Source organism: Micromonospora sp. NPDC005252 (assembly GCF_042872475.1).
Taxonomy (GTDB): Bacteria; Actinomycetota; Actinomycetes; order Mycobacteriales; family Micromonosporaceae; genus Micromonospora.
The window spans coordinates 1-109,224 of record NZ_JBIAKN010000003.1 but is presented as its reverse complement, the minus strand read 5'-3'; the positions used below and the strand labels follow the sequence as shown (position 1 = coordinate 109,224).

Annotated in this window: 117 protein-coding genes, 3 tRNA genes and 1 pseudogene (1 of these 121 only partly in view); 50 read left to right on the top strand and 71 right to left on the bottom strand. The window is 71.6% G+C overall.

What is annotated here, in order from left to right; translation table 11 throughout:
• Position 1, top strand: partial view of a helix-turn-helix transcriptional regulator gene (locus ACFYPH_RS10120; protein WP_355063416.1) — a 1-nt sliver only. The gene continues 317 nt to the left of window position 1, outside the view; just 1 of its 318 coding nucleotides falls inside the window; the start codon falls outside the window, past its left edge; the stop codon is cut by the window's left edge — 1 of its three bases falls inside, at position 1.
• A 70-nt stretch (positions 2–71) separates the two neighbouring features.
• Here the strand turns inward: ACFYPH_RS10120 and ACFYPH_RS10115 are convergent, their stop codons facing one another.
• Positions 72–275 (bottom strand): DUF397 domain-containing protein, encoded by a 204-nt coding sequence (locus tag ACFYPH_RS10115; RefSeq protein WP_355063529.1) that lies wholly within the window; start codon positions 273–275, stop codon positions 72–74.
• Positions 272–852 (bottom strand): annotated as a pseudogene (locus tag ACFYPH_RS10110) (DUF5753 domain-containing protein). The gene ACFYPH_RS10115 and the pseudogene ACFYPH_RS10110 overlap by 4 nt, the downstream one beginning before the upstream one ends.
• 365 nt (positions 853–1,217) lie before the next feature.
• Here ACFYPH_RS10110 and ACFYPH_RS10105 point away from each other — a divergent pair.
• Complete coding sequence (locus ACFYPH_RS10105; protein ID WP_363935562.1) at positions 1,218–1,511, top strand: hypothetical protein; 294 nt, start codon at positions 1,218–1,220, stop codon at positions 1,509–1,511.
• Positions 1,508–1,744, top strand: a complete 237-nt coding sequence (locus ACFYPH_RS10100; RefSeq protein WP_354855793.1) for a flavin reductase — start codon at positions 1,508–1,510, stop codon at positions 1,742–1,744. The genes ACFYPH_RS10105 and ACFYPH_RS10100 overlap by 4 nt, the downstream gene beginning before the upstream one ends.
• An 85-nt stretch (positions 1,745–1,829) precedes the next feature.
• Here the strand turns inward: ACFYPH_RS10100 and fdhD are convergent, their stop codons facing one another.
• Positions 1,830–2,696 (bottom strand): formate dehydrogenase accessory sulfurtransferase FdhD, encoded by an 867-nt coding sequence (gene fdhD, locus ACFYPH_RS10095; protein WP_363935559.1) that lies wholly within the window; start codon positions 2,694–2,696, stop codon positions 1,830–1,832.
• A gap of 180 nt (positions 2,697–2,876) precedes the next feature.
• On the opposite strand from fdhD, the gene ACFYPH_RS10090 reads away from it, so the two are divergent.
• From ACFYPH_RS10090 to ACFYPH_RS10080, 3 genes are all read left to right on the top strand, one after another.
• Complete coding sequence (locus ACFYPH_RS10090; RefSeq protein ID WP_354855795.1) at positions 2,877–3,479, top strand: NTP transferase domain-containing protein; 603 nt, start codon at positions 2,877–2,879, stop codon at positions 3,477–3,479.
• A complete protein-coding gene (locus ACFYPH_RS10085; protein WP_234582654.1) occupies positions 3,476–3,739 on the top strand; it encodes a DUF6457 domain-containing protein in 264 nt (87 codons plus the stop codon). Before ACFYPH_RS10090 ends, ACFYPH_RS10085 begins: the two co-directional genes overlap by 4 nt.
• Before the next feature lie 128 nt (positions 3,740–3,867).
• Positions 3,868–4,962, top strand: a complete 1,095-nt coding sequence (locus ACFYPH_RS10080; protein WP_363935553.1) for a hypothetical protein — start codon at positions 3,868–3,870, stop codon at positions 4,960–4,962.
• Here ACFYPH_RS10080 and ACFYPH_RS10075 read toward each other — a convergent pair.
• Complete coding sequence (locus ACFYPH_RS10075) at positions 4,959–5,915, bottom strand: zinc-binding dehydrogenase (RefSeq protein WP_354855797.1); 957 nt, start codon at positions 5,913–5,915, stop codon at positions 4,959–4,961. The genes ACFYPH_RS10080 and ACFYPH_RS10075 overlap by 4 nt on opposite strands.
• A 61-nt stretch (positions 5,916–5,976) precedes the next feature.
• Positions 5,977–6,438: an Lrp/AsnC family transcriptional regulator gene (locus ACFYPH_RS10070; protein ID WP_354855798.1), complete on the bottom strand. Its 462-nt coding sequence runs from the start codon at positions 6,436–6,438 to the stop codon at positions 5,977–5,979.
• A 59-nt stretch (positions 6,439–6,497) separates the two neighbouring features.
• Between ACFYPH_RS10070 and ddaH the strand changes: the two genes are divergently transcribed.
• Complete coding sequence (gene ddaH, locus ACFYPH_RS10065; protein ID WP_387180728.1) at positions 6,498–7,331, top strand: dimethylargininase; 834 nt, start codon at positions 6,498–6,500, stop codon at positions 7,329–7,331.
• Positions 7,332–7,407: 76 nt separating this feature from the next.
• Here the strand turns inward: ddaH and ACFYPH_RS10060 are convergent, their stop codons facing one another.
• A complete protein-coding gene (locus tag ACFYPH_RS10060; protein ID WP_354855800.1) occupies positions 7,408–8,595 on the bottom strand; it encodes an ABC transporter substrate-binding protein in 1,188 nt (395 codons plus the stop codon).
• 79 nt (positions 8,596–8,674) lie between these two features.
• A complete protein-coding gene (locus ACFYPH_RS10055) occupies positions 8,675–9,472 on the bottom strand; it encodes an alpha/beta hydrolase family protein (protein ID WP_387180725.1) in 798 nt (265 codons plus the stop codon).
• An 84-nt stretch (positions 9,473–9,556) separates the two neighbouring features.
• Between ACFYPH_RS10055 and ACFYPH_RS10050 the strand changes: the two genes are divergently transcribed.
• Positions 9,557–10,159: a bacterial proteasome activator family protein gene (locus ACFYPH_RS10050; RefSeq protein ID WP_354855802.1), complete on the top strand. Its 603-nt coding sequence runs from the start codon at positions 9,557–9,559 to the stop codon at positions 10,157–10,159.
• 9 nt (positions 10,160–10,168) lie between these two features.
• On the opposite strand, the gene ACFYPH_RS10045 is transcribed toward ACFYPH_RS10050, so the two are convergent.
• From ACFYPH_RS10045 to ACFYPH_RS10035, 3 genes are all read right to left on the bottom strand, one after another.
• The gene (locus ACFYPH_RS10045) at positions 10,169–10,981 is read right to left on the bottom strand and encodes an HAD family hydrolase (protein WP_354855803.1); all 813 of its coding nucleotides are present in this window, start codon (positions 10,979–10,981) and stop codon (positions 10,169–10,171) included.
• The gene (locus ACFYPH_RS10040) at positions 10,981–11,802 is read right to left on the bottom strand and encodes an HAD family hydrolase (protein WP_363935545.1); all 822 of its coding nucleotides are present in this window, start codon (positions 11,800–11,802) and stop codon (positions 10,981–10,983) included. Before ACFYPH_RS10040 ends, ACFYPH_RS10045 begins: the two co-directional genes overlap by 1 nt.
• Before the next feature lie 249 nt (positions 11,803–12,051).
• Positions 12,052–12,777, bottom strand: coding sequence for a hypothetical protein (locus tag ACFYPH_RS10035; protein WP_354855805.1), 726 nt, complete (start codon positions 12,775–12,777; stop codon positions 12,052–12,054).
• 174 nt (positions 12,778–12,951) lie between these two features.
• Between ACFYPH_RS10035 and ACFYPH_RS10030 the strand changes: the two genes are divergently transcribed.
• From ACFYPH_RS10030 to ACFYPH_RS10020, 3 genes are all read left to right on the top strand, one after another.
• Positions 12,952–13,383, top strand: a complete 432-nt coding sequence (locus ACFYPH_RS10030) for an OsmC family protein (protein WP_007453754.1) — start codon at positions 12,952–12,954, stop codon at positions 13,381–13,383.
• A gap of 148 nt (positions 13,384–13,531) precedes the next feature.
• Positions 13,532–13,879 (top strand): metallopeptidase family protein, encoded by a 348-nt coding sequence (locus ACFYPH_RS10025; RefSeq protein WP_354855823.1) that lies wholly within the window; start codon positions 13,532–13,534, stop codon positions 13,877–13,879.
• A gap of 115 nt (positions 13,880–13,994) precedes the next feature.
• Complete coding sequence (locus ACFYPH_RS10020; RefSeq protein ID WP_234582643.1) at positions 13,995–14,717, top strand: AIM24 family protein; 723 nt, start codon at positions 13,995–13,997, stop codon at positions 14,715–14,717.
• 73 nt (positions 14,718–14,790) lie between these two features.
• On the opposite strand, the gene pheA is transcribed toward ACFYPH_RS10020, so the two are convergent.
• From pheA to ACFYPH_RS09995, 5 genes are all read right to left on the bottom strand, one after another.
• Entirely contained in the window at positions 14,791–15,747 is a 957-nt protein-coding gene (pheA, locus tag ACFYPH_RS10015) for a prephenate dehydratase (protein WP_355063437.1), read from the bottom strand.
• 10 nt (positions 15,748–15,757) lie between these two features.
• Positions 15,758–16,381, bottom strand: a complete 624-nt coding sequence (locus ACFYPH_RS10010; RefSeq protein WP_387180718.1) for a hypothetical protein — start codon at positions 16,379–16,381, stop codon at positions 15,758–15,760.
• A 66-nt stretch (positions 16,382–16,447) separates the two neighbouring features.
• Positions 16,448–16,837: an ACT domain-containing protein gene (locus ACFYPH_RS10005; protein ID WP_354855808.1), complete on the bottom strand. Its 390-nt coding sequence runs from the start codon at positions 16,835–16,837 to the stop codon at positions 16,448–16,450.
• A 168-nt stretch (positions 16,838–17,005) separates the two neighbouring features.
• Positions 17,006–17,464 (bottom strand): hypothetical protein, encoded by a 459-nt coding sequence (locus ACFYPH_RS10000; protein ID WP_354855809.1) that lies wholly within the window; start codon positions 17,462–17,464, stop codon positions 17,006–17,008.
• Between the two features lie 166 nt (positions 17,465–17,630).
• Positions 17,631–18,371, bottom strand: coding sequence for a hypothetical protein (locus tag ACFYPH_RS09995; protein ID WP_354855810.1), 741 nt, complete (start codon positions 18,369–18,371; stop codon positions 17,631–17,633).
• 167 nt (positions 18,372–18,538) lie between these two features.
• Here ACFYPH_RS09995 and ACFYPH_RS09990 point away from each other — a divergent pair, with 167 nt between their 5' ends.
• Complete coding sequence (locus ACFYPH_RS09990) at positions 18,539–19,756, top strand: arginine deiminase (RefSeq protein ID WP_355063441.1); 1,218 nt, start codon at positions 18,539–18,541, stop codon at positions 19,754–19,756.
• Between the two features lie 18 nt (positions 19,757–19,774).
• On the opposite strand, the gene ACFYPH_RS09985 is transcribed toward ACFYPH_RS09990, so the two are convergent.
• The 12 genes from ACFYPH_RS09985 to ACFYPH_RS09930 form a co-directional block, all read right to left on the bottom strand.
• Entirely contained in the window at positions 19,775–20,662 is an 888-nt protein-coding gene (locus tag ACFYPH_RS09985) for a DUF5926 family protein (protein ID WP_355133809.1), read from the bottom strand.
• A 127-nt stretch (positions 20,663–20,789) separates the two neighbouring features.
• Positions 20,790–21,206, bottom strand: a complete 417-nt coding sequence (locus ACFYPH_RS09980) for an ATP-binding protein (RefSeq protein WP_355063530.1) — start codon at positions 21,204–21,206, stop codon at positions 20,790–20,792.
• Between the two features lie 61 nt (positions 21,207–21,267).
• Positions 21,268–22,722 (bottom strand): PAS domain-containing sensor histidine kinase, encoded by a 1,455-nt coding sequence (locus ACFYPH_RS09975; RefSeq protein WP_363939072.1) that lies wholly within the window; start codon positions 22,720–22,722, stop codon positions 21,268–21,270.
• Between the two features lie 110 nt (positions 22,723–22,832).
• On the bottom strand, positions 22,833–23,621 hold the full coding sequence (locus tag ACFYPH_RS09970) for a glycerophosphodiester phosphodiesterase family protein (protein ID WP_354855815.1): 789 nt from the start codon (positions 23,619–23,621) through the stop codon (positions 22,833–22,835).
• Positions 23,622–23,631: 10 nt separating this feature from the next.
• Positions 23,632–23,967, bottom strand: a complete 336-nt coding sequence (locus ACFYPH_RS09965) for a rhodanese-like domain-containing protein (protein ID WP_354855816.1) — start codon at positions 23,965–23,967, stop codon at positions 23,632–23,634.
• 58 nt (positions 23,968–24,025) lie between these two features.
• The gene (locus tag ACFYPH_RS09960) at positions 24,026–24,988 is read right to left on the bottom strand and encodes an LCP family protein (protein WP_363939075.1); all 963 of its coding nucleotides are present in this window, start codon (positions 24,986–24,988) and stop codon (positions 24,026–24,028) included.
• 239 nt (positions 24,989–25,227) lie between these two features.
• Positions 25,228–26,487, bottom strand: coding sequence for an LCP family protein (locus tag ACFYPH_RS09955; RefSeq protein ID WP_354855817.1), 1,260 nt, complete (start codon positions 26,485–26,487; stop codon positions 25,228–25,230).
• 196 nt (positions 26,488–26,683) lie between these two features.
• Entirely contained in the window at positions 26,684–27,907 is a 1,224-nt protein-coding gene (locus ACFYPH_RS09950) for an LCP family protein (RefSeq protein WP_387180710.1), read from the bottom strand.
• A 76-nt stretch (positions 27,908–27,983) separates the two neighbouring features.
• On the bottom strand, positions 27,984–28,961 hold the full coding sequence (locus tag ACFYPH_RS09945; RefSeq protein WP_354855819.1) for an NAD-dependent epimerase/dehydratase family protein: 978 nt from the start codon (positions 28,959–28,961) through the stop codon (positions 27,984–27,986).
• Between the two features lie 81 nt (positions 28,962–29,042).
• Complete coding sequence (locus ACFYPH_RS09940; RefSeq protein WP_354857360.1) at positions 29,043–30,734, bottom strand: cation acetate symporter; 1,692 nt, start codon at positions 30,732–30,734, stop codon at positions 29,043–29,045.
• A complete protein-coding gene (locus ACFYPH_RS09935; RefSeq protein ID WP_234582629.1) occupies positions 30,712–31,077 on the bottom strand; it encodes a DUF485 domain-containing protein in 366 nt (121 codons plus the stop codon). The genes ACFYPH_RS09940 and ACFYPH_RS09935 overlap by 23 nt, the downstream gene beginning before the upstream one ends.
• A gap of 177 nt (positions 31,078–31,254) precedes the next feature.
• Positions 31,255–32,007 (bottom strand): flavin reductase family protein, encoded by a 753-nt coding sequence (locus ACFYPH_RS09930; RefSeq protein WP_355063532.1) that lies wholly within the window; start codon positions 32,005–32,007, stop codon positions 31,255–31,257.
• Positions 32,008–32,469: 462 nt separating this feature from the next.
• Between ACFYPH_RS09930 and ACFYPH_RS09925 the strand changes: the two genes are divergently transcribed.
• Both ACFYPH_RS09925 and ACFYPH_RS09920 read left to right on the top strand, forming a co-directional pair.
• Positions 32,470–33,255, top strand: coding sequence for a helix-turn-helix transcriptional regulator (locus ACFYPH_RS09925; RefSeq protein ID WP_354857357.1), 786 nt, complete (start codon positions 32,470–32,472; stop codon positions 33,253–33,255).
• Complete coding sequence (locus tag ACFYPH_RS09920) at positions 33,252–33,467, top strand: DUF397 domain-containing protein (RefSeq protein ID WP_363935805.1); 216 nt, start codon at positions 33,252–33,254, stop codon at positions 33,465–33,467. The genes ACFYPH_RS09925 and ACFYPH_RS09920 overlap by 4 nt, the downstream gene beginning before the upstream one ends.
• Here the strand turns inward: ACFYPH_RS09920 and ACFYPH_RS09915 are convergent.
• The 5 genes from ACFYPH_RS09915 to ACFYPH_RS09895 form a co-directional block, all read right to left on the bottom strand.
• Positions 33,464–35,167 carry an ABC transporter permease gene (locus ACFYPH_RS09915; protein WP_355063449.1) on the bottom strand — a complete coding sequence of 568 codons (1,704 nt, stop codon included), beginning with the start codon at positions 35,165–35,167 and terminating at the stop codon, positions 33,464–33,466. The two genes, ACFYPH_RS09920 and ACFYPH_RS09915, sit on opposite strands and share 4 nt — an antisense overlap.
• Positions 35,152–35,916 carry an ABC transporter ATP-binding protein gene (locus ACFYPH_RS09910; protein ID WP_266247300.1) on the bottom strand — a complete coding sequence of 255 codons (765 nt, stop codon included), beginning with the start codon at positions 35,914–35,916 and terminating at the stop codon, positions 35,152–35,154. Before ACFYPH_RS09910 ends, ACFYPH_RS09915 begins: the two co-directional genes overlap by 16 nt.
• A 203-nt stretch (positions 35,917–36,119) precedes the next feature.
• Positions 36,120–37,760 carry a cation acetate symporter gene (locus tag ACFYPH_RS09905; RefSeq protein WP_387180704.1) on the bottom strand — a complete coding sequence of 547 codons (1,641 nt, stop codon included), beginning with the start codon at positions 37,758–37,760 and terminating at the stop codon, positions 36,120–36,122.
• 1 nt (position 37,761) lies between these two features.
• The gene (locus ACFYPH_RS09900) at positions 37,762–38,175 is read right to left on the bottom strand and encodes a hypothetical protein (RefSeq protein WP_354857349.1); all 414 of its coding nucleotides are present in this window, start codon (positions 38,173–38,175) and stop codon (positions 37,762–37,764) included.
• Between the two features lie 44 nt (positions 38,176–38,219).
• Positions 38,220–39,563, bottom strand: a complete 1,344-nt coding sequence (locus ACFYPH_RS09895) for a DUF4153 domain-containing protein (protein ID WP_387180701.1) — start codon at positions 39,561–39,563, stop codon at positions 38,220–38,222.
• Positions 39,564–39,645: 82 nt separating this feature from the next.
• Here ACFYPH_RS09895 and ACFYPH_RS09890 point away from each other — a divergent pair, with 82 nt between their 5' ends.
• Positions 39,646–40,281, top strand: a complete 636-nt coding sequence (locus tag ACFYPH_RS09890; protein ID WP_387180698.1) for a hypothetical protein — start codon at positions 39,646–39,648, stop codon at positions 40,279–40,281.
• A 100-nt stretch (positions 40,282–40,381) separates the two neighbouring features.
• Here the strand turns inward: ACFYPH_RS09890 and ACFYPH_RS09885 are convergent, their stop codons facing one another.
• From ACFYPH_RS09885 to ACFYPH_RS09855, 7 genes are all read right to left on the bottom strand, one after another.
• Positions 40,382–41,458, bottom strand: coding sequence for an ATP-binding protein (locus ACFYPH_RS09885; RefSeq protein ID WP_387180695.1), 1,077 nt, complete (start codon positions 41,456–41,458; stop codon positions 40,382–40,384).
• Positions 41,455–42,132: a response regulator transcription factor gene (locus ACFYPH_RS09880; RefSeq protein WP_355063457.1), complete on the bottom strand. Its 678-nt coding sequence runs from the start codon at positions 42,130–42,132 to the stop codon at positions 41,455–41,457. The genes ACFYPH_RS09885 and ACFYPH_RS09880 overlap by 4 nt, the downstream gene beginning before the upstream one ends.
• Positions 42,133–42,306: 174 nt before the next feature.
• Positions 42,307–42,969 carry a DUF5701 family protein gene (locus tag ACFYPH_RS09875; RefSeq protein WP_387180691.1) on the bottom strand — a complete coding sequence of 221 codons (663 nt, stop codon included), beginning with the start codon at positions 42,967–42,969 and terminating at the stop codon, positions 42,307–42,309.
• A 65-nt stretch (positions 42,970–43,034) separates the two neighbouring features.
• Entirely contained in the window at positions 43,035–43,793 is a 759-nt protein-coding gene (locus ACFYPH_RS09870; RefSeq protein WP_053651534.1) for a LytTR family DNA-binding domain-containing protein, read from the bottom strand.
• Positions 43,790–45,016 carry a histidine kinase gene (locus ACFYPH_RS09865; RefSeq protein WP_354857335.1) on the bottom strand — a complete coding sequence of 409 codons (1,227 nt, stop codon included), beginning with the start codon at positions 45,014–45,016 and terminating at the stop codon, positions 43,790–43,792. The genes ACFYPH_RS09870 and ACFYPH_RS09865 overlap by 4 nt, the downstream gene beginning before the upstream one ends.
• A 32-nt stretch (positions 45,017–45,048) precedes the next feature.
• Positions 45,049–46,620 carry a sugar transferase gene (locus ACFYPH_RS09860; protein ID WP_354857367.1) on the bottom strand — a complete coding sequence of 524 codons (1,572 nt, stop codon included), beginning with the start codon at positions 46,618–46,620 and terminating at the stop codon, positions 45,049–45,051.
• A 264-nt stretch (positions 46,621–46,884) separates the two neighbouring features.
• Positions 46,885–47,745, bottom strand: a complete 861-nt coding sequence (locus ACFYPH_RS09855; RefSeq protein WP_387180687.1) for an Fpg/Nei family DNA glycosylase — start codon at positions 47,743–47,745, stop codon at positions 46,885–46,887.
• 24 nt (positions 47,746–47,769) lie between these two features.
• On the opposite strand from ACFYPH_RS09855, the gene ACFYPH_RS09850 reads away from it, so the two are divergent.
• Positions 47,770–49,080, top strand: a complete 1,311-nt coding sequence (locus ACFYPH_RS09850) for a glycosyltransferase (RefSeq protein ID WP_387180684.1) — start codon at positions 47,770–47,772, stop codon at positions 49,078–49,080.
• Here ACFYPH_RS09850 and ACFYPH_RS09845 read toward each other — a convergent pair.
• The 4 genes from ACFYPH_RS09845 to ACFYPH_RS09830 are packed head-to-tail and all read right to left on the bottom strand — an operon-like array spanning position 49,034 to position 50,889.
• Complete coding sequence (locus ACFYPH_RS09845) at positions 49,034–49,306, bottom strand: hypothetical protein (protein ID WP_387180681.1); 273 nt, start codon at positions 49,304–49,306, stop codon at positions 49,034–49,036. The genes ACFYPH_RS09850 and ACFYPH_RS09845 overlap by 47 nt on opposite strands.
• Positions 49,307–49,308: 2 nt before the next feature.
• A complete protein-coding gene (locus tag ACFYPH_RS09840; protein WP_387180678.1) occupies positions 49,309–50,511 on the bottom strand; it encodes a helix-turn-helix domain-containing protein in 1,203 nt (400 codons plus the stop codon).
• A complete protein-coding gene (locus ACFYPH_RS09835; protein ID WP_387180675.1) occupies positions 50,498–50,668 on the bottom strand; it encodes a hypothetical protein in 171 nt (56 codons plus the stop codon). The genes ACFYPH_RS09840 and ACFYPH_RS09835 overlap by 14 nt, the downstream gene beginning before the upstream one ends.
• Entirely contained in the window at positions 50,665–50,889 is a 225-nt protein-coding gene (locus ACFYPH_RS09830) for a hypothetical protein (protein ID WP_387180672.1), read from the bottom strand. The genes ACFYPH_RS09835 and ACFYPH_RS09830 overlap by 4 nt, the downstream gene beginning before the upstream one ends.
• A gap of 143 nt (positions 50,890–51,032) precedes the next feature.
• Here ACFYPH_RS09830 and ACFYPH_RS09825 point away from each other — a divergent pair, with 143 nt between their 5' ends.
• The 4 genes from ACFYPH_RS09825 (at position 51,033) to ACFYPH_RS09810 (ending at position 54,283) form a co-directional block, all read left to right on the top strand.
• Positions 51,033–51,911: a helix-turn-helix domain-containing protein gene (locus tag ACFYPH_RS09825; protein WP_387180669.1), complete on the top strand. Its 879-nt coding sequence runs from the start codon at positions 51,033–51,035 to the stop codon at positions 51,909–51,911.
• Between the two features lie 14 nt (positions 51,912–51,925).
• A complete protein-coding gene (locus tag ACFYPH_RS09820) occupies positions 51,926–52,108 on the top strand; it encodes a DUF397 domain-containing protein (RefSeq protein ID WP_387180666.1) in 183 nt (60 codons plus the stop codon).
• Between the two features lie 226 nt (positions 52,109–52,334).
• The gene (locus ACFYPH_RS09815; protein WP_387180663.1) at positions 52,335–53,663 is read left to right on the top strand and encodes an ATP/GTP-binding protein; all 1,329 of its coding nucleotides are present in this window, start codon (positions 52,335–52,337) and stop codon (positions 53,661–53,663) included.
• 68 nt (positions 53,664–53,731) lie between these two features.
• Positions 53,732–54,283, top strand: coding sequence for an RloB family protein (locus tag ACFYPH_RS09810; protein WP_387180660.1), 552 nt, complete (start codon positions 53,732–53,734; stop codon positions 54,281–54,283).
• Positions 54,284–54,652: 369 nt separating this feature from the next.
• Here ACFYPH_RS09810 and ACFYPH_RS09805 read toward each other — a convergent pair whose 3' ends face one another.
• The 5 genes from ACFYPH_RS09805 to ACFYPH_RS09785 form a co-directional block, all read right to left on the bottom strand.
• A complete protein-coding gene (locus ACFYPH_RS09805; RefSeq protein ID WP_387180657.1) occupies positions 54,653–55,372 on the bottom strand; it encodes a CDP-alcohol phosphatidyltransferase family protein in 720 nt (239 codons plus the stop codon).
• The gene (locus ACFYPH_RS09800) at positions 55,347–56,414 is read right to left on the bottom strand and encodes an iron-containing alcohol dehydrogenase family protein (protein WP_387180654.1); all 1,068 of its coding nucleotides are present in this window, start codon (positions 56,412–56,414) and stop codon (positions 55,347–55,349) included. Before ACFYPH_RS09800 ends, ACFYPH_RS09805 begins: the two co-directional genes overlap by 26 nt.
• The gene (locus tag ACFYPH_RS09795) at positions 56,402–57,133 is read right to left on the bottom strand and encodes a phosphocholine cytidylyltransferase family protein (protein WP_354969783.1); all 732 of its coding nucleotides are present in this window, start codon (positions 57,131–57,133) and stop codon (positions 56,402–56,404) included. Before ACFYPH_RS09795 ends, ACFYPH_RS09800 begins: the two co-directional genes overlap by 13 nt.
• 79 nt (positions 57,134–57,212) lie before the next feature.
• Positions 57,213–57,980 (bottom strand): hypothetical protein, encoded by a 768-nt coding sequence (locus ACFYPH_RS09790; RefSeq protein ID WP_387180650.1) that lies wholly within the window; start codon positions 57,978–57,980, stop codon positions 57,213–57,215.
• On the bottom strand, positions 57,977–58,426 hold the full coding sequence (locus tag ACFYPH_RS09785) for an NUDIX hydrolase (protein ID WP_387180647.1): 450 nt from the start codon (positions 58,424–58,426) through the stop codon (positions 57,977–57,979). The genes ACFYPH_RS09790 and ACFYPH_RS09785 overlap by 4 nt, the downstream gene beginning before the upstream one ends.
• A 114-nt stretch (positions 58,427–58,540) precedes the next feature.
• Here ACFYPH_RS09785 and ACFYPH_RS09780 point away from each other — a divergent pair, with 114 nt between their 5' ends.
• The 4 genes from ACFYPH_RS09780 to corA all read left to right on the top strand — a co-directional run bounded on the left by ACFYPH_RS09780 (position 58,541) and on the right by corA (position 62,127).
• The gene (locus ACFYPH_RS09780) at positions 58,541–58,933 is read left to right on the top strand and encodes a cyclic nucleotide-binding/CBS domain-containing protein (protein ID WP_234582610.1); all 393 of its coding nucleotides are present in this window, start codon (positions 58,541–58,543) and stop codon (positions 58,931–58,933) included.
• Between the two features lie 83 nt (positions 58,934–59,016).
• Complete coding sequence (locus ACFYPH_RS09775) at positions 59,017–59,475, top strand: ester cyclase (protein WP_387180643.1); 459 nt, start codon at positions 59,017–59,019, stop codon at positions 59,473–59,475.
• Between the two features lie 106 nt (positions 59,476–59,581).
• Entirely contained in the window at positions 59,582–60,676 is a 1,095-nt protein-coding gene (locus ACFYPH_RS09770; protein ID WP_355063471.1) for a PLP-dependent aminotransferase family protein, read from the top strand.
• Positions 60,677–60,978: 302 nt separating this feature from the next.
• On the top strand, positions 60,979–62,127 hold the full coding sequence (gene corA / locus ACFYPH_RS09765; protein WP_354857309.1) for a magnesium/cobalt transporter CorA: 1,149 nt from the start codon (positions 60,979–60,981) through the stop codon (positions 62,125–62,127).
• 102 nt (positions 62,128–62,229) lie between these two features.
• Here corA and ACFYPH_RS09760 read toward each other — a convergent pair whose 3' ends face one another.
• Positions 62,230–63,006, bottom strand: coding sequence for a hypothetical protein (locus tag ACFYPH_RS09760; protein ID WP_354857307.1), 777 nt, complete (start codon positions 63,004–63,006; stop codon positions 62,230–62,232).
• 84 nt (positions 63,007–63,090) lie between these two features.
• Here ACFYPH_RS09760 and ACFYPH_RS09755 point away from each other — a divergent pair, with 84 nt between their 5' ends.
• Positions 63,091–63,621, top strand: coding sequence for a peptidylprolyl isomerase (locus ACFYPH_RS09755; protein WP_354857306.1), 531 nt, complete (start codon positions 63,091–63,093; stop codon positions 63,619–63,621).
• Positions 63,622–63,721: 100 nt separating this feature from the next.
• The gene (locus ACFYPH_RS09750) at positions 63,722–64,633 is read left to right on the top strand and encodes a rhomboid family intramembrane serine protease (protein WP_387180637.1); all 912 of its coding nucleotides are present in this window, start codon (positions 63,722–63,724) and stop codon (positions 64,631–64,633) included.
• Between the two features lie 4 nt (positions 64,634–64,637).
• Here ACFYPH_RS09750 and ACFYPH_RS09745 read toward each other — a convergent pair whose 3' ends face one another.
• Complete coding sequence (locus ACFYPH_RS09745) at positions 64,638–65,066, bottom strand: PH domain-containing protein (RefSeq protein WP_387180634.1); 429 nt, start codon at positions 65,064–65,066, stop codon at positions 64,638–64,640.
• A gap of 118 nt (positions 65,067–65,184) precedes the next feature.
• On the opposite strand from ACFYPH_RS09745, the gene ACFYPH_RS09740 reads away from it, so the two are divergent.
• The 6 genes from ACFYPH_RS09740 (at position 65,185) to ACFYPH_RS09715 (ending at position 70,977) form a co-directional block, all read left to right on the top strand.
• The gene (locus tag ACFYPH_RS09740) at positions 65,185–66,357 is read left to right on the top strand and encodes a thiolase family protein (protein WP_387180631.1); all 1,173 of its coding nucleotides are present in this window, start codon (positions 65,185–65,187) and stop codon (positions 66,355–66,357) included.
• 80 nt (positions 66,358–66,437) lie between these two features.
• Positions 66,438–67,451, top strand: a complete 1,014-nt coding sequence (locus ACFYPH_RS09735; RefSeq protein WP_354857298.1) for an aminoglycoside phosphotransferase family protein — start codon at positions 66,438–66,440, stop codon at positions 67,449–67,451.
• 112 nt (positions 67,452–67,563) lie between these two features.
• A complete protein-coding gene (locus tag ACFYPH_RS09730) occupies positions 67,564–68,076 on the top strand; it encodes a hypothetical protein (RefSeq protein ID WP_354857365.1) in 513 nt (170 codons plus the stop codon).
• 93 nt (positions 68,077–68,169) lie between these two features.
• Positions 68,170–68,862, top strand: coding sequence for a response regulator transcription factor (locus ACFYPH_RS09725; protein ID WP_354857295.1), 693 nt, complete (start codon positions 68,170–68,172; stop codon positions 68,860–68,862).
• Complete coding sequence (locus ACFYPH_RS09720) at positions 68,855–70,321, top strand: histidine kinase dimerization/phospho-acceptor domain-containing protein (protein ID WP_355063483.1); 1,467 nt, start codon at positions 68,855–68,857, stop codon at positions 70,319–70,321. Before ACFYPH_RS09725 ends, ACFYPH_RS09720 begins: the two co-directional genes overlap by 8 nt.
• Positions 70,322–70,377: 56 nt before the next feature.
• Entirely contained in the window at positions 70,378–70,977 is a 600-nt protein-coding gene (locus tag ACFYPH_RS09715) for a hypothetical protein (protein ID WP_354857291.1), read from the top strand.
• A gap of 42 nt (positions 70,978–71,019) precedes the next feature.
• Here the strand turns inward: ACFYPH_RS09715 and ACFYPH_RS09710 are convergent, their stop codons facing one another.
• Positions 71,020–72,615, bottom strand: coding sequence for a ricin-type beta-trefoil lectin domain protein (locus ACFYPH_RS09710; protein ID WP_387180627.1), 1,596 nt, complete (start codon positions 72,613–72,615; stop codon positions 71,020–71,022).
• A gap of 181 nt (positions 72,616–72,796) precedes the next feature.
• Positions 72,797–74,983, bottom strand: a complete 2,187-nt coding sequence (locus ACFYPH_RS09705; protein ID WP_387180624.1) for a glycosyltransferase family 39 protein — start codon at positions 74,981–74,983, stop codon at positions 72,797–72,799.
• A 124-nt stretch (positions 74,984–75,107) separates the two neighbouring features.
• Here ACFYPH_RS09705 and ACFYPH_RS09700 point away from each other — a divergent pair, with 124 nt between their 5' ends.
• Together ACFYPH_RS09700 and soxR are read left to right on the top strand one after the other, a co-directional pair.
• Positions 75,108–75,812: a glycosyltransferase family 2 protein gene (locus tag ACFYPH_RS09700; RefSeq protein ID WP_355063487.1), complete on the top strand. Its 705-nt coding sequence runs from the start codon at positions 75,108–75,110 to the stop codon at positions 75,810–75,812.
• Positions 75,813–75,871: 59 nt separating this feature from the next.
• Positions 75,872–76,327: a redox-sensitive transcriptional activator SoxR gene (soxR, locus tag ACFYPH_RS09695; protein WP_363936263.1), complete on the top strand. Its 456-nt coding sequence runs from the start codon at positions 75,872–75,874 to the stop codon at positions 76,325–76,327.
• Here soxR and ACFYPH_RS09690 read toward each other — a convergent pair.
• Entirely contained in the window at positions 76,310–77,287 is a 978-nt protein-coding gene (locus ACFYPH_RS09690; RefSeq protein ID WP_354857280.1) for an NAD(P)H-quinone oxidoreductase, read from the bottom strand. The genes soxR and ACFYPH_RS09690 overlap by 18 nt on opposite strands.
• A 301-nt stretch (positions 77,288–77,588) precedes the next feature.
• Between ACFYPH_RS09690 and ACFYPH_RS09685 the strand changes: the two genes are divergently transcribed.
• Positions 77,589–77,675, top strand: a tRNA-Ser gene (locus ACFYPH_RS09685).
• 18 nt (positions 77,676–77,693) lie between these two features.
• On the opposite strand, the gene ACFYPH_RS09680 is transcribed toward ACFYPH_RS09685, so the two are convergent.
• Positions 77,694–77,927 (bottom strand): hypothetical protein, encoded by a 234-nt coding sequence (locus tag ACFYPH_RS09680; RefSeq protein WP_387180619.1) that lies wholly within the window; start codon positions 77,925–77,927, stop codon positions 77,694–77,696.
• Positions 77,928–77,986: 59 nt separating this feature from the next.
• Positions 77,987–78,493, bottom strand: coding sequence for a helix-turn-helix domain-containing protein (locus tag ACFYPH_RS09675; protein ID WP_354857276.1), 507 nt, complete (start codon positions 78,491–78,493; stop codon positions 77,987–77,989).
• Between the two features lie 293 nt (positions 78,494–78,786).
• On the opposite strand from ACFYPH_RS09675, the gene ACFYPH_RS09670 reads away from it, so the two are divergent.
• Together ACFYPH_RS09670 and ACFYPH_RS09665 are read left to right on the top strand one after the other, a co-directional pair.
• Positions 78,787–79,998 carry a helix-turn-helix transcriptional regulator gene (locus ACFYPH_RS09670; RefSeq protein WP_354857274.1) on the top strand — a complete coding sequence of 404 codons (1,212 nt, stop codon included), beginning with the start codon at positions 78,787–78,789 and terminating at the stop codon, positions 79,996–79,998.
• 340 nt (positions 79,999–80,338) lie between these two features.
• Entirely contained in the window at positions 80,339–80,644 is a 306-nt protein-coding gene (locus ACFYPH_RS09665) for a hypothetical protein (RefSeq protein ID WP_354857271.1), read from the top strand.
• 10 nt (positions 80,645–80,654) lie between these two features.
• Here the strand turns inward: ACFYPH_RS09665 and ACFYPH_RS09660 are convergent, their stop codons facing one another.
• Complete coding sequence (locus ACFYPH_RS09660; RefSeq protein ID WP_354857269.1) at positions 80,655–80,810, bottom strand: hypothetical protein; 156 nt, start codon at positions 80,808–80,810, stop codon at positions 80,655–80,657.
• 143 nt (positions 80,811–80,953) lie between these two features.
• Between ACFYPH_RS09660 and ACFYPH_RS09655 the strand changes: the two genes are divergently transcribed.
• Positions 80,954–81,496 (top strand): YbhB/YbcL family Raf kinase inhibitor-like protein, encoded by a 543-nt coding sequence (locus tag ACFYPH_RS09655; protein WP_354857267.1) that lies wholly within the window; start codon positions 80,954–80,956, stop codon positions 81,494–81,496.
• A gap of 64 nt (positions 81,497–81,560) precedes the next feature.
• On the opposite strand, the gene ACFYPH_RS09650 is transcribed toward ACFYPH_RS09655, so the two are convergent.
• Positions 81,561–82,271, bottom strand: coding sequence for a class I SAM-dependent methyltransferase (locus ACFYPH_RS09650; RefSeq protein WP_354857265.1), 711 nt, complete (start codon positions 82,269–82,271; stop codon positions 81,561–81,563).
• A 211-nt stretch (positions 82,272–82,482) separates the two neighbouring features.
• Here ACFYPH_RS09650 and ACFYPH_RS09645 point away from each other — a divergent pair, with 211 nt between their 5' ends.
• A complete protein-coding gene (locus ACFYPH_RS09645; RefSeq protein ID WP_387180614.1) occupies positions 82,483–84,312 on the top strand; it encodes a hypothetical protein in 1,830 nt (609 codons plus the stop codon).
• A 32-nt stretch (positions 84,313–84,344) separates the two neighbouring features.
• On the opposite strand, the gene ACFYPH_RS09640 is transcribed toward ACFYPH_RS09645, so the two are convergent.
• Positions 84,345–85,127 carry an IucA/IucC family C-terminal-domain containing protein gene (locus ACFYPH_RS09640; RefSeq protein WP_387181452.1) on the bottom strand — a complete coding sequence of 261 codons (783 nt, stop codon included), beginning with the start codon at positions 85,125–85,127 and terminating at the stop codon, positions 84,345–84,347.
• Positions 85,128–85,458: 331 nt separating this feature from the next.
• On the opposite strand from ACFYPH_RS09640, the gene ACFYPH_RS09635 reads away from it, so the two are divergent.
• Positions 85,459–86,988, top strand: coding sequence for a peptide deformylase (locus ACFYPH_RS09635; protein WP_387180611.1), 1,530 nt, complete (start codon positions 85,459–85,461; stop codon positions 86,986–86,988).
• Positions 86,989–87,057: 69 nt separating this feature from the next.
• Here the strand turns inward: ACFYPH_RS09635 and ACFYPH_RS09630 are convergent, their stop codons facing one another.
• The gene (locus ACFYPH_RS09630) at positions 87,058–88,173 is read right to left on the bottom strand and encodes a globin domain-containing protein (protein ID WP_354857260.1); all 1,116 of its coding nucleotides are present in this window, start codon (positions 88,171–88,173) and stop codon (positions 87,058–87,060) included.
• A 144-nt stretch (positions 88,174–88,317) separates the two neighbouring features.
• Between ACFYPH_RS09630 and ACFYPH_RS09625 the strand changes: the two genes are divergently transcribed.
• Complete coding sequence (locus tag ACFYPH_RS09625) at positions 88,318–89,088, top strand: CPBP family intramembrane glutamic endopeptidase (RefSeq protein WP_387180608.1); 771 nt, start codon at positions 88,318–88,320, stop codon at positions 89,086–89,088.
• A 3-nt stretch (positions 89,089–89,091) separates the two neighbouring features.
• Here ACFYPH_RS09625 and ACFYPH_RS09620 read toward each other — a convergent pair whose 3' ends face one another.
• On the bottom strand, positions 89,092–90,285 hold the full coding sequence (locus tag ACFYPH_RS09620) for a hypothetical protein (RefSeq protein WP_387180605.1): 1,194 nt from the start codon (positions 90,283–90,285) through the stop codon (positions 89,092–89,094).
• Between the two features lie 314 nt (positions 90,286–90,599).
• On the opposite strand from ACFYPH_RS09620, the gene ACFYPH_RS09615 reads away from it, so the two are divergent.
• Positions 90,600–90,690: transfer RNA gene (locus tag ACFYPH_RS09615), tRNA-Ser, on the top strand.
• Between the two features lie 35 nt (positions 90,691–90,725).
• Positions 90,726–90,798: transfer RNA gene (locus ACFYPH_RS09610), tRNA-Arg, on the top strand.
• A 268-nt stretch (positions 90,799–91,066) separates the two neighbouring features.
• Here the strand turns inward: ACFYPH_RS09610 and ACFYPH_RS09605 are convergent.
• The gene (locus ACFYPH_RS09605) at positions 91,067–92,491 is read right to left on the bottom strand and encodes a hypothetical protein (RefSeq protein ID WP_355133737.1); all 1,425 of its coding nucleotides are present in this window, start codon (positions 92,489–92,491) and stop codon (positions 91,067–91,069) included.
• Positions 92,488–93,018, bottom strand: a complete 531-nt coding sequence (locus ACFYPH_RS09600; RefSeq protein WP_387180601.1) for a SigE family RNA polymerase sigma factor — start codon at positions 93,016–93,018, stop codon at positions 92,488–92,490. The genes ACFYPH_RS09605 and ACFYPH_RS09600 overlap by 4 nt, the downstream gene beginning before the upstream one ends.
• 354 nt (positions 93,019–93,372) lie before the next feature.
• Between ACFYPH_RS09600 and bla the strand changes: the two genes are divergently transcribed.
• Positions 93,373–94,278 (top strand): class A beta-lactamase, encoded by a 906-nt coding sequence (gene bla, locus ACFYPH_RS09595; RefSeq protein ID WP_387180599.1) that lies wholly within the window; start codon positions 93,373–93,375, stop codon positions 94,276–94,278.
• 43 nt (positions 94,279–94,321) lie between these two features.
• Here bla and ACFYPH_RS09590 read toward each other — a convergent pair whose 3' ends face one another.
• Both ACFYPH_RS09590 and ACFYPH_RS09585 read right to left on the bottom strand, forming a co-directional pair.
• Positions 94,322–95,242, bottom strand: coding sequence for a serine hydrolase (locus ACFYPH_RS09590; protein WP_354862885.1), 921 nt, complete (start codon positions 95,240–95,242; stop codon positions 94,322–94,324).
• Positions 95,239–96,171: a LysR family transcriptional regulator gene (locus ACFYPH_RS09585; RefSeq protein ID WP_354862887.1), complete on the bottom strand. Its 933-nt coding sequence runs from the start codon at positions 96,169–96,171 to the stop codon at positions 95,239–95,241. Before ACFYPH_RS09585 ends, ACFYPH_RS09590 begins: the two co-directional genes overlap by 4 nt.
• Before the next feature lie 78 nt (positions 96,172–96,249).
• Between ACFYPH_RS09585 and ACFYPH_RS09580 the strand changes: the two genes are divergently transcribed.
• Positions 96,250–96,570 carry a helix-turn-helix transcriptional regulator gene (locus ACFYPH_RS09580; RefSeq protein ID WP_355063513.1) on the top strand — a complete coding sequence of 107 codons (321 nt, stop codon included), beginning with the start codon at positions 96,250–96,252 and terminating at the stop codon, positions 96,568–96,570.
• 47 nt (positions 96,571–96,617) lie between these two features.
• Here ACFYPH_RS09580 and ACFYPH_RS09575 read toward each other — a convergent pair whose 3' ends face one another.
• The gene (locus ACFYPH_RS09575) at positions 96,618–97,289 is read right to left on the bottom strand and encodes a sulfatase-like hydrolase/transferase (protein WP_387181449.1); all 672 of its coding nucleotides are present in this window, start codon (positions 97,287–97,289) and stop codon (positions 96,618–96,620) included.
• Between the two features lie 137 nt (positions 97,290–97,426).
• Here ACFYPH_RS09575 and ACFYPH_RS09570 point away from each other — a divergent pair, with 137 nt between their 5' ends.
• The gene (locus ACFYPH_RS09570; RefSeq protein ID WP_387180595.1) at positions 97,427–98,287 is read left to right on the top strand and encodes a helix-turn-helix transcriptional regulator; all 861 of its coding nucleotides are present in this window, start codon (positions 97,427–97,429) and stop codon (positions 98,285–98,287) included.
• Positions 98,288–98,336: 49 nt separating this feature from the next.
• Here ACFYPH_RS09570 and ACFYPH_RS09565 read toward each other — a convergent pair whose 3' ends face one another.
• Positions 98,337–98,555 carry a hypothetical protein gene (locus ACFYPH_RS09565; protein WP_354862891.1) on the bottom strand — a complete coding sequence of 73 codons (219 nt, stop codon included), beginning with the start codon at positions 98,553–98,555 and terminating at the stop codon, positions 98,337–98,339.
• Between the two features lie 170 nt (positions 98,556–98,725).
• Between ACFYPH_RS09565 and ACFYPH_RS09560 the strand changes: the two genes are divergently transcribed.
• On the top strand, positions 98,726–99,952 hold the full coding sequence (locus ACFYPH_RS09560; protein WP_387180592.1) for a sensor histidine kinase: 1,227 nt from the start codon (positions 98,726–98,728) through the stop codon (positions 99,950–99,952).
• Entirely contained in the window at positions 99,940–100,596 is a 657-nt protein-coding gene (locus tag ACFYPH_RS09555) for a response regulator transcription factor (RefSeq protein WP_354862894.1), read from the top strand. Before ACFYPH_RS09560 ends, ACFYPH_RS09555 begins: the two co-directional genes overlap by 13 nt.
• 110 nt (positions 100,597–100,706) lie before the next feature.
• Here the strand turns inward: ACFYPH_RS09555 and ACFYPH_RS09550 are convergent, their stop codons facing one another.
• Both ACFYPH_RS09550 and ACFYPH_RS09545 read right to left on the bottom strand, forming a co-directional pair.
• Positions 100,707–102,140: a non-reducing end alpha-L-arabinofuranosidase family hydrolase gene (locus ACFYPH_RS09550; protein ID WP_387180589.1), complete on the bottom strand. Its 1,434-nt coding sequence runs from the start codon at positions 102,138–102,140 to the stop codon at positions 100,707–100,709.
• Positions 102,141–102,380: 240 nt separating this feature from the next.
• On the bottom strand, positions 102,381–104,486 hold the full coding sequence (locus tag ACFYPH_RS09545) for a cellulase family glycosylhydrolase (protein WP_387180586.1): 2,106 nt from the start codon (positions 104,484–104,486) through the stop codon (positions 102,381–102,383).
• Between the two features lie 592 nt (positions 104,487–105,078).
• Between ACFYPH_RS09545 and ACFYPH_RS09540 the strand changes: the two genes are divergently transcribed.
• Positions 105,079–106,050, top strand: coding sequence for an NADP-dependent oxidoreductase (locus tag ACFYPH_RS09540; protein ID WP_354862991.1), 972 nt, complete (start codon positions 105,079–105,081; stop codon positions 106,048–106,050).
• A gap of 4 nt (positions 106,051–106,054) precedes the next feature.
• On the opposite strand, the gene ACFYPH_RS09535 is transcribed toward ACFYPH_RS09540, so the two are convergent.
• The 3 genes from ACFYPH_RS09535 to ACFYPH_RS09525 form a co-directional block, all read right to left on the bottom strand.
• Positions 106,055–106,645, bottom strand: coding sequence for an HAD-IA family hydrolase (locus ACFYPH_RS09535; protein WP_354862992.1), 591 nt, complete (start codon positions 106,643–106,645; stop codon positions 106,055–106,057).
• 196 nt (positions 106,646–106,841) lie between these two features.
• Complete coding sequence (trpS, locus tag ACFYPH_RS09530) at positions 106,842–107,900, bottom strand: tryptophan--tRNA ligase (protein WP_363939195.1); 1,059 nt, start codon at positions 107,898–107,900, stop codon at positions 106,842–106,844.
• A gap of 90 nt (positions 107,901–107,990) precedes the next feature.
• The gene (locus tag ACFYPH_RS09525) at positions 107,991–108,167 is read right to left on the bottom strand and encodes a hypothetical protein (protein ID WP_354862997.1); all 177 of its coding nucleotides are present in this window, start codon (positions 108,165–108,167) and stop codon (positions 107,991–107,993) included.
• 178 nt (positions 108,168–108,345) lie between these two features.
• On the opposite strand from ACFYPH_RS09525, the gene ACFYPH_RS09520 reads away from it, so the two are divergent.
• Positions 108,346–108,600 (top strand): SCO4848 family membrane protein, encoded by a 255-nt coding sequence (locus ACFYPH_RS09520; protein ID WP_387180580.1) that lies wholly within the window; start codon positions 108,346–108,348, stop codon positions 108,598–108,600.
• Positions 108,601–109,224: the final 624 nt, after the last annotated feature.

The window sequence follows — 109,224 nt, the reverse complement described above, 5'->3', positions numbered from 1 at the left end:
ACTGACCCCGCCTCAGAAGAACGGGGCATCCCCACCGTGCGGACACGCCGATTTCAGCGAACCCGAGTCGATCAGGTGTCCTGGCTGATCGGGTCGACGTGCCTCACGTGCCTGACGAAGCTCGCCCAGACAACCGGCCGGAACGCCAGCGTGCCGCCAGCCCGGTCCTTCGTGTCGCGGACGAGCACGACGCCCGGCAGGTTGTCGGCCACCTCCACGCACGCCCCACCGTTCGAGCTGCTGCGGGTGCTCTTGCGCCAACGGGCGCCGGTCACGTCATCCATGCTCGCGCTCTCATCAGGTCGATGGTCAGGTCTCGCGGTAGCGCTAACGACCTCACGCTATCCCAGACCGCCCAGAGTGGAGCAACGTCATTACTGAGGCGCCCGGCCGCCTGATCGTCGAGGTAGCCGACGTCGCCGCCGTCCGGTGTGCTGGCGATGACGAACGGTCCGGCCTGGCCGGGGTGGAACCCAGCAGTCAGGGGAAGCACATGGATCATCACGGCCGGCCGTTCGGCGAGCACCATCAGATGATCGAGCTGCTCGGCCATGATGTCGGGTCTTCCCCGGCGCAGCGCCGCCTCGTCGATGACGAAGACGGTCAGCGGTGGACGGGGTCGATCGAAGACGACGGCCTGCCGGCGCAGCCGGGTCTCACGTGCGCCGCGAGGTCGTCGTCGGCCCAGAGCCCGCTGCTCAGCACGGCGCGCGCGTACGCCTCGGTCTGCAGGAGACCGGGCAACACGGTGGACTCGTACCACCGCAAGCCGACGGCCTCGCGCTCGATGTCCGTCCAGGGCCGGAGCCATGCTGGCTCGCGCCGCTTGAACAGGTCGGGCCACAGGTCCATCTCGTCGCGGCCAAGGACCGCCGCGACCTTCGACCGGTGGCGCGTCTGGGGAATCCGTCCCGGGTTCGCCCACTTGGCCGCCGTCTTTGGATCCACCCCGATCTCGGCGGCGAGGCTGTCCGCTGTCAGGCCGGATGCTGACATCGCCTCGGCGACTGCGCGGTTCATCCGCGACCCCTCCCGTACGTCCCAGACGTCCACAGGAGATATTGCTACGCAGTGTATTCGGATAGCAACCCTTGGAAGTGTTCCTTCCGAACGGCGCGGCCGGCAGGGACCCCCCGAGACCCGGCGGTCGCGTTCGTATCGGGGCCGCCCCGCGGGCGAGCACTCCGGGGCGGCCCCTCCCAACGAGGAGGGGGACCATGCCGCCCAAGCCCACGAACCCGCCACCGCTCAAGGCCGGTGACCTTGTTCGCCTGACCCGCGCCGCGAGCCCGCAGTTCATCCGGCCGATCACGGTCCGGGTCATCCGCGAACTCACCGACCGCCACACCTACCACGGCTGGACCTGGATCGAGGCGTACGAGCTGGGATCGGACGGCACCGCACGGGCTAGGCGGGAGCTGTTCGTGCTCCGCGAAGGGGTCAACCTGCTGACGTCCGGGCCGACCAGCCGCCAGGTGACTCGGCGTGACCCGGTGCGGGCTGTCAGATGACCGAACACCAAATGCTCAAGCCGACGTGGCGCTGTCGCACCTGCGGGATCGCGTGGCCCTGCTCGGCCGCGAAACTGCGCCTGCTCGGTAAGTACCGCGGTCGCCGTGACGAGTTGATCGAGCACCTGACGGCGCTACAGGCCGAGGCGACCGAACACCTCACCGAGCTGCACGGTGGCACGCCACCGGCTGGCCTGACTGAGCGCTTCATCGGCTGGACCCAGGCCCGGTAGCCCGCACCTCGGCGCGGGGTCCATGGCCACCTCGGGGGTCGGCCCGGCGACCACGGCTGGACCTGGTCAAACCGGCCGCTGAGGTTCAGGCTGGCTGGTCGACCGTGATCCGCTGCGGGCCGGCGTAGACGTTCATGGTCGGGCCGCGCAGGAAGCCGACGAGCGTCATGCCCGCCTCCTCGGCTAGCTCGACGGCGAGGGTGCTCGGCGCGGACACCGCGGCCAGCAGGGGCAGGCCGGCCATCCACGCCTTCTGGGTCAGCTCGAAGCTGGCCCGGCCGGACACCAGCAGCAGGTGCCCGGTCAGCGGCAGCCGGCGTTCCCGCACCGCCCAGCCGATCACCTTGTCCACCGCGTTGTGCCGGCCCACGTCCTCGCGGAGCACCACCAGCTCTCCGGCCGGGCTGAACAGCCCTGCCGCGTGCAGCCCGCCGGTGCGGTCGAAGCCGCGCTGGGCGGCGCGCAACCGGTCGGGCAGTTCGGCGAGGAGGGCGGCCGGCACGGTGAGCGGGTCCGCCGTGACGTCGAACAGCGACCGCGTCCGGATCGCGTCGATGCTCGCCTTGCCGCACACCCCGCAGGAACTGGTCGTGTAGAAGTTCCGGGACGGGTCGGTGGTCGGTTCCGGCACGCCGGGGGCGAGCACCACGTCCACCACGTTGTACGTGTTCGGCGTCTCCGCGCCGGCGCAGAGCTGGGCGGTCAGCACGTCGTCGGTCGAGCGGATCAGCCCCTCGGTCAGCAGGAACCCGATCGCCAGATCCAGGTCGTCGCCGGGGGTGCGCATGGTGACGGCGAGCGGCTTGCGCCGGCCCGGGCCCGCCGCGCCGACCCGGATCTCCAGCGGCTCCTCCACGGCGAGGGTGTCCGGCCGTCGGACGGCTGCGCGTCCGTCGGCCGCCGCGTCCAGGTCGATCCGTAGTACGCCCCGTCGGTCAGTCGCCCGTCCCATCCCGCCATCCTGCACCCCGGCCCGGCACACCCGCACGGCCGCCGGTCATCAGGCACCCGGCAGCGCACGCCGCCACCGGGCACCGGCAGGGCCCCGCCGGGCACCGGACAGCGCACGCCGCCACCGAGCACCCGGCAGCGCACGCCGCCACCGGGCAACCGGCCCGGCTACCGTGACCGGGTGGGGACGTACGCCGCAGTGGTGCTCGCGGGTGGGGCCGCCCGACGGATGGGCGGGGTGGACAAGCCCGCGCTTCCGGTTGGTGGCCGGTCGATGCGTGACCGGGTGCTGGCCGCCGTGGACGATGCCGCGCCGCGTGTGCTGGTCGGCCCGGGTGACGGTGTCGCGGACGGTGTGCGGATCACCCGCGAGGATCCGCCCGGCGGCGGGCCGGTCGCCGCGACGGCCGCCGGGCTGGCACTGCTCGATCCCGACACGACGCTTGTCGCGTTGCTCGCCGCCGACCTTCCACTGCTCACCCGCGCCGCGATCGGCGACCTGCTGACCCACCTCGACGGGGAGCGACCAGTCGACGGGGTGTGCTTCGTCGACGCGGACGGCCGTCGGCAGTCGCTCTGCGGGGTGTGGCGCGTCGCCGCGCTGCGGACCGGGCTGGCCCGGCTGGCCGCCGAGCGGGGCGGCAGCCTGGCCGGTGCTCCGGTACGGGCGCTGTTGGCCGGTCTCGCCGTCCGGGAGGTGCCGTGGGCCGGTGACGGTCCGCCGCCCTGGTTCGACTGCGACACTGACGAGGACGTACGCCGGGCGGAGGAGTGGGTGCGATGACGGTGCTGGACGACTGGGTCACGGCAGCGTGTGCCGAGGTGGGTCTGGACCCGACCGAGGTGCCGGTGTCGGCGGTGCTGGACCTGGCCCGCGATGTCGCCCACCAGGTGCTGCGGCCAGGGGCGCCGGTCACCGCGTACCTGCTCGGGCTTGCCGTCGGCAGGGGTGCCGACCCGGCGGACGCCGCGGCCCGGCTCAGCGCCCTCGCGGCCGACTGGCCGGTCCGGCTCGGTGCCGATCCCGACGACCCCACCTCCTGACCCGCTGCGCCGCGCCCCCGCGACCAGACCGTCGCCACGGCGAGAGGACGGCGGTGTCCGATCCCGGTCCGGGCTGATTCGACGCCCGGACGGCGTGGGTAGGGTGATCGGAACGGACGGAGGCGATCATGACGGCTGACCACCCCTCGGCGCCGGACGGTGAGCCCGGCGGCACATCCGAGCCGGCAGAGTCGATCCTGCTCGACGAGCCCAGCACCACCGACCTGCGTGCCAAGGTGACCGAGGCGTGGCGGGAGTTCGCCCGGATGCTCGCCCTGCGGCTGCGGGAGCTGCCCGCCGGCGCGCACCTCGAACTGACCCTCGACCCCACCGCCTCCGGTACGGGGGATGCCGTCTACTCGATCAGCGTCGACGTGACCGGCGACGGCGGGCTGTCGGCTCGGGCCGTCGGCAACGCCGCCCTGCCGCAGGGCTACCGGCTGGACCGTGCCGCGGTGGCGGACATGGTGGCGCTGGGCTGGTCCCCGCCCGGGGTGGTGGCCGGCTCCGGCGGCTCGTTCGGGCTGGACGGTACGACGGCGGAGGCGGCCCGGATCGCCCCGCTGCTGTCCCGCACGCTGCGCGACGTGTACGGCGCCCCGCACCCAGCCTTCCTCGTCTACCTGGTGCACGACGCCGAGGGTGAGCCGTTGACGGTGGAGCCGCTGGGCACCGCGCGCAGCGAGTTCGGCCCGGATGCCGACGTCGAGGGTGACCTCCAGGAGGCGCTGGCCGAGGCGGCCGCCGAGCGGGACGACGTGCTCGACCTGGCGGACCGCGTCCGCACCGTCGTGTCCACGATGCTGAAGTCCGACGCCGAGCGGTTGCAGATCGACTCGGACGGCGACATCACCATCCGGGCCGGCTCGGCGATGGTCTTCGTGCGGGTGCGGGACAATCCATCCCTGGTGGACGTCTTCTCCCCGGTGCTCACCGAGGTCGAGCCGACCGAACGGCTCTACGTCAAGCTGTCGGAGCTGACCAACCGGATGCCGATCGGTCGCCTCTACTGCGCCGACGACACGGTCTGGGCGTCCATCCCGGTCTTCGGGCGCAACTTCCAGGCCACCCACCTCATGCTGGCGGTGCAGGTGATGACCGGCCTCGCCGACGAGCTGGACGACCGCCTGCACGGCGAGTTCGGTGGCAAGCGGTTCTTCGGTGAGGGCGACAAGCCGGTCCGGCGCGACGAGTCGGAGCACCGCACCGGCATGTACCTCTAAACCACGTCCAGCAGGGTCTTGCCGACCGTCGCCCGCGCCTCGATGGCGGCGTGCGCGTCGGCGGCGCGTTCCAGCGGAAAGCGCTGGCCGATCAGCGGCCGGAGCTGGCCGGCCGCCGCGTCCGCCAGGGCCCCGATGGTGTACGCCCGCAGCCGCGCGGGCGGCACGTCCGGCCGGACCAGCGTGACCTGACGTTCGGCGGCGGCCTCCGGTGCCACCGGGGACCACTCGCCGCTGGCCAACCCGAAGCTGATCATCCGGCCGCCCGGGGCCAGCAGCTCGAACGCCGTCCGGGCGACCGAGCCGCCGACGCCGTCGAACACCACGTCGACCCCGCCCACCGCGTCCCGGATGCGGTCGGCCCAGCCCGGCAGCCGGTAGTCGACCGCCACCTCGGCGCCCAGGCCGGGTAGCAGGTCCACCTTGCGGGGCCCGCCGGCCACGCCGATCACCCGCGCGCCGGCCCGCGCCGCGAGCTGGACGAGGAGACTGCCCACGCCGCCCGCCGCGGCCTCGATCAGCACGCGGTCGCCGGGGCGGACGCCGACCGCCTCGACGAGCATGGTGGCGGTACGCCCGTCGGCCATCATGGCCACGGCCGCGTCCAGCGCCAGCCCGGCCGGCACGTCGATGGGCGCGGACGCGTCCACCACCGCCCGTTCGGCGTACCCGCCGGAGCCGCCGGTGGCGCTGACCACCCGCCGCCCGGTCAGGGCCGGGTCGACGTCCGGCCCGACGGCGACGATCACCCCGCCGACGCCGTTGCCGGGGATCAGCGGTGGAGTGACCTGGAACGGGCCGGGGCGTCCCGAGCGCTGCTGCGTCTCGACGAAGGTGATGTTCGCGTGCGCGACGTCGATGAGCACCTGGCCGGGGCCGGGGCTCGGGTCGGGCGCCGGGCCGGGCACCAGCGCCTCGGGACCGCCGAATTCACGTAACCAGATCGCCCGCATCAAGTCCCCCTCGTGTCGTGCCCAGGCCGCCACGAGTCCAACACCTGAACCGGGCTTGAGGTCAAGCCCGGTTGGACGGCCCGACGCCGGGAGACTCGACCAGCCGGGACAGCACGATGGTGCTGCGGGTGGAGGTCACGAAGGACTCGGCGCGCAGCCGTTCCAGCGCCGCCTCCAGGTGGGCGATGTCGGCGGCCCGCAGGTGCACCAGCGCGTCCGCCTCGCCGGAGACGGTGTACGCGCCGACCACCTCCGGGTGCCGGCGGGCGGCCACGCCGATCTGCGCCGGGGTGGTCCGACCGGCGCAGAACAGCTCGACGAACGCCTCGGTGGTCCAGCCGACGGCCGCCGGGTCCACGACGGCGGTGAATCCCCTGATCACGCCCGTGGCGCGCAGTCGGTCCACCCGGCGCTTGACCGCCGGGGCGGAGAGTGACACCCGGACGCCGATGTCGGCGTACGACGCGCGGGCGTCAGCGACGAGCAACGCAATGATCCGCTGGTCTACGGCGTCTATCTGCAACGTTCCGCCTCTGGGAAGCAATGGTTGTGGCTGTTACCAAAGTTCAACGGTACCTACTCTTGGTGACCGTGAACCAGCAGCGAGTCTCGCGAAAGCGGACATATCTCATGTGCTCGCCCGAGCACTTCGCGGTCGAGTACGCGATCAATCCGTGGATGGACGTGACCACCCCGGTCGACCGGGAGTTGGCCGTCAAGCAGTGGGACCGGCTGCGCGAGACGCTCGTCGGCCTGGGGCACGACGTGCATCTGCTCACCCCCGAGCCGGGCCTGCCCGACATGGTCTACGCCGCCAACGGTGCGTTCGTGGTGGACGGCAGCGTCTACGGCGCCCGGTTCAAGCACGAGCAGCGGGCCGCCGAGGCCGCCGCGCACCACGCCTTCTACGAGTCGCAGGGCTGGCGGTTCATCGCCCCGAGCGAGACCAACGAGGGCGAGGGTGACTTCGCCTACCTACCGGAGGCGCACGGCGGGCTGATCCTGGCCGGGCACGGCTTCCGCACCGAGATCCCGGCGCACGCCGAGGCGCAGGAGGCGCTGGGCCGCCCGGTGGTGTCGCTGCGCCTCATCGACCCGCGCTTCTACCACCTGGACGTGGCGCTCGCCTCCATCGACGACTCGAACGTCGTCTACTTCCCCGGCGCGTTCTCGGCCGCCAGCCAGCGGGTGCTGACCCAGCTCTTCCCGGACGCGGTGATCGCCGACGACGAGGACGCCATGGCCTTCGGGCTGAACCTGGTCAGCGACGGCGCGAACGTGGTGCTCAACAGCGAGGCCACCCGGCTGGCGGGCAAGCTCAAGGCCGCCGGCTACAACCCGGTGCCGGTCGAGCTGGCCGAGCTGAAGAAGGGTGGCGGCAGCGTGAAGTGCTGCATCGCCGAGCTGCGGCACTGACCCGAACACTGCCGCGTACGGCAGGGGCCGGCCTCCCGTCGGAGGCCGGCCCCTGCTGCTGCTTGTGGTGGGCGTTTCAGCCGAGCGTGGCCAGCTCGTTGATCAGCACGTTCGACATGACCTGACCGTCGCGCTGGACCTCGCGCAGGTACCACTTCTGCTGGGGGGTACGCGGCTGGTTGAACTGCCAGATGCCGCGCGGGCTGTCGATCTGGCCGATCCGGCCCAGCGCCAGGTTGACCTGCTGCGGGGTGGGTGACCCACCGGTCAGCTGGATCGCCTGGTCGAGCACCTGCGCCGCGTCGTACGACGCCATCGCGTAGGTCGTCGGCGTGGTCTGGTGCTTCTTGCGGTAGGCGGAGGCGAAGACCCGGTTCGACGTGTTGTTGAGGTCGGCCGAGTAGTTCAGCGCGGTCTGGATGCCGAGCGCGTCCCGGCCCAGGCTCTCCAGCACGGTGCCCTCGGTGAGGAAGCCGGGCGCGTAGACGGGGCCGCTGAACTGGTCGCGCAGTTGCTTGATGAACTCCACGGCGGCCGAGCCCGCGAAGAAGCAGAAGACGGCGGTCGGCTTCTTGCGCAGCGCCTTCTCGATGTCCGCCACGTAGGTGCCCTTGCCCGGGTTCGGGGTCGGGTTGGTGTTGGTCACCGGGTCGGCGATGCGCGGGTCGGAGGTGCCGAACTCCTGCCTGAAGCCCCGCACCACGTCCGGGCTACCCACGTTCTCCGGCATGATGATCGCGATCCGGCCGTTCGCCGGGAGCTGGTCGCGCAGGTAGCGGCCCAGCGCCCGGCCGGCCTCATCCAGCACGTACGACGTACGCCAGATGTAGACGACGCTCTGCAGGCTGCTCGGCGAGGCGTTCGAGCCGATGAGCGGGACCCGGGCCTCCTCCACGGTGTCGCGGATGCCGACCATCACCGACGAGTTGACCACGCCGGTGAGCGCCAGCACGTTCTGCTTGAGCAGTTGGTCGACGGCGGCCTTGCCGGTCTTGGCGTTGTCACCCTCGTCGGCGGTCAGCAGCTCGACCGGATGCCCGCCCAGTTGCTGGCCGTGCAGGTCGAGGAAGAGCTGGAAGCCGTTGGTGATGTCGTCACCGATGGACTTGAAGCCGCCGGCCTTCGGCGCGATCAGACCGATCTTGATCGGGCTCTTGGCGGCGGCCGGCTTGCCCTCGGTGTCGGAGCCGCACGCGGCGGCGAACCCGGTCGTTCCGAGCGCGGCCAACAGTTGGAGCGCCCGCCTGCGATTCATCTGCGACACCGAGTTCCTTCCAGGAGCGTTGCAGGGCAGAACACCGCCCCTCCGGCGTTCTACCTGCTCCGCGACGCTGCGTCAATGGTTAGTGATCATCGTGCAGGGACCGCAACACAGCCAGCACCGGGGGCCACGCCGAAGACTCCGGGTCGATCAGCCCGAAATGCTCACATCCGGGCAGCTCAACAAGGGAAATATCGGATCCTGTGGCACGAGCCGCCGCGACGAAGTCCCGGCTCATCGCCACCGGCACCTGCAGATCCGCCGAACCGTGCACGACTACTGTCCGTGTCCGGATCGGTACCAACGATCGTGGATCGGCCGCCGCGTACCGGTCCGGGAAGTCGAGTGGGCCGCCGCCGAGCAGCGCCGCCACCGCACCCGAGTCCAGATCCAGCCGGTACGCCGCCGCGAGATCGGCCACCGGGGCCAGGGCCAGCACTCCGCTCACCGTCGACGGCGCGGTGGCCGCCGCGTACAGCGCCAGATGGCCACCGGCGGAGTGACCGATGACGATCGGCGCAGCCCTGCTCACCCGACCCGGCAGCGCCTCGGTGGCCAGCTCGGGCAGCGCCGCGATCCCGGCCAGCGCGTCGGTCAACGTGCCCGGCCAGCCGCCGCCCGGCTCCCCCGTACGCCGGTATTCCAGCTGCGCCACCGGGTAGCCCTCGGCGGCGAGCGCGGCGGCCAGCGGGCCGGTGTGGCGGCGGTCGTACTCGGAGCGCCAGAAACCACCGTGCACCACGACGACCAGCGGCTGGGCCGGACCGACACCGGCCGGCCGGCGCAGGTCGGCAATCTGGTCGGGGTGGTCGCCGTAGGCCACCGTCAGGTCCGGCTCCGGCGCGGGCCGGGTCAGCACGGCGCGTGGGTCGGCAGGCATGGCGCGACGGTAGCGCGCCCCGCCCGGGTGGTTCGGCCCTGGGAGTCGGTCCCGGGCGGCATGGGTCGCGCCCACTGGGTAAAGATGGACCCCATGACCGAAGCGCGCTCCGCTGAGCAGAACGACCAGCCCGGCCCCGACGACTCCGGCCACTCCGGCACGGTGGTGGTGGTCGGTCCGGACGGCCGGCCGATCGGCACCATGCAGACCGAGGAGGGGCAGGGCGAGGACCCGACCCGTCTGGTAGAGCAGCCGGCCAAGGTGATGCGGATCGGCAGCATGATCAAGCAGTTGCTGGAGGAGGTCAAGGCGGCCCCGCTGGACGACGCCAGCCGGCACCGCATGCGCGAGATCCACGAGCGGTCGATCGTCGAGCTCAAGGAGGGTCTCGCCCCCGAGCTGCGCGACGAGCTGGAGCGGATCTCGCTGCCCTTCACGGAGGACAAGGCCCCGAGCGAGGGCGAGCTGCGTATCGCGCACGCCCAGCTCGTCGGCTGGCTGGAGGGCCTGTTCCACGGCATCCAGGCGGCCCTGGTCGCCCAGCAGATGGCCGCGCGGGTCCAGCTGGAGCAGATGCGCGGCGGCCGGCAGGCGCTGCCCAGCGGCCCCGGCGGTGTGGTGCCCGGAATGCCGGGCATCGGCCAGCCGGGCGGCGGTGAGGGCCACAACACCGGCCAGTACCTCTGACCTGGCCGGTCAGTCCACCCCGAAGATCTTCTCCAGGTACGCCGCCACGCCGTCCTCGGAGTTCGCCCCGGTCACCTCGTCGGCGACCGCGAGGACGGCGGGGTGCGCGTTGGCCACCGCCACCCCGCGCCCGGCCCAGCTCAGCATCGGCACGTCGTTCGGCATGTCGCCGAAGGCCAGCACGTCCGCGGCCGCCACGCCGAGCCGGTCGCAGTACCAGTCGAGCCCGGCCGCCTTCGTCACCCCGGCCGCGGAGATCTCCACGAGCCCCGAGGACGACGAGTGCGTCGCCTCGGCCAACCCCGCCACCGCTGCCGCCACCAGTGCGACGAACGCGTCCGGGTCCTGCTCGCCGGCGCGGGCGAGCAACTTCACCGCGGGAAGCGAGAGCAGCTCCTCCGGTGTCTCGACCGGCCGGATCCCGTCGGGGTCGACGTCCCAGCGCAGCGGGTAGTCCGTTTCGTGCCGCATCTGGCGGCTGTCCATGATCTCCACGGCGAAGCTGATCCCGGGCACCTCGGCCCGCAGCCGCTCGGCCACCTCGGCCAGGTGCTGCGGCGCGAGCGGGTCGGCCCGCAGCACCTCGTCCCGCACCGGGTCGTAGACCACGGCGCCGTTGGCGCAGACCGCAGGCAGCGGCTCGGCCAGCTGGTCGTACACCATCTCCAGCCAGCGGACCGGACGGCCGGTGACCAGGACGACCGGCGTGCCTCGCGCGGTGATCCGCGCGAGCACGTCGGCGGTGCGCGGGCTGAGCGTGCGGTCGTCGCGGATCAGCGTGCCGTCGATGTCGGTGGCGACCAGCGCAGGGGTGTCTCGCATCACCGGGACAGTAGCCGGTCCAGGTACACCGCCACCCCGTCGTCGTCGTTGCGCAGGGTCACCTCGTCGGCGGCGGCACGCAGCGCGGGGTGCGCGTTGGCCACCGCGACCCGGGACCAGCCGGCCCACTCGAACATCGGCAGGTCGTTGGGCATGTCGCCGAAGACCAGGACGTCAGCGGGGTCGACCCCCAGGCTCTGCGCCACCACGGTCAGCCCGGTCGCCTTGTCCACGCCGGGCGGGCAGATCTCGATGAACCCGAGCCCGGCCTGGGTGAGCGAGGCAACCTGCGGCGAGACGATCCGGCGGGCCACCGCCAGCAGCTCGTCGACGTGGTGGTCGGCGGTCCGGGCGAAGGCCTTGATCACGTCACAGGAGAGGCATTCAGCGCGGCTGCGCGCCTCGAACCGGTCCTGGTAGGGCCAGCTCTCGTGGTAGTCACCCCAGAGCGGGGCGTCGTGCTCGTCGGACGCCTCGACCATCACGGTCAGCGGGCCGACCTCGGCCTCCAGGTCGGCGAGCAGCCGGGCCAGCACCTCGGCGGGCAGCCGCTCGTCGCGGAGCACCACCGGGCCGGTCGGGTCGCTCTGGTCGACCACCCGTCCACCGCCGGCCATCACCAGGAAGTCGGCGGCCCGGATGTCGTTGCGGGTCAGCTCGGTCAGGCGGGGGCCGCGTCCGGTCGCGCCGACCACCGGAATTCCGGCGGCCCGCACCCGGTCGAGCACCCCATGGGTGTACGCGGAGACGGTGTCATCGCTGCGGACCAGCGTTCCGTCGAGGTCGGTCGCGATCAGTTTGGGCAGTCCCGGGCGGGTCATCGTTCCTCCTTCGCCCGCCGCCGTCGCACCTGCCGAGGCCAGGGAAACCGAGGCCCGGCGTGACGGCGGGCAGCAACCGTACCTCGGGAAACGGGCCCGAACCATGTCTTCCAGGCGAATCGGGCACCAACTCCAGGCCCGTTCCCAACCTCCGCGATCTTGTACTTCCGGTCGCCGATACGCGGTGGAATGCGCCTTCTGTCGCTGCAGAAAGTGCAAGATCGGTGGGTCGGGGTCGGCCTGGCCGGCTCAGGTGTTGGGGTGTTCGGGGCGGGCGAACGGCGCCACCGCGGTCACGGTCAGGTCGGCCGGCGCGGGCGGGCCGTCCTCCTTCTCGACCGGGTCGAGGTGCCGACGGCGCCAGCCCTGCCCCGTCGCGGCCCCGGAACGGTTGTCCTCCGTCGGCGCGTTCGGGGCCAGCCGCAGGGCCGCGGCGAGCAGCACGCAGGCCACGAACGCCATCACCAGGCCGCGACCGTACTCGACCCGGAAGTTGTCCTCCGGCTCGTAGAAGTAGTTGCGCTGACCGGGGTCGTCGAGTGTCGCCGTCGCCGCGACCAGCAGTGCCAGCAGCGCCCCGCTCAGGGTGAACCCGACCAGTCGGGCGTTCGGCCGGACGGCCGCCGTGCCCCGCAGCGCCAGTGCCACCGTGCAGACCAGCCCGAGCAGACCGACCAGGTAGCCGATGCCGAAGCCGCCGACGTCGGACACCCCGGCGGGCACGTCGATCGAGGTGGCACCGGCCGGGCCGCCGTTCGGCAGAGTCATCACCAGCCACTCGCCGAGCAGCGAGGCCACCCCCGCCACCGCCCCGAGCCCGGCGAGCAGCACGGGCAGGCGGGGATCCCGGGTGATGCCGGCCAGGGACCCGCCGAGGCGGCGGCGCCCGGTGGCGGGCTCGTCGGCACCCCACTCGATCACGGCCGGCCCGTCGGACGGGTCGCCCTGCCGTGGGATGGGCAGCTCCTCGGACATCGGCCATCCTTCCGCCGGTCGCGGGCCTGCGTCGAATCATGGCACAGAGGGTCGTGCTGGTGCCGCTGCCGAAACCGCCCGCGTCGCGCCTCCGCCAGGGGTGACGGGAATCGCACGGCAGGCGTCGGTGCCGGTCGGTCGCTCGGGAGGCACCTTTCCGCTAGCGTTCTCCTCATGCCTATCCGTACCGCTTCCGCACAATGGCAGGGCAATCTCACCGAGGGTTCCGGCACCGTCCGCACCGGTAAGGGCGGCCTGTCCGGCAACTACTCCTTCAAGTCGCGCTTCGAGGAGGGTGAGGGCACCAACCCCGAGGAGCTGATCGCCGCCGCGCACGCCGGCTGCTTCTCGATGGCGTTCTCGAAGGCCCTCGCCGACGCCGGCTCGACGCCCACCTCGGTCGAGACCACCGCCAAGGTCCACCTGGACAAGACCGACGCCGGAATGAGCGTGACCCGGATCGACCTGGAGACCGTCGGCCAGGTGCCCGGGGTCGACGAGGCGGAGTTCCAGAAGCTCGCCGAGGCAGCCAAGGCCAACTGCCCGATCTCCCGGCTGCTCTCGCCGGGCGCCGAGATCACCCTCACCGCTCGCCTGGCTTCCTGACCCGGCGACGCACGCCGCACGTTCACGGAAGGAGCCTCCGCCCGGTCCCGGGCGGCCGCTCTCTTTCGTGAACGCGCGGCCCCGGCCGGGGTGGCCGCGCGTGAGCCGGCCGATTGGTGCGGCGTCGGGCAGAATGGACGCCGTGCCGGTGGACATGACTCGCGAGCGCTTCGAGGAGCTGGTGGCTGACGCCCTCGACGAGGTGCCCGAGGAACTGCTCGGCCTGATGAACAACGTGGTGATCCTGGTCGAGGACGACCCACCGCACACCGACCCCGACCTGCTCGGCCTCTATGAGGGGCACGCGCTCACCGATCGGGGTTGGGACTACGCCGGCGTGCTTCCGGACCGGATCTTCATCTACCGCCGTCCGATCCTGCGGATCTGCGACAGCGACGAGGACGTCGTCGACGAGGTCGCGGTGACCGTGGTGCACGAGATCGCCCACCACTTCGGGATCGACGACGCGCGACTGCACGCGCTGGGCTGGGGCTGACCCGGCCGCACACCGCCAGGTCAGAGCGCGGCACGCCGCTTCGCCGATGGCCCCTGGTTGCCGTGGTCGCCTACCGTCGGTGCAGCGACCGCGACCGTTTCAGGAGGCACCTTTCATGCGCAGCGAGCTGTTCTCGGCGGAAAATCTGGAGAAGGAGTCCGCGCAGGCCGGCATGCGGCTGCAGAACTCCAAGATGTTGAAGATCGAGCTCAACGGCGAGGCGATGGCCCGGGTCGGGTCGATGGTCGCCTACCAGGGCAACGTGCAGTTCCAGGCGCTGGGCTCGGGTGGGCTCGGCAAGTTCCTCAAGCAGAAGCTCACCGGCGAGGGTGTCCCGCTGATGAAGGTCACCGGCCAGGGTGACGTCTTCCTCGCCGAGCTGGCCAAGGACGTGCACATCATCGACCTGGAGCCGGGCGACGCCCTGTCCATCAACGGCTCCAGCGTGCTGGCCTTCGACTCGACCCTGCAGTACGACATCAGGATGGTCGGCGGCGCCGGGATGGCCTCCTCGTCCGGCCTGTTCAACTGCGTGTTCAGCGGGTACGGCAGGATCGCCATCACGACCAAGGGCACCCCGGTGGTGCTCAACGTGGACGCCCCGACGTACGTCGACCCGCAGGCCGCCGTCTGCTGGTCGGCCAACCTCCAGACCGGCTACCACCGGGCTGAGCAGCTCGGTCTTGGCACGCTGCTGGGCCGGCGCACCGGCGAGTCGTTCACGATGAGCTTCGCCGGTCAGGGCTTCGTGGTGGTGCAGCCGTCCGAGGAGCCGCCGGTCATGGGCAGCGGTCAGCAGCAGCAGGAGGGCGGTCTGCTCGGCGGTCTGCTGAGCTGACCACCGACGCGGGTACGGGCGCTCCCGGTCGCACCGGAGCGCCCGTACGCGTGTTGCTCGCCTGCTCGGCCGGTCAGCTCAACTCGCCGGTGCGCAGCCGGGCCAGCCAGGCCGCCGCATCGGCGTAGTCGACGTCGGAGAGGCCGGCCGGCGCGGGCACGGGCCGCTCGCCCGCCGCGTCGACCCAGCGATGCCGCGGGTACGACCCCAGGAAACGGACATCGGCGCACACCCGGCGCAGCCCCTGCAACGCCTCACCCAGGCGTACGTCGGCCACGTGGCCGGTGCAGTCGAGGAAGAAGACGTACCGGCCCAGGGCCTCGCCGGTCGGGCGGGACTCGATCCGGGTCAGGTTGACGCCGCGGACGGCCAGCTCCATCAACACCGACAGCAGCGCGCCGACCCGGTCGTGGGCGATGTAGACGGCCAGCGAGGTGAGGTCGTCGCCGGTCGGCGGTGGGGGTGGCCCGGGGCGGGAGACCAGGACGAAACGGGTCACCGCGTCGGGGTGGTCAGCGATCTTGTCGGCGAGCAGGGCGAGTCGGTGTCGGGCGGCCCCGATCGGGGCGCAGATCGCCGCGTCGTACTCGCCGGACCCGGCGCCGGCGGCTGCCGCGCCGTTGGAGAGCACGTCGACGACCACGGCGTCGGGTACGTGGTCACGCAGCCAGCCACGGCACTGGGTGGACGCCTGCGGGTGCGCCGCGACCGTGCGGACCGCCGACAGCGTCGTGCCCGCACGCGCGGCGAGCACGAACTCGACCGGCAGGATCACCTCTCGGGTGATCACCAGCGGGTCGCCCTCGACCATCTCGTCCAGGGTGACGCCGACCGCCCCGCCGATCGAGTTTTCCAGCGGCACCAGCGCCGCGTCAGCGTCCCCGGCCCGGACGCTGTCCAGGGCCTCACCGACGCTGCGGGCCGGAGTCCGGGTGCCACGCTCGGCGGCGGGGACGGTGCGCAGGGCCTGCTCGGCGAAGGTGCCCTCCGGGCCGAGGTAGACGAAGCGCGTGGGCGGTGTTCCGGGCATGTCGACCAGACTACGCACCCGGCTGGACCGCCGGAGAAGCATCGCAGGCGAGCGTACGGATCCCGGCTGGCCCGGTGGCGCGGACCTCGATGGTGCACACGTCGGTGCCGGCGGTGACCAGTTCCGGGGCGGTGGGCCGACCCCGGGTGACGACCTGAAGCTCCTCGTGCCCGGTCACCTCCAGCACGGTGTACTGCCAGTCGGCGGCGCACAGCGGCCCGGTGCGGACCCGGACCCGCACGTTGTCCGGGAGCACCGAGGCCCGGCCGCGCAGCAGCTGCACCACCCGCTGCCCGGTCGGACCGTTCCGGCAGGCCGTCGCGACCAGACCCGGGTCCCGGGTGGCCGACGGGGTGGAGAGCGGTGGGGCGCTCGGCACGGTGGACGGCGTGCCCGTCGGGACGCCGGTCGGGCCGGTCGCCGTCGGGGTGCCGGCGCCGGTGGGCACCCCGGCCGGGTCGCGCAGCTCGGGAGGGGCGCCGCAGCCGGTCAGCGCCCCGATGGTGAGGAGCGCCAGCAGGGCCCCGGCCACGGGCAGCGCGCGAACCGCCACGGGTGTGATGGCGGTTGTCGCCCGGGGCGGGGGAGCCGGGTGGCGGGGCGGGTCGAACGGCACGGGCCGATCCTCGGACATTGGGAAACGTCATCGCGGCCGGGGTGGCCGAGCCCATCGTAGGGCGAGCTGACGGCGGGGTGAAGCTCAGCCGAGGACGCGGTGCCCGGCGCGCTCCAGGGCGGCCGTGCCCTCGGTCAACCGGACGGTCGGCACCAGCACGTAGTCGGTGTCGAAGGTGGAGAACGTGACCACGCTGACCCGGGCCGCGGCGAGGGGGTCGACGAGCGCCGCCAGTGTTCCCGTGGCGTCCACGCCCGTCGGGCCGACGACGCGCAGACAGCGCCAGGTGGTCTCCACCACGGCCTGGGCGGGCACCCGGTCGGTCGGGCAGATCACCGAGATCCCGTCGGCGGTCCAGCTCACCGTGACCACGTCGGCGCGGCCCAGCCCACTCGACAGCGCGGCCGGCAGGGCGGTGTCGGCCCGCAACCGGCACACGGCGTACTCCCCCGGCAGCAGAGCGATATCGAGCATGAGGGCACCTTACGGCGTGGGTGTGGGCCCATCCCGCCATCGCCGCGTGCGGCGAACGACACATTGCGCCGCAGGTCAGGCGGCGAACGACATATTGCGCCGCAGGTCAGACGGCGAACGACACATTGCGCCGCAGGTCAGGCGGCGAACGACATATTGCGCCGCAGGTCAGACCTCGGAGAAGAAGGTGAGCGAGCCGGCCACGGCGCCGTTGGTGAGCACCGGGGTGGAGATCGCGTCCACCGTCGCGTCGGAGCTGTCCGGCGAGGCGGCCTGCACCCGCAGCAGCCCACGGGCGAGCCGGCCGGAGGAGAGCGCCAGCAGAGGCGGGATCTTGTCGATCTCGGCCTCGGTCAGCTCGCCCCGGTTGGCGGTGAAATCCAGCAGTCGCAGGCCGCCGTCGAGCAGCGGTCGCCCGATCAGGCCGGCCGGGTCGCCCAGACAGAGCAGCTCGCAGCCGGCGGCGGAGATGGCCACGACCCGGGTGTCGGCGTCGATCAGCAGGCAGGGCTCATCGGCCCGGTCGACCGTCGAGGACCACTGGCCGACGTTGTCGGACTCCAGCTCTGTCGAGGCCCGCGCCGACGGCACGAACACTTCCGAGAGCGAGAGTTCGACGTGGGCCACCGCGCCTCCTATGTCCACCGACGGACTGTCCACGCTAGCCGGTCGCCGACGGAATCACCGAGCGCACCAGGTCACCGGACCGCACAGCTCGAACCGGGGCGGCCGGCGACGGCGCGGGAGCCGGTGGGTAGTGGGGGACCGGGGCCGCGTGGCGTCGCCGGTGACGTTACCGGCGGTGGGCCGGCTTGTCAGCGGCCGTTCGGCCCTCGTCGTACCACCGGTAGTCGGCCGATGGACGGTAGGTGCCGTTCAGCCAGGTGCTCGGGTGCTGTGCCACCCGGGACAGCTTCTCGGCCGTGGCCGGGCTGATCCGGCTGCCACCGGCCACGAGGAGCCGATCCAGTTCCCGGTGGGTGGCCATCAGACAGTCCTTCGGAAGGCCGTAGACGCTGATCACGCCGGAGCCCACGAAGGTCAGCACCGGCGTCACCGGGATGGTCAGCCCCACCGCGTCGGAGAGGGCCTTGCTGGCCCGCCTGGCGTCCCGCCGGGCCTCGGTGACGTACGGAGGCCGCTTGCCGTTGATCTGCACGACGTCCCCGGCGACGAGCACCCGGGCCCGGCCGTGGTCGGCGATGGTCACCGCGAACAGGCCGCTCGGCCCGATGGCGAGGAACCCGGCGCGGTCCTCCTGGGTGCGGTCGAGCAGGACGTCCGCCACGTCGGTGCGGGGCCACTCGATGACGTGCCAGGCCGGCCCGAGATGGTCGAGCTGGCCGAGCGCGCGGGCTCCGGCCGCCTCCAGTCGACGGGCTCCCCGCTCGGCACGGCGGCGGCGGGCCCATTCGAGCGGTGTCGGACGGACCGGCTCCAGAGCCCCGGGCGACTCGACGCGGGGGTGGGGCACCGCGATGGGCGGCAGTGCCCTGGCGGTCGGTACGGCTCGTCGTGCGGGAAAGACAGTCATCGTCGTCGACCTCCGGCAAAAGGTCCCTCGAAGTTATGTCCTCACTACCCTACGTTGCCACTCCCGGTGTTCGGCAAGCCGGAGCGCCGGAGTGACTGTGGATGAATGCCATATTCATCCACAGTTCTTTTGTCGGATGCCGCCAAACCCTGCCCTACGCTGCGGGGGTGACCCACTACGTCGACAGTGAAGTCGGCCGGCTCGGCACCGTGTTGCTGCACCGGCCCGGCCCGGAACTGGCCCGGCTCACCCCTCGCAACAACGACTCACTCCTGTTCGACGCGATCCCCTGGGTCGGCCGCGCCCAGGAGGAGCACGACGCGTTCGCGGCCGCGCTGCGCGAGCGCGGGGTCGAGGTGCTCTATCTGGCCACCCTGCTGGCCGAGACGCTGGCCGTCGAGGATGCCCGCGCCGAGTTGACCGAGGAGGTGCTGCGCTCCCGTCGACTCGGCGACACGCTCCGCGCCCGGGTCGCCGACCACCTCGCCTATCTGGACCCGGCCGCGCTGGCCGACGTGCTCACCGCCGGGCTCGCCCACGAGGAGCTGCGGATCAGCTCGGAGCGGCCGGGCGGGCTGGTCTACACCCTGATGGACCGGCACGACTTCGTCATCGACCCGCTGCCGAACCTGCTCTTCACCCGGGACTCGTCGTTGTGGATCGGTGACCGGGTCGGTGTCACCAGCCTGGCCATGCCGGCCCGCCGCCGGGAGACCACCCTGACCGACGCCATCTACCGCCACCATCCGCGCTTCGCCGGCACCGAGTTCGTCTACCGCCCCAATCTGGAGCACCTGGAGGGCGGGGACGTCCTGCTGCTCGCACCGGGCGTCCTGGCGGTCGGGGTGGGCGAGCGGACCACCCCGGCCGGCGCCGAACGCCTCGGCCGGCAGGTCTTCGCCGCCGGGCTGGCCCACACCATCCTGGTGGTGCCGATCGCGCAGAAGCGCGCCACCATGCACCTGGACACCGTGTGCACGATGGTCGACGCCGACGCCGTGCTGATGTATCCGAACATCGCCAGCACGCTCTCGGCGTACACCGTGATCGCCGGCGCGGACGGCGAGGACCCACGTGTGGACGGCCCGGCGCCCTTCCTGCGGGCCGCCGCCGACGCGATGGACCTGGACCAGCTCCGGGTCATCGACACCGGCCTGGACCCGGTCACCGCGGAACGCGAGCAGTGGGACGACGGCAACAACACCCTCGCCCTGGCGCCCCGGCTCTGCGTCGGCTATGAGCGCAACACCGAGACCAACGCGCAGTTGGAGCGGGCCGGCATCGAGGTCATCCCGATCGCCGGCTCGGAGCTGGGCTCCGGCCGGGGAGGCCCGCGCTGCATGTCCTGCCCGATCGTGCGCGACCCGCTGCCGGTCAACGGGTGAACGGGCCGCGCGTCGGGGTCAGCGGAGGGTGAGCTGACGGCCGAGCAGCCCCTGGCGGGCCCGCCGGCCGGCGGCGTCCAGCGGTTCGGTGGTGGCGAGCGCCTCCGCGTACCGCTTGGCGAACTGCGCGACCGGGTCCTCCCAGTCGTCGGCCGGAGTCTCCTCCGGCAGGTCCCACACCGGCACCAGCCGGCCGTGCGCGCGGAACATCCCGGCGAACTTGGTCTGCTCGCCGAGCGTCAGCGTGCCAGCCGCGCCGAGGCGGGCCAGCGCGTCCAGTGCGGCGTCCTCGTCGTCCGGGAGCACCCAGCGCACGTGCGCCTTCTCCGGGACCTGGCACCAGTACGCGGCCTTCGCGGCGGTCATCCGCACGGTCGGGTAGATGGCGGCGTTCGCCCGCTCCAGCGACGCCTGGACGCTCGGGTCGTCGGTCGCGCCGGGGTCGAGCCAGAACTCGAACCCGTCGTGCATGGTGATCTCCAGCGGGCCGTCCACCAGGATGTCCTGCAGTCGCGGCCCGGGACCGGGCAGCGGTGGTACGGACACCTGGCCGCCCGGCTCGGTCCGCAGCGCGCAGAGCAGCGCCTCGGCCAGGTCCCGGGAGACGTCGCCGGACTGCTGGTGGCGTTGCAGACCGATGAGCACCCGGCCGTCCGGCTTGCTCACCGCCGGCGCGGCCATCGGCAGCACCGTGGCCAGCGTGGCCGACCGGTCCCCGAATTCCTCGACGAGGGCGGGCGCCAGCCGCAGCGGCGCGGACGCGGCGGGCACCAGCTCGCGCAGCGCGATCCACTCGGACTCGTCGGCCAGCCCCTCGAACGGTCGCGGCACGAAGACGTCGCGCACCTTGTCCTTCCGGGGCGCGGTGTCGGCGGCGGTTCGCTGGCTCTTTCGACGCTTGCTCACGGCGTCACAGCCTAAGGCCCCGCCCGTCCCGCCGTGGGCCGGACCCACCCACCCCACCGCTTGTTGATCATGAAGTTATTGTCACCGCGCACGGCGTGTCGTGGCAATAACTTCATGATCAACGATGTCAGGCGGCTGGTACCAGGTCGGGGTGGGAGGCGGGGGTGGGGTCGAACTCCGCCCACACGCGCTGGCCCATGCCGTCGCGCTCGACGCCCCAGCGAGTCGCCAGGCCGGCCACGATGTGCAGACCCCGCCCGTCCGCGGCGTCCGGGCTGGCCGTGCGGATCCGCGGGCTGGTGCCCGCGCCGCCGTCGGTCACCCGCAACTGGATCCGCGGGCCCTCGGCCGAGGCTCGCAGCCGCCACGCCACCCGGACCACGCCGCCGGGCAGCGGCCGGGCGTGCCGGACCGAGTTGCCCACCAGCTCGGCGAGCACCGCGATCAGATCCGCGAGAAGCGCCGGCGTCACGACGTCAGCCAGGTCGTCGGCGAGCCGGTGTCGCGCCAGTCGTGCGCCGGCGGCATGGTGGGGAACCACCACGCACCACGCCCGATCCCTCACTGCCGCTGCCACCGTCGCCTCCACGTCGCGCCACCGTCGGTCAACCGCGCGGTAGCCGCACCTCTGCGACCGTACCGCCGTCGGTCCTCGGACGTAGGGATACCCATCCATTCTGTTGTTCAACGATCCGGCGGACGAGATAGAGGCCGAGCCCCGCTCCCGGGTAGCCGCGCCGGTCGCCGGACTCGCCCTGCCAGAACCGGTCGAACGCCCGCTCCACGTGCTCCGGCCGGATGCCGATGCCCCGGTCACTGACCCGGAACGCGACCAACTGGCCGTCCACCCCGGCGGTGATCTCGATGGGGGAGCCCGGCGGCGAGTACTTGCCAGCGTTGGTCGCCAGCTCGGTCAGCACGGTGGCCAGGCTGGGCCGGTGGCCGAGCGCCTTGGGCAGGTCGGCGGGGAGGCGCAGCGTCAGCCGGTGCCGCAGCTCCGCCGGCAGGTCCACGATGGCGGCGCGCAACGCCTCAGCGAGGTCGAACGGGGTCGGTGGGTCGTCCCCCGGCCCCGCCTCGGCCGCCGAGGAGAGCAGCCGGTCGACCAGCCGGGCCAGCTCGTTGGCGCGCTGCCCGATCACCCGGGCGGCCTGTCGCCGGTCTCCCTCGGTCAGCGACTCCCAGTGGTCGGTGAGGGTGTCCGCGTACCCCTTGATGACGGTGACCGGCGTGCGCAGCTCGTGGCTGGTGACCGCGACGAACAGCTCCCGGTCGTGATCGCGGCGCTGCTGGTCGGTGATGTCGCGGAAGGTGACCACCCGCAGCGCGCCCGGGCCGGGCAGGTCGCCGGAGGTGATGCGCAGCCAGCGCCCGTCCGGCAGCCGGTGGTCGCGGACCTGCCCGGAGGGCGGCAACGGAAACGGCAGCGGGCCTTTCAACGCCTGCTCCGCTGTCCGGCCGGTGACCTGGGCGGCGGCCGGGTTCCAGAGCCGGACGTGGCCGTCCCGGTCGACCACCGCCAGCCCGTCGGCGAGTGCCGCCACCACCGGCCCGTCGCCGTGCACCGGCAACCCGCTCTGGTCGCCGTACATGTGCCCGACGCACGAGGCGAGGTAGGCGACCACCCCCCGCTGCTCGGCGTCCGGCTCGTCGTCTCCCGCATAGAGGGCGTGCAGGCTGCCGACGGTGTGACCGCCGATCTCGGCTCGGGCCACCACCATCCGGCGTAACCCGCTGCCGGCCAGCTCAGCGGCGAGCTTGCCGTTGAGGTCGGTCACCCGAACCTGGGCCACCCGTGGCCCGGAGAGCAGGCAGACGGTGTCCGGGTCGTCCGCCGCGAGCGGTCGGCCGAGCGCCCACTCCGCCGCGCCGGTCGCCGCGATCACCCGGCCACCGGTCGGGCCGAACTCGACGAACGCCATGCCGGTCGCGCCCAGCGCCGGTTGGGTTACCCGGAGCAGCTGGGTGAGGACCGGCAGGCCCGCGTCCCCAGCATTGATCGACTCGATCGCGACGGTGTGGCCGGCGAGAAGAGCGGGAAAATCGATACGCTCCGGCATGTGCCGAGTCTGCCCCGCCGGCACGGCTTTCGGCACCCCCGGTTGTCGCGTAGGTGCAGGCGCTGCCGGCGGTCGGCACGCTGGACGGCCAGCTCGGCGTGGGGGCCCGTTCAGCGGTCCCGCCGGGCCAGGACGTGGGCCGGGCGGTCGGTGATGATCCCGTCCACCTCCTCGGCCAGCACCAACTCCACGTCGGCCGGCTCGTTGACGGTCCAGACGTACACCTGGTTGCCGGCGGCGCGCAGCGCGGGCAGCAGGTGCGGGCGGGCCCGGACCAGGCCGATGCCCGGCCCGGCGATGCGGGCGCCGAACGGCAGCCGGCCCAGCCGCAGCCAGGGCGGCAGCACCTCCAACAGCAGCACCGTGGGCAGCGCCGGGGCCAGCTCCCGGACCCGTCGGACGGCCAGCGGGGAGAACGACATGACGGTGAGCTGGACGGGGTCGTCCGGTGCCGGGTCGGCCAGCCCGTACCGCCGCAGCAGCTCGACCAACCGCCGTTCCACGGTCGAGCCGTAGCGGGACGGATGCTTCGTCTCCACCAGCAGCCGGACCGGCCGCCCGGCGGCGAGCACCGCGTCGAGCAGCCGGGCCAGCGTCAACAGCCGGGTGTGCGACTCGTCCGGCGGCAGGTCACCGCTCGGCGCGCTGCCGGGATGCCAGGAACCGAAGTCCAGGGCGTCCAGCTCGGCGAGGGTGCGCGCGCTGACCAGACCGCGGCCGTTGCTGGTGCGGTCCAGTCGCCGGTCGTGGACGCAGACCAGATGCCCGTCGCGGGTCAGCCGGACGTCGCACTCCAGCCCGTCGGCACCCTCGTCGAGGGCGCGCAGGTACGCGGCGAGGGTGTGCTCCGGAAGGTCGTACGAGGCGCCGCGGTGCGCGAAGACCAGAGGACCGCCCATCCCGGCCGCCTCAGATGACCTGGCCGGGCTGCCCGTTCGCGTCGACCACCGGACGGCCGACCGCTGCCCACTGGCGCATCCCGCCGTCGGCGTTTCGCACCTGCTCCCAGCCGTTGTTGACCAGGTAGGCGACGACCTGGGCGGAACGTCCACCGGAGCGGCAGATGACGGCCACGTCCCGGTCGGTGGGCACCTCGGCCAGCCGCGCCGGCAGCTCCATCATCGGCAGGTGGTGGGCGGTGGGTGCGTGGCCGGCCGCCCATTCGTCGGCCTCCCGCACGTCGAGCAGGTAGGTGTCGTCGGCGATCTGGGTCACGGGCACGGTGGGAACCTGGGGTCCGAACACAGGAAGCAACACTAGATCCTCGCGGGCCGGATCGGCACCGACCCGGCCGTCGGTACGGTCACAACCGGGTCACCCAGCGGGGATTGGCCTGCGCCCAGGCCGGTACGCGGGTCCCCCGGACGGCCTCGAAGAGCCCGTTGCCGCCGTTGTCGAGCACCACGTACGAAACCTGGTCGATGGTCTGCGGCGACGAGGGCACCTCAACGCCGCGCATCCCGTCGGGCGGCAGCGCGCGGAGCGCGAGGAGCAGATCCTCCAGGGGTACGCCGTTGGTGTCGACGGTCAACGAGCCGCCGACCGCGCGGAGCACCTGGTCCAGTTTGACGGGGTTGTTGCGCAGGTCGGCTTTGCCGGCGCTGTCCAGCATCGCCCGCAGGAGTTGCTGCTGGTGGCGCTGCCGGTCGAAGTCGCCGTTGGGCAGGTCGTAGCGCTGCCGTACGTAGTCCAACGCCTGCGCGCCGTCCATCCGCTGGCAGCCGGTGGGAAACACGCGGTTGGTGTGGATCGAGCGGACCTGGGTGTCCACGCACATCTGCACCCCGCCGAGGAGGTCGATCACCTTCCGGAAGCCGGAGAAGTCGATCAGCGCGGCGCCGTCGAAGCGGATGCCGGTGAGCCGGTTCAGGGTGACGGAGAGCAGTCGGGTGCCGGCCTGCCCGCCGCCGCCGTGCTCGTACGCAGCATTGATCTTGTCTGGACCGCCGCCGAAGCCGTTCGCGGGCGGGATGGAGACCAGCAGGTCACGCGGGATGGAGACCAGGTACGCCTCCCGCCGCCCGGCGGGCACGTGCACGATGAGGATGGTGTCCGAGCGCTGGTCCGGTTCGCTGCTGCCGGCGCGTCGGTCGGTGCCGATGAGCAGGTAGTTGAGCGGCCCGTCCAGGTCGGTCCGGTCGGTGCGGGCGTCGGCGTCGAGCAGCTGCTCCTTGGCCACCGTACGGTCGTACCGGTGGGTCAGCGTCTTGAGCCCGATCTGGGCGAGCCCGGCCAGCAGGACGAGGGCCAGACCGACGCCGAGCAGGAGGCGTGACCAGCGGGCGCGGCGGGGCGCGGCCGGGCGTGCCCGGTCCGCTGCGTTCCGGCCCCACCTGGACGTGACCGCCTCCCCGCAGCCGATACGTGAAACCTGCTCACGTCAGGCTACGGGCGGTAGCGAACCGGTCGTCGGGCTTTCCGCGACTTCGAACGACGCGGCCTGAGGCGACGCGGCCCGAGGCGACGCCGCCTCAGGCGAGGCGGCGTGAAGCGACGCGGCGGCCGTCACTTGCGGCCGGAGATCACCTCGGGGTGTGTGAAGACGAACTCGGCGAGCTTGTCCTGCTTGACCGCCTGGAACATCTGCATCGTTTCCTCGTTCAACGCCTCACGGTTGTTGCCGTTGCCGTTGAAGCTGCCGTTGTTGGTCTTCAGCATGGTCAACTCGTTAGCGGTGACCCCACGCATGGTGAAGATGAAGTTCTCGATCGGCACGCCGCCGGTGTCCAGGACGAACGCCTTGCCGGCCGCCTTGATCAGCTGGTTCAGCTTGGCCGGGTTGGTCAGCATGCCGCCGTCGGTGGCCTTGCGGGCCATCGCCTTGATCAGTTGCTGCTGGTTCTGCTGCCGGTCGTAGTCGCCGCCGGGGAGGCCGTAGCGCTGCCGGGCGTAGTCGAGGGCGGCCCAGCCCTCCATCTCCTGGCAGCCCTTCTTGTGCACGACGGGCGTCATCGTCTTGCCGGTCTTCTTGGCGTCCGCGTTCCACATGGGCTTGCCGTCGACGAACGACATGTGCTTCGACTTGACCTCGTAGCTGACGCAGATCTTCACGGTGCCCAGGGTGTCGATGACGTTCTTGAAGCCACCGAAGTTGATGATCGCCGCGCCGTCGAAGCTGATCCCGGTGAGCCGCTTGATCGTCTGCGCCATCAGCTGGGCGCCGCCCTCCCAGCCGCCACCGTTGCGGGCGCCGGCCTGGAACGCGGCATTGATCTTGTCGGTGCCGCCGGTGAAGCCGCTCTTCTTGAAGGGCGGAATCTGCGCCTCGGTGTCGCGGGGGATCGAGATCAGGTACGCCTGGTCGTGCGAGGCCGGGATGTGCAGGATGATGATGCTGTCCGAGCGGACGTCGTCGGCGGCCCAACGCTCGCGCGCGTCCACGCCGAGCAGCAGCATGTCGATCGGACCGTCGAGGCTCGCGCCGCCCTCCGCGTCGGTCTTGCCGGCATCACCGAGCAGGTTGCGTTGGGCGATGTCGCCGGTCGCCTGGCCGATCAGCACCTTGGTGCCGACGATGGCCACCCCGCTGCTGAGCATCAGCACCGCGCCGAAGATCACGGTCAGTCGGGCCCAGAGCGGATCCTTGCGGCGGGGCCGCTTCTTCGCCGGCCCCTTCCCGCCTGTCCGGCCGTTGCCGCCACCCGGCGGGCGACCGCCCGGACCACCGTTCGACGGGCCCGGCTGCACCGGTATGGACGCGGCGATCCGGCCGCTCGGCGCGGCGGATCCGGCGGACGAAGGGCGACGGCTGGCCTGAACCGGCATGCGTGCTCCAGCTCGTGATCAGGAGGGGGGCCGCCCCACTGTACGTACATCAATTCGACTTTGCGAGTTCATCTGGACTCAATTGGGACGACAGGTGCCGTCAACCGGGCGATCGTCCCCATTCGATGACCGTAAAGGCGAGGTCGGCTCGCTTCAGGGTGGACCGCGTCGCCGCCGACGCGGTCCACCCCTGCGCTCAGCCGCCGTCGGTGCTCTTCGGCGGGTTGGCCTTGACCCAGTCCGCCATGGTGTCCGCTGACATGGCCCGGTACATCGCCAGCGCCTTCTCCCGGTCGGACACCACCACCGACTCGCCGTTGATGGTGTCGCTGCCCGAGTTCGGGCTGGTCAGGAACGTGAGGTTCTGCCCACGCAGGTTGCGGAACTGCACCGCCATGTCCGTCACCGAGAAGCCCTGGTCGACGGTCACCGCGGCGGTCACCGACTTGAGGAAGTCGTTGAGCTTCTTCGGGTTCGCCAGGGTGCCGGTGCTCGCCGCCTTGTCCATCAGCGCCCGGAGGAACTCCTGCTGGTGCCGCATCCGGGCGAAGTCGCCGTCCGGGAACTGCTTGCGCTGCCGGATCCAGTCCAGCGCCTCGGCGCCGTCCATGTGGTTGGTGCCCTTGGTGAACGTCCGGTACGGCTTGTGGATCGAGGTGATCGTCCGCTCCACCTTCAGGTCCACTCCGCCGAGGGCGTCGGTGACCTCCTTGAAACCGCCGAAGTCGATCGCCATCACGTGGTCGATCCGGACGTCGGTGAAGCACTCCACGGTGCGGACCGCCAGCGGCAGGCCACCGAACGCGAACGCCGCGTTGATCTTCGCGCGCTGGCCGGAGCCGCAGTCCGCCCCGGCGCTCTGCGGGATCGGCACGTACAGGTCACGCGGGATGGAGACCAGGTACGCCGACTGGTGGTCGGCCGGGATGTGCATCACGATGACCGTGTCGGCCCGCCACTGGCTCTTGGTGTCGACCGGCGCGTCCGGGTCCCGGGAGTCGCTGCCGACCAGCAGGATGTTCAACGCGCCGTCGACGGGCTTCGCCGGCCGACCGCCGGTGATCTCCGCGAACGGGTCCGTGCGGGCCAGGTCGTTGTCGAGGTTGCGCGCGTACAGCCAGGCGCCCAGGCCGCCGAGCAGCGCGAGCACCAGCACCGCGATCCCGGCCACCAGGCCGATCCGTCCCCAGCGCGGCCGGGGGCCACGCCGTCCCGGCCCGCCGGCCCCACCGGGCCCGCCCGGTCCCGTCGGCCCCGCCGGGCCGCCCGGACCGGGCTGCTGCTCGTCGTACGGCGGGTACCAGCGCGCCTCGGCGGGACGCGCGCGTCCGGAGGCGCCCCGGTCGGGGCTGGGCACCGAGGCGCGCCCGGCGCTGCGGTGCAGGTGCGGGTGAGGAACGCCGGCAGAGGTCGCTGACATGTAACTCAGGGTACGTAGCGGGAGCCACTACCGCCCTCAGGCGACACTCAGCTCGCGGTGCTCCGCCGTGAGCTGGTTACCCTAGCCGCGCCCGGAAATACTCGATCGTGCGTCGCAGGCCGTCTTCGGGCGTCACGGTCGGCTCGTATCCGAGCAGTTCACGGGCGAGGGTCAGATCGGGGCGGCGCATCTCCGGGTCGTCCGAGCTGCGGGTGATGTACGTCACCTGCGAGCTGCTGTCGGAGAGCGACACGATCAACTCGGCGAGTTGACGCATGGACATCTCGTGCTCGGTGCCGCAGTTGACCGGGCCGGTCTCGGTCGAGTCGAGCAGCAGCAGGATGCCCCGCACCAGGTCCTCGACGAAGCAGATCGACCGGGTCTGGTTGCCGGTGCCGTGCACGGTGATCGGCTCGCCGCGCAGCGCTTGGGAGATGAAGGTGGGGATGGCCCGGCCGTCGTCCGGGCGCATCCGCGGGCCGTACGTGTTGAAGATCCGGACGATCGCCGCGTCCAGCCCGCGGTAGCGGTGGTACGCCATCGTGGCCGCCTCGGAGAAGCGCTTCGCCTCGTCGTAGACGCTGCGGACGCCGATGGGGTTGACGTTGCCCCAGTAGGTCTCGCGCTGCGGGTGCTCCTTCGGGTCCCCGTACGCCTCAGAGGTGGAGGCCATCAGGAACCGGGCGCCGTCGGCGACCGCGCGCTCCAGCAGGTGCAGGGTGCCCACCGAGCCGACCCGGAGGATCTCCACGGGCAGTTGCGCGAAGTCGGTGGGGCTGGCCGGCGAGGCCATGTGCAGGATCGCGTCGAACCGCTCGGCCATTGCCGGGTGGTGCGTCGGCAGGCCGTCGGAGAGGTCCGCCTCGACCAGGGTGAAGGTTGGCCGGTCGAGCAGGTGGGCGACGTTCTCCTTGGAGCCGGTGACGAAGTTGTCCAGCGCCACCACCGTGCAGCCCCGGGCGATCAGGGAGTCGACCAGGTGCGACGGGACGAAACCGGCGCCGCCGGTGACGAGAACGCGGTGACCGGAACCGAAGCGCTCAGCAACCTTCATGCCGGTCAGCCTACCGACCCCTGTTTACCGCAAGAGGCCCCCTGTTGACGCGTGGCGTCAACAGGGGGCCCGTGCCGCGGGTCAGTGGGCGCCCGAACCGGTGAGGGCGCGCACCTCCAGCTCCGCGTACTTCGCCTCGTCGTTCTCCTTCGAGATGAGGGTGCCGATCCACCCGCACAGGAAGCCGAACGGGATGGAGAGGATGCCCGGGTTGGACAGCGGGAACCACTGCCAGTCGTGGTCCGGGAACATCGACGTCGCCGCGCCCGAGACCACCGGCGAGAAGAACACCAGCAGCACGGCCGAGAGCAGACCGCCGTAGATCGCCCACACCGCGCCGGAGGTGTTGAACCGCCGCCAGAACAGGCTGTAGAGGATCGCCGGCAGGTTGCCCGAGGCGGCGACCGCGAAGGCCAGCGCCACGAGGAACGCCACGTTGAGGTTCTGCGCGTAGATCGACAGGAGGATGGAGATCGCGCCGATCACCAGGGCGGAGATCCGGGCGACCCGTACCTCCTGGCGCTCCGACGTCTCGCCCTTCTTCAGGACGTTCGCGTAGAAGTCGTGCGCCAGGCTGGACGAGGAGGCCAGGGTCAACCCGGCGACCACCGCCAGGATGGTGGCGAAGGCGACCGCCGCGATGATCGCGAGCAGGGCCGCTCCACCGAGGTCGCCGCCGAAGAAGTCGATGCCGAGCGCCTCGGCCAGCTGCGGCGCGGCGGTGTTGCCGGCCTTGTCCTGCGCGGTGATCGCCTTGCTGCCCACCAGCGCCGCCGCACCGAAGCCGAGGGCCAGGGTGAGCAGGTAGAAGGTGCCGATGATGCCGATGGCCCAGAGCACGCTCTTGCGGGCCGCCTTGGCGGTCGGCACGGTGTAGAAGCGGATCAGGATGTGCGGCAGGCCGGCCGTGCCGAGCACCAGCGCGATGCCGAGCGACAGCAGGTCGACCTTGTTGTAGAAGGTCTGTGTCGCGTTACCCGCCACCTCGACGCCGTAGCGCAACCCCGGTTCGAGGAACGCGCTGCCCTTGCCCGAGGACGCGGCGGCGTCGCCGAGCAGCGACGACAGGTTGAACTTGTACTTCGCCAGCACCAGGATGGTCATCAGCAGCGCGCCGGTCATCAGCAGGAACGCCTTGACGATCTGCACGTAGGTGGTGCCCTTCATGCCACCCACGGTCACGTAGATGATCATCAGAGCGCCGACCATGATGATGGTCGCCACCTTGGCGGTGGCCGCGTCCATGCCGAGGAAGGTCGTTCCCGGCTTGATGCCGAGCAGCAGCGCGACCAGCGCGCCGGCGCCCACCATCTGGGCCAGCAGGTAGAAGATCGACACCGTGATGGTGGAGACCGCCGCCGCCGTCCGCACCGGACGCTGACGCATCCGGAAGGCCAGCACGTCGGCCATCGTGTACCGGCCGGAGTTGCGCAGCAGTTCGGCGACCAGCAGGAGCGCCACCAGCCAGGCGACCAGGAAGCCGATCGAGTAGAGGAAGCCGTCGTAGCCGTAGAGGGCGATGATGCCGGCGATGCCGAGGAACGAGGCGGCGGACATGTAGTCGCCGCCGATCGCCATGCCGTTCTGGAAGCCGGAGAAGGAACGACCGCCCGCGTAGAAGTCGGTCGCCGTCTTCGTCTGCCGGCTGGCCCAGATGGTGATGCCCAGGGTCACCGCCACGAACACCAGGAACAACGTGATCGTCAGGTTGCGGGCCGTGTGGTTGCCGGCCTCGGCCGCGAGGAGCGGATTAGCCACGAGGACCGTCTTCATGGGTCACCTCCCCGATCTCGGCACGGATCCGGTCGGCGACCGGGTCGATCTTCCGGTCCGCGTACCGGGAGTAGAGCCAGGCGATCACGAACGTGGAGACGAACTGGAGCAGGCCGAAGACCAGCGCGACATTGATGTTGCTGCCGAACAGCTTCGTGCCCATGAAGTCCCGGGCGTACGCGGAGAGAATGACATAGAGCGCATACCACAGGAAGAACGCGACGGTCATCGGGAAGACGAAGCCGCGTAGCGCGCGGCGCAGCCCGGCGAACTCGTCCGACCGTTGCACGGCCAGGTACTTGTCCGGCTGGGAAGCGGTCGGCGCGGGTGTGTCCGTGGACATCTGTGGATCACCACCTTCACAGGCGTCGGGGGTAGTTTCGCGCACCGTAGAGAGCAGGCTCCCCGACGGGGAAGGCCGAGATCGACCCTGGTCGTCGAGTGCGCCGAGCGGTTGGCTGGCTGCGCCGAGTGACCCAGGTCACTCCGGTGACCGGTCGGTCCGGACGGGCGGCCCAGGTCAGCCCGGCAGCTCGTGGTAGCGCCCCCGGTAGTGCAGCAGCGGCGTGGCCTCCTCGGCCAGGTCGACCACCTCGATGGTGGCCTCCACCAGCAGACCCCAGCCGTACTCCCGGGCGGTGTCCAGGCGGCAGCCCACCCAGCCGCCGGCGTCGGTCGGCACCGGCCCGTAGGGCGTCTCGGTCCACGTGCCGGTGGCGAACAGCCCACCCGGGGCGGGAAAGAGGCCGGCGAACCGGTCGGCGAGCTGGCGGTGCGCCGGGCCGAGCGGCGCGACCGCGAACCGTCCCGCCTCCTCGACAGCGGCCCAGAGGTCGGACTCCGCGTCGATCAACCCGAGCAGCCGGTCCGGCTCCCCCTCGGCGACCAGGGTGGACGAGACGGTCAGGCCCGCCGGGCCGGGCGCCGTCCAGAGGGTCACCGGCGCGGCGAGCCGGCCCCGCAGCCGGCGGACCGGCGACCGCTGCCCGGTCGGCACCGCGAACGGGTCGGTGTGGTGGATCTCGGCACCCGGCTCATGATTCACGTGAAACATTGTGCCGCCCCGGCCCCGCGCCCAACCCAGGAAGCGCTCGTGCAGGTCGGCGGGTCGCCCGTTGAGCCGGGCGAGCTGATCGCCCGCCTCCACCATCAGGGTGCCCAGGTAGACCAGCAGCGCGGTGCGGTCGTGCCGGTAGTCGGCGAGCAGCGCCAGCCGCGCCGGCTGGCACGGCCAGGGCGCGCCGCAGCCCCGACACCGCCACAGCGGCCGCATCGGCACGTGCGGCCGGCTCACCACGGCCCTCCGTTCGCCAGCACCGGCAGCACCCGCCGGCCTTCGCGCGCTCTGGGCGGAGGACGGCTCGCGGTGGTGTCCGGCGTCCGGGCGCGACATGCCGCGCCCCGGCCCGCGCCGCCCCGGGCGCCGCCCGTCGGCCGCGCGCCCGCCGGTGGCCGATCCGGCACGGCCGTCGACACCACGGCCTTCCTCCTGAGGTACGACCACCGCGCCCCGTTCCCACCGAGGACTGACCCGATCATGAGCGATCCCCTCCCAGTCGACGAGGGCCGCCCCGATCGGGGGATGACCGGGGCGGCCCGACGCAGGACCGACCGCCGGGACGTCGCCTCCACCGGCCGGGCCGCGCGTTCTCCACCCTGGACTCCCGGCTGCGGGCAGGGGAGGATTCCAGGGCTTACTACGCAGCGCGGTCACGTACTTACCGGGAAGGTAAGGATGAACATCGAGATGTGGGTACGGGCGTTGAAGGCCGCCCGGGCGGGTGCCGAGGTTTCCCAGGAAGCACTGGCGACCGTGATCAGGTGGAGTCCGTCCACGGTGGCCGCCATCGAGACCGGCCGACGCCGGCCGACCATGGAGTTCGCGGTCGCCGCGGACGACGCTCTCGCCACCGGCGGCCTCCTCGCCGAACTCCTCAGGGCCGCCGACCAGGAACGCGGTCCGTCCTGGTTCGCGCAGTGGCGCGAATACGAGCAGCGAGCCCTGCGCTTGCGCGCCTTCGAGGCGTGCCTGGTCCCCGGACTGCTCCAGACCGAGGCGTATGCCCGCGCCGTTATCTCGGCGGGTGGACTACATCCGCCGAACATGGTCGACGAGCTTGTTGCAGTCCGGCTGGAACGTCAGAAGCTGCTGGTCCGGGAGGTGCCGCCGCACTGCGTCTTCCTGGTGGACGAGACGGGCCTTCGTCGCCCCGTCGGTGGGCCTGCGGTGCTCGACGCCCAGCTCGGTCGACTGCAGGAAGTGGCAGACCTGCCATTCGTCCGGCTGCACGTCATTCCACTGGCGGTGGGCGAGCATGTCGGGCTCGGTGGTGGCTTTGTGCTCGCCGATCTGCCGGACCGGGACAGGGCGCTCTACCTGGAGAATGCCGTCCGGGGACACGTCATGGACGACCCGGAAATGATCGCCTTGATCGATCGCAAGTGGGATAGCCTGCTCGGCGAAGCACTGTCCACCGGCGCCTCGCTGGATCTGATCCGGAAGCTGAAGGTGACGCAATGACGATGAGCGAGCCAGGCTGGCGCACGTCGACCCGGTCGACCGACTCCGGCGGCAACTGCGTCGAGGTGGCGGACAATCTGCCCGGTGTCGTGCTGGTCCGGGACAGCAAGGATCGCTCCGGTCCGACGCTCACCTTCGCTCCGGCCGCCTGGCGTGACTTCGTCGCCCAGGCCGCCCAGAGGGCCCACGGCACCGGTCGGAACGCCGGTTAACGACGCGGGGTGACAGTGGCCAGCAGTTCCGGCTGACGGCGGTCCAGCACGTCACCGGCCAGGTACGCGCCCAGCAGCGCCGCCCCCAGCCCGTACGCCGCGCCGACCGGGAGGGCCAGCCAGAGCCAGGCGTCGCCGAGCAGCGCGGCGGCCACCACCATCGGCACCGCGACCACCGCCGTGGTGATCATGGACAGCAGGGTGAGCAGGCCCTTCGCCACGCCCGCGCCACTGTTCATCGCGAACGGGTTGCTCGTCTCCGGCAGCGCGTACGCCGCGAGCACCGAGACGAAACTGTTCACCGCCAACCCGACACCGTAGGTGGCGGCTAGGCTGCCGACCATCAGCCCGATCCATGCCGGTCGAGCGAGCAGCGCCGACAGCACCACCGCGACGACTGCCAGCATCGGCAGGACGTACAGCGAGAACGCGGTCATCCGCGCGCGCAGCTCGACCCGGCCGGGCACGCCGGCCACGACGTTCGCCGCGTACGCGTTGCCGTCGAAGCCGAACTGGTTGGCCAGGGTGACCGACGCGAGCACGCCGACGAAGAGCAGCGAGATGGTGACCACGACCGGCGAGCTGTCGCTGGTGGCCGCCGTGAACCCCGCGCCGTCCTCGGCCGCGAAGTCCCCGCCCGTGACATTGATCAACACGGGTACGAAGATGCCGACCACCGCGATCGTGATCAGGCTGGCCCGGCGACGGGCGTCCCGCCACCAGTAACGGGCCTCCCGGGCGACCAGCGCGCCGAACCGGTCTCGTCGGGCCCAGCCCGCGGCCCGGGGAAACAGTTGGGCGACCGCCCCACCGGTGACGCCGCGCTGCGCGGGGGCCTTGCCGGTGCTCGCCGTGCCGACCATCGCCGACTCCAGCGAGCGGGACCACCAGGCCAGCAGGGCGACAATCGCCGCCACCGTGATCAGCAGCTTGAGCGGGGCGGCCCACACCCGTCCCTGCGCCACGTCGATGCCGGCGGTCCAGGGTGCCCCGAACGGCGTCCACCCGAGCACCGTCGCGGCACCGGTCAGCCGGGTCCAGTCCGTCTCGCGCAGCGCCGCCAGGCCGAAGACCTGCAACGGCCCGAGCAGCGCGGCGGCCACCGCCAGCAGCACGGCCGCCAGATCCCGCACCCGGCGGGACCGCAACATACTGGCGAATGCGCTGGTCACCGCCCGGCTGGCGGCCACGCAGAGCAACAACCCGGCGAGTACGCCGACCAGGGCCACCAGGCCGGCGGACCAGCCGCCCAACGCCCAGGCGGTCAGCACCAGCCCCAGCACGGCGACCGACATCGCCAGCACCGGCACGCTGACCAGCGCGGCGGCGAACAGGCCGGTGACCAGCGTGCGGCGCGGCAGCGGCAGCAGCGCGAACCGGGCCGGGTCCAGGGTCTCGTCCACGCCGAAGAAGACCAGGGGCAGCAGCAGCCAACCGAGCACCAGCAGGCCACCGCCGGCGGCCGCGACCAACACCGCGTACCTGCCGTTGCCGGCCAGGCCCGGCGCGGCGAAGAGGAAGAAGGCGCTGGCCGCGAACCACAGCCCGACCAGCGCGCCACCGATGAACAGCGCGATCCGCCAGCCCTGACCCCGGAAGTTGTTGCCCATCACCCGCAGCTTGAGCCGCACGAAGTGCCGGGCGGAGACCGTCCGCGCCGGACCGGCGGGCGCGGCGGCGACGTTCACCGGGAGAGCCATGACAGCTCGTCACCGGTCGCGGTGCGCCCGCCGACCACCTCGACGAAGACCTGCTCCAGCGACCGGCCGCCGCGGACGTCGGCGATCGTGCCGACCCGCTTGATGGCCCCCTGGGCGAGGATCGCCACGTGCGAGCACAGCCGCTCGACGACCTCCATCACGTGACTGGAGAAGATCACCGTGCCACCGCCGGCCGCGTACCGGGTGAGGATGTCGCGGATCAGCGCCGCCGACACCGGGTCGACCGCCTCGAACGGCTCGTCCAGCACCAGCACCCGGGGGCCGTGCAGCAGCGCGCAGGCCAGGCCGATCTTCTTCTTCATGCCCGCCGAGTAGTCCACCACCAGCGTCCGGCCGGCGTCGCCGAGCGCCAGCACGTCGAGCAGTTCCGCAGCCCGCTGGTCGACCACCGCCGGGTCCATCCCCCGCAGCAGTCCGTGGTACGCCAGCAGCTCCGCACCGGTCAGCCGGTCGAACAGCCGTACCCCGTCGGGCATCACGCCGAGCAGCCGCTTGGCCGCGACCGGATCGCGCCAGACGTCCTGGCCGAGCACCCACGCCGAACCGGCGTCCGGCCGCAACAGCCCGACCGCCATCGACAGGGTGGTGGTCTTGCCGGCGCCGTTCGGGCCGAGCAGACCGTAGAAGGAGCCGGCCGGTACGTCCAGATCGACGCCCGCCACCGCGATCGTGCCGTCGAACCGCTTCGCCAGGCCACGCAGCGCGAGCGCGGGGTGCTCACCAGTCATGGGCCCGACGTTATCCGTCGATCGCCAGTTCCGCCGTCCGGCGGCGGATGGACCCGGGGTCATCCCCGAGTCGGAGTTCGTAGCCTTACAGCGCCGCCACCCCGCCCCGGTGAGCGTTGCCGTCGCCATATCGCCGATGTGGGGCTGTGCAGACGTCCGGATGGCCCCACATCGCCGATCTGGAATCAGCTACGCGCGCTGCCTCACAGGCGCAACGCTTCGGGGGTGTGCAGGCGCAGCATGGTGGCGGCGACGTCGGCCGGCGCCCGTCGGCGGGTCGCCATGGACACCGCGACCATCACGGTGAACGCCAGCGGCACCGTCCAGGCGGCCGGCTGCGCGGTGAGCGTGGCGGGCCAGCCCGACAGCGGCGGGCCGAGCACGGTGACCAGCACCGCTCCGATCGCCGCCCCACCGCCGGCCAGCACACCGGCGGCGGCGCCCAGGTCGGTCAGCCCTCGCCACCAGATGCCGAGCACCAGCAGCGGGCAGAAGCTCGACGCGGCGACCGCGAAGGCCAACCCGACCACCTGGGACACGTCCAGCCCGGAGACGTGCAGGGCCAGCGCCGTCGGCACGCCCCCGGCGATGATGGTGGCCAGCCGGAAGCCGCGCACCGAGCCCCGGCCGAGCACGTCCGTCGAGATCACCCCGGCGACGCTGGTCAGCAGCCCCGACGAGGTGGAGAGGAAAGCCGCGAACGCTCCCGCCGCGACCAGCGCGGCGAGCAGCCGCCCGACCAGCCCGTCACCGAGGGCCGCGCCGGGCAGCAACACCACCACCGCGTCGGTCTGCCCGCTGACGAGCAGCTGCGGTGTGTAGATCCGGCCCAGCACCCCGTACAGGGTGGGCAGCAGGTAGAAGGCGCCGACCAGGGCCAGGACCACAAGCGTCGTCCGCCGCGCCGCCGCGCCGTCGGGGTTGGTGTAGAAGCGGACCAGCACATGCGGCAGGCCCATCGTGCCGAGGAACGTGGCCAGGATCAGGGAGTACGTCCCGAACAGGCCCCGGTCGTCGTCGCCGGCCGCGCTGGGCAGCAACCAGTCCCCCGCGTCGGTGGCCACCCCGGACACCTCCGGCACCGGGTCACCGGCGGCGAAGGTCAGCTCGTCGCCGGGGCGTACCTCTCGGATGTCGCCGTCGGCCAGGGTGAGGGTCGCGCGGTGCTCGACCACGACGGTGGTCGCGGCCCGGAACGTCGGCCCGTCGGGCGGCGTCACCGCCGGGCGGCCGTCGGCCTGCCACTGCAACGCCAGGAAGATCACCGGTACGGCGAGAGCGGTCAACTTGAGCCAGTACTGGAACGCCTGGACGAAGGTGATCGCCCGCATTCCGCCGAGCGCCACGTTCGCGGTGACCACGGCGGCCACCAGAAGGGCGCCCACGGGGTACGGGGAGCCGGCCACCGTGGCCAGGGTGAGCCCGGCGCCCTGCAACTGCGGCACCAGGTAGAGCCAACCGATGAAGATCACGAAAGCCGTGGCGAGGATGCGCAGGCGACGGGACCCCAGCCGCAGCTCGCAGAAGTCGGGCAGCGTGAACGCGCCGGAGCGGCGCAGCGGCGCGGCCACGAACAGCAGCAGGGCCAGGTAGCCGGCGGCGAACCCGACCGGATACCAGAGGACGTCCACGCCGTACTTGAGGACGAGGCCGGCGATGCCGAGGAAGCTCGCGGCCGACAGGTATTCCCCGCCGATGGCGGCGGCGTTCCAGGTCGGACTGATCGCCCGGGACGCGACAAGGAAGTCGGACGTGGTCCGTGCCAGCCGCAGCCCGTAGAAGCCGATCCCGACGGTGACCAGCGTGACCGCGACGATGGCCGGAACCACGTAGTCGTTGCCCACGTCAGCGCTCCGGCCGCTGCACCAGGTCGGTGAAGTCCTGCTCGTTGCGCTCGGCCAGCCGCACGTACGCCCAACCCACCGCGATCAGGAACGGGAACGAGACCAAGCCGAGCAGCAGCCAGGGCAGGTTGACGCCGGCCACGGTGGTCCGGCCGAGCGACGGTGCGATGGCGAACAGCCAGGGCAGCCCGCCCAGCCCGATGACGACCACCAGCGACAGCCGCAACGCCAGCGCGAGCTGGGCACGGACCAGGCCGCGAACCAGCGCCTCGCCGACCTGGGTCTGCTGGGCCAACTCGGCGCGGGTCCGCTCGGAGCGGGTGTCCCGCCGGGTGATGTCGGCCAACACGATCCGGGCCCGCCGGGGCGGCGGTACCGCACCGCCCGACCCCACGTCAGACAGTTGCTCGGCCACCCCGGCAGTCTTGCCCGCCCAGCGCGATTGTCAAGCGTTCGCGCTCACCAGCGCAGCTGAGCGGCACAGTTCGCCGCGCTGCTGGTCACCTGGGTCGCGTCCAGGACGGACCGGGCCCGTTCCCGGCCGAGGTTCGTCGCCCAAAAGCCGTCCTCGGGCAGCTCGAAGGCGATCCCCCGAAGCGCGCACGTCCGCATCGGCTCGGGCAGCCGGGCCAGGGCCGGTACGGCATCGGCCGACAGCCCGGAGAGGTAGGTGAGGTCGAGGCGGCCGGTTTCGAGGTACCTGTCGACGTTCCGGTCCGCGATCAGTCGGTCCGGGTTGACCAGGGCCAACCCCAGCAGCGCCAGCACCGCGGTGCCGATCACCAGTCGGGGCAGCCAGTCGGCCCGTAGCCGCGCCACCGCCACGCCGACCAGGACGAAGAGCACTCCGAGCGCCAGCTCGACGGTCGCCACGAAGAGCCGCAGCCGGGTGGCGCCGTACGCGTCGGCATAGACCTGCATGCGGTAGAGCGACGAGGCGACGACGACCAGGCTGAGTGCCGTGAGCACACCGAGCAGCACCCGGACCAGCAGCCGGTCGGCACCGGTGGCCTTCGGTGCCCGGCGGGCCGCGACGGCGATCACCAGCAGGGTGAGCGCGGTGACGGCGAGCAGTTGCCAGAACCCGCTTCGGGCGTACTCGGCGTAGGTGAGGCCGGCCGTACGCAACACGTGCCCCGCGCCCCCGAAGAACACGGTCAACTGCACCAGTACGAAGGCGGCGAACAGGGCGTCGAGCAGCACCAGCGGCAGGGCCCATTCCAGCCGGTGCACCGGCCGGCCCGGCTTCGCGCGCAGACTGTCCAGGTCGGGCGGCCGGCTGACCAGGTACGCGCCGCCGAGCAGGCCCAGGCCGATCAGCCCGAGGCGTACCACCCAGCCGACCACACCGCCCGGCGAGATGTCCGGCAGGAGGCCCGCCAGCAGATCGGCGAAGACCGCGTCGGCGGAGGAGAACAGCAGACCGAACAGCGTCAGCAGACCGACCGAGATCGCCAGGCTGGTCACGATCCGCCCGATCCCGGGCCCGGACGAGCGGGTGCGGTGCAGCCCGCGTACCGCCCAGGGGAGCGCTCGGACCGTCGCGGCCGGCGGCAGCGTCACGGCCAGCAGCATCCCGAAGGGGGTCCGGCCACCGGTCACCGCGAGCGTCGCGGTCACCGCGGCGGCGAGCAGGCAGAGCACGAAGAGCCAACCGGCGGCCCGGACCGTGCCGACGGCGATCAGCGCGACCGTCGCGGCAGCCCAGGCGACCTGCGCCGCCCGCCCCGGTGCCCCCGTGGCACCGGGACGGACGGTGGTCGCGGCCCCTGACGAAGCCGCCGCCGGGGTCGGACCCGGCACGGCGGTTGGACTCGGTGCAGCGGTTGGACCCGGTGCAGCGGTTGCAGCCGGCACGGCGGTTGCAGCCGGTGCAGCGGTTGGCGTGGCCGCGGTGGGAGTCGGCGCAGCCGTCGCGGCTGCCGCAGCCGTCGCGACTGGCGGGGCCGGCGTGGCCGCCGGTGGCCGCGCGGCGCTGGTGGCGGCCGTCGTGGCGGCGTCCGGAGTCGACGCGAGGGTGGTGGCTCCCGCAGTTGCGGCTGGCGTGCCGGCGGAGGTCGACTCGGCGGTGGCCGCAGCGGGCGCAGTGGTCAGCGGCGGTGCCGGCGGTGCGCCCGGTGCGCTGGGCGGCAGTCCCGGTCGGGGATCCGGTGCGGGGGACGCGGCGCGTTCGGTCAGGTCGGTTGCGGCGGACGGCGTGCCGGACCGGACGACGAATTTGGCGGTGGCGAGTGCGGCGGTGGCCGCCAATGCGGCGACCAGCCAGCCCAGTCCGGGCCGGACCACCGTCAGCACCGAGGCGCCGACGACCGCCGCCGCCGTCAACACGCCCAGGAGCAGCGGATGGGCGGTGCCGGTCGGCCCCGGCCAGCACCGCGCGAGCAGCGACGGTGGCCGTGGTCGGACGGGCTGGGCCGGCCAGGGTTGCGGTGGCCAGGGTTGGGGCCGGCCGGCCGTCGGCGGAGGCGTCGGCCCGGGGCCGGCCCAGGCCTGGCCGGGCTGGGAGGCCTGGCCAGGCTGAGCGGGCTGGCCGGGCTGGGCGGCCTGGGCGGGCGGGGTGGGCTGCGGTCCGGTCGGTCCGGTCGGTCCGGTGGCCGGTGCGGACGTGCTGCCGGGGCTGGTCATGCGGCCTCTTCTCGGTGTGGCCCGTTGCTCGGGATGGTGACCCGGATGCGGCAACCGGGCTGGGAGTTTCTGGCGGCTCCGGCCGGGTCGAGGACCCCGATCTGACCGCCGTGCAGTTCGACGACCCAGCGGGCGATGGCCAGGCCCAGGCCGGTCCCACCGCCGGCCGCCCGGTCGCCGCGGGTGAACCGCTCGAACACCCGGGAACGCTCGGTCGTCGGAATGCCCTGCCCCTCGTCGCTCACCTCGACGTGGAGTTGGCCGGCGTGTTCCTCGGCGCTCACCCGCACGGTGCCGCCGGGTGGGCTGTGCCGCGCCGCGTTGTCCAGCAGGTTCGCGAACACCTGGTGCAGCCGCCACGGGTCCGCGCGCACGGTCAGCGGCACCGCCAGCTCGCGGAGCCGGAAGTCCACGTCGAGCCCCGCCCCGGCGGCGCTGGCGGTGGCGTGCTCCACCGCCTCGTCCAGGAAGTCCCCCACGTCGATGCGGACCCGGCGCAGCGGCACCACCCCGGCGTCGAGACGGGACAGGTCGAGCAGGTCGGCGACGAGGTGCCCGAGCCGTTCGGTCTGGGACAGCGCCGCGCGCAGGGCCGCCGGCTCCGGCTCGGCCACCCCGTCCACCATGTTCTCCAGTACGCCCTGCAAGGCGGTGATCGGCGTACGCAGCTCGTGGGAGACGTTGGCGATCAGCTCGCGTCGGCGCTGGTCCGCCGCGTGCAGGTCCTCGGCCATCTTGTTGAACGCCTGGGCCAGCTCACCCACCTCGTCGCGGGAGGTGGCGCGCACCCGACGGGTGTAGTCGCCGCGGGCCATCGCCCCGGCGGCCGCCGTCATCTCGCGCAGCGGCGAGGTCATCCCGTGGGCGAGCACCTGCGAGGTGACCAGCGCGATGCAGATGACGGTGATCGACGTGCCCGGCGGGAGCCAGCCGATGCCGTACCAGAAGTAGCCGATGGCCACCGCCCAGGAGGCGACCAGCAGGACACCGAGCTTCATCTTGATCGAGCGGACCGGGTCCAGCGGGCGAGGCAGCGCCCGGTCCAGCCAGTCCACCAGCCGGTGGTTGGTCACGCGGGCACCTCCAGGGCGTACCCGACGCCGTGCACGGTCCGGATGAGATCGGCGCCGAGCTTGCGCCGCAGGGCCTTGACGTGGCTGTCCACGGTGCGGGTGCCGGTGCCTTCGGCCCAGCCCCACACGTCGGCGAGCAGCCGCTCCCGGGGCAGCACCGTGCGGGGCCGCCCGGCGAGGTGGATCAGGAGGTCGAACTCGGTCGGCGTGAGGTGCACGTCCGCGCCGGAGCGCCGAACCCGCCGCTCGGCCTCGTTGATTTCGATGTCGCCGAGCCGGATGGCGGGTGCCGCGGGGGTCGCGGCCCGTTCCATCCGGCGCAGCAGCACGTGTACGCGGGCGGCCAGCTCGCGCATCGAGAACGGCTTGGTGAGGTAGTCGTCCGCGCCGACCGCGAGCCCGACCAGCAGATCGGTCTCGTCGTCGCGGGCGGTGAGCATCAGCACCGGCACCGGCCGGACGGCCTGGATCCGCCGGCACACCTCCAGGCCGTCGAAGCCGGGCAGCATCACGTCGAGGACGACGAGGTCCGGCTGGCCGGTCCGGAACCGCTCGACCGCGCTGGGGCCGTCCGTGGCGATCTCCACGGCGAAACCCTCGGCGCGGAGTCGGGCGGCGACCGACTCGGCGATGGTGCGTTCGTCCTCGACGACCAGGACCCGGCGTTCCTTCATGGGGTCTGACTGTAGGGAGCCACCGTGGAGATCAGTGGGTGGCATTGTGAATAACCTGTGGAGAACGGTTCACCCCTGTGGATAACCCGAGGGTCACGACAGGTGGCCTCGGCGAACGCCCGAGCCTCGTTGTGGACGATCGAGCGAGCCGCGTCAGGATGGCCCGTGCGCCGGTTACTCCAGGCCGACGCGTACCGGGCGGGCCGAGGCGGAGCCGAGCCAGGTGTGCGGATTGCCGTACCAGCACCAGCCCAGCTTCGGGGCGCCCTGGCTGATCCACAGGGCGGGCACCCGCTTGTCACCGCACCGGGAGCCGACCAGCGAGAAGCACCTGTTGCTGGCCAGCGCCTCCGGATAAAGCGTGATGAAGGCGAGCCCCTCGTCGATGGTGAGTGGCAGCCGATCCTGGGCGGTCATGCCCTCCATCGCCGCGGCCGGGGCGAGGTTGCGGAACTCCTCGCCCCGGTCGACGTCGAAGAGCAGGTACGCCGGCCCGGCGGGCACCTCCAGCTCCTTGATCGGGTCGAAGCGCGGCAGGTCGCCCTCGGCGTAGTGCCGGTCGAGGAAGCCGGGCTTGCGCTTGCCGGCCAGGGTGGTGAGTGCGAGCCGGGGCTCCACCCCGACCAGGTCCCGCGTGACGACCAGCAGGAACGGCACCCGGGCGTCGGTGGGCGCGGGCAGGCCGGCGGCGCCGTCGACCGCGCGGGCCCGCAGCGGCGCGACCAGGTCACGGAAGGCGCTCTCGGGCATCCCGGCCAGGGCCGGATAGCCCAGTCGCACCAGGTGGTCGAGTTGGCGGTCGAACTCGGTCTCGGCGTCGAACGGAGTCTCGTGCACGGCGGCCTCCCGGTTGTCGTATCGGCTATCGTACAACGTACGGGAGGGCCGGGAGCTTTCCCGCCTCAGCGACTCCAATCCTGCTTCGCCGCCCTGACCAGCTTGTCCTTCAGCTCCCGGGTGTGCCGCCGGCTCACCGGCAGCTCGGTGGAGTCGACCACCACCACGTACCCGGAGTTCACCAGGCGCAGCTCCGCGATCAACTTCAACTGCACCAGGTACGACCGGTGCACCCGGACGAAACCGGCGTCCGCCCACCGCTCGGCGAGCGTGGCCAGCGAGACCCGCACCAGGTGCGACCCCTCCGCGGTGTGCAGCCGGGCGTAATCGCCCTGCGCCTCCACCCACCGCACCGCCGAGCGCGGCAGCATCCGGGTGGTGCCGGCCAGCTCGATCGGGATGGTCGGGTCCTCCTCGGCCCGGGCCAGCGCCGCCGGATGCGACGGCACCACCCGCGAGCCGATCACCCGGCGCAGCGACTCGGCCAGCCGTTCGGCGCGTACCGGTTTGCGCACGTAGTCCGTGGCGCCCAGGTCGAACGCGTCCACCGCCCCGTCGTCGTACGCGGTCACGAACACGATCGCCGGCGGCCGGGCGAACCGGCGCAGCACCCGGGCCAGCTCCATGCCGTCCAGGCCGGGCATCCGGATGTCCAGGAAGACCACGTCCACGTCACCGTCGCGTAGCAGCCGCAGCGCCTCGGTGGCGTCCCCGGCGGTGTGCAGGCGGGCCACCCGGGGGTCGGCCCGCAGGTGGTACGCCAACTCGTCGAGCGCGGGCGGCTCGTCGTCCACCGCCAGCACCCGCAGGAAGCCGGTGGTCACGAGCCGGCCCGTACGCCCGGGTGGAACTTCGGCACCCGCATGCTCACCCGGGTGCCCGAGCCCAGCCCGGTCTCGACGACCAGACCGAAGCGGTCCCCGAAGACCGACCGCAGTCGCTCGTCGACGTTGGAGAGGCCGACGTGCTGACCCGGGTCGTCCCCCGGGTCGCCGGTGCTGCGGGCCAGCTCGGCGATGCCGGCGGTAAGCGTGGTCGGATCCATTCCCACCCCGTCGTCCTCCACCGTGATGTGGCATTCGGCGCCCGCGTCCCGGGCCTCGATGCTCACCATGCCCGTGCCCGGCTTGCGGGACAACCCGTGCCGGACGGCGTTCTCCACCAGCGGCTGAAGGCAGAGGAACGGGAGCGTCACCGGCAGCACCTCCGGGGCGATCTGCAACCGCACCTGCAACCGGTCCCCGAACCGGGCCCGCTCGATCGTCAGGTACCGGTCGATCGACCGCAGCTCCTCGGCCAGCGTGGTGAACTCGCCGTGCGCCCGGAACGAGTACCTGGTGAACTCCGCGAACTCCAGGATCAACTCCCGGGCCCGCTCCGGGTCGGTGCGGACGAACGAGCCGATCGCGGTCAACGCGTTGTAGATGAAGTGCGGGCTGATCTGCGCCCGCAACGCCCGGACCTCCGCTCTCGCCAGCCGCTCCCGTGACGAGTCCAGCTCGGCCAGGGCGAGCTGGTTGCCCGCCCAGTGCGCCGTCTCCAGGGTGGCCTGGACCAGTCCCGGCGCCGGCACGCCGTCGGCGATCGCCACCAGTGCGCCGACCACGCGGGCGTCCGCCCCGTGCAGGGGCGCGACCACCGCCCCGCGGATCGGGCAGTCGACCCGGTCGCACCGCAGGTCGGACTCCCCGAGCACCGTCGAGCGCCCGGTGGCCACCGAGCGCTGGGCCGCCGCGAGCAGTTGCTCACCGTGGTGTGTGCCGCGCCCGTCGAGGGCGAGCACCTCGTCGGCGTCGGTGAGCGCCAGCCCGACCGCGCCCACCAGGGCCCGCAGATGGCGTACGGCCTTCGTCGCGCCCGCCGCGCTCAGCCCCGCCCGCAACGGCTCGGCGGCCAGCCCGGCGGTGTGCAGCACCTCGTAGGTGGCCCGTTGGGTGGCGGTGGCGATGCCGCGCCGGGCGCGCAGCCGCAGCACCGCCAGCAGGGCCGCGGTGAGCGCGGTGACCAGCGAGACGACGCCGACGACGGCGGAGAGGTTGCCACCCACGCAGCGATCCTGACGGCTCGCGGCCCTCCGCGCTAGTACGCGCCCTTGCGGGCGAGCACCACCCCGACGGTGCGCCACAGGATGCTCAGGTCGTACGCCAGCGACCAGTTGTCGACGTAGTAGAGGTCCAGCCGGACGGCCTCGTCCCAGGACAGGTCGGAGCGGCCGGAGACCTGCCAGAGACCGGTCATGCCGGGGCGGACCAGCAGGCGACGCCGCACGTCGCCCAGGAAGTCGCCGTCGTCGGCCGGCAGCGGGCGGGGCCCGACCAGCGACATCTCACCCCAGAGCACGTTGATCAACTGCGGCAGCTCGTCCAGCGACGAGGCCCGCAGGAAGCGACCCACCGGGAAGACCCGGGGATCCTGCTTCATCTTGAACAGCATGCCGTCGGTCTCGTTCTGGTCGGTGAGGCTGGCCAGCCGGTCCTCGGCGTCGACGTACATGGTCCGGAACTTCCACACCCGGAAGGTGCGCCCCTCGTGCCCCACCCGGGGCTGGCGGAAGAACACCGGCCCGGGGTCGGAGATGCGGATCGCCACGGCGATGGCGACGAAGAGGGGGATCAGCAGCAGCAGGCCCAGGCCGGCGGCGACCCGGTCCATCAGGTTCTTGGCCAGCAGCGCCGGCCCGGAGAGGGTCGGCTCCTCGACGTGCAGCAGCGGCAGACCCTCGATCGGCCGGATGTGCACCCGAGGGCCGGCGATGTCGGTCAACTGCGGCGCGACCACCAGGTCGACGCCGGAGCCCTCCAACTGCCAGGCCAGCCGGCGCAGTTCGCCCGGCTCGGCGCTGGCCGACCCGCAGACGGCGATGGTGTCCCCACCGACCTCGCGGACCAGGGCCAGGACGTCGCGGCCGGCGTGCACCGGCACCGGGGTCGGCACCCCGCGGGCCGCCGCGTACCCGTCGGTGATGTGGATCGCGACCGGGACCAGCCCGGCGTTCGGGCTGCGGGTGACCGCCGCGTAGACCTCCAGGCACTCCGGCAGGGTGCCGACCAGCACCATCCGGTGTGCCGCCTGGCCGGCCCGCCGACGGATGTAGTGCAGCGCCCAGCGGGCGACGAAGCGGCCCCACAGGATCAGCAGGAGCGCCCCGAGCAGTGCCGTGCCGACCGTCCAGCGAGACAGCGCGGTCTTGGTGGCGAACGCGAGGAAGGAGACGCTTGCCGCGACCGTGACGGCGGCCCGGATGACCCGTTTGAACTCGTCCGGCCCGAGCCCCAGATAGCGCCGGTCGTACGCCCGGTTGCTCCAGAGGATGACCACCCAGCCGAGCGGCAGCAGCAGGTAGGAGACGGTGTGGAACCAGGTCGGATCCTGGTTGGTGCCGGAGAAGCCGGAGGCGGCCTGGTCGAAGAGCTGGATCGCGATCCAACTGGCGAACGCCGCCGCGCCGAAGTCGAGCAGCAGCAGGATGGCGGTGTAGGGGCGGTGCCAGCGGGAGACACGGCGTCGCGCCCTGGCCCACGCCGACCGAGGGACGCCGTTGTGTGACGGCGGCGTCGGCGGCTGGATCTCGAAGCTGTCGACGTGCCGCACGAGTCTGCTCCGGCCTTCGTTGGATACCGGGCGCTGGAGGCTTGCCGTCACCTCACCCATGTCCTCCCGCATGACACGGGCCGCTCACTCGGCGTGAGGGCCCGGGTCGCCCACCGTCCCAGTCTCCCACGCGGGCTCCGACCGGTCGTCGCCCCGAAGGAGATTGGCGACCGATGGTGCCGGCGGGATCTGGCCGGCTCCGCACCATTTCAGAAGCCGGGGACCGGACCACTATACCGATGGATGCGCGTGTGGCGAGAACGGTGGACGGGAGCTTCGGCTCAGTCTGGCCGATTCCGCTCCGTAGTCGCCGAGTGCAATTACTCACCGTACAAGTCGGGACAACCTTCGGTCAGCGAGCGGCTTGCCGCCCGTCTGGCACGTCGCGCAGTACTGCAGGCTCGAATCGGCGAACGACACATCGCGCACGGTGTCCCCGCAGACCGGGCAGGGCAGCCCGGTGCGGGCGTGCACCTTCAACCCGGACCGCTTCTCACCCTTCAGCTCGGCGGCACGCTGGCCGAGGGACCGCTCGACCGCGTCACCGAGCACCTGGCGGGTCGCCGCGTGCAGGGTGGCGAGTTGGGTGTCCGTGAGCCGGTCGGTGATCGCGAACGGGGACAGCTTCGCGGCGTGCAGGATCTCGTCCGAGTACGCGTTGCCCACCCCGGACAGCACCGACTGGTCGGTCAACACCCCCTTGACCTGTCCGCGCCGACTGCGCAGCCGCTCCGCGAAGGTGGGCAGGTCGGCGGCGAGCGCGTCCGGGCCCAGCTTGGCCACCCCCGGCACCGCGGCCGGGTCGGTGACCAGGTAGGCGGCCAGCTTCTTCTGGGTGCCGGCCTCGGTGAGGTCGAAGCCGGAGCCGTCGTCGAGGCGGACGCGCACCGCGATCGGGCCCTTGCCGGGTCGCAGCGGCGTCGTGGCGGGAAACGCCTCCCGGTAGTGCAGCCAGCCCGCCCGGGCCAGGTGCACCACGAGGTGCAGATCACCCTCGACGACCACGTCGAGGAACTTGCCGTGCCGGCGGGCGTCGACCACCGCCCGACCAGCGACCGCGGCGGGTGCCGGGTCGTACGTCTTCAGGGCGCTGATCGCGGCGATCTCCAGCCGGTCGACACGCCGCCCCACCGCGCGCTGCCGCAGGTAACCCGCGAGCGCCTCAACCTCCGGTAGTTCGGGCACCAGCCAACGGTAGCCTTCTTTCCCGTGAGAATCGTGGTGGCGCACAACCGGTACCGGGAAGCTCAGCCCTCCGGCGAGAACACGATGGTCGACTCGGAGATCGCTCAGCTCACCGCTGCCGGCGTCGAGGTGCTGCCCTTCATCCGCAGCTCGGACGAGATCCCGTCGATGTCGAAGGCGGCCAAGGCGCTGCTGCCGATCTCGCCGATCTGGGCGCCGCGTGCCCAGCAGGACCTGAGCCGGCTGCTCACCGAGCACCGCCCGGACGTCCTGCACCTGCACAACCCGTACCCTCTGATCTCGCCGTGGGTGGTGCGGACCGCGCACCGGCACGGCGTGCCGGTGGTGCAGACGGTGCACAACTACCGGCAGGTCTGCTCGTCGGGGATCTACTTTCGCGACGGGGTGATCTGCCAGGACTGCAAGGGTCGGGCGCTGGGCGTGCCGGCGATCAAGCACCGGTGCTACCGCGACTCGACGGCGCAGAGCGCGCTGATGGCGACCACCCTGGCCGTGCACCGGGGCACCTGGCGCTCGGTGGACCGGTACATCGCGCTCACCACTGCCATCGCCGACCACCTCCGCGATTACGGCATTTCGGACGACCGGATCGTCGTGAAGCCGAATGCCGTACCCGATCCGGGCCGGCCTGCCCCGCTGGGTGACGGCTTCCTCTACATGGCCCGGCTCTCGCCCGAGAAGGGTGTCGAGCTGCTGCTGGACGCCTGGCGTCGCCATCCGGTGGGCACCCTGGGCACGCTCCGCGTGGCCGGTGACGGCGAGCTGCGCCCGCTGGTGGAGGCCGCCGCCGCCGAGCGACCCGACGTGGTCTACCTCGGTCAGCTCGACCGCGTCGGGGTACGCGCCGCCGTCGAGGCGAGCGCCGTGGTGATCGCGGCCTCGATGTGGCACGACGTGCTGCCGACCGTGATCATCGAGGCGCTGGCCAGCGGTCGGCCGGTGCTCGGCACCGCGTTGGGCGGCATTCCGTACCTCGTCGGAGCGGACGCCCCGCACGAGCCTGCCGGCACCGGCCCGGCCGAGACCGCCTCGGCGGTCGTCGGCGGCGGTGGCCCGGTCACGCCGGCCGGGATCGGCCTCGGCGAGGCAGGCTGGGTGGTGGCTCCGGAGCCGGCCGCGCTGGCGGCGGCCCTGCCGGTGGCCCGGGCCGGCGCGTCCGGGCTCACCCTGGCCGCCCGCGCCCGCTACGAGCGGACCTTCCACCCGGACGTGGTCACCAAGCAGCTCATCGACATCTACGCCGGCATGGCCCGCACGCCCCGCCCCGCTAAGCCACCTCACCTGGCAGGGCGGCGGTGTCCCGGACGGAGCTGAGGATCGTGACCAGGCGATCCATGTCAGCGGACGGGAAGTCAGATTCCTGGGCGGGAGCAGCGGCGGCCTCGATGACGTTGCGGGCTGCCGCGGACAACCGACAATCCGGAGTCCGGCAGACCCGGCAGTGACCGTCCGGGCCGGCCCGGTGGTCGCGGAGGACCGCTCGGGCGGTGAGGATCAGCCGGTTGCGGATCTGCGCCAACGACAGGAACGGCGCGGTCATGGTCAGGTCACCCCGAGGGTGACGGCGAGTTGGATGATCGTGCCCGGGGCGTGCGGGTCGCGGGCCACCTGGGCGAGCGCCTCGCGGACGGCCGGGCGGTGGCGTACCTCTGCCGGCGCCATCCGCTCGGCGTCGACCAACGCGCGGCCCGCGTTGACCGGGTCGCCGCCCTGGAGGTAGGCACGGGCGGCATCGACCAGGTGCGCTGCCCGGTGTTCCACCGGTAGCCACCGCCAGGCGTCCCGCTTCGTCACTTTCTCGTGCCAGGCCACCGCCTCGCCCGCGTCGCCCAGGTCGAGGGCTGCGGCGGCACGGGCCAGGTCGACCGCCGTCGGCCCGAACCCCGTCCGGTGATGATCGTGGCCCTCGCCCACCCGCGCGGCCATGCCGGCGGCCTCGTCGAGGAGTTCGACCGTGGCGTGGTCGTCGCCCAGGCGGGCCGCCGCCAGAGCGGCCTGCACCAGCAACGTCCCGCACAACGACAACGCGCCGGGCGGACTGTCCTCCGGATCCGGTGGGGCGATCCGGTACGCGGCGGCCAGCGTCGCCGACTGCGCCGTCCGCGCCCGCCCCGCAGCGCGGAACACCTGGCCGAGCTGCACCGTGGCGGCGGCGACCAGCATGGGATCGCCGGTCGCGACGGCCATGGCCCTGTCGGCGGCCAGCCAGCCCAGCTCGGCCTCGCCAAGCTTCACCAGCAGCGACGCGGCCAACCGGTACACCTCCACCAGCAGCGGGCGACCCCACCCGGGATCGTCGGCGACGGCACGCTGCATCCCGGCGAGCAGTTCCGGCACCACGGCGACCACCTGCGGATACCGGGCATGCTGGAACATGACCCACGCATGCTCGACATCCCGTTCCAACCGGTCCGCGGGCAGCACCACGCCGCGCGCCGCCGGCCGCCCCAGAGCAATGACGTACGCCGAGAGGGCCTCCCGGATCCGCTCGACCCCTTCGACCCGTCCGGCCGTCAGCGAGGGTTGAACGTCCCGGCCGAGCAGGACGGCGGTGTCGATCCGTAGGGCAGTGGCGATGTTCCGCAGCGTCGACACCCTGTCCAGCGCCCGGACGCCCCGCTCGACCTTGTCGACCCAGGACTTGGACTTGCCGAGCCGATCGGCGAACACCTGCTGCGACAACCCCCGCCGCCTCCGCCAGTACGCCACCCGCCGGCCAATCGGCAGCAGTTCACTGCTGTCCACGCCGCCACCGCCGATCCGGCACCGCCCGGGTCGTCTCCTCGGCCGGTACCCGTTCCGCCTCGGCCTGGTCGAGAATCCGTTGCCGCGCCGCCTCGCGCTCCGCCGCCTGGATCTGCTCGCCTCGGCCCTCCCGGTCGGGTTCGCGTCGCGCCGTCACGACCAGCACCCCGCGCGGTACTCCCCGGCGAGGGCCAGCAACGGCCGTGCCGGCAGGTAGGGCACCTTGGCCACGCCTATCGCCCGGTACGCCGCCGTCCGCTTCGGATCGCTGGTCGAGGGGCCGAGGCGGTCAAGTGGGCTCGCCCGACGGCGCGTGAACGGCCAGGGCCTCCGCAGCAGCAGACCGGGGCGCGTCGGGTTCTTCGCATGCCGAGCCATCGGACCTCCGAAACGTAATTCCTTCCAAGCAGAGAGTGACAAAATTCATTTGAGAAGTCTAGGCTTCCGTGGAAATTTTCCATGGAAGATCGAGTATCGCCCCGCGTTCCTTGATCTCGGAGGTGGAGAGGGAAACACTGGCGGTGTTCGCAATCCTGGAGGTAGACGTGGCGAGGGCAAGCGGCCCGACGATCGCGCGATGGCAGCTCGGCCGGGAGTTGCACCGGCTCCGCGAGGCGGCCGGTGTCTCGCATAAGGAGATCGCAACCGAGCTGGGCTGTTCGGAGTCGAAGATCTACAAGATCGAATCAGGGGTGGTCGGCGTCAGCCGGTCTGACGTGATCGTCATGCTTACCCGGTACGGCGTTAGCGACGACCGGATACGGCAAACCGCCCTCGACCTCCAGCGCCAGGGCAAGGAACGCGGTTGGTGGGCGAAGTTCGGCCAGCTTCCGAACCCCTACAGCATGTACATCGGATTGGAGTCCGCAGCGACCGCAGTACGGAACTTCGAGCTGGCCGTTGTGCCGGGGTTACTCCAGACCGAGGCATACGCCTACGCAATCACCAGCGCCGCATGGCCGGGTCAGAGCGAGGAAGCACGCCGCCGGGTCGAGGTGCGCATGACCAGGCAGGCTTGCCTGACCGAAGATCCGCCGCTGAAGTTCTGGGGAATCGTGGACGAGGGCGTGCTGCGTCGTGAGACCGGCGGCCCGGACGTCATGCGTGGCCAGCTTCGCCATCTCATCGAGATGAGCGACCAGCCGAACATCGAGCTTCAGGTGCTGCCGTTCAGCGAGGGGTGGCACCCCGGCACTGTGGGTTCCTTCTCGATTCTGGAGTTTCCCGAGGACATCCACAGCCCAGTCGTGTACGTGGTGAGCCAGGCGGGAGACGCCTATCTCGAACGCGAGGATGACTTGCGGCGCGTCACGCTTACCTATACTCACCTGCACGCGGCAGCGTTGAGTGTCACCAAGTCCCGCGACCTGATCGCTGCCATCGCCAAGGACATGACGTAGGGAGAGTCGCGGCAATGGACCGGTCACGCGCCGTGTGGCGAAAGAGCAGCCGAAGCGACGCCAACGGCCAGTGTGTCGAGGTGGCGGACCTCCGCGACGGGGTGGCCGTCCGAGACAGCAAGGACAAGGCCGGACCCGTGCTGTCCTTCGACACTCAGGGCTGGAGCGTCTTCATCCACTCCCTCAAGAGCAACTGACGCTGCCCTCGTACCCACTGTGACAGTGACCTGCCCCGACCCCGTCTCGGAGGCCGGGGCACGCTGATTTCCCCGCCTGGTCGAGGTTCGGTGGTGGACTGACCGAGAAGGCTCTACGGGAGTGCGGAGCCTCAGCAGCGCCTGGGATGCAGCAACAGGACCGTTTTCGTCAAAATCCTGCGAAATGCCAGCGGTGATTGCGCCTGGCCTGCGGTAGCGTGCACATGTGCTTATCAGGTTCGAGGCCAGCAACTACCGGTCGATCGCCGAGGGTGTCGAGTTGTCGATGGTGGCGGTGGACCGCGACCGCGAGGCAGCCCGGGACGCACCCCACCTCGGCGAGAGTCTGCTGACCCGAGCCGCGATCTACGGGCCGAACGCGTCCGGCAAGTCGAACGTCGTCGGTGCGCTCGCCTGGCTGCGTGACGCGGTCGAAGACTCACTTCGCCTGTGGGAGGACGAGATTCCGCTGGAGCCTTTCGCCTTCGGCTCGGGGTCGGCCGAGTCCAGCGAATTCGTCATAGAAACCACGGTTGACGGCGTGCGCTTCGAGTACATCGTCGAACTCGACGCCCGCCACATCATCTATGAGGGGCTTTTCCACTATCCCGAGAAGAAGCGTCGCCGGATCTTTGAGCGAGAAGGTTCCGAGCTTAAGCTTCAGCGTGGTCTGGGCGCACTGTCCGGCACTCGCGAGTTGCTGACGGAACGGACACTCGCCCTGTCCGGCGCGCGACGTTTCGACGAACCGCTCGTCACGAATTTCGCCAGGGATATCCTGCGCATTCAGGTACTTGGCCAACTGCCGCGCCGAGGCCGTTCAGGAGTGTTCTACAACAGGTATAGGCCGCGATATTCCGGCAGGGCTGACACGACCCGGTGGTTCGATGGCCCAGAGAATGACCAGCCATTACTGTTCTCCCTCTCCAGCGAGGGAGAGATTGTCCTCGGCGACGAGCGAAAAGAATGGTCGACCCTCAGCAGACGGCAACAGGCATTGGCGCTGCTACGCCTTGCCGACCTGGGTATCGAAGATGTCGTCATCGACAGGCAGGAAGTTCTCTCCAGCACCGGCGAGACCATGACCCAACGCCGCCTACGTCTTCTGCACAGGTCCGGAAACGACTCCGCACCGCTCGATTTCTCTGCTGAATCGGAAGGAACGAGAACGTGGTTCGGCCTTATCGGGGCGGTGTTGACAGCACTACAGGCAGGGTCGATCGTCATCTTTGACGAGTTGGACGCGAGTCTGCACCCGACGTTGTCCGCAGAACTACTGCGGGTCTTCCAGAGCCCGGTCACCAACCCCCACGGGGCTCAGCTCATCTTCACCTCACATGACACCAGCCTGCTCAACCACCTGAACCGGGACGAGGTCTGGCTCACGGAGAAGCGGCTCGACGGCTCCACCCGGCTCGGCGCGCTCGCCGAGTTCGCCGGTGAGCGGGTGCGAAAATCGCAGAACCTCGAAAGTGCCTACCTGCACGGCCGGTTCGGCGCGCTCCCCCAGGTTGACCAGACAGAGTTCCTGCGGGCGCTCGGCCTGATCGGCTGAGGAATACGATGAGGCCACGCCGCCGGGAGACGAAATCCCTCAAGCGCACTGTCGCTCGACGTCCAGAGTTGCGCACGGTCGTCGTATTCTGCGAGGGCAAGAACTCCGAGCCCGATTACATCAACGGGCTGAAAAATCTTCCCGAAATCGCGGACAACACCGCCCTGAACCTCGAAATCCACCCCGAACAGGGCGTCCCGCTCACACTTGTGCAGATGGCGGCCGAACGTCTGGCCGACCCGGAGGTGGACGAATGCTGGTGCATCTTCGATGTGGAATGGCCGAAGAACCACCCTAACCTGCTTCGCGCCAAGCAGCTCGCTCAGGGCAAGGGTGTCAGGCTGGTGATCTCGAATCCGTGCTTTGAGCTGTGGCTCATTCTGCATCACCGTGGGTACACCCGGTTCATCAGCACGGCCGAAGCAGAAAGTTTGAGCCGCAGCCTTGACGGCCGCGCTGGAAAAAGTATCGACAGCAGCGTCTACCTGCCGCTGCGAAAGCAGGCGGCCCGCCGTGCCGAGCAACTAGAAAAGCGTCACGAGAACAATGACACCATTTTTCCCGACGACAACCCGTCCTCCGGCATGCATCACCTGCTAAGGGCGCTCAGCGCAATTTAGGCGAGAACTGCGAGTGCTGAGGCAAGCGGCCGGGCCACCGGCCAGCTCGACGACGCACAGCGCTGCTGGCAGCAAGCACTCCAGATCCGCAACCCGCTCGGTGATTCTCACGCAGACGCCGTCCGCTGCCTCGTCGCACAACCCGTCAGCTCCGGCGAAACGGTGCCGACCAGATCCAACCCGTGAGGGGGCCCGAGCGGACGGCGCATCGGATCGCACGCACTTCACACGCAGAAGGCTCCCGGCTGCGCGTACGGGCCGCACGCCGGCCTCGGAGCGCGGCCCGTGGGGATCGGCGTCGGGCCCTCGGCCCCTACCACCAAGCCCTCCCCATTGCGGGTGGCGTTCCGTCGACGCGCCGCAGGGCCCTTACAGGGAGGCGCGGGCGGAGAAGGCGATGCTCGCGAGCAGGAAGCCGCCGTTGACGATGGTGAACGCCACGATCACCCAGAAGACCAGCGCGGGGGCGATCATCAGCACCAGCCCGGCCACGAAGACCACCGCGCCGTAGTCGCGGACCAGCTTCACGAGGCGTACGGGCAGCGAGGTCGAGGTGACCATGCTGGCCGCGTTCGGGCCGGACTGCATCACCGACGTCACCAGGTTGACCATCCAGGTGCCGGCGAAGGTCGCCACCAGCCAGGTCGGCGTCGACGGCTCCTGTGCCACGGCGGTGGCTGCCAGGGCGGCCACCAGGGCGATCTGCGCGGCCACGTCGCAGAGCACGTCGACGCGGGCGCCGGCCGCGCTGCCCTGGCCGGTCACCCGGGCGAGCTGCCCGTCGGCGCAGTCCAGGGAGTACGCGACCTGCCAGCCGATCAGGGCGAGCAGGCCGACCACCCAGGCCGGTACGTCCCCGTCGGCGACCGGCCCGGCGAGCGCCACCACGGTGACGGAGGTGGCCAGCCCGAGCACCAGGTTGGTGATGGTCAGCGCGGTCGGGCGCAGCCCGACGCGTTGCGCGACCAGCGCGAAGACGGCCCCCAGCCACTGGCTGATCGACTCGCTGAACAGGCCGCCGCCCCGGTTCACCCGGTGGAAGTCGGCGACGGTGGGACGGGGGTCAGCCAAGCTGGTCGCGGATTGCACCGGCGTAGTCTGCCAGCCGCTCCCGCGTCTCGGTAGGCGACAAGGCCAGGTGCTCGAGGATCGTGTACCGGTCCGGTCGGGTACGCGGAGCGAACTGCACCGCCTCGATGAACTGGTCGTCGGTGAGCGTCACCTCGGCGGGGAGTCGGGGCAGGCCGTGCCGGGCGAGGCAGGCCGACATCTCCCCGAAGCGGCGCAGGTCTCCGCGCAGCCAGGTGCAGAATAGCGCACCCAGCCCGGCCAGCTCGCCGTGCGAGGCGGTGCCGGGAAAGAGCGCGTCGACCGCGTGCATGATCTCGTGGCAGCCGCCGCTGGCCGGTCGGCTGCTGCCGCAGACCGCCATCGCCAGGCCGCTGGAGATCAGCGCCTCGGCCAGCACGGTGACGAAGGCGTCGTCGGTCATGTCGCCCGGGTGGTTGAGCACCGCCTCGGCGCCCGCCCGGGCCAGCGAGGCGGCCAGCCCGTCGACCGGCTCACCGCGTACCTGCCGGGCGAGTTCCCAGTCGGCCAGGGCGCTGATGTTGCTGATCACGTCGCCGATGCCGGCCCGGTTGTGCCGGTCCGGGCCGCTCTCCACGAAGTCCAGGTCGACGATCACCGCGATGGGGATGTGCACTCCGTAGGAGCCCTTGATCCCTTCGGTGATGAGGCTGGCCACCGGGGAGGCGATACCGTCGTTGGCGAGGCTGGTCGCCACCGACACCATCGGAAGCCCTCGGCGGGTGGCCGCGTACTTGGCCACGTCGATCGTCTTGCCGCCGCCGATCCCGACCACCGCGTCGTACGACCGGGCGCGAAGTTTGCCGCCGAGGTCGTCGGCGGCGTCCAGGGTCGCCCCGGCGACCGTGAACACGTCGGCCGTCCGCAGCGACGGTCGGATCAGCTCCGCGATCTGCGCGCCCTGACCCGGACCGACCACCACCGCGACGTCGCCCCCGGAGGAGATCCGCCCGTCGGCCAGGATCGCGCCCAGGTCGGCGACCGCCCCGCGTCGCACGTCGATGTGCAGCGGGGTGAGGACGCTCCGAGCTAGTAGCGGCACGCGATCTCCCGCGCGCGGGCCAGGTCGGCGTGGTTGTCGACCTCGACCCAGGGGACGTCGCCGATCGGCGCCGCCCGCACCTCCCCGCCCCGGTCGGCGAACTCCTGGTAGCCGTCCTCGTAGTAGAGGTTCGGGTCCCGCCGCCAGGTCGCCTCCAGCGCGTCCGCGAGCGCGTCGGCGACCTGCGGCTCGATCAGCGTCGCGCCGATGTACTCCCCGTACGCCTCGCCCGGGTCCATGATCTTGGTGATCCGGGTGAGCTGGCCGGCGGCGTCGAAGGTGGTCTTCATCTCCTCCTCGGCCAGCGGCTTGAGGGTGTCCACCGCGAGCAGGATGCCCGGGCCACGCTCGGCCAGCAGGGTCTTCTCGATGCTCACCGGGTGCACGGTGTCCCCGTTGACCAGCAGCACCCCGCGCGCGAAGTACTCCCGGGCCAGCCAGAGGGAGTAGGCGTTGTTCCACTCCTCGGCCTTGTCGTTGTGCACCAGGGTGAGCGTGACGCCGTACTTCTTCTCCAGGTCCGCCTGGCGGGAGACGACCGCGTCCGCCGCGTAGCCGACCACGATCACGATGTCGGTGAGCCCGACCTCGGCCAGGTTGCCCAGCGCGATGTCCAGGATCGTCGTCTCGCCGTCCACCGGCACCAACGCCTTGGGCAGGGTGTCGGTGTACGGGCGCAGCCGTCGTCCCGCTCCGGCCGCGAGCACCATTCCGATCATCGCGACATCCTCCCTCGTCCTGCTCCCCGTCACCGGTGGAGGATAGCGCCGGCCGGCCGTGCCGCTCCGGCCAACCGGGTCAGCCGGGCAGCGCCGCCAGGTCGGCGAGCATGGTCAGCCGCTCCTGGGCGTCGAGCGCGGCGTACGGGCCGGCGGCCCGGCGGTCGGTCTCCAGCTCGATGGCGAGCCGCTCGGGGCCGGCGGGCAGGGCGGCGACGCTGGACGCGGTGTGTCCGGCGGCCGTCCAGGCGGCGGCGTGCGCGTCGGCCCGGTGGTAGCGCAGCGTGCCGAGCCGGTTGAGCAGCAGCACGCCGGGCGGGGTGCCGTACGGCTCGTGCGGGGGTGCCAGCGCCGCGAACGCCGACCCGTTCCGGTCGCCCTCGGTGTCGGCCAGCACCAGGGCGTACGTCAGCAGCCGGCCGAGCGCCGCCACGAGCCGGGTGACCCGTTCGTCGTGCCCGGCCCACAGCTCTTCGGTGACCTCGGCGTGCACCTGGTACAGCTCGGTGAGGAAGGCGGTGCCCCGCTCGGTGGCGGAGAGCGCCCCGTCCGGGCGGCGGTGGAGCATGCCGTACGCCACCTGCTTGTCCACGGCCCGGCGGACCGTGACCGGGTCGGCGTAGCGGGTGATCGCCGCGAAACCCGGCCCGTCGACGGTGCCGCCCGGCGCGGCGAGCCGGGTGCGCAGGTCCACCAGGAAGCCGTTCGCCGTCGGCCCGCCGTACCGCTGGCTCAGCTCGGCCCCGCCACCGTCGCGGCCGGCCAGCATGCCGGCGCGGAACGTCCGGTCCACGGCCGGGGCGAGCAGCCCGGCGATCCGGTGCGGCGCCAGCTCGACGGTGTTCACCGATCGATCGACCGCAGGACGGCGAAGCCCTCCTCCGCGATCCGCCGGATCAGGCCGTCGTTGACGTCGCGGTTCTCGTCCAGCACGGTCACCTCGTGCTCGGCCAGCCAGCGGTACTCGGTGTGCTTGCCCGCCTCCAGCGTCGGGTGGTCGAGGTCGCCGTCCACCCGGACCAGGAAGTCGTACTCGATGCGGGCCAGGCCGTCGTCGCCGACGTAGTGGTATTCGCCGACCTGGCCGAGGACGTCGGAGACGAGCCACCCGGTCTCCTCGGTGACCTCCCGGCGCAGCGCCTCGTCGATCTCCTCGCCCGGTTCCAGATGGCCGCCGACGACGTCCCAGCAATTGGGAAACAGGCGTCGCTGGGGTGAGCGGCGCTGGAAGAAGATTCGGCCGTCGTGGTCGACGATCAGCGCGCCGGCGCAGCGCAGGGGCTCGGTGGACACGCTTCGACAGTAGCGAGCGGCCCGGCATCGCGACGATGCCCGGTCTTGTCCCGGAAACATCCACCGACGACCATGTGCGTACCGAATGCCACGGTCCCAAAGGAGTGATGCGTGATGCAGGTACGGGAAGCGATGTCCAGCCAGGTCCTCGTCGTCGGTCCGGAGCACACGCTGCGTCAGGCGGCCCGGATGATGTCGGCCCGCGGTGTCGGGTCGGCGGTCGTGATCGACCCCGAGTCCGAGGGAATCGGCATCATGACCGAACGCGACGTGTTGAAGGCCATCGGCGCCGGCCTCGACTGCGACACCGAACGCACCGGCGCCCACCTGACCTGGGACGTGGTCTACGCGGGGCCGGAGTGGACGGTCGCCGAGGCCGCCGCCGCGATGGCCCGCGGCGGCTTCCGGCACCTGGTGGTGCTCGACGGCCGGGAGGTGGCCGGCGTGATTTCGGTCCGGGACATCATGCGGGTCTGGGCGGAGAGCCAGGTGGCCGCCACGACCTGACCCGCGCAGGTGTGCCAGGCCGGATCGACGGGTAAGGATCCCTCGCGGGCGCGGAGATGCCGTGGCCCGCGGGGGAGGGCCCGATGCGCGACGCGGAGCGCCTGGTCGAGCAGCAGTACGCGATGCTTCTGCGGCGGGACGTCGCCCGGCTGCCGGACCTGTACGCCCCGGAGGCGTTCTACGCCATGCCGGGTGTCACGGTCCGGCCGATCGAGCTGCCCGCGCTGCTGCGCACCTGGACGGGCGCTTTCGCGGACCTGCGGGTCGACCCGTTGGGCGTGGTGCGCACGTCCGGCGGCGCGGCCGTGGAGCTGCGCCTCAGCGGCACCCACACCGGCACCCTGCACTCGCCGTACGGCACCGTCGCCCCGACCGGCCGGTCGGTGAGCTGGGAGGTTGCCGACGTGGTCCGGGCACGCCGGGGTCGGATCGTCGCGTGGCGCTCCTACTTCGACTGGAGCCAGCTCCTCGACGCGCTCGGCGTGCAGTTTGAGGGCCTTTCCCGGGCGACGCAGCACGACTCGCTCGCACTTCCGGTCTGATCTGCCGTCGACCGGCCGACCCGGGTCACCCGTCCCGGTGGCTCAGGATGCGGACATCGCCGTGCCGTCCGCGCGTCCCCCGCCGCCGCCCGTACGCTCAATATCCATGACCGCCGAGCAGCTGATCTCCTTTGCCCGTGGGGCGCCCTCGCTGGACATCGTCGATGTCGAGGGGCTCAAGGCCGCCGCCGTACGCGCCTTCGACGCCGACCCCGCGGGGGTCACGGCGTACGGCACCTCCGTCGGTTACCTACCGCTGCGAAAGTGGATCGCCGAGAAGCACGGGGTGGAAGCCAACCAGGTGCTGGTCACCAACGGCTCGCTCCAGGCCGACGCCTTCCTCTTCGACCACCTGGTCCGTCCCGGCGACGCGGTGGTGGTCGAGCGTCCGACGTACGACCGCACGCTGCTCAACCTTCAGCGGATGGGCAGTGAGCTGCACGGCATCTCGGTCCAGCCGGACGGTCTGGACACCGCCGAGCTGCGCAAGCTGCTGGAGTCCGGGGTCCGCCCCCGGCTCGCGCACGTCATCCCGAACTACCAGAACCCGGCCGGCATGACCCTGTCGCTGGAGAAGCGCCGCGAACTGCTCGACCTGGCCGCCGAGTACGAGTTCACGATCTTCGAGGACGACCCGTACGCGGACATCCGCTTCCGCGGCGAGGCGCTGCCGTCGATGCTCTCGCTGGACACCCGCAACGTGGTCGTGCACGCGTCGAGCTTCACCAAGACCGTCTGCCCGGGCGTGCGGGTCGGCTATCTGGTCGGTCCGGCGGATCTGATCGCCGACATCGCCAAGAACGCGACGAGCCTCTACATCTCGCCCGGCATGGTGTCGCAGGCGATCGTGCACCAGTTCTGCGTCTCCGGCGACATCGACCGCTCGATCGAGACCGTTCGGGCGGCGCTGGGCGAACGCGCCCGGGTGCTGGCCGAGTCGCTGCGCCGGCACCTGCCGCAGGCGCGGTTCGTGGAGCCCGACGGCGGCTACTTCCTGTGGGTGGAGTTCCCCGAGGACGTGCTGGTGGACCGGCTCGCCCCGGCGGCGGCCGAGCGTGGTGTCGCGGTGGTCAAGGGCAGCGACTTCGTTCTCGACGGTGGGCGGCACGCCCTGCGGCTGGCCTTCTCGGCCGTGACGGCCGACAAGATCGACGAGGGTGTCCGGCGGCTCGCGGCGGCCGTCGAGGCTGTCCGGAGCTGATTTCTGTCGGGTTCCCGACAGAACGACAATGCCGGCCGTCCCGGGACTCCCCAGCGGGCGGCCGGCGGCTCACAATGCTGCGAGCGTCACCCGTCAGGTGTAGCGGGGGTCACCCCGCCGCCACCTCGGGCACGCGTGCAGCACAACCCCCGCCCCCACGGGCGCCGGGTGGGCCGTGTCGTCCTTCACCCCCCGATGCGGCCCGGCCCGCCCGGCGCCGCACCCGCGACCGCCGTCACACCTGCCGGTGGCGACCACCGGCGTAGCCTGCAAGCCGCAGGCGAGCGCGGGGAGGTGTCGCGATGACGGATCGGGCAGAGCGGGGCCGGACGGTCCCGCTGAACACGTCCCGGGTGCTGCGACCCCGGGCCTGGCCGTCCCCGGTCCGGGCGGTGACCAGGATGCTCAACGCCGACGGATCGCCGCCCACTCCGGCCCCCACCGGCGCCGGCCGCAGCGGGGTGGTCGACTGCGCGCTCTACATCGACGGCAAGCGGCAGCCCGGCGACTGGAACTACGCGGACGCGTTGGAGGCGGCACGCCGGGAGGAGCACGGCTTCGTCTGGATCGGGCTGCACCAGCCGGAGCTGGCCGAGATGTCCGCCATCGCGGAGACGTACGGCCTGCACGAGCTGGCCGTCGAGGACGCGGTGAAGGCCGAGCAGCGGCCCAAGCTGGAGCGGTTCAACGACGTCAGCTTCCTGGCGCTGCGCACCGCCCGGTACTGCGAGCACACCGAGTTGACCGAGACCTCCGAGGTCGTGGAGACCGGTCAGGTGATGCTCTTCATCGGCCCGAACTTCCTGATCAGCGTCCGGCACGGGGACGCCTGCCGGCTCTCCCCGGTCCGCGCCGACCTGGAGACCAAGCAGGAGTTGCTGCTCCAGGGCCCGTGGGCGGTGGCGTACGGCGTGACCGACCGGGTGGTCGACCTCTATCTGGAGGTGGCCGAGCAGCTTGAGGACGACCTGGATCAGCTTGAGGCCGAGGTCTTCGACCGCAACAGCCACGGCCGGATTCAGCGGATCTACCAGATGAAGCGGGAGCTGGTGGAGTTCAAGCGGGCGGTGATCCCGTTGCAGCGGCCGCTGATGAACCTGACCTCCCAGGTCAACCGCGATGTGCCCAAGGAGATCCGGCGGTACTTCCGGGACGTGCAGGACCACCTGAGCCGCACCGTCGAGCAGGTGAACTCGTACGACGACCTGCTGAACTCGATCCTGCAGGCGCGGCTGGCCCAGGTCACCGTCGACCAGAACAACGACATGCGCAAGATCGCCGCGTGGGCGGCCATCGCCGCGGTCTGGACCTCCATCGCCGGCGTCGAGGGCATGAACTTCGACAACATGCCCGAGCTGAAGATGACGTACGGCTATCCGGTGGCCCTGGCTCTGATGCTCGCTGTCTCCCTGGCCCTTTACCGCTGGTTCCGCCGCAACGGCTGGCTCTGACCCGCGACGGCGCGGGCCGGCGCGAAAGGCTCTGAGACGCGAAAGCGCCGGCGAGCGGGGAAACCCGCGTCGCCGGCGCTCGCTGCGCTGCTGTGTCCGGGGTCAGCGGCGGCCGTTGGTGCGGGCGGTGTCCTTGCCCAGGGCCTTGGTGAGGTCGTCGGTCGGTCGCCCGGAGACGTCCGTGGCGCCCTCGGCGACCGACGGGACCTTGCCGGTCGGGCGGACACTGGTCGGCGTGGCCGTGCCGGTGGTGCTGGCGCTGTCGCCGCCGGCCACCGCCGAGCTGCCGGCGCCGGTCATCCCGGCCATGGCGGACCCGTCGGTCCCCTTGGTCGCGCCCGGCGCGGCCGGCGTCTGCACCTCGATCGACTCGACCTCGTCGCGCATCGGCTCCAGGGTGCGGGTCGGGTCGTACTCCGCCCACTCCTGCTGCTCCCGGCGGCGACGTAGGGCGACCGCACCGGCCAGGCCGGCGATGGCGCCCGCGGCCAGCAGGCCGGTCATCATCGAGCCGCGACGGCGCGGCTGCTTCTTCTTACCGGTGATCCGCATGGTCTTCGACTTGGCCTTCCTGGTCAGCGGCCCTGCCTGCGTGGCGCCGTCCCGGGCCGCCGCCGCCAGCGGTGCCAGCGTGGTGAGTGTGGTTCCCCAGCCGGTCGACGCGCGGTCGCGCACCTTCACCGCGGCCGGCCCGACGTAGCCCCGGGCCACCTGGACCCGCGGACCGACGGTCGCGCCCGCGCCCTTGGCCGCGTGGTTGGCTGCCTGCATCAGGTGGCTGATGCTCTGGTTCAGCTCTGCCTTGGCGAGCTGGCCCTGGGACTGACGCCGCCCGAATCCAAACACGGTCCTACCTCCTGGGAGTTGTTCCTTCGTCATCCTCCACCTTCGGATGCCTCCGCACTGCCAGATCGGGCACATGGGAGGATCCGCATGGAACTGACCAACGAGTGAGGAGTACCCGTGGCCGAGGCTGTCTACGCCACCCTGCACACCAACGCTGGCCCGATCCGGCTGGAGCTCTTCGGAAACCACGCTCCGAAGACGGTCCGCAACTTCGTCGACCTGGCCGAGGGCAACCGGGAGTACACCGACCCGCGCACCGGTCAGCCGGGCAGCGGGCCGTACTACGACGGCACCATTTCGCACCGCGTGATCAGCGGTTTCATGGTCCAGATGGGCGACCCGACCGGCACCGGCCGGGGTGGGCCGGGCTACAAGTTCGCCGACGAGTTCCACCCGGAGCTGCGCTTCGACCGGCCGTACCTGCTGGCGATGGCGAACGCCGGACCGGGCACCAACGGTTCGCAGTTCTTCATCACGGTGTCCCCGACGCCGCACCTCAACAACCGGCACACCATCTTCGGCCAGGTCGCCGACGAGGAGTCGGTGAAGGTCGTCGACTCGATCGCGAACACCCCGACCGGCCCGAGCGACCGTCCGCTGCAGGACGTCGTCATCGAGCGGGTCGAGATCGAGCGGTCTGCCGCCTGACGAACCCGCGAGGTACCTTTGCTCGCATGATTGAGCGCTCCGGAGCACCGCGCCGGCCAGCGTCGGTGAGCCGCGCGATGGCGGACGGAGGATCGGCCCGGTGAGCGAGTCCCCGCCGACCACCCCGGTCTGCTATCGGCACCCTGGTCGGGAGACCTACGTCCGGTGCACCCGCTGCGACCGGCCCATCTGTCCGGAGTGCATGCGGGAGGCGTCCGTCGGGCACCAGTGCCCGGAGTGCGTCAACGAGGGACGTCGCACCGTCCGGCCGGCACGTACCGCCTTCGGTGGTGGTACGGCCGGCCGGCACGGCTACGTCACCAAGGGCATCATCGCCCTGAACGTGCTGGTCATGCTGCTGTCCATCGCCTCCGACCGGGGCGGGGACGCGGCCCTGGGCGGCTCCGGCTTCGGCGGGCTGATGGGCGGCGGCACCCCGCTGACCAACTGGGGTTCCGTGCTCGGGCTGGCGGTCCTCCCCGACGGCACGCTCGGCGGCATCGCCGAGGGCCAGTGGTATCGGCTGGTCACCGCGATGTTCCTGCACTACGGCGTGATCCACCTGTTGCTCAACATGTGGGTGCTGTGGGTGCTGGGCCGGTCGCTGGAGGCCAACCTCGGGCCGCTGCGCTTCGGCGCGCTCTATCTGGTCGCGGGCCTCGGTGGCAACGTGGCCGCCTACCTGTTCAGCGCCCAGAACGCGCCCACCGCCGGTGCGTCGACCGCCGTCTACGGTCTCTTCGCCGCGCTGCTCATCATCGAGCGCAAGCTGGGCCGGGACATCTCCCGGATCATCCCCATCCTGGTGATCAACCTGGTGTTCACGTTGACCGTGCCGGGCATCTCCATCCCCGGGCACCTCGGCGGCCTGGTGGTCGGCGGGGCGATGGCGGCGGTGCTCGCGTACGCGCCACGTGGTCGGCGCACGCTGGTGCAGGCCGTGGGCGGCGCGATCATCCTGCTGATCCTGCTCGGCCTGGTCCTGTTCCGCACCGCGCAACTGCTGAGCTGACGGCTCAGGGGTGCCGCCGGGCGGCGAGCAGCTCGGCGGCCACCTCCTCCGGGGTGGTCCCCAGGTCGTACCTGCCGAACAGGTGCAGCGACTCGCCCGCGTCGATCTCCAGGACCTCGCCGCTCACCCCCCACCGCTGCCGGCGGTCCACGGTGATCGCCTCGACCGTCGGCCAGGGCAGCAGCCGCCGGCCGGCGAAGCCGTGGATGACTGTGAGCCCCGCCGGATCGACCGCCAACCGGACCGGCGCCACCAGGTCCCGGACCGCCCAGGCGGCCAGCGCGGCGGCGGCCACACCGGCCACGACCAGCCGTATCGGATCGCCGTCGGCGAAGAGCAGACCGAGGGCGACCAGCAGGACCGCGCCAGCCAGCTTCGCCACCGGCAGGTTCGTCGGCACCCGCCACTGCCGCGCCGGGGAGATCTCGTCCACCCGCCCAGCATGCCAGCGGTCGGCGGCTGTCGGGAGTCGCGGCGGCTCGCCCCGCGGGCGGACCACGGGTCCACGGACGACGTAGGATCGGGGCAGCCCAAGTTACCGGGGAGTAAACATGAGTGACGCGGTCATCGTCGGCGCGGTGCGCACCCCGGTCGGGCGGCGCAAGGGCAGCCTGGCCGGTGTCCACCCGGTCGACCTGTCGGCGCACGTGCTGCGCGCCCTGGCCGAGCGCACCGGCCTGGACCCGGCGCAGGTCGACGACGTCTTCTGGGGCTGCGTGTCGCAGGTCGGCGAGCAGTCGTGGAACATCGCCCGCAACGCGGTGCTCGCCGCCGGCTGGCCCGAGACGGTGCCCGGCACCACGCTGGACCGGCAGTGCGGCTCCAGCCAGCAGGCCCTGCACTTCGCCGCCGCGACAGTCCTCTCCGGCCAGGCCGACCTGGTGGTCGCCGGCGGGGTGGAGTCGATGACCCGGGTGCCGATGGGCTCCAGTGTGGCGGGCGGCATGCCGTTCAGCGACCAGCTCCGCGCCCGCTACCGGGGTGTCGAGGGCTTCGCCGACGACGCGCCGCTGCCGTTCAACCAGGGCGTCGGGGCCGAGCTGATCGCCCGCCGGTGGCGCCTCTCGCGTACGCAGCTCGACGAGTTCGCGCTGGCCAGCCACGAGAAGGCAGCCGCCGCGCAGGACGCCGGGGCGTTCGACCCGGAGCTGTCCCCGGTGCCGCTCGCCGATGGTGGCAAGTTCACGGCCGACGAGGGCATCCGCCGGGTTACCTCGCTGGACAAGCTCGGCGAACTGCCCACCCCGTTCCGCGCCGACGGCGTGGTCACCGCCGGGTCCGCGTCCCAGATCTCCGACGGCGCCGCCGCGCTCGCGGTGACCACGTCCGAGTGGGCCAGCCGGCACGGTCTGCGCCCGCTGGCCCGCATCCACACCGCAGTGGTCGCGGCCGACGACCCGGTCACCATGCTCACCGCGCCCATCCCGGCCACCGCGAAGGCGCTGCGCCGCGCGGGGCTGGGCATCGAGGAGATCGGGGTGTACGAGGTGAACGAGGCGTTCGCCCCGGTGCCGCTGGCCTGGCTCGCGGAGACCGAGGCCGACCCGGAGCGGCTCAACCCGCGCGGTGGCGCGATCGCCCTCGGGCACCCGCTCGGCGGCTCCGGCGCCCGGATCATGACCACGATGCTTCAGCACATGCGGGACAACGGGCTCCGCTACGGCCTGCAGACCATGTGCGAGGGCGGCGGCATGGCCAACGCCACGATCGTCGAGCTGGTCTGACCTCGCCGCTCGCGGCCAGCCGAGGAGCACCTCGGGAAATGGTCTCGCCCCGCGTCGGGCACGCCGCCTAGGGTGCCATCGTGACGACGATTCCCGACGAGCGCGCCCCCGACTGGTCCAGCGTGCAGTGGCAGGAGCAGGCCCGATCCTGGGTGGACGAGCAGCTGAGTCGGGCTGGCCGGCGGGTCACCGGGCCGGTGGAGCCCCGCGTCCGGCCGTGGTCGCTGGTCTGGCGGGTGCCGACCGACGGCGGGCCGGTCTGGTTCAAGGCCAACAACCGGGGCACGACCCACGAGGCGGTCCTGATCGCGACGCTGGCCGGGCTGGCGCCCGAGCGGGTGCTGGCCCCGATCGGGGTGGACCGGGAGCGGGGCTGGGCGCTGCTTCCCGACGGCGGCGAGTCACTGCGTGACGTGCTGGGCCGCGACCCCGACCTGGCGCACTGGGAGCGGGCGCTGCCCGGGTACGCGGCACTCCAACTCGCCACCGCGCCACGCGCCGACGAACTGGTCGCCCTCGGCGTACCGGACCACCGCCCGGAGGTGCTGCCCGGACTACTCGCCGAACTACTCGACGATCGCGAGTCCCTGCGCGTCGGCGCGGAGGGCGGGCTCGCCGTCCCGACGTACGAGCGGCTGCGGGCGGAGCTTCCGGCGTACGCGCAGCGGTGTCGCCGGCTCGCGGACATCGGCATCCCGGCCACCGTGCAGCACGACGACCTGCACGACGGAAACGTCTTCGCCGGCCCGGCCGGGTACCGCTACTTCGACTGGGGCGACGCCTCGGTGGCGCACCCGTTCGGCACGCTGCTGGTGACCCTGCGCTCCATCCGGTACGCCACCGCGTTGTCGGCGGACGACGCCAGCCTGGCCCGGCTGCGCGACGGTTACCTGGAGGCGTGGACCGATCGTTATGACCGCCGTACCCTCGTCGAGGCCGCCGACCTGGCCATGAACCTGGGCGCGGTGAGCCGGTCGCTCTCCTGGCGGCGGGCCCTGGACACGGCCGACCCGGCCCGCGCGGAGTACGCCGAGGCGGTGCCCGGATGGCTCGCCGAGCTGTTCGCCGCCACCCCACTTCAGCCCGAACACTGACCGACATCCGTCCGGGTCGGAAGTCGGACAGGCGGTGCGACGTGCCGCGTGGAACTTCCAAAATTCCGACGTGACCCACATCACCGGTGCCGGGGAGGTCGTTGGGCAGGTCATGGACGTCTTCTCCCGAACGTTCCTCCCGGCCGCCACCGAGGCCGGCCTGGCCGTACAGACCGTGAGTCGGCACATGCCGGTCTTCCGCCGCTGCGTCGGCTCGGGTGACGCCACCATCCTGGTCACCCGTTGCAGCCGCCCCGACCGCCCGGTCACCGGCGACTACCTGTTGCTACTCACTCACCGCCGACTGGTGGTGACCCAGCAGACGAGGCTCCTGCACCGGCTGCGCCTGCACCTCAACACCGAGCTGCGCGAGCTGAGCAACGTCACCTGGAGCCCGGACCCCCGGCTGGGGTCGGTCGAGCTGGCCGCCACCGCGATCGACGGGATCCGCGAGCGGTTCCTCATCCGCACCAGCCACCCGAAGCAGGTGTGGCAGCTCGACGCGCTGCTCAACCACGCGTTCCGGACCCGTCTGCGGGCACCCCGCGAGCGGATCGTCGCCACCATCGGTGACACGCCGGCCGCCGTCCGACCCAGCGTGTTCCGCCCCGCCGTGGCGCGCTGACGCCCGGCGGGCCGGTCGCCCTTCACGTCTCCTTTACCGAACTCGAACACGCACCGATCGCGCCGAGCCGACCGGGTCGGCAATCATGGGCCGGTGACCCTCGAACCCCCGCACCGCGGGCTCGTCCTCGTGGTCGAGGACGAGCCGGCCATCGCCGACCTGGTCCGGCTCTACCTCACCCGCGACGGGTTCGGCGTTCACCTCGAACGCGACGGCGAGGCCGGCCTGAGCGCCGCCCGCCGGCTGCGCCCGGTCGCCTGCGTCCTGGACATCGCCCTGCCCGGTCTCCCCGGCACCGAGATCTGCCGCCGGTTGCGCGAGGCCGGTGACTGGACGCCTGTCATCTTCCTCACCGCCCGCGACGACGAGGTGGACCGGATCGTCGGCCTGGAGCTGGGCGCCGACGACTACGTCACGAAGCCGTTCAGCCCGCGCGAGTTGGTCGCCCGGGTACGCGCGGTGCTGCGCCGCGCCGCCGGTGGCCCCGAGGGCGCGGAACGACCGCGCATCGTCGGCCCGGTGACCCTCGACCCGGCCCGACGGACGGTCACCGCCGCCGGCGTACCGGTGCAGCTCACCTCCACCGAGTTCGACCTGCTGGCGCATCTCATGGCCCGGCCCGGCCGGGTCTTCACCCGGGAGGAGCTGCTGGCCGGCGTCTGGGGCTACGCCGCGCACGCGGGAACCCGCACGGTGGACGTGCACGTCGCCCAGGTGCGGGCGAAGCTCGGCCCGGCAAGCGTCATCCGTACCCACCGGGGCGTGGGGTACGCGGTCGATGCCTGAGCAGCCCGTGCGCTCCGAGTCGCCGACCATGGCGCTGCCGGTGGTCGGCGCCCGCCCGCCGGCCGCACCCCGGCGCAGGCGGCTCGGCCGGACGCTGACCGCCCGCGCGGTTCTGGTCACCTGCGCGGTGGCACTGGTGTCGGTGCTCGTCACGGCCATCGTCGCGGTGCCACTGGCGATCCGCGGCGCGGAGCGACGCGACCAGCAGGCGCTCGCCGCGCAGGCCCGACTCGCCGCCGAGGTGTTGCGCACCCGACTGGACCGGGGTCGCACCGCCGACGAGGAGCGGCTCATCCAGCAACTGCGTGACCAGGGCATCGACGCGTACCTGATCCGGCGCGGGACCGCCGACCGGTCGGGCCTGCCGGCCCGCGTGGTGCAGCGGATCGGGCAGGGCCGCAACGTGTCGGCCCGCCGCCCGGTCAACGGCCACCGCGCCCTGGTGGAGGGCCGGGCGCTGCCCGGCGGCAACGGGGTGGTGCTGTCCCGCGCCACGTCGAACGGCCTGTGGGCGCAGGTGCTGCTCAGCCTCTGGTTGCCGCTGCTGGCCGGGTTGGCCGCCGGCGTGGTGGCCGGCCTCCTGCTGGCCCGCCGCCTGGCCCGACCGATCCGCGTCGCGGCCACCGCCGCCGCCCGACTGCGCGCCGGAGACCGTGCCGTCCGGGTGCCGGTCGAACCGCCGGACGAGGTCGCCGACCTGGCCGAGGCGCTGAACGGCCTGGCCGCGGCCCTGACCACCAGCGAGGGCCGGCAGCGCGAGTTCCTGCTCTCCGTCTCGCACGAGCTGCGGACCCCGCTGACCGCGATCCGGGGGTACGCCGAGGCGCTGGCCGACGGCGTCATCGACGCGGACGACGCCGCCGGCACCGGCCGGACCATGCTGGCCGAGGCCCAGCACCTGGACCGGCTGATCGGCGATCTGCTGGCGCTGGCCCGGCTGGAGGCCGCCGACTTTCCGCTGGAACCGGTGCCGGTCGACCTGACCCGGCTGGCCGCCGAGGCCGAGCCGACCTGGTCGGGTCGGTGCGCCGCGGTGGGTGTGTCGTTCCGCGTGGAGACGCCCGGTCAGCCGGTGTCCGCGTACACCGATCCGGGTCGGATCCGACAGGTGCTGGACGGATTGCTGGAGAACGCGCTGCGGGTCGTACCCCCGGGGGCGCCGGTGGTGCTCGCGGTCCGGCCGGTCGGTGCGGACCCGGCGGCCGGCGGTGTGCTGGAGGTCCGCGACGGCGGACCCGGCTTCACCGACGACGACCTGGCGGTGGCGTTCGAGCGGGGGGCGTTGCACGAGCGCTACCGAGGGGTGCGCAAGGTGGGCAGCGGGCTGGGGCTGGCACTCGCCGCCGGGCTGGTCCGCCGGCTGGGCGGCGAGATCGTCGCGGGCCACGCGCCCGAGGGCGGCGCCGCCTTCACGGTCCGGCTGCCCGGTGATCCTTACCTGACCCGAACATCGGCCTGACGGTCCACTCGTCCTCGCGGGGAAGGCTGAGGGCTCCACGGACGAGAGGGAGAGTCATGCCACGTTGGGGATTCGTCACCGGCACCACGGCGCTGCTCGCGGCGGTCGCGCTCGGCGTCAGCGGCTGCGGCGCGGCCGAGGTGGCCAGCCAGCCCGCGCGGGACGCCGCGGTCGAGGTCGCCGCCGCGATGGGTGTGGAGGGCCAGGCGCTGACCGCGATGGGCTTCGACGCCACCGACCTGGACGTGCAGACCGTCGCCGCCCCGGCCACCCCGACGCCGGGCGCCTCCCCGACGGCTCGGGACAAGGACCGGCAGAAGCGCGGCGAGGAGTGGCGCAAGCGCCACCAGGCCCGCGTGCAGCTGCGCAAGAACACCCTGCACGGCGAGGCGGTGGTGCAGACCAAGGACAACGGTACGCAGACGGTCGCCGTGCAGCGCGGCGAGGTGACCGCCATCGACGGCGACTCGATGACCGTCAAGTCCACCGACGGTTTCACGATGACCTGGACCTTCGGCGACGACCTGCGGGTCGTCGAGCGGCGCGCGACGGTGCAGCCGAGCGAGGTCAAGGTCGGCGCGAAGCTCGGCGTCGCCGGTGCGAAGGACGGCGACAAGGGAGTCGCCCGGCTCATCCTCATCCCGCGCGACAAGTGAGCGACGGGCCCCCGGGTGTACGCCCGGGGGCCCGTCACTGTCTCAGTAGACGCGGGAGCCGATGAAGTCGTCGTGACCGTAGCCGACCGGGTTGGCGAAGCTGCGCGACTCGTACGACCACTGCTGGCGGGTGCTGCTGGAGCAGGTGGCCAACCGCAACCGGGGGGTGCCCAGCCACGGGTTGTCGAACGCCACGCAGAGGTTGCTGGCGCTCGCCGGCTTGAGCTGGTTGCCGGCGAACACGAACTGCTGGGCGGCGGTGCCGTTGCAGTCGTAGACGTTGACCGCGGTGCCGGCGGTCATCGAGCTGTTGGAGACGTCCAGGCACCGGTCGTGGGACAGCTCCGAGTGCAGCGAGCGCCGGGCGGAGTCGTACCAAAAGCCCTGGTTACGACCGCCGTGACAGGTGTACGGCTGCTGGGGGGTGCCGTTGCGGGAGTCGTACCCCTTGCCGTCGACGCAGGTGCCGGTGGCGAGGTTGCGCAGTTGCTTGAACTCCAGCAGGCCCGGGTAGAGCACACCACTGCCGGTGCTGGCCGGGTCGACGCAGCTGGCCCGCTGCTGCCCGGAGTTCCAGAACTGCGTGATGCACTGGGCGAACATGCCGTGCCCGCGGGCGTTGGGGTGGAACGACTGCCGGGCGGCGTTCTCGTCCCAGATTCCCACCTCGATGTAGAGCCCGCGAACCGAGGTGTTGTCGGTGCACGCCTCGTGGCCGTGGAAGAGCCGGCTCGCGTCGAGGTAGCGGGTGCCGGTGTTCGCCGCGGCGGTTCGCAGCGCCGACTCGAACAGCGGCACCGCCTTGTTCCGGGCGAACGCGGCGTCGGCGAGGTAGAGCAGGCAACCGCCGGAGTACCAGCCGGGGAAGTTCGGGTTGTCCTCGACGTCGGGGCTGCCCGGGCTCGGGTAGGACATCAGCACCAGCTCGTAGTCCGAGCGCAGGTAGCCGGCGTTGGTCATGGTCTGCCGGATGTCGTTGAGCGCGTCGGTCACGGCCTGGCGGCTGCCGTCGGTGCGGATCGTCCACTGGTCGGTGTAGGTGGGGTAGCAGGCGCCCTGGAAGAAGACCCGGCGTAGGGCGCAGTCGGTGGCGACCGGCCCGAACTGGATGGTGCCGTCGCCGTTCGCGCCGACCACCACCCAGATCAGCTTGACGTGCGTGTTGCGCGCCTTGATCCCGAGGTAGTCGCCCTGGTTCAGCTCGTTGTGCTGCGTCGGGCCACCGGCGATGAGGTTCCACGGCGTGGCGCCGGAGCAGGCGAGGTTGTACTGGGCGTCCGACGGGATGCCGGTGCGGAACACCGCCTGGTCGTATGAGCGGTCGCACCAGTTGTCGGCCTGATGGGTGCCGGGGACATAGTTGCCGACGCCCTCGCCGGAGATCTCGCTGTCGCCCATGGTGATCAGTGCGGTGCGGCGTTGCTCGATCGGGCGGATCGCGGGGCTGCCGTAGAGGGCGGTCGCCTCGGCGGCCCGGATGGCCTCCAGGTTGGCCGGGAGTGGTGCAACGGCGGGTCGGTCGGCGGCGGTGGCGGGGGCGGCCGGTCCGGCGAGCATCGGCAGGACGAGAGCGGCGACGGCGACGGTGGTGGCCCGTCGTCGGGTCGCGCGTTTGGGCCTGGCGGGGGTGGCAGGCATCGACACACTCCTTTCGGCTCAATCGTGGGAGGTCGATTGAGTTACCAGACGGTAACGTGCGGATCAACAGATGTGAATGCGCCTCGGATCCTTGCGCGCGGGATGCAGAACCGCCCGGATCGGACGATCCGGGCGCTCGGCTCGGCCCGGCCCGGCCCGGCTCGGCCCGAGCATCCGGCGGTCAGCGGGCGGGCGGCAGGGCGTAGCCCACGTAGCCGCGGAACTCCAACCGCCAGCCGGCCGGAACCAGCTTGGCGCAGGCGGGCTGACTGCCGGTGCAGACGATCGCGTCCACCGAGGCCGGGTCGGCCGGCGGCCGTTCCGGCAGAACCGACTGCAACGACACCAGCTCCGGCGAGCCGCCGTCCGGCTGGCGCAGCAGCAGCCACCACGGGTACTCCCAGTTGTCGTTCTGCTCCACCAGCCCGATCCGCCGGGCGCCGCTGTCGCGGACCGCCGCCGCTGCCCAGCGGAACTCGTCGGCCCACTGCGGCCGGCGCAGGAACCGGGTGTCCCAGTCCGAGGTGGTGAAGACCGAGCCGGAGCCGATGAGCCGGCGCGGGAAGCCGTACGACAGCGCCAGCACCCCGGCCAGCGCCGAGGTGGCCAACACGGCGACGGTCGCCACGGTGGCCACCGACCGCCGCCGTGCCGTCACCCCGGGCTCCGGGCTCGCGTGGCGGCGCAGGAGCGCGTCCAGCCACAAACCGGCGAGCGGCACGGCGAGGACCAGGGCGTAGAGCAGCAGCCGGTTACCCCACGGCTGCCACTTGAGCATCGCGGTGTGCAGCAGCACGGTGGTCAGCACCACCACGGCGTACGAGCGCAGCGGCCCCACCTGCCCGGGGTCGAGCCGGCGTGGGCGGACGAGCGCGGCCAGCGCGCCGAGCAACGCGAGTGCCCCGGCGATCGGGAACGCCACCCGGTCCTCGTCCGGATACCAGGCGGGCACCGGGAAGACCTCCCGACCGAAGGTGATCGCCCGGTCCTGAGGGTCGACACCGATCACGTCCGCGCCCTCGATGATCGCGTCCGCGCTGGCGCTGCGCAGCGGCGCCAGCGGCGTGTCGAACGCCGTGTGCCCGATCCGCAGCGCGTTGACCAGGATCGACGCCGGATCGTGCCGTTCCATCGGGATCGACTCCCGCAGCCGCGGGGGGCCCAGCGGATGCCCGAACTCGGCGGTCACCCGGGTCAGGAACGGGCCGACCACCAGCGCCGCCACCACCAGGATCAGCGCCGAGCCACCGACGACGCGGGCCACCGGAGCGACCGGCCGAACCCGACGGGCGGCCGGTGCCCGGTCGGCCAGGGCCAGCCGGAGCTGGGCCAGTCCCCACAGCACCAGCAGCGGACCCACCGCGATCAGGCCACTGGTCTTGGTCACCGCCGTCAACCCGGTGGCCGCGCCCAGGCCCAGCAGCGTCCCCCAACCGGTCCGCCGACGCAGCCCGTCCAGGACGAGGGTCGCCGCGCACGCCACCCACGCCGCGCAGACCAGGTCGGTCTGCGTACTGGTCGCCTGGAGCACCACCATCGGGGTGCTGGCCAGCACGAATGCGGTGATCAACTGAGCCCGCCGGCCGCCGCCGAGCTGCGCGGTGATCCGTGCGGCCACCAGCAGGCAGAGCACCCCGGCGGCCCACTGCACCAGGTTGTGCAGCGCGTCTCCGCCGGTGAGCAGGCGCAGGTGCAGGAGCAGGTACTCCGCGCCGGGTGGGATGGTCACCTGCCGGTGGATGGCGGTGGGCCAGAAGTCCAGGTCACCCTGGGCCACCCAGTGCTCGACCTTGGGCAGGTGGTAGGTCTGCGAGTCGAAGTTGTTCGGCTCGGCCAGCAGCGCGACCAGCAACTCCAGCAGCACCAGTCCCCCGATGCCGCCGGCGAGCAGCCGCTCGCCCCGACTCGCCGTACGCCAGATCTCGGCTGCCCTGCGCAGGCCGGCGCGTACCTCACCGATCGGGACCGGCGTGGCGTCGCGCCCGCCGGCCGGGCCGCGGTCGGCGAGCGGGACGGACGTCTCCGGGCCGCCGCCGGCGGTCACCGCCGCGCCGACCGGCACCCGCCGGGACGTCGCGGCGGGCACCTCGGCGGCCGGCGTCTCCCGGCGCCAGCGCAGGCCCACCGCCGTCGCGGTGGCGAGCAGGAAGAGCAGCCAGGCGGCGACGAACGCCGGCCGGGTCAGCGCGTGCAGCGCGCCGAGCACCTCGACGACGAGCACGGCGTACGCCCCGGCGACCAGGGCCGCGCGCACCGCGGCGAGCCGTGACGGCGACACCGCGTCGACCCCGCGGGGCTTCGTCGCGACCGTGAGCAGGAGCACCGAGGCGGCGGGGAGCACCGCGAGCAGGGAGCCGGCAGCCGACATGGCGGGAAGTAAACACCATCGCGCTGAGCCCGCCACGCCGACTGTCCGACGGTGGCGGCCACCGTCGGGCTGACCAGCCAGGCTAGGCTAGGCCCGACGTGTTGTCGCCACCGTGGAGATTCCCGTGAAGCTCTCGATCCTCATGCCGGTCTACAACGAGGAAGAACGCATCGCGGATGCCCTCAAGCAGGCGTTGGCGGTTGACTACCCCTGCGAGATCGAGCTGGTCGTCGTCGACGACGGCAGCCGGGACGGCACCGGCGAGGTTCTCGGCCGCGCCGACGACGCCCGCCTACGGGTGATCACCCACCAGCGCAACGCGGGCAAGGGCGCGGCCATCAAGACGGCGGTCGACAGCGCCGAGGGCGAATACATGGTCATCCTCGACGCCGACCTGGAGTACGACCCGCAGGACATCCCCAAGCTGCTCGCCCCGGTGCTCGACGGGCGGGCCACGGTGGTCTACGGCAATCGCACCTTCGGCAGCCACAGCGCCTACAGCTTCTGGTACGTGATGGGCAACAAGGGCGTCACGATGGCGGCCAACGTGCTCTTCAACTCGTACATCGGCGACCTGGAGACCTGCTTCAAGCTGATGCCGGTGGAGCTCTACCGGTCGCTGGAGGTGCGCTCGCGCGGCTTCGGCATGGAGGCCGAGGTGACCGGCAAGCTGCTGCGCCGCCGGATCCGCCCGTACGAGGTGCCGATCAGCTACCGGGCGCGGGGCCGCGAAGAGGGCAAGAAGATCACCTGGAAGGACGGCGTCGAGGCGATCTGGATCCTCGGTCGCGAGCGCGCACGCCGCCGTCCCGCCGCCGCGACCCGCTGAGCGCTCATCCGTTCGGGCTAGCCTTGAGTTGAAGTCCACTTCAACTCAAGGACCCGGTGATGCAGGACTCGTTGACGATCGGCGAGCTGTCCGTCCGCTCCGGCGTCGCGCCGTCGGCGCTGCGCTACTACGAGCGGCTCGGTCTGATCCGCGCCAATCGCACCGGCGGAAACCAGCGGCGCTACGCCCGCACCGAACTGCGACGGGTCGCCTTCATCCGGATCGCCCAGCAGGTCGGCGTCTCGCTGGACGAGATCCGCGCGGCGCTGGAGTCGCTGCCGAACAGCCGCACCCCCAGCCCGCAGGACTGGGAGCGGCTCTCCGCGAGCTGGCGCGGCCGGCTGGACGAGAAGATCCGGCTGCTCACCAAACTCCGCGACGACCTGGACGGCTGCATCGGCTGCGGCTGCCTGTCCCTGCAACGCTGCACGCTCTACAACCCGGGGGACGCGCTGGCCGGCGAGGGCCCCGGTGCCCGGCTCATGCTGCCCCGCGCCTCATCCGATGGTGAGTAGCACCTTCCCGACGTGGTCGTTCGACTCGACCAGCCGGTGCGCCTCGGCAGCCTCGGCCATCGGCAGCCGCCGGTCCACCACCGGGCGGACCGCGCCGGCCTCGACCAACGGCCACACCTCATCGCGTACGCCCCGGACGATCTCCGCCTTCTCGGCCAGCGGTCGGGAGCGCAGCGTGGTCGCCGCGACGCTGGCCCGCTTGGTCAGCAGCGCACCGAGATCCAGCTCGGCCTTGCGACCACCCTGCAGCCCGATCACCACGAGCCGGCCGCCGGTCGCCAGCGCGGCGACGTTCCGGCCCAGGTAGGACGCGCCCATGATGTCGAGGATGACGTCCGCGCCGTGGCCGTCGGTGGCCTTGCGGACCTCCTCGACAAAATCCTGCTCCCGGTAGTCGATCGTGTCCGCCGCGCCCAGTTCGCGCAGGCGGGGGTGCTTGGCCGCGCGGGCGGTCGCCAGGACCGTGGCGCCGAGGGCCGCCCCGAACTGGATCGCGAACGTGCCGATCCCGCTGCCCCCGCCGTGCACCAGCAGCGTGTCACCCGAGCCGAGCCGGCCCACCCCCACCAGGTTCGACCAGACCGTGCAGGCCACCTCCGGCAGCGCCGCGGCGTCGACCAGGTCGACGCCGGCCGGCACCGGCAGCAGCTGCCCGGCGGGCACGGCGACGCGCTCGGCGTACCCGCCGCCGGCCAGCAGCGCACAGACCTCCTGGCCGACGGCCCAACCGGTCACCTCCGGCCCGATCGCGTCGATAACCCCGGAGCACTCCAACCCGAGGTACGGGGGCGCACCCGGCGGCGGCGGATACTGCCCCTGCCGTTGCAGCAGGTCAGCGCGGTTCACCGCGCTGGCCCGCACCGCGACGATCACCTCGCCCGGACCGGGCTCCGGGTCGGGGACCTCGGCCCAGACCAGCGCGTCGGGTCCACCGGGCTGCGGAACGGTGATGGCTCGCATGGCCTCAGTCTTACCCGATGCCCCCGGGCGACGCAGGCGCACCCCGGGCGCGCGCGCCGGTCGTCGGTGCTCGGCCCGGGTTCCAGGAAGGCGGGGTATCCATGACGATCTGATGCCCCGCTTTCCTGGAACGCGAGTTGATCAGGACGCTGCACGCCCCGATGCCCATGAGTGACTCCGGTCCGTGCCACAGTGGACGCAGCGGCGCTCGCCTGACCGGCGCTTGCGGGAGGGACGCCGAGCCGTCCGGCGGGTGGCGTGGCAGACTGTTCACGGCCGCGCACCCACGGGTGGCGGTCCGGGAGGGTTCGCCTAGTGGCCGATGGCGCTGGTCTTGAAAACCGGTAAGGCAGCGATGTCTTCGTGGGTTCGAATCCCACACCCTCCGCACAATGCCGGGCAGGCGTCAGGTCACCGGCAGGTAGGTGGCGATCCAGTCCCTCAGTCGTTTCAGCACCAGGGGATGGACGTCGACCATCTCGATCCGTTCCGCGACCACTGCCGGGTCGACGAGCCCGGCCCGGATCAGGGCGTCGGCGAAGGCGTGGTCCTTCTCCCGGCCAGCTATCAGCTTCGACACGATGCAGTCGTGCGGTTCGAGCGTGTACCCGCGCCCCGGCTGGGTGCTCTGGGACTCCACCAGTAATCAGCCGATCCCGCCACCCGTCGGGCAGCCAGGACGTGCTCCAGTTGCTCGCGTCACCCCGCTCGCTCCCAGCCATTGCGGGTGAAGGACTCAAGCACCCTCTTGCGCTGTGGCTGCGACAGGACTGCAGCGAAGGGCGAGTTCTGTCGTAGCTCCACAGCCTCCGGATCATCCGAGGTCAGCGTCCTCAGGACGGCGTTGACACCCTCGTTGATCTTGTCTTGCCAGCGCTTCAGCCACACCTCGGTCATCGTTCCTCGGTGCTGCCGCAGGAGTCGGTCGAGATTTCCCCGGGCCTTGCCCATTACCGCGTCCGGGTCGGTGACCAAACTGCCCGCTACCGCCTGGTGCAGCCACAGCGACTTGAGCTGATCACGAGTCAGTTCCGGCTTCGGGCGCATCAGCGCCTCAACCTGGTGCCGCCTGATCCTCCGATGCGCGCCGACCTTCACGAACGGCAGTTCTCCACGCTCGCACAGGTTGACGACCTGCTGGCGCGAAGATCCAAGTAGCTTGGCAACCTGACCGGTGGTCAGAAGTTCCTCACCCGTCGTCACCATGATTCGAGCATGGGGCCACAAACGCTATAAACACAACTTGTCGGAGCGCATTTCTGCTACGCCGACACGAGGATTAGCAGAGATCGTCGAACTGGTTGGCGGCCGGTCTTCATGTCGTCAGTCATGCGCATCCCGTATCACCAGGTCAGGTCCGTGAACTCGTTGGTCTTGAAAAGACCGACGCCAGCGATGTCTTCGTGGGCCGAATCCCGCGCCCCTCAGCACATCGACGGGTGCCTCCTCGCGGCGTACGGTCGGGGTACGCGATGTACCCGATGCTGCGAGGTGCCTCCATGTCCGATCAGCAACCCACTCCCGGTCAGCGCGTCGAGCGGCTTCGTCGAGCCGCCGGCCTGTCTCGCGAGCAGCTCGCCGGCCTTGCCGGGCTCTCTCCGACCACCGTCAAGTTCGTGGAGAACGGACGTCGAAGCTTGACGTTGCGGGCCGCCCAGCAGCTAGCTCCGCACCTTGGTGTACGTGACCTCGGCGATCTGTTCGGGCCGCAGGTGACGCTGTCATTGGACGGACGACCCAGTCATCCAGCCATCGGCGACGTTCGTCGCGCACTGACCGCTTGGCAGATCACCGTCTCCGGTACGCCAGATTCCCCCGACTATCTGCGAGGTGCCGTGGACGCCGCATGGCAGACCTGGCACACCTCTCGGCATCAGCGCACCGAGGTGAGCGTCATCCTGCCCGGTCTGCTCGACGCTACCCAGCGAGCGGCCCGGCTTCACTCGGGCGACGACCGACGTGCAAGCCTCGCTCTGCTTGCTCAGGCGCATCACCTCGCACAGGCATACCTTGCTTGGCACGGTGATCGTGAGCTGTGCTGGCTGACCGTCGACCGAGGCATGGCTGCGGCCCTTGATGCCGATGACCCTCTCGCCATCGCCCAATCCACCTGGTACGCGGCGCACCTGCTGCGAGCGGTCGGCCGCGGTGACGAAGCGCTGGAGCGGTTGCGCGAGGCTCGGGCTCTGATCGAACCCCGAGTCGCCGATGGGGGCAGTGAGTGGGCCGAGATGTTGGCTGACCTGTATCTCTGTACCGCGTTGACGAGGGCCCGCACCGGTGACCAGGGCGCGTGGTCGGACTGGGATGCCGCTCGTCGGGTGGTCGAGCAGGCTCTACCAGCGGAGTTCGTCGGCCTTCGCACCCGAGTGTCGCGGCCGTTGGTCGACGTATACGCCGTGATGTGCGCGGTGGACCTAGGAGATCCTGACGAGGCCCAGAGGCGTGCGCATTCGCTCGATCCGGCGTCGATCCCGTCGACCGAGCGGCGCGGCCGACACTACGTCGAGCTTGCCCGCTCCGCCGACCTTGAGGGGGCGCGGGAGGCGACGCTTCATCTGCTGAACCTCGCCGAGACCACGTCTCCGGAGACCGTCCGATACTCGCCAGCCGCCCAGGAGTTGGCGGGGCGGCTGGCCCGGGAGGCGCCAGCGGCGATCCGCGCGGAGGCGATTCAGTTGGAGACCCGGATCGCGGTGCCGGAACTCTAGGGGTACGGCCTGTCGCTGGGTACGTCGCGTACCCTTTGCGGCCCTTCCAACTCCTTAGCGTGTCCTCACGATTGCAGTGGGTGTTGCGGGCGGCCATCTGACCCGGCGAGGGACAGCGGGCAGGCCGCCACGCCCTGAGGCGGGAGGACGCCGCGATGATCTGGCCTTTCAGTTTGCTGCGCCGGAGATCCCGGTGGCTGTCGCTCGCCGTACCACCCACGGCTATCGGTCCGGCGATCCAACGGGCAGAGCAGGAAGCAGCGCGGGCGCGGTTGCTGGCCCAGGCTCGTCATCAATCCGCCGATCGGCGGGAAACCGGTGCGGGCCGATGATTGGGGAGGTGCCCACTACCGCCAAGGCAGCTGCACGAGCCCGAGCGGCACAGGGCGAGCGGGCCGTCGCCGCACTGGATGGCCGGCTCGCTGATTTCCACGTGCCGCGCCGCCCGGAATGGACCTGCCGTAGCTGTGAGCAGGACACGCCGTGGCCGTGCGCACCGGCCCGAGTCCGTTTGGCTGAGGCCTACGGGCGGGACCGGATCGGCCTGTCCATGTACGTGGGCAGCCTGCACGCGGTGGCTGTGATGGAGCTGCCCGCCATCCCAGCGGGCGAACTGTACGAGCGCTTCGTTTCCTGGGCCCGTTGACCGCCGGCGACTATTTCCCCTCGGGCGCGTCCCGTCGGGTCTCGCGGATCGTTTCGTCGGCCAGTCGCTCGATCGCGCGGCGGCGTTCCTCGGCGAGCGCCTGCTCGTCCGGCTTGCGCAGCGCGGTGACGACGGCGACCACGAAATCGCGCCAGATCCCTAGCAAGTATTCCCCCCGTGGAAAGTTGCAGGCTGCCAACCATAGCGTCCGGCTGGTGCTGCCGGACAACCGACGCAGCCGGTCGTTCGTTGGCCCGGAACGGGGTATGAAGGGCAGGTATCTACCCAGACCGGAAGGACGCCGTCCCGATGACCCTCGAACGACCGATCGCCCCGGACCCGTACGAGCTGCTGCCGACCGTGCCCTCGTTCACCCTGACGAGTGACGACGTGCAGAACGGCGAGCCGATGGACTCCCGGCACGCGCATGGCAGCACCGGTGGTGAGAACGTCTCCCCGCAGCTGACCTGGTCGGACTTCCCCGCCGAGACCAAGAGCTTCGCCGTGACCTGCTACGACCCCGACGCCCCGACCGGCAGTGGCTTCTGGCACTGGGTGCTGGTGAACGTGCCGGTTGACGTCACGCAGTTGCCCACCGGCGCGGGCGCCGCGGCGGGCACCGACCTCGGCGGGGCCTTCTCGGTCCGCAACGACTACGGCGAGCAGGGCTACGGCGGGGCGGCGCCGCCGCCCGGTGACCGCCCGCACCGGTACGTCTTCGCGGTGCACGCCCTGGACGTCGACCGCCTGGACCTCACCCCGGACGCGAGCCCGGCCTACGTCGGCTTCAACCTGACCTTCCACACCCTCGCGAGAGCGGTGATCCGCCCCACGCACCAGATCAAGGAATGATCCGTACCCCGCGATCTTGCACGGTCCGTTCACGGTCGAGTGCAAGATCGCGGGGCGGGGTGAGTCAGGCGGGGACGCGGGCCACGGCGAAGACGGACTGGCCGAACGGGGGTCGGACGACCTGCTCGGCGGCCTTCGTGGCGGGGAGGACGAGGGTGTCGTACACCTTGACCATCGGCCCCTCCTTCGGCATCAGCCGGAAGACCTTGGTGGCCATGAAGTAGCCGATCAGCCCGAGCGCGTTGGCGTAGTGGATCTTCTCCACCGTCAGGCCGGCCTCGGTCATCGCCGCACCGAGCGTCTTCTTGGTGTACCGGCGGACGTGGCCGGTGGCGATGTCCGCCGGGCTCATGGCGAACTGGAACGCCGGCACGATGATGATCACCGCGCCGCCGGGGCGGACCAGGTCGCGCATGCTGCGCAGCGCGCCCACGTGGTCCTCGATGTGCTCCAGGACGTTGTACGAGACCGCGGCGCTGTAGTCCCCCCGGTCGTTGTGCGGGAGCAGCATCTGCCGGACGTCGATGCCGGGCTGGGCGGCGAGGCGCTCCTTGAGCTGCACCAGCCGGTCGGGGTCGGCCTCCGTGGCGGTGAACCGGGGCAGCCGCTGCGACCATTCCAGCGCGTAGTCACCGAGGCCGCTGCCGATCTCGATCGGGTCGTCACCGAGGTACGGCACCGCCAGCTCGACGAACCAGCGGCGGTGGTTGACGGCCGTTGCCAGGCCCTCCAGCACCTCGGACTGGACGCGCTGATCCCCAGTGATTTCTGCCATGCGTCGATTCCTCACGATATGAACTCGAACCGTGCCTGGACCGACAGAGTGAATCATCCGCTTGGATGGCAGAAGAATCGGGGGAGCGGTTGGCCGAATTGCGGTCGGGGGGTGGGCACGTGATCGGCGGTCGGCGAACCCGGCACATAGTACGGCAGTACCCCGAAACATGTCACGGCACCGCCATACGCTGACTACCCTATGAATTGTCATGACTACTCCCGAACCGGACGCGCCCGGCGACGGCCCGGCCACCGCGTCGCCGGTGGAGGAGGCCGGCGGCGGCGATCGGTTGCGCCGTAACGGGAAGTGGGCCGATCTGGCCGCCGTGCTGAGCTTCGTGGTGCTCGGCTTCTGGGTCACCGGGCGTCTCTGGTGGGACCCGGGCAGCGGAGTGCGAGACAACCGCTCCGACCAGTCACAGTTCGAATGGATGATGGCGCACGGTGCGCGAGTGGTCACGCATTTTGCGTACCCGTTCCAATCCGATCAGATGAACGTGCCGGACGGCGTCAACCTCATGGCAAATACGTCCGTATTATCCATTTCATTGCCAATGACGCCGGTCACCCTGCTGTTCGGGCCACGTGCGGCATTCCTGCTCTTTCTCACCCTCGGAATGATCGCCACCGCCACCGCCTGGTACTTCCTGCTCTCCCGCGTCCTGGTCGGCGCCCGGGGGCCGGCCTGGCTGGGCGCGGGCTTCTGCGCGTTCGCGCCGGCCATGGTGTCGCACGCCAACGGGCACCCGAACATCGTGTCGCAGTTCGTCGTCCCATTGATCATCTGGCGTACGCTGCGGCTCGCCGAACCCGGCCGCTGGCTGCGTAACGGGGTGCTGCTCGCTCTGGTGATCGTCTGGCAGGCGTTTCTCAACCTGGAGATCCTGCTGATGACCGCGATCGGGCTCGGCGTGATCGTCGGCGCGCTGGCCCTCGGCCGCCCCGCCCTGCGGTCACGGGCCCGGTCCTTCTTCGCGGGCCTGGCCGTCGCCGCGGTGGTCGCGGGTCTGCTGCTGGCGTACCCGCTGTACGTGCAGTTCTTCGGACCCGGCGCCTACTCCGGGCTGTCCAGCCTGATCCGCGGCTACTCCAGTGACCTGGCCTCGTTCGTGGCGTACTCCCGGGAATCGCTGGCCGGCAGCCCGCGCACCTCCGCCGGGCTGGCCAAGAACCCGACCGAGGAGAACAGCTTCTTCGGCTGGTCGCTGCTCGTGCTGGTGGTCGCCCTCGTCTGGTGGCTGCGACGGTCGGTGGTGGTGCTCGCGCTGGCCGGGCTCGGGCTGCTCTTCGCGATGCTCTCGCTCGGGCGGGAGATCCGCTTCGCCGGCCACGGCACCGGCGTGCCAGGGCCCTGGGCCGCGCTGGAGAATCTGCCGATCCTGCACTCGGTGGTGCCGACCCGGTGGGCGCTGGCGATCACCCCGATCGTCGGGGTGCTGCTCGCCTACGGCGCCGAACGCGCCCGCGAGCTGGCCCGTACGCATCCGGCCGCTCGGCCGAAGATCCGCTTCGTCACCGCGACAGTGCTGACGATGGCCCTGCTGCCGATCCTGCCCACCCCGCTGCCCGTGGTGAAGCTGGACCCGGTCCCCACCTTCGTGACCAGCGGGGCGTGGCGGCCGTACGTGGCTGGTGGGCGCAGCGTGGTGACGTTGCCGCTGCCGGACACGAACTACGCGGAGCCGCTGCGCTGGTCCGCCGCGACCCGGCTGGACATGCCGCTGGCCCGGGGCTACTTCCTCGGACCGGACACCCGCCCGAGCGCGGAGCCGCCGAAGGTCGCGCTGTTCACCGCGCCGCCCCGGCCCACCAGCAGTTTCTTCGCCACCATCCGACGCACCGGTGCGGTGCCGCCGATCACCCCGCAGGACCGGGTCAAGGCGGTAGACGACCTGCGCTACTGGCGGGCCGGCGTGGTGATCCTCGGGCCGCACGAGCACGAGATGGAACTGCGTCGCGGAATGACCGAGCTGACCGGGATCCAACCGGTCTTCACCGGCGGCGTCTGGGTGTGGGACGTCCGGCCGCTGACCGACTGAGCGGGGCCGGCCCGGGAGTTGGACTCGCGGGATCAGCCCTGCCGGACGCAGCAGCCCTGGCAGACCTTCGGGCTGGGCAGCGTGAAGGCCAGGCAGCAGGTGCGTCGCTGCACGCTCGGCTCACCGGTCGGGCCGGGCACCAGCTCGACCAGGTCAGCCAGGTCGAGCGCGCCGAGCAGGGTGTCGATCCTCTGCACCGTCGAGCCCGGCAGCGCGTCCGCGGCCCGGAGGATGCCGTGCGCGATGCCGGAGGCGACCGAGCCGAGCAGCGTCCGGGTGCCCACCCGCACCTCCGCCTGGATCGCCGCGATCAGCGGCGCCAGGTGGGCGTCGAGCAGGGAGGCACGCAGCTCGGCCAGCAACTCGGCCTCGCCGGCGACGACGCGTACCTCCGGCAGGCCGGAGAGCGCCAGCGGGTCGCTCGGCAGCACGGCCACCGTGGTGCCGTGGCGCAGGCCCAGCGTGAGCAGGGGCCGGTGGTCCTCGAAGTGGATCAGCACGTCGGACGGGTCGAGCAGCGGCACCCGGCGGGCCGAGGCCCAGCCGAGCACGACCGGCAGCGCCGTCCAGTAGCTGTACGACTTCCAGGCCAGCGCGGCGCAGGCGTGCGGGGTGCCACCCCAGCGGACGCTGGCCGCGTGCAGCAACTCCGGCAGGCGGGTGCCGTCGATCAGGGTGGTGGCGGGCGTCCAACCGAACTCGTCGTCGACCAGCAGGCCCCGGGCGAGACCGGGAAGGTCGTCGGTGCCGAACATGGCCCGCAGCGCCGCGGTGACGGGGGCGAGCGGCGTGGCGGTCACGTCCCGCCTCGGCATCACCGCTGTCACCGTGTCATCCCCCGTCCGCGAGCCCGGGAGCGTGCCCCGGCGGACGAGCAGCGTCGTCCTGAGCTAAGGCTAGCCTAACCACGCCTGCCGGTCTAAGGGAAGCCTTGCCTCGGTCGGATCGGGAGGTCCGGGTCACTTCGGCTCCCGGCGGGAGCAGCGCTCCGCGCCCCGGCGTACTACCCGCGCCCGGCCTCCGAAAACGCCGCCGCAGGATCGATCACCGTCGGTGGATTGTCAAGCGTTGTGTCGACAAGGTGGCAGATGCGTGTGCGCTTCGCCACGGAACGTGAAACTAATACTCCCGGCCACGAGGAAGCCGATGACGACGTCACCCCTCGAACGGGCTGCCGACTCCTTCGCGGCCGAGCTTGCCCGCCATCGTGCCGGGCGAGGCCTGTCCAAGAAGCAACTGGCCATCCTGATGGGGTTCGACCCGTCCTACGTCAGCCACGTCGAGGGACGCCGACACCGCCCGACCGAGGACTTCGCCCGCCGTGCCGAGGCCGTCCTGGAGGCCAGCGGCGCGATCTGGCAGCGCTTCCGGGAGTACGACGACCTCCGGCACGCCCGGTCCGGCCAACCGCACCGCGAACCCCCGCTGCCCGGCCAGTGGCTGCCCCCCGGCACCGGCCTCGTCGTCGAACGGGAACTGGCCACCCTCACCCACACCGACGACGCCTACCGGTGCGTCATCCGCCGCGAGCTCTACAACGCCGGCACCGAGCCGGTCACCCGCTACCTCGTCCGCGTCGCGGTGGACCGCTACCCGAACGACCCCGGTCGCTCCAACCGGCACCACCGGGAACACCCGCTCACCTTCGCCGAGCTGCAACTGCAGGCCCGCCGCGACGACGGCGCCGGCGACCCGGAGCCGATGCACTGGCGGGCGAAACACGACCGGGACGCGTTCAAGGAGATCTGGCTGCTCTTCGAGAACGGCGAACGGCGTTTCCCGCTCTACCCCGGCGACCGGGCCATCATCGAGTACGCGTACAGCGTCGGGCACGAGAAGTGGGGCCCCTGGTTCCAGCGGGCCGTCCGGCTGCCCACGCGGCACCTCGCCGTACGCCTGGATCTGCCGGTAGCCCTCGACCCGCAGGTCTGGGGCGTGGAAACCTCGCTCTCCGCGGAGGAGGGCCCGCTGCGGACGGCGCCGCAGCGTCGCGACGAGGGCGACCGGGCGATCTACGACTGGCAGACCGACGCCCCGCCGCTCAACGCCCGCTACCGGATGCAGTGGCGCTTCCGGGCTCGGCCGGACGCCGACCCGGACGTCGGTCCCGGCGGCACCCGGGTCCGCCCCAGCGAGCGGATGCGCGGGATCGGCATCGTCCAGCGTGGGGCCGACCTCCTCCGCCAGCAGGTCCGGCAGTTCGACCTGCCCGGCGAGGAACAGGTGGCCCGGGACGTCGTGGACCGACTCACCATGGCGCTGTCCCGGCTCGACGAGCTGCACCCGTTCAACAAGGGAGTGGGCATCGCCGCACCGCAGCTCGGCGTCGGCCGCGCCGCCGCCGTGGTCCGACCCCCCGACCGGACGGCGGAACCGGTCGTCCTGCTCAACCCGCGGGTGGTCGACGCCGACCCGGAGACCGACGAGCAGTACGAGGGGTGCCTCTCCTTCTTCGACCACCGCGGTCTGGTGCCCCGACCGCTGCGACTCGACGTGGAACACGCCCAGTACGACGGCAGCCGGATCATCACCTCGTTCGAGTTCGGCATGGCCCGGCTCGTCGCGCACGAGATCGACCACCTGGAGGGGCGGCTCTACGTCGACCGGATGGCGCCCGGCGTGCCGCTGGTGCCGGTGGAGGAATACCGGGAGACGGGGCAACCCTGGCGCTACTGAGCAGGGCGGGGACCGGGGCGCGTGCCCCAGGGGGCAGGGGCACGCGCCCCGGTGTGGGGGGAGGAACGTCTAGAGATCGCCGAACGTGTCGTAGCGAATGTTCGGCGGCGGCACCTCGTCGGCGGCCAGCACCCGCAGCGTCGACCGGACCATCTGCGCCGACCCGGAGACGTAGCAGTCGTGCGTCGTCCACGGGCCGTACCGGGCCACCACGTCCGGGATGTCGCCCAACTCGCCGTCGAAGTCAGGGTCGTCGCTGCACGCCGCGGTGACCGACAACCACGGGTGCGCGGCCACCAACTCCTGCAGGCGGGCCAGCCCGTACAGGTCCGTCGCGTGCCGGGCGCCGTAGAAGACATGCACCCAGCGCGTCCGGTTGTAGCTGGCCAGCTCCTCCACCAGCGCCTTGATCGGCGCCAGCCCGACGCCGCCGGCCACGCAGAGGATGTCCCGCTCCGAGGTGCGGTCCAGGGTCATCGAGCCCATCGGCGCCGCCAAGCGCAGCAGGTGCCCGGGCTGCACGCGGCGGACCAGCGCCCCGGACACCCACCCCGCGCCGGGGCTCCGCACGTGGAACTCCAGCACGTTGTCGTCGTTCGGGGCGTTCGCCACCGAGTAGTTCCGCCACACCCGCGGGTGAAAGCGGGGCAGCTCCAGGCTGACGTACTGGCCCGCCCGCCAGGACAGCGGATGTTGCAGGGCCCGGCAGGTCAGCACGGCGAGGTCCGAGCCGTGCCGCTCGTGGGTCAGCACCTCGGCGTGCCAGAACGGCGGGTTGTCGTCGTCGGCCGCCCCGGCCACCATCTTCGCCGCGATCGCCGCGTACGCGTCCCGCCACGCCTGGTCGTACTCCAGGTTCCAGCCGTCCCCGGAGGTGCTGCGCAGCGCATCGAGCAGCGCGACGCCCATCGTGGCGTAGTGCCGGTCGTCGACGTGGTACTTGCGGTGGTCCCGGCCCAGCGCTCGCAGGAACTCGTCGAAGCTCTCCGGGTCGTCCACGGTGTGGATCGCCGTGATGATCGCTTCCAGCAGGCGGTCACCCTGGCCGGTCATCTGCACCGGGAAGAGCTGCCGCAGGGCGGGGTCGAGCAGGAACAGTCGGGCGTAGAAGTGCCCGCTCAGCCGCTCCCGGTCCTCCTCGACGAGGGTCCAGCTCTCCTTCAGCAACCGTGCGACGTTGTCCACCGGTGCTCCTTCTCCAGACGGCAGCGGATCGGGCGCTCATAGAATCTCCACGGAGCGTGCTCACCGGTCGCACAGAATGTGCGATCGGTTCACGCCGGCCGATCGGCCGTGTCCGCCGTGCCGTCCGTCGGGCAGAGTGGTGCGGTGACCGTTGAGCTGACCCGCCCGGTGTCCCGCCGAGTCCTGGGGACCGAGACGCTGCTGGTCCTCGGCCTCTCCCTCGGCCAGTCCGCGGTCTACGCGGTGGTCTCGATCATCGCGAAGCTGACCGCCGAGGGGCCGCTCTCCAAGCAGACCGCGTCACTGAACACCTCGGCGTCGGCCCGACCCTGGCTGGACCTGACGTACCAGCTCCTCGGCATCGTCTTCGCGCTGCTGCCCGTGCTGCTCGCCGTACACCTGCTCAGCCGTGACCCCGGCGACCCGGTGCGGACCCTCGGCCTGGACGCGCGGCGGCCCGGCCAGGACCTGGCCCGGGGTGCCGGCCTGGCCGCGCTGATCGGCCTGCCCGGCCTGGCCCTGTTCTGGGCGGCAGCACAGCTCGGCATCAACGCCACGCTGGTGCCGGCGGCCCTGCCGCACGTCTGGTGGGCGGTTCCGGTGCTGATCCTCTCCGCCGTGCAGAACGCCTTGCTGGAGGAGGTGATCGTGGTCGGCTACCTGGTCACCCGGCTACGCCAGCTCCAGTGGCGGCTCGCCGCGATCATCGCGGCCAGTGCGCTGCTGCGCGGGAGCTACCACCTCTACCAGGGCTTCGGCGCGTTCGTCGGCAACGCGATCATGGGCGTCGTGTTCAGCCTCTTCTACCTGCGAACCCGCCGGGTGCTGCCGCTGATCATCGCGCACACCCTGCTCGACGTGGTCGCCTTCGTCGGCTACGCGCTGCTGCCCCGCGACTGGTTCACCTGGCTCTGACCCTCAGCGCCGGCCCGGCCGGTAGGCCGCCACCGCACGGGCGGCCAACCGATCGGCCGCCGCCGCGTCACCCAACGTGGCGGCGACCACCGCCGCACCCGGCAACAGGCGGGACGCCAACCGCAACGCCACCCACCCGCCCGCCTGGGCGGTGAGCGGCGCCGCCAGCCGCCACGCGGCCTCCGCCGCCCTCGGCCAGGCGCCCTCGACCGGATCGCCAGTCGTCTGTGCCGCGAGCAGGGCCTCCTGCGCGCTCGTCGCGTCCGGATGCACCAGGGTGAGCACCAGCAGGTCGGCGGCCCGGTCAGGGTGCGTCGGATCCTTGCCGTACACCGCAGCCAGTCGCAACACCAGGTTCGACTGGGTCCAGAGCACCGAGGCCAGCTCGGCGAGCGGCGCGAAGAGCCCAGCCAGCGCGGCCGCCGCCCCTCCCGCGCCCGCCGCCCGCACGTACCGCCGGGTCGCCAGCCGCGCCAGGCCGTCCGCCGGCGCGTCCGGATACCGGGCCCGCAGCCGCTGCGCCCACTCGGCGGCGCCCGGACCGAGCGCCCGGACCGCCTCCAGCGCCAGCAACTCCGGCGCGAAGCCCGGGTGGTCGCGCAGGCGGGCGATCACCGCCCGCACATCCGATTCCGGGGTACGCCCCGAAGCCGGCACCGGGTCGTGCTCTGCTCCGGCCATGGCGGTCGAGGGCTGCGGCGCCGAGGTGGCTTGCGCGGGCGTGGCGTTGCGCTTGATCGCCGGGGCGGCCTTCCTGGCTCGGGTGACCTTCCTGGCTGGGGTGATCTCGTCGGCCGGGGCGGTTTGCCTGGCTGGGGTGGCCCGCTGGGTGGGGGTGGCTTTCTTGGCCGGGAGGGCCTTCTCGGCTGAGGTGGCCTTCTTGCTGGGGGTGGCCTTGGGGGTCGCCCGCTTGTTGCCCGGCTGGTCCATTTCCGCTGCCGGGGTGCCGTCGGAGGGGCTGGCCTGGTCGGTGGCTGGGGCGGTCTCCGGCAGGCTGGCCTGCTCATCGGCCGGGGTGTTCACCGACGGGCCGGCCTGGTCGCGGGCTGGGGTGTCATTCGGTGGGCCGGCCTGGCCCGCCGGTGAGGCGTCAGGTGGCGGGCTGGCCTGGTCGGCGGCGGGTGGGACGCTCGATGCCGGAGACGAGCGGCGCGGCTGGGGCAGGGGGCGCTCGGGGTCCGGTGGCTGGAACAGCACGGCCGGGGCAGCCTTGGCCCGTCGAGGACGCGGGCTCGCCGGAGCGGCTGCCGGCGGCGCAGTCGTCTCGTCGGGCTGCTCGGCGGCGGTCGGCGGCGTGAAGGTGGGCCGCGGAGAGCGTCGACGCGCTCTTTCAGCAGGCTCTCGACGGGTCGGCTCGCTCGGCGGCTGCTCCTGCATATCGATGGAGCGTAGTCCCGATCACGCCGCCGCACAGGGGTGAAACACGGGGACCGGGCCGTACCCCGGAAGTCGTTTTGCTCCCGGTGGGTGGCGACCTGTATCCTCGGGCGCGGTGGTCTGCGGATCACCAGGGAGACTTCGCCTAGTCTGGTCTATGGCGCCGCACTGCTAATGCGGTTGGGGTCTTAAAGCCCCTCCCGGGTTCGAATCCCGGAGTCTCCGCGCGAAAGCCGGGTGTGTAGACTGGCTGAGCACAAGCGCCCGTAGCTCAATGGATAGAGCATCTGACTACGGATCAGAAGGTTAGGGGTTCGAGTCCCTTCGGGCGCACATACAGCCCCCTAGCAGGCCCAACGGCCGCTAGGGGGCTTCTTCTTGTCTAGCCAGGACTGTGAAGACCTTCTTACTCTCCGCGCATGGCCAAGATCAACTTGCTCCACCTCAACGCCGACGAGCGTGACCGTGGCGACCTGTTCGCCGTTGACGCGTTCCCCGGGGATCGGGCCACCGCCCGGGGGTGCCACGTCAAGCGGACCCTGACTGCGGACGGCGGCGTGGGCGAGCCGTCTTCGGACGGCTCGCCCACGCTTTCGGTTCGTCAGGGGGTCACCCGGGTAGCCGGGCTGTCGCCCGGCAGGCCCGACATGTCGGCCTCGACCGGCGGCACCGGAGTGGCTCCGAGGACGCTGCCGTCCGTGGAGTACGCGGTGAGGGTGGCCGGCTGGTCCGGCGGTATCCGGGTGATGCCGGCGTTCGACGCGTCGAGGGTGACCGTGGCGGGGGGTGCGCCGCCGATCGTGACCGTGACGCGGGCCGCGTCCGGCGGGGCGATCACCCGCACCTGGTCCGTCGGCGGACGGGTGCCGTCGTCGGCCCGGATCCGCCAGCCGATTGGTCGCTGGTCGGCGCCCTCGGCCGGCAGCAGCAGCCGCAGGTCGGTCCACCAGCCGGTTCGGTCGTCGCCGTGTCTGGCGTACGCGATCACCCCGCCGCCGGCAGGCTGCACGGTGAGCAGCGTGGCGGCTTGGCCGTGCCCGCTGCCCGACCAACGCACCCGCACTGTCGTCCCGGCAGCCGGGAGACGACTGTCGAGGAGTGCCGATTGGACGAAGTCGCGCAGGCTGGCATCGTCCACCGGCGTACCTCGGGCACCCCGTCGGGCGGCGGCGAGCAGGACGTCCATCTCCGGTCCGGTCGGGTCGATCGCGTCGTACGGGCCGCCGCCCAGGCCCCCCTGGTAGAGCAGCTGGTCGCCACGGCTGACCCGGACGACGGGTTCGTTCCGAAGCGGCGCGGGGGGCAGGACGGCGAACCCGACCCCGCTGCCGTCCGCCCTGGCGAGGTCCTGGTACTCCAGGGTTCCCCTCGGTGTGTACCGAGGGTCGCCACTGATCATCACGGTGGACTCGGCCGGCCCGACGACGACCGCGAATCCGCCCCGGTCGGGACCGGCCTGCATCAGGGTCATCACCGGGTCGTCGACGCCCTCGCTGTGGCCGGCGTAGCGCATCTGTTCGGCACCGGCCCCGGCCGGACCCACGTACCAGACCAGCGCCTGCTTGCTCAGTAGGCCGAGGCGGAGCGGCACCGCGACCAGCGCGACCCGCTGGCCCGGCTGGTCACTGCCGTAAAGCAAACGAATCCGGTCACGATCGCCGACCTTCCAGATGCCGTCCGGGCTCCATCCACCCAACGGGCTGTCGGTGCTGATCCGCGCCCGCAGCGAGCCCAGCCAGGCCTGATCGCCGGCCAGCGCGCCCCGGGGCGGCGCGTCGAGCAGCGCTGTCGGGGCGGCAGCGACCGCGATGCCAGGCGCCCATCCGGGCAGGGGCACCACGTTGGTCTGGACCCCCACGAGCGCGACTCCGACCGCAGCGGCCACCACCGCCCGCATCAGCCGCGTCCGCCGGTGCCGTCGCTCGCGCCGGGCGAACCCCGGCCACGGGTCCTCAGCTACGTTGACGCCGTGCGCGGCCTGCCATAGCGCAGGACTGAGCGTCGAATCTGCGAAGCTCTCGGTCATGCCAGTTCCTCCTCGAGCCGTACCGGGGACTGGGAGGCGGGTGGGGCGAACTCCACCCGCATTCGGGCCAACCCGCGCGACGCCTGGCTCTTCACCGAGCCGATGGAACAGCCGAGAACCTTGGCGGTGTCCGCCTCGCTGAGGTCCTCGAAGTAGCGCAGCACCAGAACCGCCTGGGTCCTGGGGGGCAACCGCCGCAGCGCGGTGAGGAGCAGTTGCCGCTCCTCCACCTGCGCGTACGCGTCCGGCGTCGGCGCGCTGTCGGAGGTCAGCAGCGGCACCTCCAGCGGCCGCCGCCGACGCCGCCAGGAGATCGCCGTGTTGACCATCACCCGGCGTACGTAGACCTCGGGGGCGTCCCTGCGCAGTACCCGCCCCCAGCGCCGATGAGTCTTCTCCAACGCCGACTGCGCCAGGTCCTCCGCTGTTCCCCGGTCGCCGGTCAGCAGGTAGGCCGTTCGGAGCAACGGCCCCCACTGTCGTTGTACGAACAGCCTGAACTGTTCGTCGTCCTCGTCCCGACTCACGCCACCTCCAGGTCATATCCGCCTCGCGATCACGAGCGGATGCAGAGAGAGACGCGACCGGAGGCGTCCGGGGTTGAGTGGGTCGTCGACGAGGCTACGGACGTGTCGCAGCCGCCTGACCGGTCCCGCCCTGGGCTTCTGCCTTCTGGTGCGCCGATGGTCCCTTCGCCGGACCAGCTCCTGACGGGTCCGAGTCGAGCGGTGGAGCGAGGTCGGTCAGGGCGCGGGCGATGCCAGATCAGCATGAACACCGCCAGTTCCGTCTTCGACCGCATGCCGAATCCCTGTCAGGGTCGAGCCTTGTCCGACCGGCGCCGCCCGCGCCGGACCTCACGACACCGACAAGGAGCGATCATGGTGTTTTCGACAGACGGTTTGGTAACCGCGCTGGCAGTGGTGTCACTGGCCGCCTGCGGCCCCGCCGATGCCGCCGAGCAGCCGACGCGGGACCGTGCGGCAACGGTGAACCCGTCCACCGCCGCTGACCGGGACCACGAGTTCCGGCAACTGGAGGAGAGGTTCGACGCCCGGCTCGGGGTCTACGCGATCGACACCGGCACTGGCCGAACCGTGCAGTACCGGGACGACGAGCGGTTCGCGTACAGCTCGACGTACAAGGCGTTGGCCGCCGCCGAGGTCCTCGACGAGACCACCGACGTCGAGCTGGACCGGGTGGTGCGGTACTCGGCGGACGACCTGGTGACCTACTCGCCGATCACGGAGCGGCACGTCGCCGAGGGCATGACGCTGCGCGCGATCGCCGACGCGGCCGTGCGCTACAGCGACAACACCGCCGGTAACCTGCTGTTGCGTCAGCTCGGCGGACCACAGAAGTTCGAGAAGGAACTGCGCGAGGTCGGAGACAAGGTCACCGATCCGGCGCGCTACGAGACCGAGCTCAACGAGGCGAAGCCGGGTGACCGGCGGGACACCAGCACCGCGAGGGCCCTGACCCAGGATCTGCGGGCGTACGCCGTCGGCGACGCCCTCGAACCGGCGGACCGCGACATCCTCAATGGTTGGCTGCGGGGCAACACCACCGGCGGCGAGCTGATCCGCGCCGGTGCTCCCGATGGCTGGGTCGTCGGCGACAAGACCGGTGCCGGTGGCTACGGCACCCGCAACGACATCGCGGTGATCTGGCCGCCGGACCGGGCGCCGATCGTCCTCGCGGTGCTGTCCAGCCGCGACGAGAAGGACGCCAGCTACGACAACGCCCTCATCGCCAGGGCAACGGAGGTCGTGGTCGCCGCGTTGTGACGGTGTGCCGTGCCGCCGAGCGTGCGCCCGGGCCACCAGCTGACTAACTCCACCAGGGCAGGGTGCCCGTGCGGAGGTGGCCGTGCAGTGTCCGGGCGACGTGTGCCATCGTCGCCTCGCTGCCGGGCTGCGCGACAGCGGGCACCCGGGAGGCGGTGAGCGCGGCGACCGCGTACGACTGACCGTCGGCGTGGTCCACCACCCCTACCTCGTGGCGTAGGTGCAGCAGGGTGCCGGTCTTGGACGACCAGCGGGACGCGTCGGAGGTGAAGTCCGGCGCGAGCCGCTGGCGGTGCAGGTTGTCGCCCATCAGGGCGCGTACCCGCTCGGCGGTGGTCTCGTGGATCGTCGAGGGGCGCCAGAGGGCGTGCAGCAGGTCGACGTAGGCCCGGGCCGATCCGGTGTTGGCGCGGGTGACGTCGAGTTGGGCGACCGGGTGGCCCTGGCCGGGGGTACCGGCGCCGATGGCGAGGGCGTGAGCCAGGTGTACGTCGTCGGGGCCGAGACGTTCCGCCGGGGTCTCGGCGAGGTCGCCGACCCGGTGTCGCACGGCGATGCCCTCGATCCGCAGTCGCCGCAGCTCGGCGGCGACCTCGGTGGGCCCGACGAGGTCGAACAGGGCGTCGGCGGCGACTCCGTCGCTGACGGAGGTGCTCAGGTAGAGCAGGTCGTCCACAGCGATCCGCGCCGGATGGCGGAAGCGGCTCAACCCGGTCGGGCCCGGTGTGGTGATTCGACCGGGCAGGACGTCAACGGGTGCCGCCGGGTCGAGTTCCCCGCGCGCGATCCGTTCGAGCACGGCGACCGCCAGCGGCACCTTCACCAGCGACGCCGTCGGGTACGGGGTGTCCGCGTCGAAGCCGAGTTCCTCGCCGGTGTCGAGGTTGCGGACCAGGAACGCGCCGTGCAACCCCGCCTCGTCGAGCAGGTCCTGGGCGTTGCGGACGACGGCTGTGGCGCTCACGCGGGATCTCCCGTCGTGCGGTCACCGCGTGTGCGACCCCTGGCCGGCCCCGGGTGGCCATCGGTCGCGCCCAGGCATCGTGCGATGTCCGCGTCGAGGACCGTGCTGAGCTGATCGAGGTCCTCGCGTACGCCGGCGGCGACCTCGTAGCCTCGCAGGAGCCGGGGGTCGGCGAGGGGACACCAGTGCAGTCCGAAGTCCTCGGCCTGTTGACGGGAGCAGAGCAGCAGGTCGGGGGAGCCGAGGGCCGCTGCCGCGGCGTCGACGAGGGACGGCGCGACCGCCACCTGGGCCGGCACCAGGCCGGCCGCCTGGCTGGCACGGGTCAGGGGGTCCCGCAGGTGCGCGACGTCGTCCTCGGGTTGGATCAGGATCCGCCGGCGTGCCTGCGTGCGGGCCCGGCCGCTGCGCAGCGTCTCCAGGAACACCGTCGGCGCCGGGAAGGGGGTCCGGGCGGCCAGTCCGAGCGGCACCCGCCAAGACGCCGCCGCCTCCGGAACCGCCACGATCCCGGCAGCGACCTCCAGGGTCCGACAGAGCCGTTCACGCTCGGCCGGGCCGGCCGGCCGTACCTCCAGGTGGATCTGCTGCCGCCGCGCCGCGACCACCAGAGCGGCGAGGTGGTGTGGCGAGCAGATCTCGGGTACGGCGACGCGCAGCGGGCGCAACCGTGCCCGCTGGGCGTCGTCGCCAATGGCATCGGCGAGGTCGACCAGGCGCCGGGCCGATGGCAGCATGTCCTGGCCGAACGACGTCAGCCGCACCGCGCGGGACGACCGGTCGAACAGCCGCGCCCCGAAGTGCTCCTCCAGGGCGGCGATGCGGCGACTGGCGACCGACTGGGGGATGCCCGCAGCGGCGGCGCCGGAGGTGAAGCTGCCGTGGCCACTGACGGCGACGAAGGCCCGGCAGGCGGCGACCACATCCACCCAGCGAACCTATACCCGGATTGCATAGGGCTTGACAGGCCGGAGCCGCGGGACGACCGCCTGCAAGCCCTCGCCCGGATGCTGTACGAGACGCCGGCGGACAACGCCACGCTGGCCGAACTCGGAAAGACGATCGGAGTGAGCCCTCGTACCCTCAGCCGACTGTTCCGCGACGAACTCGGCATGACCTTCTACGAGTGGCGGACGCAGCTGCGGGTCTACCACGCACTCGTGCTGCTGGCCGACGGCTGGGACACCACCCGGACCGCCTACGCCTGCGGATGGGCCAACCCCAGCAGTTTCATCGCGGCGTTCCGCGCGATCATCGGAACGACGCCGGGTCGCTACCGAGCCGGCCGCGCGGCTCCACTCGCGCGGGTCGTCACGTCCGCGGAGTGAAGCCGGCGTCGGGACGGCTGTCGAGGCCGCCAGGGAACCCGCGCTCGTCAGGCCGGCACGTGACCGGCCGTCCAGCACGCCGAGTGGCTGTGGCAGGCGACGTACGACGTGAGGGCATCGTGCAGCGCGGCCTGTCGCGTGGCCGAAAGGCCGGCCGCGATGTTGTCGAGCTGGTGCGGGTCGGCGGTCCTGTCGTAGTACTCCCGTTCGCCGTTGGAGTACTCGACGTAGGTGTAGGTCGCGGTCCGCAGAGCCTCGTAGGTGATCGGGCTGCCGTTGCGGCGGTCCTGGGCGTCGGGATCGTCGGCGGCCTGGTTGGGGCCGTGGTGCTCGATCAGCGCCCCGGTACGCCAGTTCGGCGCCGCCTCGCCCTGCGCGAGGGGAAGCAGGTTGCGCCCGTCGACGTGCGTGTCGACGTCGGCGGCGCCGATGCGCTGGAAGGTCGGTGCCAGGTCGATGTTCTGCACGATCTCGGTGCGCTGCGATCCGGGAACGACGCCCGGCCCGGCGACGACGAGCGGGACCCGCACATCGGTGTCGAAGGCGGTCTGCTTGCCGCCGGTCAACCGGTACTCGCCCATGTGGAAGCCGTTGTCGGAGCTGAACACGACATAGGTGTTGTCGGCGATGCCGTTGGTCGTGAGCTGGGCGCGCAGGTTGCCGATCAGCCGATCGACCGCCTGCACGGACTGGGCACGCTTGCGGAAGTTGGTGTCCAGGGTGCTCTTCTCCTGCGCGGTGAGCGGTCCGTTGTCGGCCAGCCAGGAGGGCGGGTTGGTGGGCAGCCGGTCGTACGCCGCGGTGCGGGAGGCGGTGAGCCACTGGCTGAGCCCGTCCGGCGGCGCACACTTGAGGGGTGAATCGACAGGAGCTGGCCCTCTTCCTGCGCAGCCGGCGCGAGCGGCTCACCCCCGCCGAGGTGGGCCTGCCGGCCGGCACCAGGCGCCGCACGCCCGGGCTGCGACGCGAGGAGGTGTCCCGGCTGGCGTTCATCTCCATCGAGTACTACACCCGGCTCGAACAGGCCCGCGCCCCGCACCCCTCGCCCGAGGTGCTGGCCGGCCTGGCCCGCGCGCTGCGCCTCTCCGACGCCGAGCGCGACCACCTGCACAACCTGGCCGGCAGGCCGCCGGCCCCGCCGGCCGGGCCGCCGCACGAGGTGCGGCAGAGCATCCTCGACCTGATCGAGCGGTTGCCCCAGGCGGCCGCCCACGTGACGTCGGCCAGCTACGAGGTGATCGCCTGGAACGATCTCGCGGCGGCGTTGATGGAGGACTTCTCGGCGCTGCCCCGACGTGACCGCAACCTGGTTCGCCGCGCCTTCCTCGGCCCGCACCCGGACGGCCGGGTGCTGTACGGGGTGTCCGACGTCGAGGAGTTCACCCGCAGCTCGGCCCGGCGACTACGCGCCGCCGCCGCCCGCTACCCCGACGACCCCGAGGTGGCGGCGCTGGTCCGCGACCTGCTCGCGGGCAGCCAACGGTTCCGCGAACTGTGGGAGTCGCACGACGTCGACGACGAGCGCACCCTGATCAAGACCTTCCAGCACCCGCTGGTCGGCCCGGTGACCGTGAACTGCGACGTCCTCGACATCGCCGACCGCGACCAGCGGCTCGTCATCCACACCGCGGTGCCGGGCTCGCCCTCCGCGGAGGCGCTGCGCCTGCTCTCGGTGCTCGGCACCCAGCGCATGACGGTCAGTGCCACCGAGCGCTGACCGTCCCGACGCCCGTAGAACGACTGCGGGCGCCGTCGACGGGACGGCGTCAGCGGTTGCGCCGGTGGTGGACGATCAGCGCCGCCGCGCAGAGCACCGCGACCAGGCCGAACACCGAGCCGATCCACGGGCTGTCCACAACGCTCGAGAGCACCGCGTTGATCGCCGCGCTGACGAAGAGCACCAGCCACAGCAGCGGACGTAGCAGGCCGCCGGGCCGTTCCGGTGCGGCGGCCGGGGCCTCGATGATGCGGTACGGGTCGGTCATGACTGTCTCCCTCGGTGACGTTCGACGACACCATCGACGCTAGGCGGGCGACCCCGACGGGGACGATCCCGCCAGCTCGACGAGCGGCGGTACAGCAGGCTGTACTTTCCGCCGCGGACGCTGCCGGCCGTGCTCGCGGTGGCCTATGTTGGCGCGGGAGGTGGGCGGCGATGGCGTACGTGCGGGGCCGGGTGCGCGCCTCGGTCGACGCCCTCGAACACCTCGTCGGCGGGCTGGGCACCGCGCTGCTGGCGATGGGCGCGCTGTGCTGGGCGGTGGTCGTGGCACTGGCCTGCCTGATCGGGGTGGGTCTGCGGCTGGCGCCCGGCGCGTTGCGGACGGTGCGCTCGGTGGCCGATCGGGAGCGCGCTCGGCTGTCCCGTCCGGGCACGACGATCCCGGCTCCCGGGCCGGTGCCGGAGGAGCTGCGGGAGGCGGTGCGTGACCCGTTCGTCCGCCGGGAGCTCGGCTGGGTCACGCTCCACTCGATCACCGGCCTGGTGTCCGGGCTGGTCGGCCTCGCCCTGCCGCTGTACGCCCTCCAGGACATCACGTTCCCGCTGTGGTACCGACTGGTCCCGCCCGAGGCCGGCGCACCGGGGATCGGTTGGTGGCGCATCGACGGGCTGTCCGAGGCGCTCGTGGTCGGGGTGCTCGGGGTGGGCTGGCTGGTCGCCGCGGTCGGGTTCGGTCCGGCGCTGGCCCGCTTCCAGTCCTGGCCCGGCCGGTGGCTGCTGCCCCCGCCGCCGGGGGTCGACCTGTCGCTGCGGGTCGCCGCGCTGACCGCCACCCGGGCCGCGGCGCTGGATGCCCACGCCCTGGAGCTGCGCCGCATCGAGCGGTCGCTGCACGACGGCACGCAGAATCGGCTGGTCGCGGTCAACGTGCTGCTGGGCGCCGCGCGCCGGGCGGTACGGCGCGACCCGGACCGGGCCGACGAGATCCTCGGGCAGGCGCAGGACGCGGCGGAACAGGCGCTCGGCGAACTGCGGACGGTGGTGCGCGGCATCCTGCCGCCCGTGCTGGACGACCGGGGCCTCGCCGGGGCGCTGGCGGGCCTGGCCGGCAGTTGCGCGGTTCCGTGCCGGCTCGCGGTGGACGTGGCCGTCCGCTGCGCGGCGTCGGTCGAGGCCACCGCGTACTTCGTGGTGGCCGAGGCGCTGACGAACGTGGTCCGGCACAGCGGGGCGAGCCAGGTGGACGTCGCCGTACGCCGCGAGCACGGCCGGCTGCTGGTCACCATCGAGGACGACGGGCGCGGCGACGCCGACGAGGCACGCGGCTCCGGGCTCACCGGCATCCGCCGGCGGGTCGAGGCGTACGACGGGCGAATGACGCTGACCAGCCCATCGGGAGGGCCGACGAGGATGCACGTGGAGCTGCCATGCGGATCGTGATCGCCGAGGACGACCCGCTGTTGCGGGAGGGTTTGGCGCTGCTGTTGCGGGCGGAGGAGCTGGACGTGGTCGCCACGGCGGGCACCCCGGGAGAGTTCCTGGTCGCGGTCGACGAGCACGCGCCGGACGTGGCGATCGTCGACGTACGGATGCCGCCGACCCACACCGACGAGGGCATCGTGGCAGCGGTGGAGGCCCGCCGCCGCAGACCCGGCCTCGCGGTGCTGGTCCTGTCGGCGTACGTGGAGCAGGCGTTCGCCACCGAACTGTTCTCGGTCGGCGCCGCCGGGCTCGGTTATCTGTTGAAGGAACGGGTGGGCCGGGTCGAGGAGTTCCTCACCGCGCTGCGTCGCGTCGCGGACGGCGGCAGCGTGATCGACCCGGAGGTGGTGGCGCAGTTGCTCGCCCGCAACCGCCGGCCGGACACCGCGCTGGGCGAGCTGTCGCCGCGCGAGCGTGAGGTGTTGGGGCTGATGGCCGAGGGGCTCGGCAACACGGCGATCGCGGAGCGGCTGTTCGTCACCGACGGCGCGGTGCACAAGCACATCCGGAGCATCTTCGCGAAACTCCAGCTCCCGCCGGACGACCGGGCCGACCGCCGGGTCACCGCGGTGCTGCGCTACCTGGACGGCGACCAGCGGTAGCGCCGGCATGCCTGGACCCGCCCCAAACATCGCGGCGGCCGAGGGACGTACGACCCGGGGCGGGTTCGGCACCACGCCGAACCCGCCCCGGGTCGTGGAGTGGCGGAGCGTCAGCGCCGCAGGGTGAGCAGGCCGGGGCGGTAGGGCAGGAGGCCGTAGTCGCCGCCGGAGTTGGGGGATCGGCCTTGGTAGAGGAGTTGGAGGTTGCAGGGGTCGATGGTGAAGGTTTGGTCGGCGGTGGTGCGGATGAGTTCGCCGTGGCTGATGTCGTTGGTCCAGGTGGCGCCGCTGTTGGCTTTGCCGGCGAAGGGGTTGCTTTCGGTGGCGGCTTGGGGGGTCCAGGTGCCGCCCAGGCTGGTGGCGGTGAAGGAGCGGAAGTAGCGGCCTTGGGAGCCGATGGCTTCGACGAGCATGAGGTAGCGGTTCTGGTTTTGGAGTTTGTAGACCTGGACGGCTTCGAAGAGGTTGTTGGTGGAGTCGCTCATGATGGTGGTGTAGGTGCTGCCGAAGCTGCCGGGGAAGTTGCCGATGGGCATGCTGGCGCGGTAGATCTTGCCGTTGTCGCCGGCGAAGAAGAGGTACATGGTGGTGTTGTCGGCGATGAGGGTTTGGTCGATGGGGCCGGTGCCGGAGCCGGTGATGCTGCCGGTGAACAGGGTTTGGGCGGCGGACCAGCCGTTGGGGTTGGTGGGGTCGGTGGAGGTGCGGTAGGAGAAGGCGGTGCCGCCCCACTGGTAGGCCAGGACCCAGATGTTGCGGGGGGCGAAGTAGAAGAGTGTGGGGGCGACGGTGGCGTTGTTCATGGTGTTCTGGCTGGCGGAGGCCATGTCGGACCAGTTGGTGAACAGGCCGAAGTTCATCGAGCCCCACCGGGTGCCGGTGTCGTGGGTGGTGGCGTAGACGAGTTGCCGTCCGTTGTAGGGGGCGACGGTGAAGTCCTTGAGTGACACCCAACCCGACTTCGGCTGCGCCAACGCGCCGGTCGACGACCACCGGTACGACGACGGCAGATCACACGTGCCGCCCGGGGGCGGCGTGGTGGGCGGCGGTGTCGTGGGCGGTGGCGTGGTGGGCGGTGGGGTCGTCGGCGGTGCGGGCGTGTCGGTCACCGGTGGCGTCGGCGTGGTGCCACCGTTGCAGGTCACGCCGTTCAGGGCGAAGCTCGTCGGGGCCGGGTTGCTGCTCGTCCAGGACCCGTTGAAGCCGAACGACACCGTGCCGTTGGTCGCGACCGAACCGTTGTAGCTCACGTTGCGCGCGGTCACCGCCGCACCGCTCTGCGTCAACGTCGTGTTCCACGACTGCGTCACCGTCTGCCCGGCGCTGTACGACCACGTCAACGTCCAACTGCTCAACGGATCACCGAGGTTCGTGATCGTCACGTTGGCACCGAACCCGCCCTGCCACTGCGACGACACGGCGTAGTTCACCGAGCAGCCCGCTGCGGCGGCACCGGCCGGCATCGCCACGACGACCGTGGCCGACGCCAGCAACGCGACACCGGCCGAGACGAGGCCGACATTGGTCGGTCTAAATATGGTCATCAAGCACCCTCCTGACGGGATGGCGGCCTCCACATTCGTGGGAATCATTGTTAGGTGAGCGTTAACAGCCGCGTCGCGTATGTTACGGGAGCGCTCCCAAACCATCAACCTCGATGCCTTGAAGGCGTCGGACCGTCATCGTGGGCCCTCCGAACAGGCCGGCACGGCCGCCCCGGTGCGCTGCACGCAGGACGGCCGTGCCGGTCCTCGGACGTCGTGCGAACGGCGACCGAGGCGTCGTCAGCCGACGCTGCCGGTGACCGTGCCACCGGACTTGGTCAGCCGGTAGGTGATCTGCGTTCCGCTCCAGAGATGGAAGGTGAGAATGACCGGACCATCGTTGACCTCGGCGAAGAACTCGGGCTTCAACAGGATCGTGTTCGCCGCGTAGTCAGGCTGGAAGGTGCTCCAGAACTCCTTGTAGGTGGTCCAGTTCGCCGGCCCGGCGGCAGAGCCGTCGGCGTACCTGGCCTCCATCGTGGCGAGCTGGTCACCTCGGAACTGGGTGGGGATGGTGAAGGAGGCGGTCGTCCCGGTGGCGGCGGCCTGGGTCGGCGGGTCGTAGGAGATGATGCTGATCTGCCACGGCACGCCCTGCGAGAAGCGGGCCTCGATGGTCGCGTTCACACCGGGGGCGCGGTTGCCGACCAGCCGGGTCAGCGCCGAGCTGGTCAGGGTGAGCGTGGTCCCGGAGACCGTGTAGTCGGTGCCGTTGACGAGGTTGGTGCTGCCCTGCCGCAGTCCCTGGAACGAGGCGCCGTTCAGGTTCAGCGTGAGGGTCCTGCTGGTGATGGTGCCGGTGCGGCGTACGTAGACCTGATCCGAGGAGGCCGTGGCCGACCTGGTGGTCACGCTCGTCTTCATCAGTGCCAGCAGGCCCGGGTCCCGCCACTGCAGGGTGTTGCGGTTGAGGAACGACCCCGCGTCCCAGAGCATGGTGGTGAACTTCCTGATCCGGGCCTGGTAGCCGACGGCCTCGAAGAACTTCAGCAGCTCGCCGCGTTCGATGATGCCGGGTCGGGTGTAGTCGTAGCTGAGCAGACCCCACTCGCCCACGATCACCGGTACACCCCGCGCCGCGAAGGTGTTGCGCACCCGGTCGAAGCCGTCGACCATGTCCTGCTCGACGTTGGTGTCGTAACGGGTACCGCCGGCGATGTTCACGCTGAACGGCCACCACCCGTAGAAGTGGACGGTCGCCGCGATGTTGCGGTCGTTCAGCTGCGCGATCGTGGCCGCCAGCGCGTCGAGCTGAGCCTGGTTGGAGTTGGTGTTGAGGGTGGGCAGCACCAGCAGTCGGGTGGCGTTGTTCCCGCCGGACTGGCGGACGAGGCGGACGAACGCGACGTGGAGCTCGCGCAGCACCTCGTCGCTCTGAGCGTCGCCCGAGGTGCCGGTGAACTGCGGTTCGTTGATGTTCTCGAAGACGAGCTTCGACGAGTGGTCGCGGAACCTCGTGGCGATCTGGGTCCACAGCGCGGTGTAGCGGTTCATCACGTTCGTGCGGTCGCCCGGGTAGCCGTTGATCCACTGCCAGGAGTCGTGATGGAGGTTGATCATCACGTACAGGCCCTCGGCCAGCGACCAGTCGACCACCTGCTGGACCCGGCTCAACCAGACCGGGTCGATGGTGTACGTCGGCGCCGGACCATGGTGGTTGCTCCACGTGATCGGGATCCGGATGCTGTTGTACCCCTGTGCCCGTACCTCGTGCAGCATGGCCTGGGTGATCAGCGGATTGCCCCATGCGGTCTCGTCCGGGATGGCGTCGAGGGTGTTGCCCACGTTCCAGCCGGGCTGCATCGCCGCCACCGTCGCCGCCGCGTCACCGCCGGGTGACGGTGACGGAGACGTGGACGGGGATGTCGTCGGCGTCGGGGACGGGGTGACGGTCGGGGTCGGGGACGGCGTGCCGCCCACACTTCCGGTGCACGTGACGCCGTTGAGGGCGAACGAGGCCGGCGCGGTGTTGCTGCCCGTCCAGGACCCGTTGAAGCCGAAGGAGACGGAGGCGTTCGTGCCGATGGCGGCGTTGTAGCTCACGTTCTTCGCGGTGACCTGGTCGCCCGAGGAGGTGACGGTGGCGTTCCACGCCTGGGTCACCCGCTGGCCGGACGGGAAGGCCCAGCTCAGGCTCCAGCCGTTGACCGCGTCACCGAGGTTGGTGACCTTCACGTCGGCGGTGAAGCCGCCCTGCCACTGGGACGGGACGGCATACGCCACTTGGCAGCCGGCCGCGGCCTGGGCGTTGCCGGCGACCATCATGCCCGCGGTGACCATCAGGGCCACCGCGCCGGCGACCAGGCCGACCCGTCGCCGTGTTCGTGGGAAACCGTGCGAACTCATCAGGAGACTCCTCGCCATGCTGGCGCTGTGGTGAATGGGGTGTCGACGTTCGCCGGCCGTCGGCCACCCGGTCCTGACGGGTCGAGGTGTGCCCGGACGGGGGCCTGGCACCCGGCGACCGCATGCGGGATGGCGAATGCGCGATGCCCGTGCGCGTGGGGCCGTGGTCGCCTGGACGACGCGGCCGGGAACGTGGATTGCGCGGACACTGCCCGAGGGTCCGCGCGAGCGGCGAGGCTCCCGCAACGATCGCTATGTTATCGATAACATAGTCATTCACCGATTGATGGGCAAGATATGCCCGCCCCGTTCACTGCAATTCGTACTCCAGCATGAAGACACCGCCGGTCAGGTTGTTGAGCATGGCTGCCACGCCCGCCCGATGGCGGCCGCGCAGCGCTCGGCCGTGAACGAGCCCGCGTCGTACGACGAGGACATGCCGAGCACTTCGCCACACCGTCGAAACACGCCCTCGGGGGTGCACCGACTGCGGCCGGTCGCCCTTGTGGGTGAACGGCACCGAGCACCGGGCCGGGCCCGCCGCCGAGCCGGCATGCTGCGACGGTGACGCCGGCCCGGAGAGGAAGCCCACATGGTTGACGCGGACGTGCCAGAGCGGATGCAGGCTGCGGCGCTGGACGAGTTCGGCGGGCCGGAGGTGATCACCCTGCGGAAACTTCCGGTACCCGAGGCCGCCGCCGACGAGGTGCTGATCAAGGTCCTGAGCGCCGGCGTGGGCGTGTGGGACGTCTACGAGCGGCAGGGCATGCTGGTGCCCGAGGGCACCGAGTTTCCGATCGTGCCCGGCCCGGACGGCGCCGGAACCGTCATCGCGGTCGGCAGCCAGGTGACCGATCTCGCGGTGGGTGACCTGGTCTACGCCGCCGCCACCAGCCGACCGAAGGGCGGCTTCTACGCCGAGTACGCGGCCGTCAAGGCCGAGTACGTCGCGAGGCTGCCCGACGGTGTGCCGGCCGAGCACGCCGGTGCGATGCCCACCGACGCGCTGACCGCGCTGGCCGGGCTGGACACCCTCAGCCTGCCGCCGGGCGCCTGGCTGTTGATCTTCGGTGCGAGCGGTGGGCAGGGCCACCTGGCCGTGCAGTTGGCCAAGCGACAGGGGCTCAACGTGATCGCGGTGGCCTCCGGCAGCGACGGGGTCGCACTGATGACCCGCCTCGGCGCCGACGTGTCTCTCGACGGCCACGCCGACGCCGACGAGGTGCTCGCGACGATCCGGGACGCGGCCCCGGAAGGAGTGGACGGCATCCTGGCGATGGCCGGCGGGAAGACGCTGGACCGGCTCACCGAGACGCTGTCCGACGGCGGGGTCGTCGCGTACGCCCACGGGGTGCGGCCGGAACCGCGCGAACGGTCCGGTGTGTCGGTCCGGGCGTACGACGGTGTGGCCAACCGCGGACAGTTGCAGCGCCTCAACGAACTCATTGAGGCCGGGCCGTTCGTGGTGCACGTCGCCGAGACGTTCCCGCTGGGCAAGGTGCGGGAGGCGCACAAGCGCCTGGAGAGCTCCTACCTGGGCAAGCTGCTGCTGACGATCGCCTGAGGCGTCAGCCGACGCGCTGTTGCGGCACGCGTACCGAAGCCATCCCGGCCGCCGTCGCGGCCTGGATGCCCAGGTCGGTGTCCTCGAAGACCAGGCAGGAGCCCGGGGGCACGCCGAGCTGCCGCGCCGCGAGCAGGAACGCCTCCGGGTCGGGCTTGGCCCGCGTGTAGTCCTCGGCGCACACCAGCACGTCGAAGCGGTCCAGCAGACCGAGCGCGTCGAGGGAGGCGGTGACCGTGGCCCGGGTGCTGCCGGAGACGACGGCGAACGGCACCCGGCGGTGCGCGTCGTGGATGTGCGCCACCACCTCGGGCACGGCGGCGACCTGCGGCAGCAACTCCTGGTAGATGCGCTCGCGGTTCTCGACGACGGTCGCCACCGGCATCGCCAGACCCTGCCGCTCGTTCAGCTCGACGATGATGTCGGCGGTCGGCCGGCCACCCCAGGCGTAGAAGAGATCCTCCGGGAACTCGCAGCCCCACTCGTCGAGCGCCCGCCGCCACGCCACGTAGTGCAGCGGCATCGAGTCGACGATGGTGCCGTCGCAGTCGAACAGGTACGCGGCGAACTCACCGGGCGGCAGAGGCAGAGTCATCGAGGAAGGGTACAGCGGGAATCCGCTCACTCCTCGCTGACGGATGCCAGCCGACGCAGCAGGTCCGCACGTTCCGGCTCGGTGCCGACCAGCGCCAACGCGTCCCGGTACGCCGCATCGCCAGCAGGGTCGTTCTGCGCCCCCCGGGGGCACGTCGGGTCTCCCCGTGGCAACGAGGAAACCCGACATGCCCACGTCAGGCCGGGGCGTCCGTCCGGCGCCGGGTCCGCTCGGCCCGCCGCCGCATCTGCTGGTACGCCCCGGTCAACCCCATCGCCCGGCGTACCTCGGTCAGGGTCTGGCGTACCTCCTGCCGGGTCCGCTCGGTGCCCTCGACGATCAGCCGATCGACAAGTCCCCGCTCGGCCTCGATCGCGGCCCGGCGCTCCCGGATCGGCGCCAGGAACGTCTCCAGCGCGACGACCAGCCGCTCCTTGACCTCCACGTCACCCACCCGCCCGGCCCGGTAACGGTCGGCCAGGTCGGCCACCTCGGCACGGTCCGGGTTGAACACCTCGTGGTACGCGAAGACCGGGTTGCCCTCCACCGTCCCCGGCACGTCGGCCCGCACCCGGCTCGGGTCGGTGTACATCCCGCGCACCTTGCGGCGCACCGTCGCCGCGTCGTCCGACAACGCGATCGTGTTGCCCCGACTCTTGCTCATCTTGGCCGTGCCGTCGGTGCCCACCAGACTGGGCGTGTCCGCCGGGATCAGCTCGGGCACCGGGAACACCGGCCCGTACAGGTGGTTGAAGCGGCGGGCGATCTCCCGGGTCACCTCGACGTGGGCGGCGTTGTCCCGGCCGACCGGGACCACCTCCCCCTTCACGCACAGGATGTCCGCCGCCTGGAGCACCGGATAACCGAGCAGCCCGTACGGCATCTCCTCCTTGCCCGCGTCGCGGGCCATGTCCTTCAACGAGGGCACCCGTTCCAGCCGGGGAACGGTCACCAGGTTCTGCAGAAGGGTGTTGAGATCGCCGACCTCCGGAATTGCCGACTGTAGGTAGAACGTGGCACGCGCCGGGTCGACGCCGGCGGCGAGGATGTCGGTCACCATCTCGCGGGCATTGCCGGAGACCTGGTCGATGTCCTCCCGGCGGTTGCGGGTGGTCAGCATGTGCAGGTCAGCGATGATGAAGAAGCTCTCGTAGCGCTGGTGCAGCCGCACCCGGTTGGCGATGCTGCCGACGTAGTGGCCAAGGTGCAGGCGGCCGGTGGGCCGGTCGCCGGTGAGCATTCGTGCGATGGACATGGCGAGGTGCCTCTCGTGCAGGTGGGTAAGTCACGCGTGGGCGCGCGCCGAGCGGGGCGAACAGGCCCCCTCGGTAAGCGGAAACAGGGCTCAGCGAGCCGTCCGCCATCGCGCGCCGGCGCGGTACCGCAGACCACCGGCACGGAGTACGTCCAGGAAGTGCTCACGGCCGTCGCCGGAGCTGGCCGGGACCGTGGGCACGACACCGCACGGCAGGCCGTCGACCACATCGACCGCCTCCGACACGCAACTGCCCGTCCGGACCACGGCCTCACGTTACCCGGGGACGGTCCTGAGCTGTCCTCCTTCGCACTGCCCACCCCGGCGTGGCCGGACACGGGCTGCTTGGAGTGCCAGCTCCGGTCGGCGGCGCGCGGTCCGGGCGTCGCGTTCGTTGCGTCCTTGGCCAGCTCGCGGATCGGATGCACTGGCATACTCGGCTGCCATGGTGCTGTCGCGAGGGTGGGCTCTCTTCCTGGTCGGGGTCGGGATCTGGACCTGGGTGATCTGGCCGAGGTTCGCCGTCGCCATCTGGCAGGACCCCCGATCCTGGGCCTCCGGCACGGTGGCCGACGGCGCCACGACCAGCTTCCTGTGGGTGCACGCTCTGCTGATCGCCGCGTCCCTGGCCATCGGAACCACCGTCGGTGTGCTCGGCATCCGAGCCTGGTTTGCCGCCCGCCGACGGCAGGCGTCCTGACCTCCGCCGCTGCTCGGCGAGGCGTCCGGATGGCTGATCCGACGCGGAGGGGAATCAGTGTGACGCGGGACGCTACCCGCCGATTTGACGATCAAACCCACGGACGCGTAACTTTCTCTCTGCCAGCGCGGAACGGGGCAAACAGGGCGAAAGACCTGGAGCACCGGATCGGGCAGGCAGCCGGGTCAGGCAGGGGTTCGCCTCTGCGGGGCACGGTTCGGGCGGGGCTCACCGGATCAGCCGCGAGGCGGATTTGGCGCAGCGGAACCGACCGGGTAAGGTTCACGACCGGCAGGGCACCGGGCGAGACTGCGGGACACCGCAGCGGCCGGCCTGCCAAATCCGACGACCTGACGCAGCGGTTCGCTGCTGCGTGAGTGCGCCGGGACCAACCCGTACGAAGCACGACAGACCGGGACACACGGTTTGACACGGCGAAGACGGTGAGGTAACGTAGTAAAAGTGCCCGGCGCGAGAGCGGCGGGGACGCGGTACGAAAAGCCCCGGGATGGTGGCCCACTGGTTGGGTCTTCTGATCGGTGTGTGGTTGTTCTTTGAGAACTCAACAGGGTGCTTGTAAAGCCAGTGCCAATTATGATTTATACCCCGGATTGGTCGAGCCTT

Excerpts from the sequence above, each read along its gene's own strand:
- ACFYPH_RS10105 (WP_363935562.1), top strand. The coding sequence starts at position 1,218 with ATGCCGCCCAAGCCCACGAACCCGCCACCGCTCAAGGCCGGTGACCTT.
- ACFYPH_RS10100 (WP_354855793.1), top strand. The coding sequence starts at position 1,508 with ATGACCGAACACCAAATGCTCAAGCCGACGTGGCGCTGTCGCACCTGC.
- fdhD (WP_363935559.1), bottom strand. The coding sequence starts at position 2,696 with ATGGGACGGGCGACTGACCGACGGGGCGTACTACGGATCGACCTGGAC.
- ACFYPH_RS10085 (WP_234582654.1), top strand. The coding sequence starts at position 3,476 with ATGACGGTGCTGGACGACTGGGTCACGGCAGCGTGTGCCGAGGTGGGT.
- ACFYPH_RS10080 (WP_363935553.1), top strand. The coding sequence starts at position 3,868 with ATGACGGCTGACCACCCCTCGGCGCCGGACGGTGAGCCCGGCGGCACA.
- ACFYPH_RS10075 (WP_354855797.1), bottom strand. The coding sequence starts at position 5,915 with ATGCGGGCGATCTGGTTACGTGAATTCGGCGGTCCCGAGGCGCTGGTG.
- ACFYPH_RS10055 (WP_387180725.1), bottom strand. The coding sequence starts at position 9,472 with ATGCCTGCCGACCCACGCGCCGTGCTGACCCGGCCCGCGCCGGAGCCG.
- ACFYPH_RS10050 (WP_354855802.1), top strand. The coding sequence starts at position 9,557 with ATGGACCCCATGACCGAAGCGCGCTCCGCTGAGCAGAACGACCAGCCC.
- ACFYPH_RS10045 (WP_354855803.1), bottom strand. The coding sequence starts at position 10,981 with ATGCGAGACACCCCTGCGCTGGTCGCCACCGACATCGACGGCACGCTG.
- ACFYPH_RS10040 (WP_363935545.1), bottom strand. The coding sequence starts at position 11,802 with ATGACCCGCCCGGGACTGCCCAAACTGATCGCGACCGACCTCGACGGA.
- ACFYPH_RS10035 (WP_354855805.1), bottom strand. The coding sequence starts at position 12,777 with ATGTCCGAGGAGCTGCCCATCCCACGGCAGGGCGACCCGTCCGACGGG.
- ACFYPH_RS10030 (WP_007453754.1), top strand. The coding sequence starts at position 12,952 with ATGCCTATCCGTACCGCTTCCGCACAATGGCAGGGCAATCTCACCGAG.
- ACFYPH_RS10020 (WP_234582643.1), top strand. The coding sequence starts at position 13,995 with ATGCGCAGCGAGCTGTTCTCGGCGGAAAATCTGGAGAAGGAGTCCGCG.
- pheA (WP_355063437.1), bottom strand. The coding sequence starts at position 15,747 with ATGCCCGGAACACCGCCCACGCGCTTCGTCTACCTCGGCCCGGAGGGC.
- ACFYPH_RS10010 (WP_387180718.1), bottom strand. The coding sequence starts at position 16,381 with ATGTCCGAGGATCGGCCCGTGCCGTTCGACCCGCCCCGCCACCCGGCT.
- ACFYPH_RS10005 (WP_354855808.1), bottom strand. The coding sequence starts at position 16,837 with ATGCTCGATATCGCTCTGCTGCCGGGGGAGTACGCCGTGTGCCGGTTG.
- ACFYPH_RS09995 (WP_354855810.1), bottom strand. The coding sequence starts at position 18,371 with ATGACTGTCTTTCCCGCACGACGAGCCGTACCGACCGCCAGGGCACTG.
- ACFYPH_RS09975 (WP_363939072.1), bottom strand. The coding sequence starts at position 22,722 with ATGCCGGAGCGTATCGATTTTCCCGCTCTTCTCGCCGGCCACACCGTC.
- ACFYPH_RS09970 (WP_354855815.1), bottom strand. The coding sequence starts at position 23,621 with ATGGGCGGTCCTCTGGTCTTCGCGCACCGCGGCGCCTCGTACGACCTT.
- ACFYPH_RS09955 (WP_354855817.1), bottom strand. The coding sequence starts at position 26,487 with ATGCCGGTTCAGGCCAGCCGTCGCCCTTCGTCCGCCGGATCCGCCGCG.
- ACFYPH_RS09950 (WP_387180710.1), bottom strand. The coding sequence starts at position 27,907 with ATGTCAGCGACCTCTGCCGGCGTTCCTCACCCGCACCTGCACCGCAGC.
- ACFYPH_RS09945 (WP_354855819.1), bottom strand. The coding sequence starts at position 28,961 with ATGAAGGTTGCTGAGCGCTTCGGTTCCGGTCACCGCGTTCTCGTCACC.
- ACFYPH_RS09940 (WP_354857360.1), bottom strand. The coding sequence starts at position 30,734 with ATGAAGACGGTCCTCGTGGCTAATCCGCTCCTCGCGGCCGAGGCCGGC.
- ACFYPH_RS09935 (WP_234582629.1), bottom strand. The coding sequence starts at position 31,077 with ATGTCCACGGACACACCCGCGCCGACCGCTTCCCAGCCGGACAAGTAC.
- ACFYPH_RS09930 (WP_355063532.1), bottom strand. The coding sequence starts at position 32,007 with ATGCGGCCGCTGTGGCGGTGTCGGGGCTGCGGCGCGCCCTGGCCGTGC.
- ACFYPH_RS09925 (WP_354857357.1), top strand. The coding sequence starts at position 32,470 with ATGAACATCGAGATGTGGGTACGGGCGTTGAAGGCCGCCCGGGCGGGT.
- ACFYPH_RS09920 (WP_363935805.1), top strand. The coding sequence starts at position 33,252 with ATGACGATGAGCGAGCCAGGCTGGCGCACGTCGACCCGGTCGACCGAC.
- ACFYPH_RS09915 (WP_355063449.1), bottom strand. The coding sequence starts at position 35,167 with ATGGCTCTCCCGGTGAACGTCGCCGCCGCGCCCGCCGGTCCGGCGCGG.
- ACFYPH_RS09910 (WP_266247300.1), bottom strand. The coding sequence starts at position 35,916 with ATGACTGGTGAGCACCCCGCGCTCGCGCTGCGTGGCCTGGCGAAGCGG.
- ACFYPH_RS09880 (WP_355063457.1), bottom strand. The coding sequence starts at position 42,132 with ATGAAGGAACGCCGGGTCCTGGTCGTCGAGGACGAACGCACCATCGCC.
- ACFYPH_RS09860 (WP_354857367.1), bottom strand. The coding sequence starts at position 46,620 with ATGGGTGAGGTGACGGCAAGCCTCCAGCGCCCGGTATCCAACGAAGGC.
- ACFYPH_RS09845 (WP_387180681.1), bottom strand. The coding sequence starts at position 49,306 with ATGACCGCGCCGTTCCTGTCGTTGGCGCAGATCCGCAACCGGCTGATC.
- ACFYPH_RS09830 (WP_387180672.1), bottom strand. The coding sequence starts at position 50,889 with ATGGCTCGGCATGCGAAGAACCCGACGCGCCCCGGTCTGCTGCTGCGG.
- ACFYPH_RS09820 (WP_387180666.1), top strand. The coding sequence starts at position 51,926 with ATGGACCGGTCACGCGCCGTGTGGCGAAAGAGCAGCCGAAGCGACGCC.
- ACFYPH_RS09795 (WP_354969783.1), bottom strand. The coding sequence starts at position 57,133 with ATGATCGGAATGGTGCTCGCGGCCGGAGCGGGACGACGGCTGCGCCCG.
- ACFYPH_RS09780 (WP_234582610.1), top strand. The coding sequence starts at position 58,541 with ATGCAGGTACGGGAAGCGATGTCCAGCCAGGTCCTCGTCGTCGGTCCG.
- ACFYPH_RS09775 (WP_387180643.1), top strand. The coding sequence starts at position 59,017 with ATGCGCGACGCGGAGCGCCTGGTCGAGCAGCAGTACGCGATGCTTCTG.
- ACFYPH_RS09770 (WP_355063471.1), top strand. The coding sequence starts at position 59,582 with ATGACCGCCGAGCAGCTGATCTCCTTTGCCCGTGGGGCGCCCTCGCTG.
- corA (WP_354857309.1), top strand. The coding sequence starts at position 60,979 with ATGACGGATCGGGCAGAGCGGGGCCGGACGGTCCCGCTGAACACGTCC.
- ACFYPH_RS09760 (WP_354857307.1), bottom strand. The coding sequence starts at position 63,006 with ATGACGAAGGAACAACTCCCAGGAGGTAGGACCGTGTTTGGATTCGGG.
- ACFYPH_RS09740 (WP_387180631.1), top strand. The coding sequence starts at position 65,185 with ATGAGTGACGCGGTCATCGTCGGCGCGGTGCGCACCCCGGTCGGGCGG.
- ACFYPH_RS09730 (WP_354857365.1), top strand. The coding sequence starts at position 67,564 with ATGGACGTCTTCTCCCGAACGTTCCTCCCGGCCGCCACCGAGGCCGGC.
- ACFYPH_RS09720 (WP_355063483.1), top strand. The coding sequence starts at position 68,855 with ATGCCTGAGCAGCCCGTGCGCTCCGAGTCGCCGACCATGGCGCTGCCG.
- ACFYPH_RS09715 (WP_354857291.1), top strand. The coding sequence starts at position 70,378 with ATGCCACGTTGGGGATTCGTCACCGGCACCACGGCGCTGCTCGCGGCG.
- ACFYPH_RS09710 (WP_387180627.1), bottom strand. The coding sequence starts at position 72,615 with ATGCCTGCCACCCCCGCCAGGCCCAAACGCGCGACCCGACGACGGGCC.
- ACFYPH_RS09705 (WP_387180624.1), bottom strand. The coding sequence starts at position 74,983 with ATGTCGGCTGCCGGCTCCCTGCTCGCGGTGCTCCCCGCCGCCTCGGTG.
- soxR (WP_363936263.1), top strand. The coding sequence starts at position 75,872 with ATGCAGGACTCGTTGACGATCGGCGAGCTGTCCGTCCGCTCCGGCGTC.
- ACFYPH_RS09690 (WP_354857280.1), bottom strand. The coding sequence starts at position 77,287 with ATGCGAGCCATCACCGTTCCGCAGCCCGGTGGACCCGACGCGCTGGTC.
- ACFYPH_RS09675 (WP_354857276.1), bottom strand. The coding sequence starts at position 78,493 with ATGGTGACGACGGGTGAGGAACTTCTGACCACCGGTCAGGTTGCCAAG.
- ACFYPH_RS09670 (WP_354857274.1), top strand. The coding sequence starts at position 78,787 with ATGTCCGATCAGCAACCCACTCCCGGTCAGCGCGTCGAGCGGCTTCGT.
- ACFYPH_RS09655 (WP_354857267.1), top strand. The coding sequence starts at position 80,954 with ATGACCCTCGAACGACCGATCGCCCCGGACCCGTACGAGCTGCTGCCG.
- ACFYPH_RS09650 (WP_354857265.1), bottom strand. The coding sequence starts at position 82,271 with ATGGCAGAAATCACTGGGGATCAGCGCGTCCAGTCCGAGGTGCTGGAG.
- ACFYPH_RS09645 (WP_387180614.1), top strand. The coding sequence starts at position 82,483 with ATGACTACTCCCGAACCGGACGCGCCCGGCGACGGCCCGGCCACCGCG.
- ACFYPH_RS09640 (WP_387181452.1), bottom strand. The coding sequence starts at position 85,127 with ATGCCGAGGCGGGACGTGACCGCCACGCCGCTCGCCCCCGTCACCGCG.
- ACFYPH_RS09635 (WP_387180611.1), top strand. The coding sequence starts at position 85,459 with ATGACGACGTCACCCCTCGAACGGGCTGCCGACTCCTTCGCGGCCGAG.
- ACFYPH_RS09605 (WP_355133737.1), bottom strand. The coding sequence starts at position 92,491 with ATGACCGAGAGCTTCGCAGATTCGACGCTCAGTCCTGCGCTATGGCAG.
- bla (WP_387180599.1), top strand. The coding sequence starts at position 93,373 with ATGGTGTTTTCGACAGACGGTTTGGTAACCGCGCTGGCAGTGGTGTCA.
- ACFYPH_RS09580 (WP_355063513.1), top strand. The coding sequence starts at position 96,250 with ATGCTGTACGAGACGCCGGCGGACAACGCCACGCTGGCCGAACTCGGA.
- ACFYPH_RS09565 (WP_354862891.1), bottom strand. The coding sequence starts at position 98,555 with ATGACCGACCCGTACCGCATCATCGAGGCCCCGGCCGCCGCACCGGAA.
- ACFYPH_RS09560 (WP_387180592.1), top strand. The coding sequence starts at position 98,726 with ATGGCGTACGTGCGGGGCCGGGTGCGCGCCTCGGTCGACGCCCTCGAA.
- ACFYPH_RS09555 (WP_354862894.1), top strand. The coding sequence starts at position 99,940 with ATGCGGATCGTGATCGCCGAGGACGACCCGCTGTTGCGGGAGGGTTTG.
- ACFYPH_RS09550 (WP_387180589.1), bottom strand. The coding sequence starts at position 102,140 with ATGACCATATTTAGACCGACCAATGTCGGCCTCGTCTCGGCCGGTGTC.
- ACFYPH_RS09545 (WP_387180586.1), bottom strand. The coding sequence starts at position 104,486 with ATGAGTTCGCACGGTTTCCCACGAACACGGCGACGGGTCGGCCTGGTC.
- ACFYPH_RS09540 (WP_354862991.1), top strand. The coding sequence starts at position 105,079 with ATGGTTGACGCGGACGTGCCAGAGCGGATGCAGGCTGCGGCGCTGGAC.
- ACFYPH_RS09535 (WP_354862992.1), bottom strand. The coding sequence starts at position 106,645 with ATGACTCTGCCTCTGCCGCCCGGTGAGTTCGCCGCGTACCTGTTCGAC.
- trpS (WP_363939195.1), bottom strand. The coding sequence starts at position 107,900 with ATGTCCATCGCACGAATGCTCACCGGCGACCGGCCCACCGGCCGCCTG.
- ACFYPH_RS09520 (WP_387180580.1), top strand. The coding sequence starts at position 108,346 with ATGGTGCTGTCGCGAGGGTGGGCTCTCTTCCTGGTCGGGGTCGGGATC.